Genomic DNA, 115343 nt, shown 5'->3' with positions numbered 1-115343 from the left:
CCGTCGATCCATGCTTTGATGGAAGCAGGCGCGCCAAGCCAAGGCGTCCCGAGCGTGACCCATTTTCCGACCTTACTCGTGTAATTCGGGTCCTGTACCGCCTCTTTGACAATAAGACCTCCGTTACTATGGGAGATCAGCATGACTTTGCTGGAGCCGCTCCGTTCGATTGCCAGGTCGATTCTTCTCTTGAGCGATTCGGAAGATTCCGTGTTGTCTCTGATAAAGTTGTAAGGAAGCCCGAAGAGCGTGCGGCCTGCAACATAACCCTCAGCCTTGAAATCGTTGATCATGTCCTGGAAGTAGATGTCCTGGCCGAACATCGTGGTATCGGGGGCAACATCGGAAATATCCCATAGTCCCGCCTCTCGATCTTTGAACCGAACGTTTATAATGTTCTCCGTTTCTTCGTTATAATAATTTTGAAGCAGATACGCAGCCCTTTTCGATACGTCAAAAGTCATCCACACGCTCAGTTCTCTTAGTTCACCATCCTCAGTCTTCGTGCCAAATAGAGCCGTTCCCCCGAAGCCAGGAACGATAATAATGGGAACTTCGCCGTTCTTTTTAAGCGTTAGCTTATAGGGCTGATCCTTATTAAACGCCTTATTGGGTGTGTAAACCCCAATATAATAAATCGTGTTTTTCGGAACGATGACCGAGAAGCTTTCGTTTTTGTTATCGCCGTTTTCGGAACTGGCAATAATGACGCCTGCCTGGTTAACGACCTTTACATCATAATTGGCTCCTGCCGGAATATTAGTTAGATCGACCTGCTGATCGTAAGGCAGGTTCGTGTTCACGACTTTGTAGTAATCCACATCCGTTCCGGCATGGATCGTACCGTTAAACTCTCTAGGAGTGCTTGTCGTTACGCTGGCCTCCGTCGCTTTGTCCGTCGTATCGTTATTCTCATTCGCATCCGCGGCTACTGCTTTATAGAAAGTTTTCAATCGATAGATAGCCTGAGTACCCGTCTGCGATCCGGAAGCAGGATACACGACGGCATAAAACTCGTTGCTGTTCACCGGCATATCCATGACGTAATCCGCTTGATTGCCCGGGACTCTCGACTCCTTGATCATGGCCTTGTTCGCGTCGTACACGACGAGGTTATAATCACGGTCAGCCGGCCCTTCCAGCGCGAAATGAACCGTTCCGGCACCGGAAGCCGCGTACTTGTAATAGTCCCGATCAGTAGACGCGGAGAGTGAACCGAGCTTGTCGATTCCATCCTTCAGCGTATTCGCCGTACCGAAGGTATCGTTGCTTTCCGCTTCATTCTCCGACAATCCCGAGCTGTCGATATTCATCGTGATCTCGTATGGACTGGTGCTGACGGAGCCGATGGCCGTCGAATAAATTTGAAGGAAGAAGGCCTGCCCTTTTTTACCGAACACGTCCGAAATCAAAGGCTTTCCGTTGACCAGTTTGGTCGTTCCTACTTCCTGCATAGACTCGTTGTAAAGCTTCATGGCATAACCGGCAAGCGGCATCTTGTTCATATCAATTGCAAAGTATCCTGTCGTGTAAGGGGATAGCGAATACCAATCGACGTCTTTCTGGTTATGCAGCGTGGCGGTTATATAGGCGCTATTTGTTTGGCCAAGCTTCGTTGCGGTGTACGTTTCTCTCGAATTGTTCGGTTCGTATACGTCGCCATCCAGCTGCGACACTTCGAATTCGTAGGAATCATAAGGTTCATAATCCCCCATGGCCGTAAACACTTTGACATAGAACACGTCGCCTTGGTTTCCGTAGTGCAGCGGAAGCTGCTTCGGCTCATGTTCTTCGTAGTATTCCGTCGAGTAAAGAGGGTCTCCGTCCGCTTCATATAAAGCGATATGATAGTTTTCCGACGGCCTGTATAGGAGCTGCGCTTGGAAATTTCCGCTTTGCGCCAATTGGACGGTGTACCAATCCTCGTCTTTCGAAGCATGGATGGTTCCTTCAGCAACATCCGATCGTGTCTGGCCGAGCATTGTCACAGATGCCGTCTCCGGGTTGTTGTTCCACTCGTGGAAGTCCCCCGACAAAGCGTCGTAGCTGGACGTAAACGTTCGCTCGAGCTGATAGGTATCATTCGGGTCGAAGCCCATGGAAGAATACACTTGCACGTAAAAGGTTTGGCCCGCGCTACCATGTACGTTGTGCATGATTTTCCCCGGACGGTTTTCCGTCGAAGCGATGAAAGTCCCGTCGGATGTGAACAATTTAAAGTCGTATTCGCGACCTTCGGGAATGCTGTGCAGGTGTAGATTGAAATAGCCGGTCTCGGCAGCTTCGAATCGGTACCAATCCTGGTCTTCAGCCGCTCCGATCAATCCCGCTACTTTGCCGGATGGCGATTGGCCAAGCGTGGTCGCGGACGCCGTTTCTTTCGTGTTGTTCGGTTCTAAAGCGTCTACAGGGGCCGCTAGCGTTTGAAACCCGGCCTGCAGACGGTAATGGAAGCCGCTGCCGACCATATCCTCGCGTACCGATACCCGAACGAAATATTGCCGTCCTTGCTCCAATCGGACATTATGGATCTCGTACAGGTGGTTAGGATTGTCGTCGTCGATTTCGTTGCCGTATTCATCGAAAATATCCATTTGAAGCAAATTCGCCGTGGCCGTTTCTTGAAGCACCACGCTCATATATCCCGTTTTCGTTACCTCGAACGAGTAGTAATCGACGGGATCTTCGAGATATCCGATCCCGCTCACATTGCCTGTAAAGACATAGCTTTCTCCACCTGCCAAGGGATAACGCTGATTATCGTCCGGCGTGTTGTTAGGCTCTTGCTCGGGGTAGGAGAGTGCGAGCGATTGCTGCTCGTATGGCGAGGCGAGTGCATCCGGAATTGCAGATTGAACTAACAGGGACGAACTTAAAAGCAATGCGAATAATACCATTGAAAATCTTTTTATAGAAATTCTTCTCATAATGTCCTCCTTGGTCTTTCTTTTTATCATTCGGCATGCCCTGGGCGCTAACGTACGCCGCCTGCTTGCCGTTCACAAATCAGAGTTTACGATGCCCTTCCGGTGTTGAGAAGGATGAACTTTCTTCACCCCGGGGTGAAAATCATTCACCCTCCCACACTTGTGTCCTAGGAAACGTTAGCGGAATGATGCGAATTGGAAGCTTGTTGCTCCCTCTCTGTCCGAGGCGTCATTCTGCCAGTCCAGATGCAGAAGCCCAGCCCAACATAAGCGAGTCCCCAGAAGAATGCGAAGTATACGTTGTCTTCCACCGGAAGGAATGCACTGAGCAGCATGAGCGCATATAGAACCGCTACCCATCGAGGAAATACCTTGGCGCGATACGTTAGAATGGCGAATAGCAGCGTGCCTCCGGTCAAGCCGATCATGCTGCCCATGCCTGTAATCGCCACTACCGGACTGTCCGGCTCCGGAGCGGATGGCCCCAGAATGAACACGGCAAACAACAATGCCGTTGTGAGAACGTTGCCGATTGTAATGCCGAGCACGCTAATAAAACCTAGCACCCCCGTCTCTTTCGATTGCGCGAGATAACCCGCGATCGAGCCGACCGCCATTAGAATGCACGCCACATACCCGAAGGAAAGCTCTGGCACGCTATCCGTACCCCAGACGATCGCCGTCGGCGTCATGCCAATTCTCGCGATTCCCGCCAGCAAGCAGATCATGCCCAGCCATCTCAATACTTTTAGATCTTTCATTTTCACTCTTCCTCTCTTCGAATGTATTCATTGATTTCATCCTACACGCACGGGAATCACGGACAACAGGGCAATGAATACCTCATTTTCCGGGAAACTACCGCTTCCCGAATCCGGGAAATCCGGGAATGCGGCCGGGAATTTGCAGCCGTCTCATATTCAAAACAACCTTCCGCCGCTATAATAAATGCATGAGAAAAATTAGAATCTTTCAAATGATTATCGGATTGTTTTTTGTCATGACGGCGACCCTCTATGCGAGCTGCATTCCCGTCTATTACGACATGCTGGTGACGCAGTGCATCCCGGACGGATGCGGCGTGTCGATTCCCGCTTTGACCTTCGAGCCCGACAGTCTCACGGTAACGGAGATCGCGATCCTGCAAGTAGCGATCGACTGCTCACTCACGCTTGTGTTCTATTCCGCTGCCCTGATTCTGCTGTGGAAAAGTGCCCGCGAGCCGATGGGGCTTCTCGCCGCACTGGCGATGATTGCCTTCGGCACCTCTTTCCCCTCGCTTGTCGTCGTTGGATCGGAGAACTGGCTATTCTCGCAATATTGGTTCTTCGCGGTGGCGGCTATCGGCTGGATTGCGATATCGCTCTTCTGTCTGCTTTTCCCAAACGGCCGATTCGTCCCTGCTTGGTCGAAGTACGTTATGGCGCTCATCGTTTTCGTGGATATTGCCAATATTTTTTTTGAAGGGAGCCTGTGGCAAAAGCTTCATTTCCCTCTATTCGTTCAGTTCATCTGGTATTTGTCGACTACGTTGCTGCTCATCTATGCCCAGGTGCATCGTTTCAGGCGTGTCTCTTCACCCGAGCAGCGCCAGCAGACCAAGTGGGTCGTCTACGGCGTGACGGTCTGCTTCTTTGGGTTTGCGGTGATCAGCATGCTGTTCAGTCCCGCCTTCTATAACGGCAATGCCGTCTACTTTCTCTATTTGAATGCGGCGCTTCACCTGAGTCTGTCGGCTCTGCCCGTTACGCTTACGCTCGCCATTCTTAGACGGAGGCTGTGGGACATCAATCCCCTCGTGAACCGGACAATCGTCTATGGTACCTTGACCGCATGTATCGTCCTTCTGTATACCGGCGTTGTACTCTACCTCGGCAATCTGTTCGTCACTTGGAGCAATTATGTGGTCTCTCTCATTGCGACGGCACTCGTTGCCGTCCTGTTCGCGCCGCTTAAGGAATGGCTTCAACGGATGGTGAATCGGCTGATGAAAGGACGCCATGATGATCCGTACGCCGTTCTTCTGGAGCTGGGCAGCCAAATGATGCAGCCGCTTGCGCCCGATGCGATGCTGACGGCGATTGCCCGCCAGGTGCAAGGCGCGCTACGGCTGCCTTACGCCAGCATTGCGATGGATATCGAAGGACAAGAGACGATGTTGGCTGAAGCTGGCGAACGTAAGGATGAGCTTGAACTGCATGCTTATCCGATTATTTATCGGGGCAAAACGATCGGCACGCTATATGCGGCCTGCCGATCGGCAGGTGAAACCTTTTCGTCGGAGGACCATATGTTTCTGGAGGTATTGCTTCAACAAGCGGCACCGATTGTCAACAATGCGGATATGCTGCAAGGGATGCGGCGTCTGGCCGAGGATCTTCAGGAATCCCGCGAGAAGCTTGTGCTCGCCCGGGAAGAAGAGCGTCGGCGAATCCGTAACAATCTGCATGACGATCTCGCACCTAGACTGGCCGCGCTGGCGCTTAACGTGGCGATAGCACGCAAATACGTCGACAAGGAGCCTGCCGCTGCTGTCGCGAAGATGGATGAACTCGGCCAAGTCATTCGGTCGACGATTCAAGATATTCGCTCACTAGTCAACGACTTGCGGCCGCCCGCGCTGGATGAACTCGGACTTGTCGGCGCGATTCGCACACGGATGGACGAGATGGTGAAGCCTTCTCAACTAAGCGCGGATGGTATAGGGGCAAAACGGCTGCATATGCAGATTAGTGCCCCGCCTGTACTGCCTGCTCTGCGAGCCGCGGTCGAGGTTGCCGTCTATCGGATCGTGACGGAATCGATGGTGAATGTAGTGAAGCATGCGGATGCGACGAGCTGTCGAGTCGTGCTAGCCGTGACGGAGGACAACCGACTGCGGGTGGAAGTAACCGACAACGGAGTAGGCGTCGGCTCGACGGGACGCCCTGCTTTGACAGGCACAACCGGCGGCATTGGGCTAATATCCATGCGCGAGCGGGCTGCGGAGATCGGCGGAGAATGCGTCATTGAACGACTCGACGCAGGAGGAACAAGGGTATGCGCGATGCTGCCTTTGCAATAGATAAGGAGGATTGGACAGATGAAAATCATTATAGCCGAGGATCATCCGATGTTTCGGGGCGGCGTTCGAAGCTTGCTCGCGACGACGGACGATTTAGAAGTTGTCGGGGAGGCGACTGATGGCCATGAAGCGGTGAAGCTGGCAGGAGAGCTGCAGCCTAACCTCATGCTGATGGATATTCGCATGCCAGGCATGAACGGCATCGAAGCGACCGAGCGAATTAGAGAACAATATCCGGCTATCGAAGTACTGATCCTCACGATGTATCAGGATGATCAGTCGGTCTTCACTGCTATGAGAGTTGGTGCCAAAGGTTACGTGCTGAAGGATGCAGACGAGGAAGAACTGTTGCAGGCGATTCGTATGGTTGGAAGCGGTCGCGCCGTATTCAGTACGGGTATCGCGGAGCGGATGATGTATTATTTCGCCTCGCAGCCCCCGCAGGTTGTCCCGGAATCCCATGGCGAAGAAGCGGAAGAACAAGCGATCGGAAGGCATGGCCTTCTGCGTGATCCGGCCTTCGCCGAATTGACCCGGCGCGAAGCTGAGATTTTGGCCCGAATCGCACTCGGCGACACCAACGCTCAGATTGCCAACCGCCTCCACATCAGCGCCAAGACCGTCGCAAACAACGTGTCCAACATTTTAACTAAACTCCAAGTCGTGACTCGGCACGAAGCAAGGAAGCTGGTCGAACAGTCGCGGCATATCTAGCTGTTGACTTGGCCTCGGATATCCTCCATTCATATACGATCATAAGGATTATTATCACGCCTGCTTGGAAAAGTAGAGCAGAAGCAGCCGTATGTACCTCCGTACATCGTGGGACTCAGTCTTAGACTAGTAATCGCCATTAATTAAGCCTTAAGCCTTAAGATAAGTTAGCAAAAAATTGCTCTCCTAAAAACTGAGTCAAAATTCCGTCATTCATACTACCTAGCGACATCAAAAATTATTCCGCAAACCAGCTCAACAGTTCGGCGTTTCAGGCTATTGTATCGGGAAATATGGGGGAAGCGAGACAAGTATTCATCGAGGCTTTTCAACAATTTCGCGGTCGGGTCATGCTAGAGTAGCTTTACTCTTTAGTTAATATTCAGCGTCCATATGCACAGCAAAAAAACTCAAGCCTAGTTATTGCTTGAGTTTTTTCATTTTAATTCAGGCAATGGTCCAAAAGCAACCCAATGCACGAATTGCATCACTTCAGAGATGATACTGGGATCGGGAAGCCTAGTGTCGGTACGCCAAGCCTGCGACTGGTCGACTAAGGAACGCCATCGTTCGGGCAATATTTCAAGCGCCCACTTAACCGAACGTTGTTTACTGCATACTTCACCAAACTTCAACGTGTATATAGCTCGACACATCGTCTCCACCACATATGCTTTATGGCTAAGAGGCAAGTACCAATTGGGGTCGTCCAGTTGATTTGCCCAGTCTGCCCAATCACGTAATCGATTGGATACAGCCGCACGGATTTCGTCCACTGAGATCGGTTCGATGAGATTTTTTGGGTCGGGACCGAATAATGTAATACCGTGCTCGCGCACAGTCCACCTTTCTAATATCCAGTTGGAATGGTGGACCCTCCACCGTAAAAAGTCTCCTCTCTCTATAGTGGGATACCGTTCCCCTGCTCGAAAACGTTTCAGGGCATTAAGATCGAAGTACGCCCCTTCCAGTTGATCCGCATATACGTTAGTGATATTAGCTAGTCGGCTATGTTGGTCGTTTAGGACAGTAAACATCACTTCTGAAACCGGAAGTTTGGTTACTGCCAAAAAGTCGATATCACTTGTCAAAGGGTCGAAATCACCTAAAGCGAGTGAGCCTCGCAGATAAAGGCCAATAAGTTCATCTCCGATTGCTTCTTGAATGCCAAGCTTTAAATTTCGCAGCATCTCAATCACAGAATTGGGTAGGCTGCTTGCCGATTCAGGGATATTCGATAAGGTCATTTAGTCCACTCCCCTAGTACACTATCGTTACCCGTTTAGCGTAATCGTCAGATGTCCAATGAAACAAATTCCTCCCCCATAATTTTTTACACGTAAGCGTCTATATATTTTTTTTCATAATGATAACGTCCCCTTCGTAGACGGAATAACATCGCCTGTTATCCTAATTGCTTTCTTCAACGCATCGCCGAATGCCACGAAAATTGCCTCATTTATATGGTGTGTATTTCTGCCGTATTCCAAATTGATGTGCATGGTTATCCCGCTATTATGCGCTACAGCGAGAAAAAACTCTTCGATTAATTCGGTTTCAAACTCGCCTGCTCGTGTTGACCGCATTTCCACGTTAAACACTAAAAAAGAGCGATTAGATATACTCAAATCCACTAATGCTAAGCTCTCATCCATAGGTATACGCGAACTACCATAACGGTTTATGCCTTTTTTATCCCCTATAGCCTTTTTGATTGCTTGCCCCAAGCATATTCCAATGTCCTCAACCGTGTGATGCCCATCTATCTCTAAATCACCTTTGCAATCCACATTTAGTTTTATTCCTGCCCTAAAAGCAAAAAGCGTGAGCATATGGTTAAAGAATCCAATTCCCGTGTTGATGTTGCCTTCACTGTATTCATCGAGATTAAGCTCCAGTTTAATTTCTGTTTCTTTTGTTTTTCTGTTAATTAATGCCTCTCGCACCATAACAAACTCCCTTCTTAACTGAGGTATTGCCTTTTGGTATTGCTAGCCGAATGAATTCGATTCAGACCACTTCCTTCATTGCTTTACTTCTCTAATATATTAACGTAATAAAGTGATAATGTAAAGTTATGTAAGTCGTCAGCCGCGCTAAACTGCCCGTTAGCGTAATGAAGCAGCCGATCATTGTGGTCGGCTGCTTCCGTGTTTTTATTGAACTATCGTTACTCGTTAGTTTAGGTTCATTTAGAATTTTCTTCAAAATGCTTAAAATGGCTTATTAGCATTCATTTTCAAATTATTTTATTCCTTCGACAGACTAAAATAATTTTTTGTTGACTTAAACCATGGTTTAAGTCGTATCATATTCCTGTCGACAATGAAAGATAAAATTTTGGAGGCCTCCAGATGAAGTATTGTTCAATTAGCGAAGCTTCAGCCAAATTCGATATTCCAGAATCAACGTTACGTTATTATGAAAAAAAAGGACTACTACCACTAATCGAGCGTGATGAAGCTGGGAGGCGGTTATTTTCAGAAGATCAAATTACGCTCCTTGAAATCGTTATTTATTTAAAAAACACGCACATGCCAATAAGTGGTATCAAGCAATATGTTGACTGGGTAGTAGAAGGAGATAACACCATTGAACTCCGACTTGGAATGATGAAGAATCACAAGCAAGCTGTGATAGCTGAAATTTCGTTGATGACCGAATCCTTAAAAGGAATTGACGTAAAAATTACACGTTATACAAAACGTACTCAGGAAAGAAAAGAAGAATGATAAGATGAAAAAGTATTAGTAACTGGCGCATATAAAGGAATTGGCTTTATTGCTTTGAAATTGATAAACAATTGAGTGAAGAAATGGAGCGGGGTTACATATCCAAGGAGAACCATTAGATGCCTTCGCAGATGGAATTTTCAAAGGATTAGAAGAGGGTAAGAAGGAAATTGGATATGGTACTTCTGTGAATCGCTTACGCATGTCACGAGATGAAGTCGACGAGTACGCTGAAAAGATGTATAAGGCCACGAAAAACACAATTGAATAACTACACTCACGAAAAAGGTGCTACCATTGTGTAGGTGCTTTTCCGAAATTATTAATCAAAATGACAGTTTGTTTTGACTTCGCATTGTCATATGAAAAAGCAAAACTCGCCGCAGTGTTGGCGAGTTTTCTTTATTGTAGTTATCTATTCCTTATTCAACTAACCTGCCCGTTACCTTAACGAAGAAAGGAACAGCCGCCGCAGCAAACTGCTCCATATTTGTTCAACTATCGTTACCCGTTTAGTTAAATGAATGTTTATCGATTTCAGGAATCTAAAGAACTCTGAACGCTCAATAGAATGAGCTGCTCTTTTAATGCAGCTCATTAATCAGTATCTCTTGGACATCTCTGACAATTATGATTTATTTGAAGATATGTTTCTCCGCGACTACCAGAAAATGGTCTATGCTGTTTCGAGAAATATCTTATATAAATTCGTTCAAATAATCAACGACAATCAAATGTTTTCTGAGCGATTTCTCGTGAATAAGATTCAATTTACCGTTGTCCATCCTTCCCAACTTCTCGGCAAGATGCTCATTGTTATGTGTCCAATCCACATGCTTCAGGATGTTCAAGCAGGAAACCCAGTCCCCTTTGTATGTGCCGTTATCTTGTACAAGATAGCCATGTGCGTACAAGGCTATCGCCTCCTGCATCACTCTGCTAGAAGAAATAAAGCTCGTGAGTCCTGGCTGCTCTGGCATCTGCGGAAGAATTGTGTTCATAAACTGATGAAGAAGCTCTATATGAACCGCCGGATCCTTGCGGATGCGACGGGCCAGTTCATATGAGGGCTGCATTTTGCCCGAATAAAGCATGGAGGCTGTCGCGTACAGCCAACTATAGCAAGTATAATTTTTGTTGAATGCCGTTAAATTGTTGCGGCTCTCAATGCCGGCCGCCTTTAGCAGCTCATTGTAATCGGCCACCTGCTGAATGACGGTGTTAAGTGGGTCACTCCCGTCGAAAGCATGCCCGAGCTCTTTGCTTACTAACTGTACCTTGGAGTTGATGTCACCGAACAGCTGTTTCTCTTCCTCCTCTCCAAGTCCGATATAGAGCTGGACGGACAGCTCACTCTCCAACAAGTCTAGTCGCCTAGATTCGAGTTGTGCTAGTAGCCCCTCTGTCTGCTCCAGTTCTTCACGAAGCTCATTATTCTCAGGTAATTTCCGGCACTTGACCTTGAGCTTCATTACTTCTCGCTCGTACTTTTTGCTTTCTTTCTGCATTTTCTCATTGCTATGCCCAAGCGCTTGTATCCGATGTTGTCCGTCAAGGATGCTGAGCTTGCTTCCATGAAGAAGGACGAGATGATCTTCCTCTTTCGCGAATGCGCTTACATCTCGTAGTGAGAGCGTGACCGGTCCAAAGAAGATATGATCCAATTCGCGTTCCTGCACGTAATGCACGATTTTTTTTCGCTGACTACTGCTTAATTTTCGTTGCACCATCGGATCGATTGCCGTGTAGTTAAGGAGATCATGAACCTTAAGCGACACCGTCGCCATTCCATAACGTTCGCAATAGGGGTGAATTGTCATCCGTAATCGTAATCCGTCCATTAGACTACATCCTCCTTATCTACCAGAAGCAAGATATGCTGATCATTATAGAAATCGCAAACAAATTGGTAAGCTTTCATAATACGGCTTCTGCGTGGCAGTCGGTCCTTCTCATCATCCTTGTAAATCGCTTTCCAGTCGATATGGCTAAATATCTTAGCGGCATAAGTAAGTGTATAAACGTTGAACTGTAATGTCTTGAACGCTTCCTGATGAAGAAAAAGCGCTAGAGCAATCTGAATATTTTCTGACCAGCATGATTCGCGACGGTCTGGTTCAGGCAATGAGTCAATCAGAATGCCGAAGTACTGCGACGCTTGCACCAGATGCCGCTCCAGCACTTCTTCTGAATAATGGTACCCGTTACTTTTCACATTAGCTTTCATACGGCCTTCGAAAAAGGCCACCAGTAATTCGATCAAGAACGAATATGAGAAAAGATGTTCTTCATCTTTGCCCCGTTCGGAATAGATATCAGTTGGGAGCCTTTTCATTACGTCATACTCTTGTACTAGTCTGGAGGCCATAATATGGTAGAACCGTCGTTGATCGCGTAAAACAGCAAGATTTCCACCGATTTTGCGCGGCAGCTTGTTAATATCGGAAAAGAGCTGGCGTTCCTGTTTGGCGTTGATATCGAGATAGATCATGACGGAGACCGGAAATTCATAGAGCTTGCGGAGTTTGTTCGTTATCTCTTCCACACGTTCGTATTCTCTACGATCCTTAGCCCTTGCAAGGTTACTTTGCAGGGTCTCCATTACTCGACGGAATGCTGCCAACCGGTGCTGCCCGTCTACGACATAACACTTCTCCATTGGCTGTAGACTATACATTCCGGTATCTGCAGCATAGTGACCTGTGCCGCGGGCTGACAGGATGATACCAGGAAAATAGATGTTTTGACCATGGTCCAAATATAAGAGAATATAATCGATTAAGCCGGACACATTCTTTGGTACAAGTTGCCTTTGAACCTCTAAGTCAATTTCATAAATGGAAAACAACTTGCTCATTGGTATTGTTGCAGACAAGGTGGATTGCCCGAAAGTTCTTGCCGCCTGACTCGGTATTTCCATGTACGAGCTGGTCAATCCGGATGGCAATAAATCAGATAACGAATTAATAGATTCCATTTGCTTCCTCCATTCATGATTAGTGATTACAGTGTAATCACAGACCTAATATTGTAGTTAAAAAGGTTCCACTATTACTATCCCATAATATTTCTAGATTAACATGAAATGTCCTTTGATTGAGGTCAAAATGATCGCTGATATCGCACTTTCCTCCTCCCGCCTATAAGGCAATCGCGCTACATTTGAATTCCTTTGACCAGGATGTTGAGCTATTCTGCCAGTTAGCTAAATGACGTATCGTCAGTCTAAGATTTTATGTTCTTTCCACACCCATAAGACATATTAAATAGCCCGACCTAGTTGGTCGAGCTTGGTATAGTTATTTCGATAGTTCTTCTTCGTTGAACCTAAATCCACTAAAGAATGCTGCCCAATAGCTTAATGAGACCGCCGTTTTTGCCGGCAGCCTCAACATGTTTGTTTGATGGAACTAACATTCTCGATTAGCTGAAAAGCATGCCGATAACACCCACAAGCCTTGAGATTTCTATCCCCTCATGAAAGTTTATAAACAGGAATAAATTATATTTCTCAAACGCGGGTGCACGATAGGCTCCTGACTGTTCAGCAACTGCTGCCCATACATGACAGTAAGTTGTGAGTTCGGATCGATGATGGCCAGACATCCTGCAGCACCGGACCAACCAAATTCTCCAATTGAGCTAAGTGATCCGCTTTTGGTAGCGGAAATATGGGTTCTGACACCCAATCCAAAGCCATAGCCAGCCATATGCTCCCAAGAGAAATCGCCACGCGTGCTCTCCGTCAGATGATCCGTGCGCATTAACTCCACAGAAGCCGGTGACAGAATACGAATGTTATTGGAACTTGTCCCCAGATTGGTTAGTGTATTTAGAAACATAGCATAATCGTTCACTGTTGAGAACAAGCCCGCCCCGCCGCTCTCGTATTCGGAACCGAACCGCGCAATATTCTCGTCCTTGCGAATGGGCTTACCCAATTCTTTGTCATATTCATACTGCGGCGCTAGGCGGCTTTGTTGTTCGATCGAGAGATCGAAACCCGTATCTTTCAACCCGAGCGGTCCAGTAATTTCATCTCTTATATAAGTGCTGAATTGTCTCCCATCCACAACCTCAACAAGAGCAGCAAGCACGTCATGACAGAAACTGTAATTCCACCGAGTCCCCGGTTCGAACAATAGCGGCTCCTTTGCGAGCGCCTTCACGAAAATACGAGTCGGAACTTTGCCGTTGGTGCGGTTTTTAACTTCCTGAATGAAAGGTGCTGCGAAATCGTGACAGAAGCCTGCTGTCATGGTAAACAGGTCGCGCACCATAATCGGTCTTTCTGCTTTATCCTGTACAACTTCTCCGTTATGGAGAGTTTTCTGTACACTCATCTCTAAAAATTCCGGCAGATAAAACGAAAGCGGGTCGTTTAAAAGGATTTCTCCCTTCTCAACAAGTTGTAACGCCGCTGTGCACGTGAGAATCTTCGTCATCGAATACATATTGATGATCTGTCCGTTGTTGATAGGAGTCATCTCTTCCAAGTTTACATAGCCGTTACGATACCGATAAACCGTTTCATTCCGATGTATCACGAGAACTTCCGCCCACGGGATACGCCAAGTGGTGATGCGGTCTATAAAGTGGGACAGCGGTTTGAAATCCATAAAAGTGCTCATCCTTTCTACAAATGATTTTGTGAGTGCTCCAACGAAATAAGTAGATCATTCAATTTTAAGCTTATGGAAATCAAGTTGCTATCTGATATCCCGACCACTCAGTTTAGATATTCCGACTAAAATCACCTACAATCGCCGTTATTCAACTTAAGCCTCCCGTTGAGTAGGCATTCGTTTAGGAAGCTAGAAGCCCCTTGTTATACGAATCTACGGATGCGACGGACATCGCCTCTCCCCCCCGAAGCATTCGATGATCTACGTGTGCTTCTCTCTAATCGTGACTTCGTCGTAAAGCGGCTTGTCAGTGCCAAAAACCAAATCCACCGCTGGGTTGACGTTGTTTTCCCTGAACTACGCCACGTTTTCAAGGACATCACCTGTATCGGTTCCATCGCTACGCTTCGCCTCTTCCCTACTCAGCGGAGCTCAGTAAGCTGCAGCCTCAGAACCTGATTCAGGGATGGAAAACCATCATGAAACGGCACTGCGGTGCTAGAAAAGCAAAAGCACTCATCGAGCTGGCCAACCATTCTGTAGGATCTTGCGAACAGCTAGAGGTTGTGGAGAAGGGAATTTCAACCGTATTAGAAGAACGCATTCCCTACGCTAAATCCAGTGTCATTTCATTAGCTGGTATTTTGGGTGAGGCTGGCGACTTAAGCGGATTTGCTCACGGAAATGCTTTGCTGCGCCATGCAGGACTTAACCTCGCAGAAGCGAGCTCAGGCAAATGGACGGGGCAAATGAAGATTAGCAAACGCGGACGATCCCGCCTTCGCCGCTTCCTCTTTATGGCTACTATGAGTTTGGTCATGAACAATTCGGAGTTTCAAGCGATGCACGCATACAATGTGCAATTCAAGAAGATGAAGAAAATGAGGTCCATTATGAAACTATGCGGTAAATTAGCTAGAATACTAGTCGGGATGGCGCGCAGCGGTAAAGCCTACATGCCACAAAAAACGTTACCGCTCTTGCAAGCAGTTTAACCAGGGCAACCCGTTTCGTTGTACGAGTTTTGGCTTATTCGCAGGATTTCAAAGAAAGCACGGAGTACCGGATTCATTAAATCAAGGGGCACTGACCCGTACCGTTAGCAAGACCGGCCTCCACCCCTTGGATAGGCGTAACGAAGGAATGAGAGGGCAATGACCCGTTAAGACATGGGAGTGAAAACCTCCAAGGGCGGCGTGGAGTATGCGCGCAGTAAATGGAAGTATAGAGGACGAAAATAATCCCCCTTTATTCCCGTGCGCCTTCATGTTGCCGAAGTCTAACACGGTGTTGTTGTCTGATCTTAAGGACATCTGAATATGATGAATGATTGGCTTCAACGTTCAAAAAATTCCGCATTACTTCAAATTATCGAATGTTTAGCAGAGAAGAATGAATATAAGATATTATGAACGCAATGTTATCCTCCAATCTTATTATTAAGCACATTGAAGAAATGTATGCAGACGAAATCCACTAGCCGCTATTCCTCAATTGTTTCTCCAGAACGATATGCTTTCTCCGATTCGCGCTTACTAGCTTAGTTCCGCTGAAAAAACAATCAGCATAAATGAATTCTTTATGTATGAGAAAATACAGGCAGAGAGTGTGGGCAGGAAGGTAATAAGGCTTAAGTATGAATACACACGATAGAAAAAGGACGCACAGAATGCGTCCCTTTTCTTATCTTACACGGCGTGCAGTAGTATAATGATCTTTCCAATATCCATAGGTCAGGTTACTGAATCCAACCTTATTTATCGGAGAACTATGAATGAAACGTCCATTCCCCATATAGATCCCTACGTGGTTGATTCTACCATCATTATTTGTGTCGAAAAATACAAGATCACCTTTTACTAGATTGCGCTTGGCTACGTAGTAGCCCCTTTTGGCCTGATCACGGCTTGTACGAGGCAAATATTCACCTTCACGCATAAATACCAGCTTGGTGAAAGAAGAGCAATCAGCGTACCTGTAACCGGTATTCCACGGCTCAGCACCAAAAACGTACTTGAAGTCTCCAAGATAATTATCGGCTCGGCTTGCGATCTCTTGACCGGTAGCTGCGAACGTCAATGTTCCGACCAGCAGCGATCCGACCAGCAGCGAAGTGGTTGTACTAACTAACTTCTTGAACATTCGTTTTCACTCCTTGTCTGTAATGTATTTGCATACTGCTTTGATACTGTGCGGAGAAATCCTAAGTATCTCAGCTGAAGGATAACTCCCCGTGGTGCCTAACCAATGGTAACATAGATGGAAAAGAGGCTGAACCCCATAGAATTTACCAAATCAATTTTAGTAAATGTAGCCTCAAACGACCGAACACCTTGAAAACACTGACTAAATTAAAGCTGAACACTACCGGAAGTTCATAGGAATATTCCAGAAATTACTTGCAATCCGTGTTACATTTCGCCTTCATTTCCAAACTTTAGTGCCAAAATATCCAAAAATATCATTGGTATCAGTTAAAATTAATTTTTGTTTCTGTGGAAGATCAATGAGTCAATCATCAATCTGAAGGAGGGTAGGATCTCATAATTGAACCATTTTGGTTCGTAAAGAAGTGAACCGTAAAGGATGCGCTTTTTTTGTTACTCATTTTTCAATATTAAGAAGTGGAAAAGAGGGTAAATGCGTTGGACAAACCAAGACCAATTGAATATGGAAACGCCGGTCACCTGCTAGAAATAACTTTAGATAGGTGAACCCATTGAGAAGAGTCGAGTTTGAAGCTCTATTATGGAACTGCTTGCTGGTGGTGGTTACATTTTGTCAGGGATGGGTTAGCTCAACTTTTCGGTATGATGTACTATGGAATCGGATTTATTGTAAATTGTTTTGTTAATACTGGTGTTTTATATAGGCATATGTAGTTGAGCCAATCATGAATGTGAAAGTGATTATAGCCAAACCAACTATCTTTATCATCGTATACCTCCATCTGATCTGTTTTCATTATGTAGCCTCCCCCAAAATCCCAATGTTTAACTATTCGTGCGTGGACTTCCTAGACGCTCTCATGAGCATAAGAAAAGCACCATCGAATGATGATGCTTTTTTTATGCTCATTTAACTATCGTCCCCGTTATCTCAACTTAATTATGTGTTGCCAGTTAGGTGGACGTAAAGATAGCCTACGGACACCTTGAAGTCCGCAGGCTTTCTCTTTAGGGCACACTAAGTGGACAATGACCGGTCCGCATAAACGACATTTACTAAGGAATGCGGCCTTCAAACCTTAAGATAAGAAAACATTTTTATTTCATCACTTAAATTTGAGCTTGCATCAAGAAAAAAAGACACCGCGAGGTGTCCATCCTTTTTACAGGAATCTAGGCGAGCCTGCCTTTATCAGAACGCATTGCTTTTAATGATAAACCTCCCATTTCTCTCCAAGCCATGCTCCTTGTTTGACCAGCATACGTTGAAGCGTTATCATAACCACTTCACGTGATGAACCGTTCGCGCTGCTGCTTAATGCAGCAGCTGTTCCGGCAGCCTGCCCCATTGCAAAACAATTTGGCATGACCCGCAGCGAGCCTTGTACGACACGGTCGGCAGATGCCGCCCTACCCGCTACCCATACATTTTCAAGTCCCTGCGGCAGCAGTGAACGATAGGGTACGCCATGTGATTTCCCTGGCGGCAAATGGTGAATTTGCATGTTGTCCTTGCTCGTGGCCATATGAATGTCGATAAAATACGCATTCCGCGCGATGTCGTCTTCGAAGCTCCTCATTTCCAGAAAATCCTCTTGAACCAGCATATAATCACCGACGATTCTCCGCGTTTCCCGAATTCCGATTTGTTCGCCTGTGCTGACCAAGTGGGCGTTCTCGAATCCCGGAGCATATTTGCGCAAAAAGTCTACCTGGACTTTTACAAGCCTGCGTCCTTCGATGGCTGCCCGCGTTAAATCCTCCGCATTCGTTCCGTCTACCCCAAATACATGGCCAAAATTGACCCCGACCAAGTAATCCGAGCTCCATGCAAACCCTGATACGTCTTTGCGTCCGGCAGGGAGATCCCCGTTCTGCTGGGCGAGTGCAACCGCTTTGGGGATTTGTCCCGTATCTCCGCTCTCATTTAAGTATTGTTGGAAGCGCCTTCGATCCACGTTGGTTAGAATATAGCACATGGTGCCCGGCTGTAGCTCTCCCGCGTCTCCGCCTTTTTGAAAAGGCGCTCCGGCCAACGCGGCTATATCGGCATCACCGGTGGCATCGATCACATAACGGGTCTTGACTATAGACCTGCCCGATTTATTTAATATTACCAATCCATCGATCCGGTCTCTATTTGCGTTCATGATCACTTGACCGGTAAAGGTATGGAATAAAACATCTGCGCCGCTCTCGAGCACCGCATCGTCGTATACGCGTTTTAATACTTCCGCATCGATGGGTACCCAATCCAATTGATGCTTATACTGATTTTGAAAGTCTGCGCTGCAATGCTGCTTCATACGCTCCAGCAGTTCCAGGCCAATTCCCCGGATTACCGGTTTTTCGTGATCTGTAAAAGGGCAAAATGCAGGAACCAACGAGACCGTAGCCATGCCGCCGAGAAATCCCCTTTGTTCGATCAGCAGCGTCCTGGCTCCGTTTCTTGCAGCGGCAATAGCCGCTGCAATGCCTGTAGGTCCCCCGCCAATAACCGTAACGTCAACCTCTTTACTAATTGGCAGTTCCTCAGACATCAATTTCATCGTACTTATCATTGTCATCGTTCTTCCTCCCGGCAATCTTCTCTAAATTCATTAGGCAAGAATCGTTTGAGCCCATCTGATCAGAACGTTCGCTTGTTCACTCTTTAACGAACGGCCAGTCTGATCCGTTACTTCCTTTACATAAGACGCCATTATATCCTCTGCAGCGGCCCGATCACCGCGGTCAACCGCGGATTTCGCTTGATCCAGCTTATAATTTAATGATTTGGAGATACCTTCCCAGCCCTTGGCACCTGTTGCTTGCAGCAAATCCATTGTCACTGCCTTTAAGCTCTCAAACGTTACCGAAACTTTAAACGTATGGGCAGTTGAAGCTTGATGACCCGCCATGTCCTCAGCGTTTACAGTAAGCGTATGCTCACCCGGCTCCAGGGTATACGCTTTAACCTGAAGCAGCGGTTTGCCGCACGGTGTACCGTTTACGCCCGAAAGAACATCGGTTGCGCTGCAGGTAATGCTGATCGTCTGGTTTACCATATACAACGCTTCACCCATTAATTCCACAACCGGTGCCGTCAAATCCGTTTTCACCTCGAGCAGCATCGCTTCTTCCACGTTGTCTTCGAGGTCCACGGAACGATAAAGCAAATGGTACTGCCCTTCTTTCGTCAACGCGACCGGACCCGAGTATACGGTCCAATGTACGCCACCGTCCAAGCTGTACTCGGTCTGTTTTACGCCGCTTGAACCCGTGTCTGTAGCCTTCAAGGTCAGCGTCGGTGCAGCTGCATACCATCCGTTCACTCTTTGTCCTTCCAGGTTCAGGGTTGTAACTGGAGGGATCTTATCCACATAGCTTGCCTCAAATTCCATTAATCGGGCAATTTTATCGCTCGGATTCGCCGGTACCCCTCCCCAAGTCGGTTTTGTTATATTCAACTGGATAGCGGTCGTTTGAATAGGGTCGATTAGAATATGATTAAACTTGCCGTAAAATCCGTCTTTATCGTTATCCGTTACAGATACGAGCGGCTTCCATTCGCCATTGTCCAAATACACGATATCGAAATCACGGATATGCCATTTTTCGCCGCTTGCCGCCCCGCTCCATATTTTTAATTGATTGATCGTCTGCGGCGACGTCCATTCGATTTTGAAAAAATGAACATCCTCATTGCCCTGAGACAACCACCTCGTGGCCAGGCTGCCGTCAACCGCGTTCTCCTTGACGTTCGTGCCGTTTATGGAATCTACGGTTAATTCGGCAAGCTGCGCTGCATTATGAACAATAACCGGACCGAACACCTCGGAAGGCTCAGATATTCCGCCCGAATTTTTAGCTTTAATCCGATAAAAATAAGTAATTCCGCTGCCTGCCAAAGCGTCCTTGAACGGTCTATCCGTTTCCGATAGATCAGAGCCTACCACTGTCCAAGGACCTTCCGGCGTATTCGCCCGCTCTACTTCATACGTATCCGCCCACTTGACTGTCTCCCAAGAAATGGACGATACCGATTGAAACGGAATGATCGACGGCGAGTCAGGCGCTGGGGGGACGGTTGATGCTGTTATTGGACCTACGATATTGGACGGATCCGATATTCCGGCGATATTTTTCGCTTTCACCCGGTAGTAATAGACACCGCCATCGACAGCCGTTGAATCTTTGAACGGTTTAAATGGCATATCGCTATCCAATACGTCCGTTCCCACTGCAATCCATGGCCCGTCAGGATCCTCCGCTCGTTCAATGACATACGTTTCGGCTCCCGCCGAACCCATCCAATAGATGCCAAGAACCGACTCAATCGGAAGCAGGCGGGGGGCATCGGGAATTTCTCTTGGCGGAACTGGCATACCGCGAATTTCAAATGCTTTATCCCGTATCATTTGCATAACGGACGTTTCGTCGTAAGAATCTCCCGAAGGAAAGCCCGGCCAACGGTAGTCGCCTGCTTTATAGTAAAAACCGCCCTCTTTATTATGAAACTTCAATGTCCACAGAAGTGCGCCGGTGGTTCCGTTCGAAATCACCTTATTCACCAGATTCGTGTAATTCGCTGTATTGGAATGACCGAATTCGCCGATGATTAGCGCTTTTTTGCCTAAGCTGGCATTTCTGTCGGAAACGCTGCGCAGGGCATAGTTAGAGCCGCCGCTCTCGTAATAATGGTTGGACACGATGTCCACATTCGGATCGTCCAAAGAAGCCGTGCGGATGCCGTAGCTCCCATCCATTACCAAGTGGTTGGAATCCAAGCTTTTGATATAGGCGCTCATTTCTTGCGTCCATTCATCGGTCGGATACAGTTCATTACCTGTTTCCCAAGCTAATACGGCCTTGTCGTCCTTGTACTTGACCCCTGTATGCGTATTGGTCCGGTTCAGGACATAATTAACCAGATGTTTATAATCTTCCTTAAGCTCGGTGTCCGTGTAAAATTGATTTTGGGTTTTACCGCGAAACGCAGCAAACTGTTTTATTCCTCCTACATGCTCCCAAGTGTCTATAAAAGGAATGATTACCCGGATTCCATACCGGTTGGCAAGCTCCAATACTTTATCCAAATCACGGAAGAAATCCTCGTCATAGTCCCTTAATCCGTTAATATGGCTTTTCCCATTACCGTTGGCCGTCCCGCCCTTAATGGTGAAGGTGTACAAGCGAACGACGGTTCCTCCCATTTGCTCCAAGGATTTAAACACATCCTCCTGTTCCCAAGCCTCAGCACGGTGCCAGTCCGGGCTCGGAATATAGGTCAGATTGGAGCCGTTTAAAGAGATAAAACGGAATTCCGACGCTCCATCCCATAATTGATCCCCGCTCCGAGTAATAAAACGTTCGAAGCCAGCGGAAGGCTCGGTACCTGCATCCGCACGGGGTGTCCCGGAAATAAGCATCCCGGCCGATACATTTCCCGACTCATCCACCGTTTGCAGTCTAAATACGTATTCCTCTTCGTTTGTAAGACCGGGCAGAACCCGTTTTTGCACTCCTTTGCTGATGTTAATCGCCTCTTCTTCGCTGCTTTCTCTCGTTATTTGGATATGACTCAAATCTTGATCAGCCGGGTCCGTCCACATGAGAGTCAATTGCCCGTCTCCAGTGACGATCTGGGGATTTCCAATTTCTCCAGGCAGTGTTTGGTCAACGGTAGGCAAGGAAACGGCATTCACTTCAATTTCGGCTAGTCTGGCAATTTTATCGTCAGAAGCATTGAAGCCGCCCCAGCTTGGTTTGGTAATATGCAGCCTAAGTCTTGAAACGGTAGTTGGATCAAATTGCAAATCATTATACTCGCCTGCATTATTGTCCTTATCGTTATCTACAATAGACGCCAAAGTCATCCAAGCACTGCCGTTCCAGTAATCCAGCGTAAAGTCGCGAATATGCCAATTGCTCGCGCCCGTCCCAAAATTGCCGCTCCATACCTTGACTTGATTAATCGTCTGCTCCTTCTCCCAAGTCATTTCAAAAACATGCTCATACGTACCGCTGCCCGAGACCCAGCGCGATGCTTTGTCACCGTCCACTGCCTTATCCGCCGTGTTGCTGCCGGTTACCGAATCGACGGTTAACAACGCTTCTCCGGCAATATTGCGGGCCTCTTCCGCACTTGCGGTCCAGCTCCCAAGGGGAATTACACCTAATACAAGCATGACGCAGAGCATAATAGCTATCGATGACCTCGAACGCATGTTATACTTCCTCCTCATTCCCTTTTTATTGTTATTATAGTAGAGAATCGGACCGTTTCTTAGAGCACGCCCATGACATGTATTGTTCGGATCATGACTAATTGAAACAAAAAAAGCGAGATGATTAGCTTGGCTTCATCTCGCTTGGCAATATACCCCAGTACTTATGAAATACTTTAGAGAAAAATCCGACATTCGTATATCCGACCTGCTGCGCCGTATTTTGCACCTGCTCCCCTTCCAGCAACAGTCGTTTTGCTCTGATCATCTTTTGTTTGAGGACGTACTGGGAGAATGATTCCCCCACTTCATGTTTAAATAGACGGCTCAAATAAGACTTATTAACAAAATACCGGTCTGCGATCCCGTAAAGATTGAGCTCTTGGCCAATTTCTTGCTCGATTAAATGCAAGATCTCCTGAATCATCTTATGGCCGCCGGACTGGCTCCGCTTTAGGGCATAGGACGTCATTCTGCGAACAATCCGATGCAGGCAAATACGGATTTGCTCCTTGCTCTGGAGACTAAGTGAATGCTGGAAATAATGAAAGTCTTCCCCGACTACTTCCCTAATGGACCAATTTTTATTTTGGATGATACGGAGCAGCGTATGAAACAAATAGAGTACATGGACCTGCACCTCGTCGACGGAGGTTGCCTTTCCGATTGAGTTTTCCAGCAGTTCATCGATTGCGGCCGCCGATTTAACCGGATCACCGATTTCAATGCCGATTTCAAGATCATTGCCCGTGATGGATGCCGCCGGGACCGTCTCACCGGGCTGCTGTTCCTCGTTGAATGGAATCGCAATATCGTGGCCATAAATGACCCTTTTTAAGAGTGCCGCCTTTGCCTGATGATAGATTTCCGGAACTTTTCTCTTCTCCGAAGTAACCATGCTAATTCCTGCGCTGGCCGTAACCTTTAAGCACTCTTTGAATGTGGATAAAACTTTTGTGGCCGAAAAATGCACCCGCAGCTGGAAATCCCCCTGAGATTCATTATCTGCGCTTTGAAACAATACCACGGTAGAACCGTTTAGATCTTGAAATAATCCCACATGGTTTTCGGCAATGGTTTCTCCCGCAATACTGCGAAGCGAAAATTGCAGCAAAGCCGAATCTAGTTCGCTGAATCGTTCCTCCCCTTCCATCAGTGGATCGGTTTCCATGATCACAAGGGAAAATAGCCGCTTTTCTTCCAATCGAATCATCAGTTCCTTGCTTCTGCGCTCTATTTCCCAATCCGAATAGGAGCCGGTTATCCAGTTGTTAAAAAACATATCCTGCAGCCGTGGGAGATGCTCCCGCCATTTCAGCTTCAACGCATCGTGACTATGCTGCTCCTCCATTTCCTTTCGACGTAGAGCTGCGCCTTCCATGACAGTAAACAGGATCTCATCATTGCTGGCGGGCTTAATTAAATATTTCAGCACTCCGGACTCCATGGCGTCCCGCGCATACTCGAAATCTTCATACCCGCTTAAAATAATCATTTTTATCCGCCTGTCCAATTGATAGATCGCCCGGGCGAGGGACAAGCCATCCATTTCAGGCATTCGGATATCTAAGATTACGATGTCCGGTTTGGTACGGTCTATCATTCGGAGTGATTCTATACCGTTGGCGCAAAGAGCGACAACATCGATCCCATGCTCCTCCCAAGGAATCATTGTTGCCAATCTATTGCGGATGCTGCTCTCATCTTCCACGATCATTAAATTCATGTCGCTTCACTCCCGTCTTCTCTTCCATTATCCGTTTCCGGCGATGAGTCCAGCGGAATGAGCAGCACAACGCTGGTGCCCTCGCCGGAACTGCTTTTTATAAACAACTCTGCGGAGTCGCCATAATGCAGTTTTAATCTCCCCTTCACATTGCGCAGCCCGAATAGCTCTGTCGGCGTTTGCCCTTCCGGTATCAGCAAATCGCTTCCGGTCGCGAATATTTTCTCCAGCTCCTGCCGGATATAGGCCAACCGTGTTTCTGGAATTCCGATGCCGTTGTCCTTTACTTCCACGAGCAGATAGGGATCGTCGAATTTGGCTGAAAGGGTTAACTCCTTGTGTCCCGAGTTTTTTTCCAGCCCGTGCAAAATGGCGTTTTCCACAACCGGCTGGAGCAGCAATTTGAGAAGCTTCACATGCTTGACGCGCTCGTCCAGATGGAAGGTTATACTGAAATCAAATCTGCGCTGTTGAACGTTTAAATAGTATCGAATATGCTCAAATGTCTCGGAAACCGTGTACGCTTCCTTGCCTTTCCCAAGGCTGAAACGGAAAAATTTAGATAAATTCATCACCATTTCTCCAATATCATCGGCCTGGTTCAATATCGCTTCGGAGTAGATGGAATCCAATGTGTTATACAAAAAATGGGGGTTGATCTGGGATTGCAGCAATTTCATTTCCGTTTTTATAAGCATGATTTGCTTCTCGTACACATCCTCGATTAGATGCCGCTGCTCCTTAGCCATATGGTTGAAGGAATCCATTACATACCCGAACTCATCCATCCGTTGATGAGAAATTTGCGTATCCATTTTTCCGAGTCTGATTTGTCTCATGGCTTGAACAACCTGATTGATCGGCTTCGTTATTCCGCTGTATACGAACCACGAGATCCAGATCGCGATAAACAAACTTACCGCAATAATCACATAAGTCCATAACTGCAGCTGCTTTGATTGCTGAAAAACATCCTTCTCCGGCTGGATCATCGTCAGCGTCCACCCGGATGTTTTGGACGTCGCTTTGACCATCAGCATCCGCTGCTCATAACCTGGAAGCTCCCGGATCACGATATCCCGGTCTTCGTCCTGCCAAACCGGCAGCTGCCCGCCTATGTTCCTGGTGCCGGCGACAACCTGACCGCTTTCGGTCGTTAGAAATACCTGTGCGCTGCTGCTCGGAAGCAAGCTTTCGATTAAGGAGGTGAAGTAATCCTTCCTTAGCGGGAGCAGCAGTATGTTTTTATTCCTCTGCGGATTCAGCAAATTGATTAACCGCATCACCACCATATTATTCGTGCTGTAAATAGGATCCACCATGCCATTGGCATCATATCGGTTTTCCTGCGGAAAATAAAACGTGACTCTTCCGTTCGCATGGATCGCCTGCTGAACCCATTCTAATTCGTCCTTCTTCGCTTCTTTTTGGTAGCCGGAGGTGGAGAGTAAGGTGCCGGAATCATAGTGAAACAGAGAGGCTTGAGAGATCACTTTATTGTTCGACGTAACGGAAATTAATTGCTTGGTTGCCTTCTGAAAATTTAAAATTGATTCCGGAGTCAGTTGTTCTCCCGCATGCTCGAAATTTCTTTGCAGATCAGGATCATTGGCCAGGACGGTTGACATTTCATAGACGCCCTCCATCGTCAAATCGATATAATTCATCACAGAAAACATCGCGTTACGGGTTCTATCGCCAATTTGATCCTGCAAAATCGCCCGGGACCGGAAATTAGAAAAGATAGAGACAGCAACCAAAGGCAAGAGGATCAATAAAAAGAAACAGGTAAGACGGAATTGAACCGATTGCCTGAAACGGCTTCTAAATAAGCTCCATGTCAACTCTATCAGCCCCAATGACGTTAATGAAAGAAAAGGCGCCCGCTCGGGGCACCTTCATCTCTTTCATTCTACTTTATTATTTGGTGCTCTTAAAGATTTCGTTCACTTCCTTCGTAATTTCTTCTCCGCCCATACTTTTCCATTGAGTCACGTAGTTGTCGAATTCATCGATCGGAGTATTGCCCATAATCATTTTTGTGAAGGTTTCCTGCATCAGCTTGGTCAGCTGTACGCCATTTTTGCCCATTGATTGCGTTGTCGGGCCCGCGTAACCATTCTTGATCAGCGCATTGCTGATTGCGGTTACGTTATCCCGCAGTTTGTACTCTAGACCGAGCGCGTCCAAACGTTCTAAGTCGATTTCTTTATCCCATGGAGCCGAATAATCCAAAATATTGTTTCGGTAAACATGCTTATTGTGCTCCTCGAAATTCATGGCTAGCTTCCCGCTCTCCCTCGTCGAAATCTGGTGCTCCGGCAAACCGAATTTAATCGGTTCATGCCCTTCGCCGTTTGTGAAATTGAACATTTTGACAACCTCGTTCACATGTTTGCTTTTAGCTGGAACAATACTATATCCGGTCACCATGCTCGAAGATGCGATACCGGATTGGCCATCTTTGCCAACAGGATATGCAAGTGCAGCCCACTTCGCATTCTTGTCATTCGTCTGGTTGGTCAGGATCGGTCCTCGTGTATCAAACCATGTTGCGGAGAACAATCCTGCTTTTCCGCTCGCAATCTTTTCCTCTATGTTTTTGTTTTTGTTAAGCGCCCACTCGGGATCGATAAGCTTGTTTTTGTATAATTCGGCCAAAAAGACAAGAGCTTCTTTCGTTTCCGGCAGGATCGATGCATTTACCAGCTCTCCGTCTCTCTCAACCCACTGGCTAACAGCGGAATTTCCGGATAACGGTACTCCAAAAGCGCCAAAGAAAGGTGCCGTGCGCGCCAAATTTTCGCCTATTAATAGACCAATCGTGTCATTCTGACCGTTACCATCCGGATCGCGCTCCACGAACGCACGTATAACATTCACATATTCATCCAGCGTCTTAGGCGGTTGAAGTCCTAATTTCGTCAACCAGTCCTGACGGACATACATAATATCGTTCCCGTTGATATGCGTAACAGAGGGAATGGCATAAATTTCACCATTGACGGTTACGGCATCCCAAGCTTCTTGCGGAAGAGATTTCTTTAAATCGGGACCAAATTGCTCAATCGCCTTATCGAGCGGCTGCAGCGCATTTTGATTGACCATATTTATAAACCACGAAGCATCCTGCGTGTAGATCATATCGTTGTCCTCGCCGGAGGACAGAATGACATTTAACTTGTCTTGATACCCGTCGGTCGGGGGATAAACGACGTGGACATTCAAATTGGTGTTGTCATTAATGTACTTTTGGTATGAATTATTGTTCTCGTCCATTCCGTCCAAAAATTTGCGTCCCACATTAGGCTGCACAATGTTAATCGTTACAGGCTTTCCGTTGTCTTTTTCGTCCGTACTGCCTGTTTCATTTTCGCTTTTGCCGCAAGCGGCAAACAAGGCTGCAGCCATTGCAGATACAACCAACACGGCTAAAAATTTCTTCGTCTTCATCTTTTTTCAACCCCTTTAATTGATAGTAAAATGTATGGAAACCGTAAGCAAGGCTATTTACCCCTTCACGGATCCAATCATGATTCCTTTTACAAAGTATTTCTGCAAAAACGGATACACAAGCAAAATAGGTAGAGTGCTGGCTATCAATGCGGACGCTTTAAGAGATTCGACTGCAAGCAGCTGTCTTTCAAAGGCATCCGTCGTGTTAATATTCGTAGAATTGGACATAACCATTTCTCTTAAATAGATTTGCAGCGGTTTTAATTTGGAGTCCGTTACGTACATCACCGCATCAAAGAACGAATTCCAATGGCCGACCGCATTGAATAGCGCGATTGTTGCGATAGCCGGCATAGACAACGGAATGACGATACGAAATAAGATTCCTAAATTGGAAGAACCGTCGATTCTTGCAGATTCCTCTAACTCATTCGGGATCGATTGAAAGAAGCTCTTCATAATGACCACATGAAAGGCGTTAACCGCTCCGGGGATGATATACACCCAAAATGTATTTAGAAGATTCAAGTTTTTGATGAGGATATACGACGGTATCATTCCCCCGCTGAAGAGCATCGTGAATACGATCAGGAACATCACCGGGCGCCTGCCCCGGATATAGGTTTTGGAAAGAGGATAAGCAAGCAAGGATACAAGGATCACATTCAGAAAGGTTCCTATAATGGTGCGCTCAACACTGATCAGAAACGCCCCGGTAAACGATGGATCCTGAAATACTTTGACATACGCTTCCGTCGTCCATTCGACCGGCCAGAACGAAACCTTTCCGGACATAATTGCACGGTAGCTGCTGAACGATTGAGCTAATATGTGAATAAAAGGCGCTAGCGTCAATAATCCGAAGCAGGCAAGAGCGACGTAGTTAAAGACCGAAAACCATTGTTCTCCCCTTGTCATTCTCATCTTAGTAAATCCCTTCTTGGCCCATTTTCTTTACAGCCTTGTTAACAACGATAACTAGAATCAGGCTAATTACCGATTTGACCAGGCCGACAGCCGTAGAGTAACTAAACTGGGATTGCCCCAATCCGATCCGGTATACATAGGTTTCGATCACATCGGACACCTCATATACCAAGGAATTGTAGAGCACGAATATCTGTTCAAACCCAACATCCAACACATGTCCCAGCCGCAATAAAAACAAGACAACAATCGTTCCCATGATCGATGGAATTGTAATGTGCAATAATTGCTTCCATTTACTGGCCCCATCCATCACAGCCGCTTCATACAGCTGCGAATCGATTCCGGCAAGTGCAGCCAGGTAAATGATCGCCCCCCACCCTACTTCTTTCCAAATATCGCTTATCACAAGAACAGCCCGAAACCACTGCGGATCCGCTAAGAAAAAGATAGGCTCCAATCCGAACCAACCCAATACTTCGTTAACCGCACCGCTGGTTGGCGATAATAGATTGGTCAAGATCCCACCTATAATGACCCAAGAAAGAAAGTGGGGCAGGTAAGCAAGAGTTTGGATGCTTCGTTTATAAAACATGCTGCGAATTTCATTCAATAGAAGCGCTAGAATGATCGGCCCGGGGAATCCCCACACAAGCTTATATAAACTGATGATAACCGTATTACGAAACACCTGATAAAATTGAGGGTCTTCAAGCATGCTCTTAAAATGCTGTAAACCAACCCACGTGCTTTCTCCAAAGCCCGCAAAAATACTGTAATCTTTAAACGCAATGAGAACTCCCCACATCGGGAAATATTTAAAAACAATAAAATATAACACGCCTGGAATCATGATCAGATACAGATCCCAATATTGCTTTAAATGGCTCCATCGTCGCTTATTTCTAAGCAAGGCCATCATTATTCCAGATGAATGCGGCCTGGTAACCGTTTTCTGCTGCGCCACTATAATCACCTCTTTTCTTTTATACTGCTATTGTAAATGCCCTTCAGCATCCTTCATATGTAACTCCGGTGACTTGAAATGTTCCTCTGATGACATTCGGGAAGGCCGGCGTTCGTATAATTCATCAAACCTTATCATATGGAAACATTTGTATATGTTAGAATGATCCTGTGTACAGAGATACAAAAAATACTTGATAGGATATGAGTTTAATGAAAGCTAGTCATCGCATGCTTCGTTTGTTCCTAGCTTCAACTTTAAGCTTCAGCGTTTTATCCTCCAGTATCAGTTATGTACCGCAGGCTCATGCAGAAGGCCCGACCGATCCGGCACCCGAAATCCTGCATGTCGGCATAGCTAACGAAAAAACCAGCCCCATCTAAGGACTGGTTCGCCAAGCGTTTAATGAGCTAACGTACCCGTTAGCTTAACGGCAAATTTAATGTTGTTGACTTCAATTTCAATGTTCTTTCAGGTAGCCAAGTAAGCATTTCATCAATTGAGTTTACTGATGTTAATGAATTATCCCATTGGTCTCTTTCTTGCCCATTCCTTCTCAATATGTAAGGAGTATATACTTTCTGCCTTCTCCAATTTGTTATGTACTTCGATTCCATTATAAAACAAATAAATTTGTTGTTATCACATGCTCTACCTATGACTCTAATTCTTTCATATCCGTCGCCCCAAATAAAAGGTGAACAATACACTTTTGTTCCAGGGTTAAATTGTTTGGTGCCCCTAAATTCAATTTCATTGTTATCATCAAGATATATGCCCTGACTAATAATATTTCCTATTAAACACCAGATGAAGCCTTTTTTAGTATTTGAGCTGCCCTCCACTTTTTCCTCGCTCGTCATTGCTTTCCCCTCAAACCGACATGATAATTAGAAACCGCCTCTGGAATGAATGATTTGCCCGGTAATCCATTGGGAATCGTCGCTTGCCAGAAAAGCGATCAGACGGGACACATCTTCAGGAAGACCGATCCGGCCCATCGGGAATCGCGGCAGCAGGGCACTTTTCACCTCTTCTGACATCCAACCCGAATCGGTAGGACCGGGATCAACTGCGTTCACCGTAATGTGAAATGGCGCCAGCTCTACAGCCAGCGATTCGGTGAAGACGGAGATGGCACCTTTCGTCGCGGCATAGGTGAGATTGCCGGGCATGGGCCCTTTACCCTGGCCGGAAGTGAGGTTAATGATTCGTCCACTGAGCATGTTATGAGAGGGATGAGCGCTTTGCTCGGCCTCAAGCATACGTGCAAATTCAGCAGATAACATGAAGGTCCCCCTAACGTTGACAGCGCAGTGCGCATCGATGAGAGCTTCATTTAATTGACGGAAATCAGCATCTACGCTATACGTAGCGTTATTGACGAGGATAGTTGGAAGCCCGACGGTTTTTCGGGCTTCCTCCAGCAACCTGACTGCCGATCCAGAGGCGGCGAGGTCCAACTTCATATGTGCGACTTGAACGTTGAATTGACGTAGTTCCCCGGCAAAAAGATCGGGCCAACTCTCGTCTGCGTCACTCGGATTAATGGTTTTATCGTAGTCGTAAAGATGTGTAAAAAACAGGCTGGCTCCTTCGCGAGCCAATGCCCGACAAATCGCTGCCCCGATTCCGCCCGGACGGCTTGCACCCGTCACGATGGCAGTTTTTCCTTGCAGTCTGGTCATTAGATATACCTCCTATTAAGAGGAGACGAGAGAGCCGTTCATCGTATGGATGGATTGATCCCGCACATAAATGAAAAAAGCGGATACATCAAAGTATCCGCGCAACGGGTTCATCAAATGGTTGCTCGCGTCCCTTGAAATGGTTGAGGATCGGCAGGACAAACTGGACGAATGGTGAAAAACATTCACCGGGTCACGCGATCAGATTCAATCAAACCATTACAAGGAAGTCCACATTGGATTTCGAGTCACCTTTCCTTCGTCTCCAAAGCATAGATTAGTGGACTATCCAATATTTGTCAAGACACAAGCGCAGCAAGTAAGAACTATCGCAATCCTTATTTAACTTATCTGCCCGTTAGCGTAATGAAGCAGCCGAAAATTGTGGCCGGCTGCTTCCGTGTTTTTATTGAACTATCGTACCCGTTAGTTCAACAAAATACCTGCTTCCTTGAAAGCATTTTTATACACTTCATTACTTTTCGCACCTGATTTCTGAAATAGCTTTTTCCTCATAGAGTGAAACAAAATCGCAGAAATATTAGGAAAAACAGTTTCAAATCCATTGTGGCAGCCATTCAGAATTAAGCTATCGTTTCCCGTTAGTTTAATGATTAATTGAAATAAATTTGGAAATCGCTTGTTTTTCAAGCTCGTCCCAATTGGGAGTCGCAATGTTTAATTGTTGTTTCAACTTATTGAACGAATCAAACAAAGCTGCAATTTCGCCGAAAGATCCATCAATCAATTTCATAAATGGTAAATTATGAATTATTTTCAGACCATAGTATACACCCTGTCTGTGTTTTCGAATATAGTTAACTTGATTTGCAGGAGTGATAGTGTAACCTAATTTTTCTAATATTTGAAACCCCTCGTCCATTACTGATATAGCTTGTTTTAATAGCTTCTTGTCCTTAGATGCTTTTTTCAAATCACCATCGTAAAGAAAACTAACAGAGTTCAAAGCTACTATAGGGACGATATGACTTTTGAGCCAAGCATCCATATCATCATGATAGGCTATTTATACTTAACCTGTTTAAACGCATTTTCTAGTAAAGGCTTTATTAGAATCTCGCCGTCTAGACCGCCAAGCAGCAGTTGTCCGCCTCCGCGTATGCAGATAATTCGACCGCTCTCTTCTCGGAGTCCTCCACTAAGCTGAAATCCGAAAATCACATTTTTTTTCACTATGCTCTTTTCATGAAGAAAATTTTGCATCCCATGGGCATCGGCATTATTACCGACAAGAATAATATTCTGACTCTGATTCTCAGCTAGAATAGGCAGTACGGAGGGGAAATCATTGTATTTCATCACAACAAAAACGAGATCATAGAGATCATCAGGTTGAAGCCCATGGATGACTTTCACTTCATCGATAGTGTTTTTAAGTTGAAAATAATGGCGAATGACAATTCCGTCTTTCTTCAATTGTTCAGCTCGTTTCCCTCTGGCAAGTACTGTGACATCATTCCCCCCGCGCACTAGGGCATGAGCAAGATAACTGCCTAAAACTTCCGCGCCGTAAACTAATATTTTCATAGTCATATCCCCTCCGGCTTTTTCGAACGATTGTTGCATTTTGATCATTCGTTCAATAAAATTAGACTATCAGCATCTATAACAAGTATCAATCGCTAGATTTATGGGTTTTGTTGGTTTTTCAACAGAATACAATGTATTGTTTAAAAAAAGGGGAATCTCAATGGATAGAAGAACAAAAAAAAACCAAGCAGCCATTATGAATGCATTAATCCATTTGATCGGAGAAAAAGATTTCGAAAAAATAACGATTAATGAAATCGCAGAGCGAGCTGATGTAAATCGAGGCACCATTTATTCGCATTACTCGGACAAATACGATCTATTGGATAAGTGCCTAGAGGCTCAACTGTACCATTTGATCGAAATCTGCTCCTTAGTGGATGAAACAGAACCTTATCCGTCTAAGTCTTCATTGCTCCGTACGCTTGTACAAATGGAAAAGAATGCTCTCTTTTATAGAAATTTATTAAGCAACAAAGGCGTCCCTTCCTTCAGAAACCACTTACAAGAAATAATGAATAAGCAAATAATGGAACAAATCATTGCAAACAATTTAAGCCTAGATGAGTTGAGTAAAGATATCTCAGTGCAATTTTTGAGTTCGGCGATTGTCGGAGTGATTGAATGGTGGTTTACTACAATGCCCTGTTCTGTAGAAGAGATTACTGAAAGGTTATGGTCACTGCTAGAGCTTAATCAGATGATACTCCGTACTCAATCTTGATTACACTAAACTGCCCGGTAGCGTAATGCATCCTTTATGCACAGAACTCTGCCTATATACGGAACAAAAGGCTGCCACGCGGCAGCCCTTTCGTTATTGATTCTTCCCTTCCTGGACTACTACCCGCGGGCCGATTGTTAAAAAATTTTACGGCTTCTTTAGAATGGCTTAAGGACCATAAGCACGGTAATGGCAATCATCAGCAGCTGTGACACCGTCTCGATCGGTATGATCTTTTTCATCAATCGACCGAGCTCGGCGGGTAATTCATCCCCTTTGCTTTGACTTATAGATACAATCTCCATGATCTTTTTCATGCGCGGCCCGATCAATCCTTCGATTGTGGCGACCATGAGCAGCGATAAAAGGATCGATATATTTAGCCACATTTGGGACAACCCCATCTTGGTTATGATCATAAGCCAAACCCCGGTAATAATAAGTACGGCTCCTCCAATTTTAGGCATGATGGCAATCTTGTTCGTTACATCAAAAGCAAAGCGCAACTGGCCGGCGGTTCTAGCGGACCTTCGAATGAAGGGTACCACGAAAGCGGGACCGATTACCGCGATAGAAGCCAATATATGAAAAACGAGGAGCCATCCAAACAAATTGATCATCTCCCTTCTTGCTTCTCAGCTCACCGGAATATCGCTTTGATAGGCGAGACCGACCCTTTTTCTCTTAAAAGGCCCTCCGAGCTCGATATGGTCCAGCATGCATTTCACGACATCATTATAAGCAACATCCAGCTCTTGAAGCCGGCTGAACAAGTAACCGGCTATATCGGCCTCGGAAAATTCCTTGATCGTCTTCGGAATTGATATGGGCAAGGTTTCCGTTGTCACATGCAGATGAACCGACGCCGGAGGCTCTATCGAATCAATCATAGTTCCCGGACACATAATTGACCAATCGAGCTCAGACTGTAGGAGACGTTCAAAATTCCGGTTGTGATTTTTATACGCGGGCGGGAAGCCGGGCAGATTGTTGCCAATGAGGTCAGTATATGGAATATCCAGAAGGCCGGCACCTCCCATTACCCATACCCTCCCGGAAAAACTAGGGTGGATTTCACATTGGCTTATAATGTTATCAACGAGACGAACGAACTCATCTCCTTGACCTGCATGGCCGGCAGCAATAATAGCGGCGTCTTGATGCGAGAGCGCCTCGCCGACGCTTACTGGGTTTATGATATCGTCCACGATCACCTTCACATGTTTGGCGGAACGCTCTCCTTGCTGTTCGTAAAACTTCTCGGAGTTTCGCACGAATGCTGTCATTTCATGTCCCATTTTACCCCCTTGTTCCAGCGCTCTTCTCCCCGTATTTCCCGTTGCTCCGAAAACAATAATTCTCATCGTTTTTTCCTCCTTTTATCATTGACTCCCGATAGTTCATCTCTGGATTGACTCAAGCTTAGCATCGTTTAAAAATCTTGATAAGAACCCACTTTAATGTAGGGTCCTTACTTAAAAGTAAGCATTAAGCAGAAAGAGTTATCCATGTTGGTCCACGGCGAAAATCTTAAAGGAAGATTGACTGTAAATAGCAAAAGCTGCCAGGGAAAATCCCGTGGCAGCTTTTGTTATGAGTCCTTGAATTAGTGTGCAAATGAATTGAAGCAGCTTTAAGAAGCAGATTCTTCATATTTCCGCTTGTTATGGTTTTCTCCCCAAGCACACATGACTTCTGCTACAGGAATCAATGTTTTACCATATTCACTTAGGGAATATTCTACTTTTGGAGGGACGGTGGGGTAGACCGTTCTATCGATTATGCCCTCTCGTTCCAAGTCCCGTAGATGTTGTGAAAGCATTTTTTGAGAAACATCAGGTATAAGCTTTTCCAGATCGTTGAATCGCTTAGTGGATTGTATCAAATGCCATAAGATCATTGGTTTCCATTTGCCGCCTAGAACATGTATGATTGTCTCCACTGGACATTCAAGCTGATGAATCATTGATAAATCATCCCCTTACCTTTAAGTAAGTTCATTACCTTAAAGTTTACACTTAACAAAATTTTACAGGTTATTTGCAATCCGGTCAACAAAAGAAACTAATTTCTTTTCGGATACCAGACGTTCCAGAGGAACACCGCGGCGCAATCGACTTTCGGAAAATGCAGCAGATGGTGCCGGGGATTGAGGGAGCTCGGGCGATTTACACCATTCTCAAGGAGCTAGGTGAATCCGCAACGAACGCTTATCGGTTGCGAAGATTGAACGAGGCTATGAGACTGGGGGTTAATAAAAGAGAATTTCCATCCTCCATCATCAGAATTCAAAACAGCCCGAATATGAGGTATCAAATGATCTTCAAAATCTACAAGCACATCCCCTATATCTTGGGCAATCGGCCAGTTAATATCTTGAAGCCATTCAAGTAATTGAGGCAGCACCAGTAATATATTTTCCTTTTTCGCATTTTCCAGTTGGTTTGCTCGCTCGTTGTCAAACTTGGTTCTTGGTATTATTTCAGTGTGATCCATCCCTTCCAACTCCTTAGGTTTACGGCACTCTTACACCTGCTATTCACCAGTTAAAATAGATATCCTTTAAGCAGGAAGCTACCTCACATTATCTATTACTCTTTTTCTATCATTTTTTGAAGAGAAATATGTATCGCTCGAAGATAACTTATTACGCAGATGAAACCTACAACTAAAATTATTATGATAAATTCCATTAAGCTCTCCTCCTTACTTTGTGTGAGGATTTTACCTCATTTTCATATATATGTTATTATGCATCACTGCCCGTTAGCTTAATAAAATGAGCAGGCCACCGCATTGCCTACTCATCCATATGTAAATTCAACTATTGTCTTCCGTTAGGGAATCACGTTCGGCACTCCGCTTCACTTCTCCAATAACGATGCCGGCTTTAGCCAACTGCTGCAGTGGATGAAAGATATGCAGGAAACGCACCAACTAAACGAAACCATCATCGGTATGGAACCAACCGGCCGCTACTGGCTCAGCCTCGCTGCCTGGCTCAAAGACCGGAGCCTCGAGGTCGTGTTGGTAAACCCTCATCTCGTAAAAAAAACAAGGAAAACCGCGATAATACTCCCTCCAAAAGCGACATCAAAGATACGTTAGGAATACCGGCCTTAACCCTCTGGATAGGCGTAACGAAGGAATGAAAGGGCATCGGCCCGTCGAGAAATGGGAGTGAAAGCCTCCGGAGGTACGTGGAGTAGCGTGCAGCAGATCAACAAAAAAGGAGCGAAAACTCGCCCATTCTGTTCCCGCATGCGCGTCGGTTGCCCATTTTGGCGGCTCTCGTCCCATTCAATCCGAGTTGCGATTCATCCTCTGGTGAAATCCTGCGAATAAGCGAGCATTCGTGAGAAAACTGCATCGTACCGAGGGAGCTTAATGACCTAATTTATTTTATGGTACGGCTTCTCCGCGCTGTCTGTAACGGCAAGTTTAGAGTCACCCTCTTACTAGATCACGTATGCGTAAAAGAATCGATTCATAGTCCAACAGAATTAGTTGTCACAATAACAGTATCCTAGAAATGACACAAATCTATTTAAGCTGTACTAAAGATAAAAAAGACGAACAACCATAAATCCATGATTGAAATATCAGTTGTTATGCGTTATGCCAATAGAACGTATAATGTGAATGCTGTTGAAAGCCTAATGACTTGTAAAAAGAACTATCAGAAATAACATATGCTTTTTCAGCACCTAAGGAGCAGCCTCTTTTCAAGGCTTCTAAAACCACTGCTTTTCCAAGTCCCTTCTGCCGATACTCCGGAATTGTACATACAGGTTCAACATAAACATAATCAGTTTTCTGACTATACCATATGCCGCAGTATGCAACATATTCCCCATTTTCATTTTCCGCAACAATGTGTATCCATGAATTCAAATGAGGTGCTGACAACATTACTCTTTGCTTACTCATAGTAGCTTCATCAACAGGTACAGGTCCTTCGTTGTCAAATGCCTTCCATAGCAAATGATGAAGCTTATATAAGTCATTATTTATATCAATATTCTTTATTATTATGCCTTCAGGAGTTATATAATCAAGGCTAACATTCTTTAGTGTAAGTTCAAGTATGTTTTCAGTTAGGTCATTCTCCAGAAATTTCTTACTGCTCAATAAATCTAGAGTGTGAGTATCCTTGTCATTCACCGCAATCCCAAGGCCATTTTCATTACTGAAAGTATCAGTGGCATAATTTAATATATCTTTTTCTAATTCTCTAAACCCTTGTTTAGTTGCAAAAAATGCTTCCCCGAAATAGTGGTCATAGGTTGTCATACCTACTAACTCGTCATTACAATACCATAAGCCAATCTTATCCATTAAGTCTCTATTAAATTCAGGATGAAAAAACATCCACTCCCACCTTGCCCAATTCCAATTTATATGATTACGGTCATACTTTGATAGTTCAATCAAGAAATCGCAAACTTTATCATAACAAGAATCATCGAACCTTCTAAAAACAATCTTCATTTCAATCCCCCAGAAAATACAACTAATAATAGCATGATATAGCGCCTCTGCGCGTAGCCCGTCAATCTCCTCGTAATGATGGTTCCCAATATAGCGAAAGCCAACACATAAGGAAGTAGGAACGGTATCGCCTGTAAAGCCATCAGGAATATCTGTCAGATTCTTTACACGCATAGAGGGTAAAGAATTCGTCCAACTAAGCGATGGATCAAGTGTCCTAGTTAGACCGGATATTGGGATGGAACCATGATCATATCTGGCCCATACACGGTTTGTTTGTGGCGGATAACAGTATGGTTCCTACAATGTCTGCGGCAAATCCGACGTTAACTACGGTTCCCCTCGCGATCCGCACGGCCGATCATATTTTGCAACAACGACAAGATTAAGTTAAATTAATCGATAAACCGTCAGGTTGAAATTCCCTGACGGTTTTTTTTATTTATTTTTGCGGTAGAAAGATGGTTTGACACCGTCTACTTTCTTAAAAGCTTTGCTGAATGACTGAATATCGGAGTATCCAAATTTTTCGGCAATTACAGTCAAAGATTCCGTAGTGAACTGAATTATCTCTTTCGCTTTTTCAATTCGTAACATTTGATGATATTGTATCGGACTCATACCGAATGTTTTTTTAAACAAATGAATTAAATAAAACTTGCTTATTCCTGAGATGTGAACGAGCTCGTCCACTGTCACCTTTTGATCGATATGATGTTTCAAGTAGTTGCGAATTTTAACCAATTCATCCATGTTGGTAACCAGATGAGGATTCTGGTTCCAATAATTCTCGCGAAGGAGATGGATAAACAGTTGAATGAACATACCCTTCACATTGGTCTCGTAATAAGGCAGCTTCATTTGGAATTCATTAATAATTTCAAATAGCATATTCTCGATAATAATAGGATTTCGAAGCCTCAGGTGGCTCGCAATCTTAAGCGAATTACTATCCAAGACGTCTTCGCGGAACCACATCATTTCCTCCTCAGAAATCTCCTCCAACGGTTTAAAAGAAATTTTCACATCAGGACTGTCTTCCTTAAATATCAAATCAAAATGCAAATGTGGTTGCCGACACCTTCCAGTACCTATTTTCATAATGGAATGCGGTTGTTTCGGTCGAAATAGAAATAAATCCCCAGGTTCTCCTTCATAAGTTTGATTTTCGATGGTTACTTTTACCCTTCCTTCTTTTACATAAAGAAGCTCGTAATCAAATAGAACTCGTTCTCGCAAGTGCCATTGTGACGGAACTGTACTGTCCATTGCCACACGAATATATGGAGAAAGCTTTTGAAGCAACATTCGGGTCACCTCCGAGAGAAAAATAAATAAAAAGCAATATATGATAAGTATTGAAAAATTATAGCCAAGGACTTTTAACTTATATTAATATACAATGAACTCGTGGAAAGCGCTACCATTAAGCGCTTCCAACATCATCAATACTTTAACAATACAGAACAACTTATTTGTATTGTATAAGCAAATGATGGAAAGCAATGAATATTATAGGAGGTAAAAACAATGAATGTATCCGCTGGGTGGATTGCCAATGATCGGGTTGTGTGCTGAATATCGACAACTGTTGTGGGATCGATAATACAAAATATAAAGGGGATGTTAGGTATGGCTTATCAGAAAAAAATGGGTTTGGTTGCTTTAGTTATCATGATGCTGATAATAGCAGTATTGTCGGGATGTACTGGCGGAAATGAAAAAGTAAGCAATACGGCAGGAAACAAAGAAGGCTCTGCGGATAAGCAAAAGGACAAGTCCCTTACTGTGCTCGTGGAAGGTGGAAGCCCCGCTTTTAAAGTGGCCACAGCTACAGCAGAAGAATTCAAGACTGAAACGGGGTACGAAGTAAAAATAGAGGCTGTTCCTTATATCGGCGTTTTTGATAAGCTCAACGCGGAATTGAAAGCCAAAACGGGTTCTTACGATGCCGCGATAATCGACATTCTGTGGTTTCCTGCATTAGCGAGTGGCTTAGAGCCAATGGACGACCTGTTTACAGATGAAGTGAAGAACGATTTGTATCCTAACTTGATCGATGGCGGAAAAGTAGACGACAAAATTCTCGGCATGCCGGTGTGGACTAACTCCAAAACCATGTTATACCGCAAAGACCTTTTTGAAGATGCGAAAGAAAAAGAAGCTTTCCAAAAGGAATACGGTTATGAACTGAAGGTGCCTACCAACTGGCAGGAGTATCGTGACACAGCTAAATTCTTCACACGAGATACGGACAACAATGGCGAGATGGATATGTATGGTACAGGTGTGTTAGGTAAAAATAACGGTGATTCCGTTGCGAGCTGGCTGGATCATGCTTTGCAAGCCGGAGCAGACCAACTCGTAGTCGGTGAAGACGGTAAATCAAATGTAAACACAAAACCGTACGTAGATGCTTTGGATTTCATCACTAAGGTTTTGAGAGAAGATAAATCGGCACCAGAAGGCGCTTTGAATATGGCTTCTGACGAAATTGCCGAGTTGTTCTGGAATGGCAAGATGGCAATGATGCTGGAATGGGGACACTTCTTCGTCCCGTCTAACGATCCTGCCAAATCGAAAGTAGCAGGAAAAGTAGCGACTGCGCCGATGATCGGCGGAGATGCCGGAGTTGGTGTTGTACCTGGTCCATGGTATCAAGTTATCCCAGCCTCCTCCAAGCAAAAAGACATCGCTAAAGAATACATTAAATTCCTTTACGATCGCAATGACCAATACTTGGCTGCAATTGGTGTAGCCGCTCGTAAGTCTATCCTCGAAACTAGCGGACAGAAACCTGAGTACGCTCATCTGATTTCGCTTGGCGAGACTTTGGCAGCGAAGCAAACTAAGAACCGCCCTGTACTTGAGCACTGGAACGAGATTGAAAGTGAAGCGCTGATTCCTGCTGTGCAAGCAGCTTTGTCGGGCAAGAAGACACCTCAAGAAGCACTGGATGAAGCAGCTGAGATCATTAACGAAATTCAAGGACAATAAAATTTATGTTTTGAGCGGAGGATAGGCGCGCCTATCCTTCGTTTCATCTATCGAAATGAAAAGGATGTGACTCTATGACCAAGAGTGATCGGAGAACAGCTCTATTGTTCTTTTCACCGGCTGCCGTTTTCATGGTTCTATTTTTCGTTTATCCCATGTTTCTTCTGGCAAGAGACAGTCTGTTCGATTCCAAAACCGGTACACAATTTGTCGGCGCAGAAAATTACGTCACTGCTTTAACTTCGGCCCGTTTCTATCACTCCCTTTACAATACTATCGTTTTTGTAATTGGAGCGGTGTCGATTGAGCTCGTGCTCGGATTAATTCTGGCGCTGCTGTTAAGCACGGGTTTCAAAGGCAGTCATTTTGCGCGTACGTTATTTTTAAGTCCGCTTATGATCGCACCGCTTGTCTGCGGTTTAATTTGGAAGTTCATGCTCAACGATCAATTCGGAATTCTTAATTCCTTTCTTTTCAAGATGGGTATCATTGACAGCCCGCAGAGCATCTTGTGGTTATCAGACGAAAGATTTGCACTTCTGTCCTGCATGATAGCAGATATCTGGCTGACTACGCCGTTTATGATGCTGATCCTGCTGGCAGGCATACAAGGCATACCCGAAAGTCTGTACGAAGCAGCGCACATTGACGGAGCGAATAAGAGCCAATGTTTCTGGCGTATTACACTGCCTTGTCTTCGTCCGGTCATCGTCGTCGCCGTCCTGATAAGAATGATTGATGCGGCACGCTCGTTTGATATCATTTGGGTGTTGACCCAAGGCGGCCCTAACTTCTCCTCTTCCCTTCTGAGCACGATGATCTATAACACGATGGCTCGTTATAATCAGGTTGGATATTCCAGTGCGCTTGCCATATTATTTATGGTCGCGTTAATGTCAATTTGCGGGTTTTTCATGATGCGGTTGTGGAATCCGAACAAGAAAGCAGTATGACACAGGGGGTTATCAAATGACTACGTTCACCAAACAAAGATTAACGGTAAGCTCCATGGTAATTCTGCTTTTAACGGGATTGTTTGTGCTTGCCTTCTTATTTCCTTACGTTTATTTAATCATGACTTCCCTGAAAGAATCAGCTGAAGTTATTTCATCTACCCCGACCTTAATTCCTACCGTATTCACTTTGGAAAATTACCGTACGATGTTTGATTTACTTCCGATTGCAAAATATTTTGGCAACAGCTTTTTTACCGCAATTTCCAGTACCGTTATAAGTGTATTTCTCGGATCGCTCGCCGCATACGGCCTGTCCCGGTTTTCCTCCCGTTTGGGTAATATGTTTTTATTGCTGACCCTCGGCGTGCGGATGGTGCCTTTAATCAGCGTGGCGGTTCCGATGTACGGAATTATAAACCAGTTGGGCCTATACGATACGAAATTCGCGTTGATCCTTGTGTATACAAGCATAAATATTCCATTCGTGATTTGGATGATGATCGGATTTTTTGATGGATTGCCAAAAGAGCTGGATGAATCTGCACGTGTGGATGGCTGCAGCAGGCTAGGTGCGTTTATAAAGATCATTCTTCCCATTTCCCTGCCGGGCTTGGCAACAACCTCCATCTTTTGTTATATGCTTTCGTGGAACGATTTTTTGATGGCATTGATGATGACCAGTACATCTGCTAAAACGATGCCTGTCGGTCTTTCCGAATTTTTGGGCGCGTATAATCTTGATTTAGGGCCTATGACGGCCGCGGCTGTCTGTTTCAGTTTACCGGTTATTATTTTCTCCATAATGATTCAAAAGTATATTGTAAGTGGCATGACGATGGGAGCAGTAAAGGAATGAGTGAAATGCCGGGGCTTCCTATCTCTTCCGTTAATGAAGCCGTCTGGAAACGTTATGCCGCATGGAAATAAGGAGGCGAACTCTATGTATGATGTTGTGGCACTAGGTGAATTATTAATTGACTTTACCCCTGACGGTTTGTCCGAGAAGGGCAATATTTTGTTCGAAAGGAATCCGGGCGGCGCACCTGCTAATGTTTTAGCCGTTTTATCTAAGTTTGGTAAAAAGACGGCGTTTATAGGCAAAGTGGGGCATGACCAATTCGGGTACTTCTTGGAGGAAACACTCCGGAATAATCGGATAGAATCGAGTGGTCTGGTGTTTGCTGAAAACGTAAATACGACACTGGCATTTGTTCATTTAAAAGAAGATGGAGACCGTTCGTTCAGCTTTTACGGAAAACCTGGGGCAGATCTTATGCTAGAGGAGAATGAAGTGAATTATGATCTAATCAGAAAAGGTCGGGTGTTTCATTTCGGTTCGGTTTCGTTGACGGGCGAACCTTTTAGGACGGCGACAATGAAAGCAGTTAAATTTGCAAAACAACAAGGGTTGTTAATATCTTACGATCCGAATTTAAGAGAACCGTTATGGGATTCACTGGACGAAGCCAAAGTCATCATTTCAGAGGGCTTGCATTACGCTGATGTGCTAAAAGTATCGGAAGAAGAGCTTCATTTTTTGACAGACAGTATGGATTTGGATGAAGGAACGAAATGGATATCGGATAAATACGGCATTTCTGTCATTTTTGTCACCCTTGGTAACAAAGGCTGTTTTTACAGATTGCGCGGGGATGTGGGCAGTATCCCTGCCTATCGAGTTAAAGCGATTGATGCAACGGGGGCAGGCGACGCTTTTTTCGGATCAATTTTATTTCACTTATTGGAAAATTATATGAAATTAGAGCAACTTACTATTTTAGATATTGAAAAATTCGTACAGTTTGCAAACGCTGCAGGAGCTTTAACTACGATGAGAAAAGGAGCGATCCCGGCGATACCGAATCTGGAGCAGGTTAAATTGTTTATGATGACAGGCTATTTAGAGACGAGTAATCAATAGAAATGCTTTAGCTGCCAAAGGCATGGATAGCTGCGTCTACTATACGATCGGTACAGGAATCGGTGTAGGCGTTTATACGGAAGGAAAGCTGGTTCACGGCTTGTGCATCCGGAGGACTATGCAACAGAAGTAACTGCTTCTCGCTTGGTTTGAAGGCGTTGAAAACATCTAACGAATAAACCGAAGGGCCTATTGTTTCTGTGAAAGTAAGAAAATCGCCTCATCCTGCCTTTTCTTGGCAAGGATATTAGCGATCTTTTTGACCATATAAGAATTTATAACTTTCCGAGTCTACGGAATCGACCAATAAAAACACACTAAATTGATAGGAGAACTTATTTATGGCTAGTAAAAATTATTACGACGTAACAGAGTGGCCTGTCGGTAATCCGTATGAAGATATTGGTGAGGTAATCAATAGCATTATAGCAGATATTAAAAGTAGGCAAACGGACACTGATGTGAATAAAGGCGGAAAGCCGGGTGCGGTTATCTATATTCCACCGGGAGATTATCATCTTGGCAGTCAAGTAGTTATTGACATCAGTTATCTTAAAATTATGGGTTCTGGACACGGGTTTACATCATCGAGTATTCGTTTTAATACTTCTGAGAATGAATGGGCGGATTTGCATGAATTGTGGCCGGGAGGAAGTCGCATACTCGTAGATATTCCCCTAGAAGTAAATGATGAGGAATATAAAGGAGCTGCATTTTATGTTGAACGAAGTGGAAATCCCCGAATAAGTTCGGTAGAGTTTTCTGACTTTTGTATTGATGGTTTGCATTTTGTTGAAGATGGTTCAGGAGAAACAAATCCGGAAAACACATACACTAACGGGAAAACGGGGATTTATGTTGCAAGTGCTTGTGACTCATTTCGGATTACAGGCATGGGGTTTGTGTATTTAGAGCATGGAATTACTATTTATCATGCAGATGCACTGACTATACATGATAATTTCATAGCTGAATGTGGTAACTGTATAGAACTACGAGGTTGGGGACAGGCTTCAAAAATAACCGATAACTTGATAGGAGCCGGTTTTAAAGGATATTCAATTTACGCTCAAAATTTTGGTGGACTTTTGATTACGGCAAATAATGTTTTTCCACGAGGTGCGAGCAGTATCTATTTTGATGGTGTGACACGTTCCAGTATCACAAATAATAGACTTCATTCATTTTATCCAGGAATGGTGGTATTCAGGGAAAATTGTTCGGAAAACTTGGTTTCTTCAAATCACTTTTTACGTGACCATGAACCTTGGACTCCTTTTCTGGGAATAGACAATGGTTTAGATGATTTGTATGGTCTCCTCTATATCAGTGGCAATAATAATTCTGTAATTGCTAATCACTTTTCTGAAGGAATTAATACTCAGAACATCAAGCCGGTAGGTGCAACACCTGTAATCATGCGTATTGTTTCGGGTAATGGAAATTATATTTCTAATAATCATGTTGTTGCCACGGAGGTTCATGCCAAGATAAGTGATTCTTGTTTCTCTGCGCAAGTAGACGCTTTGTTGACTACCGAAGCATCAGAGCCGCTTACCGTAACAACAGTATTGGTAGAAAAAGAATCGCTTCAAAATACGATTCTTGATTCGGGAAGTGATGCACAGGTTGTTATGGACAAGACTGTAAATGCATTCAGAGCCACTCCAACGCCAGGAGCATAAATAATATATTCAACTATGTTTTTGTGGTAGTTTTTGTTCCAAAGTTTCAATTGCAAGTCGGACACTTGAATTATTTCGTTTATCATTTAATTTTTGGGGTGCTTCCTAGCGATGGAAGTGCCTCTTTTTATAGTGTTCCCCATATTTGGATAAATGCCAATAAAGTAGACAGAAAAAAGGAATGTTTCTTTAGGAAGACTGCCAGAAAATGTATTATTTTAAGTTTGGAGAAAGCATTTTTCTCCCATATTAAGACGCAATCGAATAAAATTCGTTGCACTTTCATGCCCGTTACTTCAACGAAAAGCAACCGATCGTTAAGATCGGCTGCTTTCGTGTCTCCTCGAGCTAATTTTATTTGTTGGTTTTGTTCTTTTTTTCATTTACAAGTGGTTTTGTAATGGACACGAATACAAGTCCGATCGCCAATATTACTACCCACGCAGAAAAGGATGGCCATCCTTCTGTAAGCAATCCAAGGAACTTATACTCAAGCGGTTTGCCAAAAAGTACCCTTAAAAGTGGCTGTATGATTGTAGCAAGACCGAGAAGACTCAAATGATTCCCAAAACCTGAAACCCATCACTTTGTACTTTTTTCATTTTCATCACTCTCCGTATTTTACAAAAAGTGAGGGCTCTTCACTATGCAGCGAAATCGCGGCCCCCCTCTCGTCAGTATTTCAACTATCTTTCTCATTGAACAAATAATTGAGTATATAATCTTATTAAATCAGCAAAGATCGAGATTCAAAGATCCACTTTATTAGTTCTCATCCAATTCCGTCGTCTTGATGGTTGTTCCGAGTGAGGTTAATCGATATAGACCGAAAACAACTGGATTAGCTTGTATTAACCCTTCACGCATAAGGTCCTTTAGTAACTGATTTACGTCGGATGGATTCTCCGCTGCTTTTGGAAGCTGACCTGCAATCTGCTCCGGTGTCTGCCATTCTGTGGTTAATGTCAATAATACCGATTGTTGAAGTAGAGTCAAGTTCATGCTTTTATCCTCATTTTTATTGCTTACAATACGCGAATCTTTTAATGATAATACGATACAAATCTTTAAAGTTCCAATTAATAATTGCATTAAACTACCCGTTAGCTCAACATGTCTGCCCTTTTGCCGGCAACCTCGTCCTATTATTAAGTTATAGTGTCCCGATAGCGCAATAAATTTTTAACCTTCTTGAAATTATCTAATTTAACACCTACCTATGTGACATATTGAAGTATAAAAAAATAGGCAACCGCTCCCTTTTAATCCGGAAGACGATCGCCTATTAATCTGGAAATATGCAACTGTTTAGTTAATGCAATGTAATTATTTTGTTCCTGGTATTTGTGGACTTGTAGACCATGGTGATCTTTTAGCGTTAGTATCTGACGCCGGATCAGGCTGTGGCGTTGGTGCAGGATGTGCCTTAATGTATTCTAGTGCATTGTAGATTTGTACCGCCGCTTCTGCACGAGAGATTTCGGCCTTCGGATGGAAGTTCCCTTGTTCATCTAGTTGCACAACATGATAAGCAAGTGCTCGTTGGATGGATCCTTCATAATCAATGGTTAGATCCGTGTTATCGTTGATCTGGGCGGGAACAAGTTTGATCTGCGGAAGATTGCTGTGCGCTTCAATCGTGCTAATAAGCTGGTGAGTGAACTCTTCACGCGTCCATTTCTTGTTTGGATCTAAATCTGTCGGCAGTACGACTCCATTAACACTTGCTGTAATCAAGGCATTCGCATACCACGCATCGTTGTCTGCGTTTTTGAAATAATCCGTCGCTTTAGGTTCTACAAGGAATCTTACTAGATCTAGATTCAGATTCACGGCCTTAACAATAAGTTGAATGCCTTGTGCCGCTGTGATGGTATCATTAGGGGCAAATAAGTTGGCCGAAATACCATGGACTAAGCCTTGTTCTTGTAAAGCAATAATTTTATCCTTTGCCACGATATTAGTTAAATCCGAAAAAGGGGTGATAGCTGCATAGCTTTGTCCTGCAAAGGATAACGTTAATGCGGTTACCGTGGAAAGAGTAATCATTTTGAATTTTGTTTTCATTTCTTTCACCTCGTAGAGTTATTGGTTTGTGCTTTTGGGTTTTGACTTTTAATTCAGCCTGTCTTGAGTAGACTCTTGCATTTTTTGATCGTTGTTCGGATTAACCGGGCTTTCTCATGATTCACCTGATGCTACCCTTTCACTAGTAATACAATTGAGGAACCCATTATTTTTCACATTGCAAAAAAAAGCTTTGGACAATAGCTTATAAAAGGAACACTACACTTCTATCCGTATATGTTCGTCTACCAAAACGGCAATTGTCCACGCCCTGAAGCAAACAACAAGCCCCTTGGAGGCCAAGGGGCTTGTTAGCAAGCTTCACTTCACTATAAACAAAGAACGAAATAAAGCCCGCGGTTTCCGCGGACTTCATTCGGACAATGATGTCCTTCTTCACACTCTCTTTTTATATACCCTCATTGCAAAGAAATAAGCTACGAACAAAATCCCGACGCACCACGCAAGAGCGACCCATATATCATTGCCCACCGGCTGACCTGACAGCAGCGCACGTATAGCCTCTACGATCGAGGTCACCGGTTGATTTTCAGCGAAGGCACGAACGACCGAGGGCATCGACTCGGTCGGAACAAATGCCGAGCTGATAAATGGCAGGAAGATAAGCGGGTAGGAAAAGGCACTTGCGCCATCGACCGTTTTTGCAGACAGACCTGCTATGGCCGCTAACCAAGTTAATGCCAGCGTAAACAGCGCGAGTATGCCGACAACCGCAAGCCACGACAGTATCCCCGCAGACGAATGAAAGCCCATAATCAAAGCGATGAGAATGATTATGATAAGGGATATAGCGTTGGATACTAGTGAGGTGAGTACATGTCCCCAAAGAAATGCGGAACGTGAAATGGGCATGGTTTGAAACCGCTCGAATATGCCCTTCTGCACATCGTTAAACAGTCGAAAAGCCGTGTAGGATATTCCGCTAGCAATGGCAATTAGAAGTATACCTGGCAGCAGGTAATTCACATAGTTATCCGTTCCGGTTTGAATGGCACCGCCGAACACATAGACGAACAGCAGCATCAACGCAATCGGCGTGATGGTGACCGTAATGATGGTATCCATGCTGCGAGAAATATGACGCATAGAACGTCCTAGCAGAATGCTCATATCGCTGAAAAAGTGTTTCTTTACTCCCTCCATTTACTTTCCCTCCCTTTTGCCGACGATTGCAAGGAAAATATCCTCTAATGTCGGCTGTTTTTCAATATACTCCACCTTTGCGAGCGGGAACAGCTTTTTCAGCTCCGAAAGCGTGCCGCTGGCAATAATCTTACCCTCATGCAGAATGGCAATTTTGTCGGCAAGCTGCTCTGCTTCTTCCAGATACTGCGTGGTTAAAAGAACCGTCGTACCGCCATTCGCAAGCTCTTTGACAATGTTCCATACCTCGATACGTGCCTCAGGGTCGAGTCCTGTGGTCGGCTCGTCGAGGAATATGATCTTTGGTTTGCCCACAAGGCTCAAGGCGATGTCGAGCCTGCGGCGCATACCACCCGAATAAGTGGATACTCTGCAGTCAGCGGCTTCTGTCAGGCCGAAGCTTTTAAGCAAGTCGTCTGCAACCTGCCGTGGGTTTTTAAGGTATCGCAGCTTGGCAATCAAGATAAGATTTTCCCGTCCGGTCAATAATTCGTCAACGGCGGCAAATTGACCGGTCAGACTGATCGCTTGCCGCACATCCTCGGGTTTTGAAGCAACATCGAATCCGTTTACGGTAACGGATCCGCCATCTTGTTTGAGCAGCGTGGTGAGAATTTTGACAACCGTAGTCTTGCCTGCCCCGTTGGACCCGAGCAACGCGAAAATACTGCCCTCTTCCACCTCAAAATCTACACCCTTTAGGACCTGAAGATCCTTATAGGACTTTTTGAGCCCAGTTACTTTAATTGATTTGTTTGGCATATTATTATCCCCCCTTAAATTACGGTAACCTTAGACAGATCGGCCTCCATGCCCTTAAGGGAGGCATAAGTCAACTTATCCATCATTGCTCCGTCAAAGCAGATCGTTTTAATGACGCGATAATATTTCTTCGTTAACGTAAAACCTGAATTAAAAGACACATTTTTAAGCGTTGCTCCCCTAAACGAAACTTCGTTTAATGCCGCCTTGTCAAACTTAACGCCGATAAAGGATTGCCCGTCAAAACGCTGCCCGCCCAAGGCGGAGTACTTGAAGTCAACCCCATCAAATAAACAACCTTCAAAAATCGTTTTGCTAAGATCGGTCAGCGTTAACGTCACGTCGGTCAGTCTTACTCCTGTGAATTTGGCTCCGACAAGCCCCGACTTGCTGAAATTGGTTCGTACAAGGATCGTCTTATTGAAGCTTGCATTTGTCAGGTCAAGTGCGGATAGGCTGCAGTCCGTCAGATTCGCGCCGTCAAAATTGGCTTCGCGTACGTCGCTGCTCTTAAACGAACTGCCGGTCAAATCTGCGCCCGAAAAGTCGGAACCGTGCAACGCGCTACCTTTAAACTGTCCCTTATGGGCCGTAACGCCTGCAAAGTCGCTTTTCGCCAGGTTGCTTGCGCTAAAGTTTGTCACCACCTGACGTTCCAGCGAGCGGGAGAGGTTGGAGACCTCCAGGATCGTTTGCTCGATGTCGCCGATACTCTCAATAGTCATCTTAAACGCTGTTTCATCGTCCTTGCCCTCAGCTTTGAGTTCACGGAACCGCTCCTGTAAATCGGTGTGCAGGTCGGCCTTTAATTCGGTGACGCTTTTTACTCCATCGTATGGCGTAAATACGCCGTTCAAATAATTCGTCAATTTCTGATTCATCATTCATCTCTCCTTATAATAAGTTTTCAAGAACGCGCTTCGCGTACTCCCAGTTGCTTATATTGCGGGCGTAAGCAGTCTTACCCTTTTCGGTAATTCTAAAATATTTACGGCGCCCACCCTGAGATTCATCGCCCCAAAACCACTCTATATCGCCATCCGCCTCAAGCCGTCGGACGCTGGAGTACATCGTGGCTTCCTTTAATTCATACTCGCCGCCCGAGCGTTCGGCAATCAGTTTGACGATCTCGTAACCGTACCGGTCAGCTTCGGATAAAAGCCGTAAGATCATCGTATCGGTATGTCCGCGCAGCAGGTCGGATGTAATTTTGTTCTCGCTCATGTAATCAACCTCCATGTTTGTATAATACGCCACATTACTATGACTGTCAATGTAGTATTTCCAATTGATTACTTTGCCTATAAGTGAAAGCTCTTTGGCCATCCACAATGAGGCATCACAAAAATAAAAAAAGCCGCGCTATGCGCGGAGCTTCATGTTAATTTGTTTCGTCATACGTTGAGCTATCCTGCCCATAGTGTGGAAAAGACAGCCGATCATTGTGATCGGCTGTCTAGGTGACTTCCATTGGGAGCATCTGCTGACTCAATAATGTTAAAAATTTCGTCATATCCAAGACTTTGAGTTCCACCACACTGGCAAGATATTATCCGATATTGCATGTCTTGGCGAATAGATTGCGTATATACGCATCCTACCCGCTAACAATTTACTGCTTTCGGTTTTTAGTATGATTATCTTTATAGTTCTTTCTTACATTTTACAATTAGAAAATTTATTGGAGGTTTATTTCCCATGTTCTTACTCGGCTCATCAATTTCTGAAATCTCTACCAGTCCATATTTTTCAAATTCTTGTTTTATGGAGTCAGAATCATAAAAAAACATTTTCACGCCTTCCATTATCTCGAAATAGTCTTTATCCAATTGTTTTCCCTTTCCAAACATTGGAGCTTGTTTTGAAACAGTTGTAAAAATCATATATCCATTTGGTTTTAACTGATTATAGCAATCTTTAATAAACTTATCTCTCTCACGATTATTCAATAAGTGGATAAGTGCATAGCAAAATATGCCGTCATAGAGTTTGTTATCAAAAGGCATGTCAGTTACGGAACCATGAAAAATACTAATATCAAGCCCGTTTTGCCTCGCTAAATCAATCGCTGTTTTTGAAATCTCAATACCTGTTACTTTTATTCCATTGTCAATAAAAACCTTTGCATTTCTTCCATATCCAATACCTGGTATCAGTATGTCCTTAACATTCCTTTCAAGGAAAAAGTCCTTTGACACGATTGCGGAGTCTGTAGGTTCAAATCCCCACATCGTTTGCTTTTCTATAAAACTTGATTCCCAGAATTCCTTCATATCTTATCTCCTTTATGTTTTAATCAATACATTTCTAATTTCACTAGGACAGATGAACAAGCCATGATCTTATATAATGCATATATATAAGTTAGAGTAAAACTTTCAATATAGGGATGTGTCTAACTATGGCTACAAGAATGACAAGAAATTATACTGTCCATGATATGAGAGATGAAGTACTCTATTTTAACAGCCTTTGGAAACGATCATTTGCTAACGGAAGAGCAATCTATACCGCTCTTTCAAATCATTCAACCATTAGACTGACAAACACTACTCCAAGTGGTAGGCTAATTCCTGTAGTTATTCAAAGATACAAAAAAGGAAGTGTTGTTGTAGTTATTGATACAGCAGTACATTTACCGCCACATTCAACCAAAAGACTTTAATAATTAAAAAGAATATACTTAAATGAGAGCTGCTTTATGAGCTTTCTTTTTTTTCTTATAAATAAAAGTCCATTATTTATCTAAAGTTATTTTTCAGGTTTGCTCTCATAAGAGAGGCAATCTTTTGTTCGTCTCCATTCTGTATCCGTTCCAGTTGATTAATGACAAGTTCTTGCCTTTGTACTGAATGGTTTTGACTTAACTTTGCTTTACCCTCTATCTTGTTGATTTTTATTTTGAATCCTTGAATCCCTTTATTCAGTCCAGCGATATAGTCTGCGTCTACCTCTTGTATTTTATATGAACTATCAGGGGCTTCATACTTCAATACCATTTCATGCAAGGAATCCATTAACTCTTTTTCATCATCAATAAGTGTGACTTCACCGTATACATGAACAGTTACATAATTCCATGTTGGAACTGCTTTGTTTGTTTCATACCATGAAGGAGAGATATAGCAATGCGGACCATGAAAAATGGCTAATACATTTTGATTGCTAATATCCTTCCACTGAGGATTCGGACGTGCAAAATGACCATATAAGTATTTGTTCTCCTTATCCAAAATCAATGGTAAATGAGTAGCAAAGGGTACTCCATCTTGTTGTGAAAACAGTGTTGCAAAGCTATGTTCTTTGATAATGTCGTAAGCGACTTTTATTTCATCAATGTGAAAGTGTGAAGGGATATACATGGTTTTCTCCTCCTCATTTGCTCTTATAACAAAACTGACCTTAGCTTAATGACAGAAGGAACAACTGCCACGGCAGCAAACTGCTTCCTGGATGGCTGATCTAACGTTCGCTGTTAACTGAATATCATTTTAGAGAAATTGTTATATGAGTTTTTTGGTCATTATAAAATCTATTTGTTCTTCATCACCCATATAGAAAGAGTGGGCTCCTGTTTGAACAAAGCCCATTTTTTTATAAAAGGTAATTGCGCTCTCATTTTTTTCCCAAACCCCTAACCAGATCTTCTCTTTATTCCTTTCTATAGCTATTTCTATAGCTTTATTTATTAGATATTTACCAAGCCCCCGTTTATGAAGTTTTTTTCTTATATATATCCTCTCGATTTCAAGCGAATCATTGCCCATTATTTCAGTTTGAACTTCATTGGTGTTTAGCTTTAAATACCCGGCAATTTCCTCATTGGAATAAATAAAATAGAATTCCGAAGAAATATTTGATAATTCTTTTTCTAATTGTTTTAAGTTAAATGCTTTTTGCAAGTAGGCTTTCATATTTTCAGGTGAATTTTGATTCTTAAATGTCTCATTAAATGTTTCAACACTAATTTCTTGAAGCAATCCTAGATCTTCAAAATTGCACTTTTTTATATTTATAGTCATTTTATTTGTCATCCTTTTACTAAATCAATAATTTCTCTTGTTTCCCTTCTTCACAAACTCCCAGTCTTTTTCTACATTTTTTCTGACTCTTTGCAGCAGGTTTAAAATCGTTGCTACTTCACTTTCGGAGAATCCAGATAGTGCGACCATATTGGAATAATCGTTTTCCCTTTTTATAAAAGGGTAAACAGCCTTCCCTTTCTCTGTAGGAAATAGTTTTTTAATTTTCTGGTTATAGTGATCATCGTTCTTTTCAATAAAGTCATTAATTTCCAGTTTCTTTATAGCACGAGCAGCTGTTGTTCGGTCTACCTTTATCATTTCAGCTAACTTTTCTTGAATAATTCCTGGATTTTCACATATTCGCACGAGGTACAAGTACTGTCCTTTTGTAAGGTCATACTTTTTAAATTCTATATTACTTATAGAATCCAATGCCCTAGCAATCATTCCAACCTCACGTAGAATTTCCATCATAATTGCAACTCCACTAATATTGTTTTTTTCAAACGCCGTAAAAAAATAGTACATTATTTTTGTTGCATTTACAACAAAAAAACCTATTTCCTTTTACTTACTAATCTGCCCGTTAGCTTAACGAAGAAAGGAGCAGCTGCCGCAGCAATCTGCTCCATGATTGTTAACTATCGTGTCCCGTTTAACATAACGATGCGTCGTTGAATTAAAAACTTTATTGATTAAAACTATTTTCATAAATATCAAGGAACTTAGATACCATTACACCTTGTTGTTTAACCATTTCATCTTTAGTCTCAAGTTGCCTAGCAAATTTCTTATAGTCTCTATAATTCTCATTACCAATAGGCATTAAATCATACTCGACCGCAGTTGCATCAAAACCTTGTTTATAATCGATTTGAGCTTGTTGCAATGCCTTCTTATGATCTTTAAAAATAGGCATTCCTTTGGCATTAGCTCCTATTTCATACGCATCGTTACCACCGAAATCGGCACTTAACTGGCTTGTATCATAGTCATCAACAACTTTTGAAGGTGAATTGCAGGCAGTAAGAAATGTCAGTAAAACAATACTAATCACCATCATTATATATTTCATTTTTTTCCTCCGAATTAGAGAGTTATTACTTCTTCAAAAAGAAGATGTTTGCTGGTACGTGACGGCTGAACCCGCAGCAACTTCGCGATGTTCGTTTATTCTGCTATTGTTGCCCGTTAACGGAACAACTAACTATTGGATTATTAATTAGTCATTTCTTTTAAAAATGGAATAAGAAAAATAAATCACTCCACCAACTCCTAAAATCATTGATATACCAAACAATATCCATACTATTTGCACAATAGTATCACTAAGGCCGTTACCTACTGGACCAACTTTTGGTTCGAAAAATTTATTTAGTTTCCATATACCATAGAAATTGAGAAATATTGACGCGAACAATCCAACAAAATTTTTCTGTTTAATATTACTCACGCCCTCCATCCGTACTGTATTGAAGTAACTCGGTCTTTAACTTATTAAACAGATAATACTATATATTATGGAACTATCCTGCCCGCTGCTTAACATTTAGTCCCCCAGAACGGTCTGCTCTCTCCAATGGTTCTCAGAAGTTATTATTCAAAATGCAAAGTAAAGATGAGTGCCCATTCGAGTTTGCTTAACGATTCCAGCGAGAGATCCGCTGTATTCATTACGTTTGTGCTAGTTGCTTGCATTCCCCATACATAAACAGAATCATCGGCAATAAATGTGTGCGGTTCATTATTATAGATTAATCCTCGTGTGGTCAACTGTTTATCCCAAGGCATAGTAAAGGTTGCGGTGCTTGATCCGGAGTCATGTATTGTACTGACTTTAACTGTGTTAAATTCTTCTTGTCCCTGAACAGCAAATACATCCATTGATATAATGACTTCGACTTCGTGATTTTCCCGAACGTCCGAACCTAAGAACAAATCGCCAATTGAGCCAGATGAAGCAAACCCGTTAGTTCAACGAGGCTGCCGTTCTCGTAATTGTTAAGCTATATTTCCCGTTAACACTATGATTTGATCGATCTAAAGCCTTCTATTTCTCTTCTCATCTAAATATATATCAAGTGCTGCTATCGCTCTAATCAATAGCTTTATAATTAAATAAAGTGTCTATAATCCAAGCAAAATGAAAAGTCCGTAAACAATTAAAAGAATTATGGGCCAAAACATCGGTAACATTGTAGAAGAACTAGACATATTCCACCACCTTTATAATGAAAATTATGTATGACTTTACTAATAATGAGGATCAGTTACCTCTTTCTAGATAATACCTAATTTTACCATAATTGGAATTTAACTGCCCGTTAATTAAATAAAATGAGCAGGCAACCGCAGCGCCTGCTCATCCATTTGATTTATTGAATTCTCTTTACCTGTTAGCTTAATAAAGAAAAAAAGACATATGCCTTAGCAAAATGTCCCTTGGTTATTCAACTATATTTATCCCATTGTTGAATCATTTCAATGCATCATAAAGAATCTGTACGAACTCCTAAATTCTCTATAGAATGCTTGAATTTGATCATTTTTATTGAATATTAGCGGTATCCTTGAGCATCTGCTGGTTTGCCTGCATCTTGCACTTCTACGAGATACCGCCAGCAGTCTGGCTGTGAGCCGTCAAGATCATAAAAACCATACACTTGTGCGAGTTTGCCACTTGAAACCGAGTGACCGTTCCAGCGGGCAACATCCGAATCTCCAGACAACGCGGCAACGGCACGCCCAACAAATCGGGGCGATTCTGAGATGGCGAAATGAGGTTCCCTTACAATGGCGTCTCGCCAGTTTCCTTCCTTAACACCATAGTGATCAAGCATGATTTCAGAACGCATCCAACCCGGAGTCACTGCTACTGCTGTGCATTTATATGGTGAAAGTTCTTGGGCTAAAGACTGAGCTATACGAATGACAGAAGTCTTGGCAAGATCGTAGAACAGTGACAAACGGTAGTTTTTATCGTTGTATTCTGCCGTGCCATCCGTAATCTCAATGACCAGGCCATTCTTGTTTCGGATTAACAGGGGAAGTGCAAAGTGGCTTGTAATAATATGCGTGTCAATAGCAAGCCGAAGCATGCGAAACCCCCGTTCAAGGGAGTGCTCCCACACGGGCACGTTCCACTGTGCCAAATATTCAGCCCCCCATACATCGTTGACCAGAATGTCCAGTCTCCCCTGTTCATTCTCAATACGGGAAATTAGAGCCTGAACCTGATCCGGATCCAGATGATCCACTTGAACCGCTATTCCCAGGCCACCCGCATCACTTACAAGTTCGGCGGTTTCTTCTATTGTTTCAGGACGTTTGTACTCCGATTGTTGTGTTCGTGTCGTACGTCCTGTCACATAAACAGTAGCGCCGGCAGCTCCTAATTCTATAGCAATTCCTCTACCAGCCCCGCGTGTTGCACCTGCCACCAAAGCTACTTTTCCATTCAGGGGTTTCATGATCTTCAGCTCCTTTCTTTGATCTATCACCATTATAGACCTTAAATATGTCACCTTGTGTCATGTTAATAATTACGAAGGTAGCGTTACCCGTTAGTGCAATGAATGTTTTAACTCGTCAAATGTTATCGCGATAAATCATTCCGCATAGCAAACACGCCGCGTTACTCAACTGTAATCTTCGATCAACGCTATTTTCCCTTCTTCAATCCTAAATACTGACTTCCCTTTTAATTGCATGCTATCTCCTTTCTTTAATCCGTTTGGCAAATCAACAGCCACTATTCCCTCATAGTCAATTTGCGCTTCTACTTTATCATCCTCAGCACTATAGTCGATAATTTCCAGACGACGACTAGAGAAAATCTTTGATGACTTTTCTGCAAGTTCTCTAAAATCTTTTACTCCTCTGGTTTCCATGTTATATTCACCGTTGGAAAAATTCCTGAACAGAATATCCTTATGCAAGAGTTTAACAATCCCCTCGACATCAAACGAATTGTAAGCCTCAACATAGTTATCAATGATTTCTTTGGTCTCTTTACTAATCATAGTCATACTCCCCTCAAGAAAGATGCTTAATACTTATATTCTTTAGAACTCATTTTTTTCCTTTATTTAGAAGTAATTCACCAAATGCTATATTCAACTAAACAGCCCGTTAGCTTAATCAAGCATCGTAAAACTTTATTTTCAGAGATTCCTATTACTTTATTGTTTCAAAACATGAGGAAGAGGGTAAACATACCTTAAGTGGGAAGTGGTATTGAAACACAGCGAAAACGGAATTTAAGTCATTTTAGTTTCCGAAAGGTTGTTGATTCACCATGAAAACACGAAGAAGGATAAAAAGTTCGAGATTTCTGCTTCGATACTTTTTAAGTAAGACGTAGCTGCTCTTTTGAAATAAACCGCTTCCCACTTTAAGAGGATTCTGCGATATCATTCGCAGGGTCCTCTTTTTTATGATGCTAAGCATTCCCGGCAGGGACTCGGCTTGTCGATCATTAAAGAAATTGCCGACATCCACGGCGGCTAGCTATCCGCCATGACGAACCGCGAGCACGGCAAAGGCTTTATATTTTCTCCTTGACGCTTCCGCAAAACAAATAAGCGGCTTCTCCCCGTGCAAGTCCGGGAAGAAGCCGCTGCTTCATGCTAGATTGAGCTCATACCGTTACTATCCTTTCACTTGCTCCCAAGCCTGTTCGATATCCGCAACGAGCTCCCGCGGATCTTCTATGCCGACATACAATCTAACGATCGCGACCGGCTCATTTCCGGCTTTCACTTCGCTCATATGGCGATTAACCGTTACCAGGCTTTCGAATCCGCCCCAGCTTACACCGATTTTGAAATACTTCAGCCGGTTTGCCCATTTCTTCATTCGTTCCGCTGGTTCATTCGACAGAAAGGAGAACAAGCTGCCGGTCCCCGACATCTGGCGCTGCCCCAGCTCATGCTGCGGATGGGAGGCCAAGCCCGGATGGTTGACGCGGGTGACAAAGCTCAGCTTTGCGATATGCTCAGCCACATAAAGTCCGCTCTCTTCATGCCGCTGCATGCGCAGCGGCAGCGTCCGAAGGCCCTTCGCTACTAGCGCGGCCGATTGCGGAGTCATAATGCCGCCAAGCAGCATATACTCATTATTCGCAATCCGATCTACAAGCTCCCTCGAGCCCAGCACGACGCCGCCGATACAATCGCTGTGCCCGCCGATATATTTAGTGATGGAATGCACCACCAGATCAATTCCCATCGTTGTCGGGTTTTGAAAGCATGGTGTCGCCCAAGTATTGTCGATGATTGTAACGGCGCCTATGCTATGGGCCAGCTCCGCGCATTGCTTTAGGTCCTGCAGCTCAAAATACATCGTCGTAGGACTCTCCAAATAGAACAGCTTCGTGTTTGGACGCACGGCACTGCGCCACTCTTCATTCGAGCTGCCGTCGATAAACGTGGTTTCCACGCCGAATCGGCTCATATAAGAGCCGAGAAACTCCTTAGTCGGGCCGTATGCCTGATTAACGCAGACGACATGGTCGCCTTGCGAGACGACTGACATAATTGCCGAGGAAATGGCAGCCATTCCCGAAGCAAAACATTTGGCGGACTCGGCTTCTTCCAAATCCGCCAGCTTCATCTCCAAATATTGAACCGTCGGGTTGTTCCCGCGCGAGTAGATGTGATGGTTTAGCTGCGCTTTCATCGCTTCATCGAATTGTTCGTAGCTCGGAAAGGCAAACAGGCTGTTCTGATAAATCGGCACATGTATAGCGCCATGATGTCTGGCATCCAGCGGATCGTATGCTGCTTTGGTGAACTTCTTCTCTAGTTTGCTCATCCTTTTTCCGCTCCTTGCGTCAAACCTTCCACAATGAATCGTTGTGCGAAAGCAAATAATAAAATGGTCGGAATGATCGATAATACCGCTCCAGCCGACATTGCGCCCCAATCCACGTCAAACTTCAGGATAAATGAGTTCATCGCGACCGGCAGTGTCTTCAGCGCGTCGTTATCGATGAACATGACCGCCAAAAACAGCTCATTCCAGTTTTGAACGAAAGCGAATATAAATGTCGAAGCGATCCCCGGCAGCATGACCGGAATAATGATTCTCACCAATGCCGTCCACCTCGAGCATCCGTCGATCATCGCTGCTTCTTCCAGACTCGACGGTATCCGCTCGAAGAATCCTCGCAGCATGATGGTCGAGAAAGGGATGAGGCCAACGGTGTACATAAGAACGAGCGAAATCCGGTTATTGATTAAACCCATATTGCTCATCATCAAATACAGCGGAGCAAGGGCAACAAAGCCGGGCAGCATTTGCGTTGCAAAGAATGCGAGCATGATTTGCCGATGTCCCTGAAACTTAAAGCGGGCAAGAACATAGGCGCTTAATATAGCGATAACGAGCACGATTATCGCCGAAGTAATGGCTACCAGCAAGCTGTTGCCGATGTAAATGTGGAACTTTGATATTTTGAAAATATGAATGTAATTGTCCAGCGTAAATCGTTCAGGCCAATATTTCAGCGGAAATGAGAAAATATCCTTCTGCGGCTTGAGCGATGTGATGACGATCCAATACAGCGGGAAAACCATGACCAGCAAATAGATGGCCAGATAAATGACTTTGGACATGCCCAATATTCGCAGCTTCATTAGAAATCCCCCGCTTTCTCCGCCTTGGTGACTGATAGGAAGAAGATCGTGTAAAGCAGCAAAATAACGATCATAATGATGCCGATGGCAGAGGCCGCTCCGTAATCTCCTGCGTAAATAATCTTATCCAGCATCAGAGAAGAGAGAGTATGCGTACTGCCTGCAGGTCCCCCGTTCGTCAATCCGTAAATAATCGTCGGATCGTTGAAAATCCAAATCGCCCTCAGCAGCGTGGTCGCGATGATCGTCGGCATAATATAAGGCAGCGTGACATTCCACAGCTTGCGGAAGCTGCTTGCGCCATCCATAACCGCCGCTTCATAAAGCTCGGAAGGCACGGATTGCAAAGCCGCCAAAAGCATGATGGCAAAGAACGCTACGCCATACCATACGTTCGCGATAATGACGGATGTCATCGCCCAGTTCGGGTCCGACAGAAAGCCGATTCGCTCATGGATGATGCCTAGTTGGAGCAAAATATCGTTAATAACACCGATCTGAGAGTTGAACATCCACTTCCATATCATCCCGATCAGGAAGCCGGATAACGCCCAAGAATAAAACACGAAGCCTTGGTAAATTCCCCGCCCCTTGAACGGCTTTTTGAGCAGAAGCGCAAGCGTAAACCCGAATAAAAATTGAAAAATGAGCGAGAAGAACACCCAGTAGGCGCTATTCTGCATAGCCATTAAAAATTTAGGGTCGTTAAAAGCATTTTTAAAGTTGTCCAGCCCGATGAAGCGGACATTTCTCAAATCGAACAGTTTATAATCCTGGAAAGCCATAACGATCCCTTTGAGGAAAGGGTAATAGGTGAACGCCAGTACGAGCAGTAAGGCGGGAATTAACCCCGATAGAATAAACGCCCTTTGTTTTTTCATTTCCGCACCGCCTTTCGTGGGTAAAGGATGATGGGCGGCAACGATTTCGCCGCCCATCATAACTACACGCCCTTATTATTTTAATTTCGCTTTCTGATCAACCCAGTATTCGTCCCACTTCTTAAGCGTATCGTCAAGGCTTGAACTGCCGAGCAGCAGCGATTGTCCAGACTCCATCGCGACTTGGCCCCATTGTGCGTTGCCCGGATATTGGAATGCCGGCTTAAAGTTCACGAACACGTCCGGATTGTTGGACATATCAATAAGCGTTTTGTACGGGCCGGTTTTGAAAAACTCGTCTTCCGTAGCATTGGTATGGATCGGAATCAATCCGTAATCCTTCGAGAATGCCGTGTTTGCGTCAGGGCTTGAGAGGAATTCAATCAGCTTCCAAGCCTCTTCCTTATGCTTGGATTGGGATGCGATTCCCCAACCGGCTCCGCCAGCCGCGAACAGCGCTTTGCCAGTCGGGCCGGTTACGAGTGGAGCCGTTGCCCAAGTGCCTTCGGTCATCTTCTCCTGCAAGGATTGGATAACGTCCGGATCCTGAAGCAGAATGCCGGTTACGCCTGACGTAAAAGCCTGTACTTGCTCTTGGAAGCCCCAGTTGATCGAATCCGGAGGCGAAGCGTCCTTGTAGAGCTTCAGGTAAAGCTCCATGCCTGCTTTCGCTTCAGGCGTGGAATAGACCGTTGCGCCGTCTTTCGTAAACATGGAATCGTCCAGGTTCACTTTGTCTCCGTTGTATGCGAGAATGATTGCGTCCGTAGTACCCGTGGAGCCTGCGCCGCCGCGGAACGAGAAACCGAAACGGTTTTTGGCCGGATCCGTTAATTTCTTCGAAACCTCATACAGCTCCTCCCAGGTTGTCGGAGGATTTAAACCCGCTTCTTTCAGCCAGTCCGTACGGTAGAACATTTGTCTTTCATAGAGGCCGTTAGGCACAAAATACAATTTGTCGCCTATCGAGCCGACCGACTTGGATACGGCGCTCACCGTAGCGAAACCGCTCCATTTGTCTGTGTACGCGTTAAGCGGCTCGAGATACTCGTTGTTCACGTACTCCGCAACGTTCAAATCCCGTGCCTCCAGAACGTCAATCTGTTCGTTGGATGCGAGCATCGTCCTGATTTTGTTGTCCGCCTGATCAAATGGCGGCGAGATAAATTCTACTTTAATGTTCGGATTGGCCTCCTCGAACTTGGTGACCATTGCTTGAATCAATTCGGTTCTCTTGGGACTTGTTAAACTTTCAATCATGCGAAGCGTGATCTTCTCGCCGCCAGCGTTGCCGCCTGCATCTTCGTTCTTACTGCTGCATCCCGCCAACAGACCGATCGTCAATACGGCACATAACAGCGAAGCCAACACTTTTTTTCGCGTTCTCATCGATTAAAATCCCCCTTTAAATCACATGTATCATACAGTCTCCCTGTCTGATAGGTTGATTATATTGAAAGCGCTTTACCTTGTCAACACATAATAAAGCGCTCCTCTTTAAAAGCTTTTGATCTTTTCCTCGATGCAGTCCATCATTTTGTTAAACTCCTCAAGCGCCCTTTCCGTATCATGGGCGGCAACCGCATCGAACATCGTGCGATGATAAGGGTACGTCTCGTCGAAAAGCTGTTTTTCGCCTAGCGGTTCATTGAAAAACTTCTCGTATAATCCGGAGATGGAATCCATCACGGTCTCGAGAATCGGGTTGTGGGCAGCTTTGATAATGTAACGGTGGAAAGCAAGATCAATCTGGGACGTATCCTTATTGCTCTCCTTCAACGCCTGGTACCGCTCAAGGCACAGCTCCAATTCCTTGACCTGGGCCAACGTAATATTCTTAGATGCGAGCTCCACCGCCTTGCCTTCCAGCGCTCTGCGGATATCAAGCGTGTTCAGCAAGTAATGGCGCTCCCGCTCGATTTTAACTTTCCCCGTAAAGCGGAACGTGTCGACATCCCGGACAAAAATGCCTTTGCCGTTTTCCACGCGAACGATATCAAGTGCCTCCAAGTATCGCAAAGCTTCCCGCAGCGAGGAACGGCCGACGCCGAACATTTGCGTCATTTCCTCAACGGACGGAAGCTTGTCTCCTTCTTGTAGATCCTTCTCTTGAATATAATTTTGAATTTCCTGGGATACCAATTCATGCACCAGTATTTTTTGAATTTTCGCCATAGCCTGCTTCTCTCTCCTCACCTTACTACCTATCCGATAGGTTAACCTTAAAGTAAATCTTATGTTAACGCTCTAGGAATGTCAATTGAGGACCGCACGGAAGCGGCTAGGATAAGCGTTAGCACCGGTTACCAAACGCAGCACTGTTTCGTCTTGCTCCCGAATGGGTAATCACTACTATCATGTAAAAAGGAGATGTTGAGCATGAACGACCACAACGGACTTAGCGACAAAATCAAAAGCGGCGTATCCAAGGCCAAGGGTGAAGTCAAAGACCAGATCGGGAACGCTACAGGCAACTCCCGTCTACAAGCAGAAGGAAAAAAGGATAAATTAAAAGGCGAGATCCAAGAAAAGATCGGCGAACTGAAAAGCCGGTAACGGAAAAGAGCAGCACCCGCAAGGCATTACGCCTTGCGGGTGTTTGGTTGTTTAAATGCTCGGAGGCATTAATAAACAGACAATGATCGAATTCTAATCTGTCCATCGCTAACAAAAAACCGCATCCCTATGAGAATGCGGTTAGTCTATTTGCAGCTTTCTTAAAAATTGTTGTAAATAACGTCGGCCGTGACCTTCCCGCTCGTGACGTCTCCCGAGGTGAAGCCGGATACCGTGTTGCCGACTTTGAATTCCTTGCTTACCAGCTGCTCGGAAGGATCAGGAGCCGTCGGGCCCGTTATGCCGTATGTCGTTTCTCCCGTTACCGTGACCCATAACTCGCCGATCCGAAAACTTTGGCCGTCGGCGCTTACCTCATCGATGACACCGTCAATATTGACCCGGTGCTTTGCCGATGTGGCCGGTCCCGGACCGTTATTTTCAACGACGCCGCCGCTTGGGTTTTTCGTGACCGGATCAGGAGCAGTAACGCTTCCGTTCTGATTAACCGCATAGATACTCAAAGTCAACACCGCGCAAGCCGCAATGCTCGCTGCCCAGATGACCACCTTGTTTTTCTTTACTGCCGGATTAGCTGTTCTCATAGGAATCTCTCCATTTCGTTTATCGTTATCGATTTGTTTGTGCATTTCCCGGTTTAAGCGTTCAAGCGCACGTTCTTGAAAATCTTCGCTCGTTTTCAATTTGGACATGGCCGATTTATAACTCGATTTCTTCATCTTCACAAATCACCACCTATAACTTCTTTAAGCTGATTGCGCCCGCGAGCAAGCCAAGTCCCTACCGTCGCAGGTTTGGCATGAAGAATTTCCGCTATTTCTTCCAATGAGTAACCCTCGTAATAATGAAGATGGATCGGAACCCGATATTTTTTATTCAATGATAAAACAGCCTGCATAACCATGTATTCATTCTTAGGAAGGTAAGACAGGTTCTCCGGTATGGGGTTACGACTTTTAAACCAGCCCGTCTTGAGCAGGTTCTTGCATTTATTAATCGTTGTTCGGATTAACCAGGCTTTCTCATGATCAACACTGTCGAAGACGGGGGATTTCTGGAGATAGGCCAGGAAAACTTCCTGCGCGACTTCCTCCGCATCGGCAACGTTTTTGAGATAGGCGAACGCTATCTTGACCAGGCTGTCGGAATAATTGACCACGGCTTTGCGGACGGATTCATTGAGCTCATATGAATCGTTCACCTGATGTCCCCCTTTCACTAGTAATACAATCGAGGAGCCCGTTATTTTTCACGCTGTAAAAATAAGTTTGATTCCATTGCTTTTAAAAAGAAGCACTGCGCTACCTTTCAGTATGTCCGTATGCCAAAAAAGGCAACAGCACGTGAGCCAGAAGCAAACACTAAGCCCCTTGGGCGAATGGGGCCAAGGGGCTTGTTCCTTACAGCTTTATTCGTGATAAACCAACAGGTCAGCTAATGGCTTTACGAATGTCATAATCGGTTAGATCGATATTCAATTCCATTCCTAATGCTAACTTAGCCAACTGGACTCCGATATAAGGGCCCATCGTCAATCCGGAGGCCCCAAGACCGTTTACCGCAAGAATTCCTTCCCACTCTGGGATGGCGCCTATGACTGGAAGAAAATCGGCTGTAAAAGGGCGAAAGCCCACCCTTACTTCCTGGAACGTGCTATCTGCGAGATCAGGTGCGAATGTAAGGCATTTGCTTAAAATTTCGTGCATTCCTCCGGGCGTGATCCTTGTATCGTAGCCTTCAATATTATTTTCATGGGTCGCCCCTATCACGATTTTCTGCTGTTCAAAGGCGAGCAGATATTGATCGGAAGGCGGCATCACGACCGGCCAAGCGCCAGTATTTTGTTTGCTGCCAGGAACCTGCAAGTGCATGATTTGCGCTTTTTGATAACTTACCAGAAAATCAATGCCTAAAGGTTGCAGAAGCGGTCGTGCCCATGCTCCTGCACAAACGATAACGATGTCAGCGGGGTAACGGTTTGTCCCAACCTTTACGCCCGTTACACGGTTAGATTGATATTCAAGACTAGCATCCCCATATATAAGCTCAGCCCCGTTCCTTTGCGCAGATCGAAGCAAAGCGTCACGCAGCGCCCGGCCATCGACACGGGCGGCCCCGCTAATGTGAATGGAAGAATATCCTTCCATGAGCAGCGGGAAGAGCTCACGGGTACTATGTTCATCAAACCGGGTAATCTCACCCATTTCTGTCGCGTCTTCTATACGCTTGTAAGCTCGCTCTTCCATTTTGTCGATTTTCTCCGGATCTATATGAATGCTGAGGGCCCCGACCCTGGCATAGCCGGTTTCGGTTTCCCCTTCGCTTTCAAGCTCTTCAATTAGCGTAGGGTAATAACCCGCCCCCGCTTTCGCAAGCCGATACCAAGCCTTATTGCGCCGCTGTGACAGCCAGGGACAAATAATGCCGGCAGCCGCATCTGTAGCCTGTCCCTCATCTTTCCGATCGATGATGAGGACATCGGCTCCCAGCTTAGCCAATTGGTATGCGGTTGATGCTCCAGCAATTCCCGCTCCAATGACAATTACCTTCATGATGATTTCACTCCTTTCTGTCTTCGCTCTTCTTATTATAACGAGATCCCTACCAAATAGAAAAAGCCGCGTATGACGCGGCTTTTGAAGTATCTTTTGAAGTGCAAAAGTAAATGGGAAATCAAACCCACATAGCAATAGTGTTTTTCTACTATTACGCCAGTGGCTTAGTAAGAAGGATTTCCAATGGCTCGTCTTCAAGTATTAAACACCCTGAATCGCGATAACCTAATTTTCTATAAAAGTGCTGAGCCCCTTCATTGGCCAAGGTGGATGTCATAACCATTTTAAATCCCTGCTGCTTCATTTTACCCTCCCAGAAAAGAACTGCTTTCTTGCCTAATCCTTTACTTCGATAAGGTTCGTCTATCCAAATCATATTCATAAAAGGCGTGTTGTCCCAAAAATAACCGTAGCGCATCCACCCCACAATACTTTCGCCTTCATTTTGCAGAATGTATATCTCATTCCCCTTAATTTTAGGCAAGATTAAGCTTTCTAAGAGATGATGGTCATGCGTTCTAATATATTCAAAGTCCGAATCCGTTGCGGCAATAACTCTCATTTTATCACTCCTTTACAATGCTCCATTACACTTATGATAAACGGTTTGCTTTCCCTAGAGAAGGTTGAGATTCCTATTCGTTTTCCGGTTAGCCTTAACATGTTTAAGCTGAGCAACAATAATGACGCTGATGATTACCAGAAGGAACCACGAACTGATCTTACTGAAACCAACCAGCTGCCAGGCTTGGTATTGGTCAGGATATTTCCAAGCATTAAAAAATGTAGCTATATTTTCGGCTAACCAGATGAAAAAACCTACTATGAAAAAAGCCAGTGTCAAGGGCATTCGATAAGTAATGGTCCGTACCCGATATATGATCCATGTTCTCCAAAAGACAATGAGCACAAGCGCCGTCAGCCACCAACGAAAATCAGGAATGAAATGATGTGTGAAAAAGTTTAAATAGATGGCTCCTCCCAGCAATCCCGCAGAAGCAAGCCCCGGCCAGCCGGTTATGTCCATCTTCAGCCTGCGCCATACCTGACACATAAAGCTTGCGACACTTGCATACATAAATCCGCTATAGAGCGGTACACCGAGTACCTTCGTAAGCCCGGGCTCAGGGTATGCCCATGATCCCATCCTTACCTTATATATTTCCAGCAACAACCCAATACAGTGAAAAACACAGATAACTTTAATTTCATCACGTGTCTCTAATCCACTGCGGTACATGAGGTACTGCACTGTAAGCAGAATAAAAAGAATGGCATCATAACGGTAAATGAAAGGCACCTCTATTACGCTAGAAAGAGCTAAAGTCCCAAAGATCGCAATAGGAAATATGCAGCTCATCGCCTGATGATAGCCAAAATGCAGCAGTTGTATGATTGGTTTCAATGATGTCATCTCCTCGCCGGGCAGCAGATAGGGGATTCGAAGCCAAAGTCAACCTTTGGGACCTCATTTTCCTCGATACTTAAAACTGCCGTTAGCTTAATAAAGAAAGGGAGCGGCCGCCGTAGCGAACTGCTCCTTGAGTGTTCAAATATAACAGTGCGTTAACTTTATTATCCTGGAGTGTTCTCTTCACTTTTGTATTCTAAAATATCACCAGGTTGGCATTCTAATGCTTTGCAAATGGCTTCTAAAGTTGAAAGCCTAATTGCTTTTGCCTTTCCATTTTTCAATATAGAAAGGTTAGCCATTGTTATTCCAACCCTCTCCGAAAGCTCTGTTACGCTCATTTTCCTTTTAGCCAACATCACATCAATATTGATTATTATCGCCATGTTATTCACCTCAGACTATTAAGTCATTTTCTGATTTTATATCAATAGCCTCTTTTAAAAGCCTTTGGAGAACGGCAGCAAAAACGGCAATCACCATGGAGGCAAAAATCAAGACCAATCCGATTACTATGATACCCGGGGCATCGTCTCTCTCCGCTATGAGATAGAAGAGCGGCAGGCCTAACACAAACAAGCTGCTGATTATGATTGCACAGAATTTTATATTTTTTAAAGCCCGTACTGATAATTCCGAGAAAGCTTCGTTCTTGTCAATATAGCTCAAAAGTTTAAAAGCTTGATACAGAGCAACGTAAAAAGGGATCGCCGCCGCATAGAAATCAATGAAGACGAGATATTTCAAATAAGCGCTATCTGGATACAACTCAACTGCAAAATTCCCGATCTCAGGCACCAAAAAAATGCACAAAGCAAGAACTGGGATTCCAATAAGAATAACAGCTATCTTTAAAAATAGTGTCGTTCCACGTTTCATAAAAAGCACCTCACTTGTTATTGTTAAATCGACTTTAACACAAAATTTATCGTTTCACAATATATAATTACTGATTATAGCTATATTATTGTTGTTACATACTTATTCCGCTATCCTGTCCTTCGTGTAATAAAAAAAGGGAGCAGCAGCTCCCCCTTGTCACCTACGACAATCAGACCGTAATTGTCATCCCTTACCGGCAATTCGATACGCGATCGGTCATCCATATTATTAGAGCATAGGTTTTCTATGTATCCTGAATCTAAAATACGCTGCGCGTATCACCAAAAACCTAATAGAAAAATAAAAAGGATGCCGAAGCACCCGTTTATCCAATAATGCTATCAAAGCTTCAAGTCGCAGTTAAACGGAGGCTGAGGCTATAGCGTTGTAGCATTCAGGGCAGTCTGGATATTTTGCAGGTCCAGCTGGATCTGCTCATTCATATGCCAAGGATGATACCAGCCGCGGTCAATCATGTACGACATAATTTGCTCGTGCATGTTGATCATTTCGTCCAATTGTACGGTAAGCACAGCTTTAATCTCCGGCGTCCCAGCTTCCGTTACTGCCATTGCATAGTTCCTAACGCCGCTCTTTATGGATATCAAATAGTCCGACGCGATGATCTGGTCGCTCATCGTGTTCATACCAGTCAAATGCTCAAGAATAGTGTTCATGCTTTCATCTCCTGGTTCGCTGCAGCCGATAGAATCGTACCAAGCTCCTGCAGCTGGCGGGTCGAAATATCAACGTCCTGCTGCAAAATCGCTTTTAAAGCCGGGTCAGAGACTAACACCTTCATCGTTTTTGCTTTGGTTAAACTTACGGTTTTAAAAGAAGCCAATTCGTGAACCTCGAGCGTTTCATGCAGGGCATAAACCATGGATCGTATCCCTCCGATTATTCCGTATTTAAGTTACGGCTTGAGCAGTACTTTTATGCAATTATCTTGCCTCGTGTCGAAAATCTCATATCCGCGCTTCGCTTCGCTGAGCGGTATAACATGCGTAACAACGTCTCCCGGATCGACCTTGCCCGAATCGATCAACTCATACATATACGGCATGTAATGAATGACCGGCGCTTGGCCTGTCCGGATATTGACGTTCCGCTGAAAGATGTCGCCGAGCGGGAATCCATTGTACCGGCCACCGTATACTCCCGTAATCTGTATTGTACCGCCCTTGCGCACGGCCTGCGAGGCGATGACTAAACCGCCCATGGCGCCGCCATGCAGCTTGAGCCCTGATGCCAATGATTCCAAAGGCGACATTTTGCCGCTCATACCCGAGCAGTCGATGACGACATCTGCTCCTCCTTTGGTTATTTCCTTCAAGTGATTCCCGATGTTCTCCATAGACTCCACGTTGACGATCTCTACATGATTTGTCTTTTTCGCATGCTGCAGACGGTAATCCAGATAGTCGGCCGCGATGACACGCTTTGCCCCTTTTAACCAGGCGAATTTTTGCGCCAGCAGGCCTACCGGTCCGCAGCCGATAATGATGACCGTATCCCCTGCCTTAACGCCGGCATTATCGACGCTCCAGTATGCAGTCGTCATCGCATCGGCAATCAGGCATAGCTTCTCATCCGGATGCTCGCAGCTTTCCGGAATTTTAAAATGGGTGAAGTTCGCGAATGGCACCCGCAAATACTCGGCTTGTCCTCCCGGATGTCCGCCTGTCGTTCCGGAATAGCCGAAAAAGCCCCCCATATCACCGTGCTCATTCGAATTATCACATTGGCTTTCCAATTGATTTTTACAATAAAAACATTCGCCGCAGGCGATATTGAAGGGGATGATTACGCGATCACCCTTTTTCAGATTCGTTACGCCGGGACCGACCTCTTCGACGACACCCATCGGTTCATGCCCAATGACATAATCCTCTTGCAAATTTGGAATCATGCCGTGAATAAGATGAAGGTCCGATCCGCAAATCGCAGTGGTCGTCAAACGGATGATCGCGTCGTCGGCTTTTAGGATTTTCGGGTCCGGAACATCCTTTACGACGACGTTCTTGAGGCCTTGGTACGTAACTGCCTTCATGCCATGCTTCCTCCCCTATGTTCATCAGGTGATCGGTCGAACATGCCTTTGCGGCTGGTATCGCCCGGGAATAGATTTAACTTACCGATTTCCACTGTCTGTCCGGCAGAGAGAATATCCAATTGATATTGTTCTTGCAAATCATAGGGATGGAACCATTTTTTGCGGATCATGAGATCTGTAACTTCCTGATGCATCGCTATGCCTTTATGAAGCTGGTCGCGCAGCAGAGCCCTGACTTCGGGGGTAACGGTTTCCGTCAAAGCGACGGCCATATTCCTAACCCCCTCCTTGGCTCGGATCAAGAAATCCATCGCAAATGTCATATCCGCCATCTCCGGCATATTTAGCGAATTAGCGGGATCGACGTAATCCATTTTCACGGGATTAACTTGGTTCAATGTCATAATTTTCACCTCAATTCAAAATCGGCGTCGGCCGGTATTCGCGGATAGGCATTTGAAAAGGAGCTTTGGCATATACAGCTTGCAGTTCTGTAATAGCTTGTATGGATTGCACCACGTCTTTTTCCATCAAAGCTTTCAGTTCTTGATCGAATACTAAGCCCTGCATGAGCTTGGACTTAGCCACGCATAGCGTTTTGAAGTTAATGGCTTCGTGGAGCTCTATGGCTTCATGCGCTGCAAGTGATTGCTGCTCGTTCAACATGACGTTACCACCTCCTATATCTTTTAACAGAAATATGTTGTCCATGTAGGAAGTGATTATTCAATAAGATGGAAGCCTATCTTTGCTCTTAATACGTTTATGCTAAACTTATCGGAAAACCCCCAAGCTTCGAAAGGCAAGCGAATGCAGGATGAGTGAAAGCTATACGTTGAATGAAATACTGGAACAATGCCAGATTAGTGAAGATGCCGTTCGTTATTACGAGAAATCGGGCTTTTGCCTCCTGTTAAAGGCAAACCAAATGGACACCTTGTCTACAGTCAGTCAAGGTGACAAAGAAATATTGCTCAGCATTAAATGCTTTTTAAAAAACCGGGATGTTTAAAATTGGACTGGGCGCTGGGGTCGTCGGGAACACCATGATGTATCCCAAGGTTACACATGGGAAAAGACCTCATTCATGCTGCACTGGACCGCGGCATCGACTTTTTTGATACCGCCTATTTATATGGATTGGGCAGATCCGAAGAATTGATCGGAGAAGTGCCTCAACTCAAAGGAAACCGTAACCGGGTGTCGGTCTTATTATCCCGGGCGCGACGCGCCCGGAGCAAATCGAAGACAACCTGCGTACGCTGGATGTTCAACTGTCGGAAGCGGATCTCCGAACGATTGACGCTATCTTTAGATAAGCAAGCCGTAAACACGATTGAAAACATTGAATTGGATCCTATTAATTAAGTCAGCTAATGCAAAAGGGCGACCAGTGGAATCACCGGTCACCCTTTTGCTTTTTTAGCTTCACTTCAGGCTGTCCTTCCGCCATATCGTGACGAGAAGAGCAGCCTCAGGTTACTTAAGATTGATTTTTGGGGATACCATTCAAACTTGGGACGTAATCAGCGGCCTTGTTGCTCTCTAGCGTTATCGCCTCTTCCGTGAAACTAGCGTGATTCTGTTGATTGTCTTTTTTATCCGCGCGGTTATCTTCACGGTCATACTTAGGATCGGCGTCATTTTTAGGCATAGCGTTCACCTCCACTCTCCTCGTTAGTATGAGAAGGTGGCTTGCATTTTATCCCAGAGAGTATCGGATCTTCTATCGTCCGCCTGCACAAGCATAACGGAATCATAAATAGGGAAAAACATCCAAAGGGAGTTTAATCTGTACGAAAGTTGTGTGAATGCTTTGGAAATGAAATATGTAAAAGAAACGCGATGTTTTAAAATCTCAAGGGTTTTCCCAACGGATGTAAATAACCATGAGACATTGTTTGGCGGCAAGCTAATGTCTTATATCGACGATATCGCTTCGATATCCGCTTCCAAATTATGTCGTGTGACAGCAGTAACAGCCTCTACTGATTCCGTTGACTTTTTACAGCCTATCAGGCCAACAGATTCCGTTTCGCTAGAATCCTTCGTGACTTGGTCGGGTAAAAGCTCGATGGAGGTTTTTGTAAAAGTAATCAGAGAGGATTTAAGAAGCGGTGAGAGGAAAATCGCAGCGACCTCTTTTCTCACCTTTGTAGCCTTGGATGAGCAGAATAAAACCATACTCGTGCCTCGTATAGTGCCGGAGACGGAAGAAGAAAAAAAATTGCATGAAACGGCCGAACATCGAACTGAAATGAGGAAACACCGCAGAGAGGAAAGCAAAAAGTTCGCTGATTATTTGCTAACGACGTATCCTTGGGAGTAACTTTGTCGGTTTGAGCGCATTAGAGGGCAAGAACCGCCTACCGTACAGGTAAAGCTTGAGAAGACTGCCTATGCCATGCGGGTGGCAGCCTTCTTTTACTATTTGATACCAACGTTCCTATCTTCTCTATTTATTAAATGAGCGTACGACCAGCACATCTGATAGTTTCGCTACATACCCTATATAGATTTTAAAGAAGGAGTTGATTTTATGCCAGCACCAGAATCAAAAGGCGATCAATCAGGAAACCGAAGCAATGGTTCGCGCGGTAACCAAAGCAATGGTTCACCTGGAAACCGCAGTAACGGTTCACGCGGAAACCGAAGCAACGGTTCGCGCGGAAACCAAAGTAACGGTTCACCCGGAAACCGAAGCAACGGTTCGCGCGGTAACCAAAGCAATGGTTCACCTGGAAACCGCAGCAACGGTTCACGCGGAAACCAAAGTAACGGTTCACCCGGAAACCGAAGCAACGGTTCGCGCGGAAACCAAAGTAACGGTTCACATGGAAACCGAAGCAACGGTTCGCACGGAAACCAAAGTAACGGTTCACATGGAATCGTTAGTTAAATAAAGCAGCAGGTTGTCGATTTTTTTCGGCAGCCCCTACATATACCATCCGCGATACTCATGCAAAGGTCATGATTCTTCGACTTCTCCGCTTTATTAGACTAGTGCACTGGCGAATCACATTTCACAGACATACAATCTAATATCTTATTTTCAGGAGGCCTTATTGATTCGCATGAAAAAAAAAGCAAAAAAAAGAAAACCATACGCTCGCTTACACGGTGAACTCATGAATAGTTCTTTTAATGAGCTCGAGCTTATGGAATCACACCCAAGAACGAAAACGAACACTCGACCACAACACATGCTTAATTCCATAACATTGGAGTCCTCGAAAATAAAATGACGGTTCCCACCCGCAAGCGAAGCAGGCTGCCAACTCGGCAGCCTGTTATCTCTGGCGTATTCCCTCTTTGTTTTCGGCCATAACCTTTCCCGTAGTATTATCAGTTGCAATCATGTTAAGTTCTTAGTCCACTTGTTCCAATATGTGCTTGGGTGAAGCGCAGGATGCTTGAAGAACTCGCCGGCATCGGTAATCTTCTTCGACACGCTCAGGTCATACTCGATCATAGCTTTGACCTTTTCAGCGAACGCAGGGCTCTTCACCAGAAGTCCGAGTTCATAATCATGGCAGGAGCTTCTCTCGTTCAAATTGTAGGAGCCGTGGAACACGGCGTCTCCACGGCGGTCATAGGTGATTTTCCAATGGGAAAACCGTTCCGTCGCGCTATAGTCATAGAAAGAAACTCCTTTTTCGAACGGTCCATACATATGGCTGCGCACCGCCGCAAGATTCGTTGGATGGTCATTATGCTTTAGGCAATTACATATAACAATATGTCCTGACCGCTCTTCGTCCAGGCTCTGGAGCATTTCCCAAAAGGACTCATCGATCAAATAAGGATTCACAATGAACACCTCGTCCCCAGCATGTTCTAGAAGAGCGAGATGATATTTCTGGTTCAGATTAATGGGATTGCCAGGGAAACTGGCGAACAATGTACAATCTTCCTCGCCAAATGGTTCCATAGAAGACGGTTTATAAAATTCATTCTCCGGGTCGAACAAGTCGTCGCCAAGCACGCTCCACTGGGCGGCAAAAATCCGATTTACCGAAAATGCCGCAGATCCGCGGATCCGAAAACATCCGTCATGCCACTCTTTTGACTTACCGGGAATCCCTAGAGCTCGTCCCTCTGACTCTACATTACCCGGCGTCAAAATTGGCGTACTTGCTAAATACTGATCCCCTACGTTGATGCTTCCGAGTATAAGCGTGTGTCCGTCTGCGACCAGGAACTTCCGATGGTTGATCATATTCAGTCCGGTCACCATCTGTTTTTGCGCTAAATCCTGCAAGTATAAATAGCTTTCCGGAACGCCGCTCTTTTTCAGTTCCGCGCGTTTGTCCGGCCATTCCTCCGCCGGATAGCTGCTGTCAAACGTATTTCGAATCCGGGCTCCGGCTGCTTCCAGCTTGTCTCCCAGCAATTTGAATTTCCCGAATTCCAAGTTTAACTCGTACCCTAGCGACGTCACCGTATAATCAACCATTAAGCGGACGACGACGCCTCTAGACAGCGCTTTCAGCAACGCTTGCGTAACGAGCTCCCCTGACTTGTCATTGAAAAACAACATGAACGAGCAGTGAATATAGCGTTCGGCACGGGAAATCTCCTCAAGCAAAACGTTCAGGTTGTCCGGCCCGTTTACGAAAGCCTCTACGCGGTTGTTTCTAGTCGTATGAGGGGCAAGCAGGCTGAGATTATCCAGATTCATTTGGCCCAAAAGAGACTCCAGCCTCCCCAGAATCTCATCCGTTACCCCAGGAAGACTTTCCAGCTCGCTGTAATCTCTAATTACGCCGCCAAGCTTCTCGTGCATGAACCGTGCGGCCGAAGCCAAATCAATATATCTTTCTGCAAAAAGAGCAGCTATCTTCCCATCCTCCACTGCCGAGCTCACGAACCCATCGTAAAGCAGGTAATTGAAGAAATTGACCATTCCTTGGCGAAGCTTATCTTTTTTTTCTTCATTCGCTATGATATATTGTGTCATCGGCCACACCCCTCCGTCTAAAGAAACGAACTACACTAATGTTATTAAACACCATTAGAAGTTCTGACACAGAGGCAGCACTGGCATATCCGCTAATCCCATACTTTCGGCCGCTCGATTCCGGCTGTTCTCATATAATCCAACAATTGACCGGCGTGAACAGATTCGTGATAAGCGATCCTCATTAACATATCCCCTAAAGTACGAACGTAACCCACATCGCTTCGGTCAATCTCTACCTTTGATAAATCCTCTTCCGAAAACGACATCACTGTCTGTAAAAATTGTTTTCTATAGGATTGGGCAAAAGCCAGCTCATCTGCAACGGTTGTAAATGCACGTTTCTCGTATGGTGATTCATATGCGGCCAAGCTTCCTTTATTCAGCAGCGCTAGGTGGTAATAATGTTCGCTCTCCAAAACATGGCGGACCATTTCTTTTATACTTAATGCATTTTGGTCCGGCTTCCAATCTAGGCTTGCCTCCGGGATACTTTCCCATACCTTCACGCTTCTGCGTCGGACTTCCTCAAAATTCAATATAATAACTTCGATTGCGTTCACGGGCATCCATCCCTCCAATTTCCATTAACGCATTTATTATATCAGAACATACGTTCCAAAAACAAAAATAAGCTCTCTACCGAAAACCGGCAGACCCGCGCAGCAGGTCTGCCGGTTCGGAGAAAGCCCCAGCGGCATCAAAGAATGGAATGAGCAGTTTCGACGATCAAGCTTCGCTTACTGATTAACCGGCATCAATAGCGGCTGCTCCACATAACCGGCTTGTATGCCGAATTGCGGCTTTGGCCGTTCAATGGCTTTGCCTTGCAGCGCTTGAACCGCCAAATAAGGCATGTTTACCCCTGACAAGCATGTGATGTAGAGTCCGCCCGACATACGCGGATTGATCTCAAGCAGCTTGGGAACGCCATTGTTGTAGCGTACTTGAATATTAAAGGCATACGGTATGCGCAGGCTGCCCGCAATGCGTTCCGCAATATCCAGCAGCTCAGCCGATTCCTCAAGCAAATACGTTCTGCCCGTGGATTTGCGGCGCGGAATTGCGGTCAGGAGCTCTCCATCTTCGGTCGATACGCAATCAATGCTGTATTCTGTTCCATCCAGCAGCTCCATCACCATCAACGTGTCGAAACGATCCGTTAACGACAACGTCTCATACGCCTGCTCGAAAGTCGTCGACAGTGTGACATAGCCGTAAAGATCTTGAAGCGGATCACGCTCGTTATCGATGATTCGGAAGCCCATGCCGCCTTCGGACTTCGTTGGCTTGAAGCACACCTTGTGGCCGGCCGCCGTAAGCTCTTCATAAGCTTGCTTAAACTCCTCTGCCGTGTTTGCCACGCGGTAGTCGGGAATGGTCACGAGATCTTTCCCTCTCAGCGCTTCGTAAAATTTATCCTTCTCGATCATCGCGTCCAGCAGCTCAATATCGCGGCACACCATTACCTTCGTGCCAATCTCGTCAAACAGCTGCGCATATCGCGATATTTCTTCCATATGGAGACGCGGAATAAAAATATCGATTTTATTTTTTTTGCAAAAATCCACGCAAAAATCCACATACTCCCGGCCAAACACAGCCGGCTCCGTTCCAATATGGTCCGATGCCAGCAGGGACATATGGTTAATATCGGGATGCGTGCCAAAAAACTCAAAGGACTCCCCGTCCGGATTGTTCCGAATCATATTAATATAGTGGTACGCTACCGAAAACCAACGATTCATATACACGCGTGTCATTTCGAAATACCTTCTTCCCTGTCATTAAGAATCAAATAGCTGATGCGTTTATGATCTGCGTGCGTGCTCTAGGATGGAATCAAGCAGCTCTTCCGAGGCCAGCGCCCCCTTGGCTTTCGTGAACTGAATGTGTGGATGCTCCGAATAAAAACGGCCTAATTCGCCGTGAACGGGCGAGATCGCGTAATCTGCCGCAAGCAGCAGACTCTCATCAAGCAGGCTGTCTCCTGCCGCATAAACAAAGGTTGACTCCAGCTTCTCCTTCACATATTGAATGGCTGCGCCCTTGCTTACCTTCTCCGGAACCAAATAGATTTTGCGGCCCTGAAGCGAGTAGCTCCAGCCATGCGAGGCCAGCTGCAGCTTCAGCTCCTCCAATGATTCATGCGGCAGATTCTCTCTATCCACGACGATGGAATAAAACAGCTCATCGCAAAGATCATTTGATTTCACCCAATGCGATGAAGAGATTTTGGCAAAAAGGTCCGCAATCGCTGAGCTTTCCGCACAATGCCGCTTGACTGCTTCGCGCACGAGGCTATGCCATTCCTTGTCGATTTGCCCGTTGACAAGCACGGTACCGCCGTTGCTCACAATAACATATTCAGGACGAAACTGCTCTTTAATGCCGAATATTCGATTGAACTGCTCGGGTATACGCGTCGTTACCGGAACAAAGCGCGCAAGGCCCGTGAGCTCCTGCAGCTTCTGAATGGCCGGCTTAGTCATATACGAAATATGCCTGCCCTCATACAGCTCAACCGGGACCATGTCTTCAATCGCTGTCTCGCCCTTCGATCTCACGGAATAGATTAACGTTTGATCCAGATCGCTCGCAAAAATCATTCCGAATCCCCCTTCAAAGCTTTGATAATGCCGCAGCAGGAATAGGACATATTCGGATACTCCTCCACGGGTACGCCGCGATCCTTTGCAAGCAGCAAAATATGTTTGAGATTCGGGTTATCCAATCGGTCGACAAGGATTTTCCAAGGCACCCTCCGCAAGAGAACGCGGGTCGTCTCGCCTACGCCGGGCTTAATGAAATTGATATCGCTTACCCCGAAATCACTCTGGATACGGGTAATATCCTGCATGCCCCGCCAAGTGATTTCATTTTGCTCAGGACTCGCCTCCATTTGCAGGGCCTCTGCCTTGGAGACGGATGCCGTCTGCTCGAACAAAGCGGAAACCGTATCTACGAATACGCGTGATTGGTCTGCTTTTTCCCATTCCTTATAGTACTTCACGCCGTGAAAATCATCTGCCCCGATCAAATCGCCGCGCAGCACGGTCCGGCTGATCAAGCCTGATACGGTTGCGTTCAGGCATGCGCTCGGAATAAGGAAGTCCTCCCTTGTCCCAAACGAGCCCGCGCAATAGCCAGGATCAGCAAGCACGGCAAGCTCGTCGCTGAGCTCGATGCCATGCTTGTGTTTCATTCGGCTGCAAGCTTCGACAAGCACCTTCGTAATTGCGCCCTTGCCGGTCCAGCCGTCCACGAATTGCACATGCCGATCCGGGTGGTTCTGGTTGATATAAAGCAAGGCATTCTCGTCAATGCCTTTGCCTCTAATGATCGAAAGGCTGTAATGCGGAATCTCTTTGCCGTATACCTGCTTGATATACCGTTTGATAAGCACGCCAATCGGAGTTCCGCCTCTTGCCAAGGATGCAAGCACGATATCCAAGCCGTGCTTCTGAATGATTCTCTCCGAGACGGTTCCCACCGCCTTGGCGAGCCGCTGCGCAGAGTCGCTGAGCGTATTTTGGAACAATTGAATATATTCGTCGGTAGGCTGATATTCAATTGGGAGGCTCTCCGAGTAATGACCCCCAGTCTGCATGGCTGCTTCCCGCTCCTCTGTACGCCGCTCTAACGAAACGCCGCTTAGATCCTTCAAGAGAAAGGTAACATCCCCTTGCTCATAGCTGCCCATCGGCGCAGGATCGGCAAGCTTTTTCCGGCTAAAATAGACGACATGCACCTGCAGGATTCCCAGAGACAGCAGAACCTGCTTCAGCTCTGCCAATTGCTCAGCCGCTACCTCCCGCTCCATGAATAGAAACATTTCATCATAAGCTCCGCGCGGAATATTATACATAAAGTTCATGACGCCAGCATGCTCGGGGGAAGCGAAGCGGTAAGCAGATCGAACCGCATAATGCGGATTGGAATCCGGATGGATTGGACTGCGCGTACTCGATTGGTACCAAGCGTCCTCGCCAAGCTCAGCGGCCACGCGCATGGGTATGTACATAAACTCACCTGTTCCCATGCAAAGCGCCTTGCCGCCCGCTCTATGCTCCCGCAGAAACGCAGCCGCCTGTTCCACTTCCTTGTCCAGCAGTCCGCTCTCCGCCGTCGTTAAGCCGAAACGCCCCGTATGCTTCAAATAAGAAGCTTCACCCTGCAAGGAAGATAGTGCTGCAAACCGATTATTCATATATACGGAATGGATAACAGGCTCCAGCCCTCGATCCCGCTTCTCTTCCGATTGATCCGTGCTTTCAACAGGCGTACCCGAGACGGCAATCTGCCCAGCTACCAGCGAAAGACAATCCACGTCAACGCCAAGCTCCCGCTCAAGCTCGCTGAAGCGCTGAATATCCTCATCGGAGCGCCAATCCAGCAGACTTGCTACGATATAATTTTTCTTCCCGTATCTGGCATGCAGATCGTGAATAATATTGATCGCCGTTTTACCCGTCGTCATCTCGTCATCGACTAATACGACCGTTTCGGCTTGCTGAAAAATAGCCGGATCTTCCGCATAACACCGATGCGTCGTCGCGTGGGAATGCTCTTCCTCGAAATCGATACAGGAGGTCCTATGCGCGACGCTCTCGCGGGTCGTATGCAAGAAGGCCGCATCGCCGTCGAACATATCGAACATGCTGTGTCCAAGCGCGGTTGCGGTTTCCGCAAAGCCAATGAACAGCGTCTTTTCCTTCACCTTCATCTTGTTTCGCTTCATCTGCTCATAGGTGCCGCGCGCTGATTCCGGCGACTCGAATGATTGCAGCAGCTTCTCGATTTGAATCGGCAGCGCTTCGCCTTTAAACTGCTGGTACAACAAGCCAAGTGCCGCTCCCGATAACAAGGAAACATGCGGATTTACCGGAATATGCTTGCCAAGCACCTTGCTTACGAACAAAAAGCTTCGTTTCTTGTTGATACGGGCTGCCATTTGGAACAACCGCTCCAGCGGAATATCGAAGACGTTGCTCGTCACTTTGATCGTAACCTCTAAATCTCCAATAATATTATACGATTGCAGGTTCCCGTTCTTCTGCGAGTAAGCAGGTGAAGTTTTGGTTTTCATTTAGCACCCCATATATGTTCGATCTGATCAATATTCGTTTGGCCCAAGTCATATGCGGCTTGAACTCATTCATTTTGTTCGAATAACGGCTTTTCATGACGCCTAAATCGCCTTGGTTATTTTCGATAATGTGCAGAGCGTCCATATACTCCTCATGCGTGACGACGAGCATGGCTTGTACCGGCTTAATATGAGTCGGATGAATGATCGTTTTACCTATAATGCCGTTTTCCTTGTCCATGGCAACCTCGCGAATAAGCCCGTCTACGTATTTATTAATATAATCCATGCGTAAAATACGGCCGTGCCTTCCCATGCTCTCCTCGAACGGCGTTTGCCGGAGCTGCGGCTTGAAGACGCGATCGCTCTTGAAATATTCCCATACCGGTCCCGAAATCACATAATGATTATCCATTCGGCCAAAGACATTTACGATATCCGCTATGCAATCTCGAATAACGCCAATATCATAGATTGTATGGTCCGGACTTCTCCGAAGCCCAAATAGACTGGAGAAATCAGTCGCGCCGATTCTTACATTCAGCACATATTCCTTATATTCATTCAGCAGCTCCGAAATGCCGAGCAGCGTTTCGATCCGTTTCTCCCGGTAAATCACGTCAGCGCTCTCCAAAATAGGCATCCCGTACAGCGTAGAGCCAGTTGTTACGTTGCGTTTGTTGAATTCCGCGAGCAATCTGAAATACTCCCCGCCGGTTTCCGCGTTGAATTTCGGGAATACGATGCCCGTCACATATTGAATTTCTTCTCCAAAATAGGACAACAGCCGTTTGAGCTGATCCACTGAGCGTATTCGGATGAAAATAAGAGGAATATCGTTCACGCGCAATAAACCAATCGAAAGATATCTTCCAATCTTCAGTAATGTGGCTTTCAGATTCTCTTCCGCATATTCTAGTTGATTGTCGCCTACTGCATCTTCAAGGTCTATCACCATAGACACGAGTCCCTCGTGCTTATCGGCTACCAAATCATCTGCTATGTTATCCTTGGTGGCAGGCATATAGAGCGCTGCACCAATCGCGTGAGCAAGAATTTCTTTGTCAGCATTATTATTGAACTGAGTCGGAAGGGAATAAAAGAAATGCTGCTCTTCTTCATTGGTAAGATAGTTGAAATACCTCAAAGTGATCCCTCCTAAAAGTTTGGTAAAAGAAGCCGAGAGTGAAAAAATATCCCTCGCGTTCCATTGAGGGATATTTCGATAATCCGATTATTTGCTTATTTAGACGGCTTTTGAGCCTTTTTTGTTTCGTACCGCGCTAAAGATGAGCGTACCGCCGAATACAGCTATGATTAAACCGAAGAAGAATGCATGAGGCACATGCAAGTCGTATGCTCCCCCGATCATTTTCGCTGCAATCAAGATAATGAGAATGAAGGCAGCCTTCTCGAGCTCAGGAAACTTATCGATAAGCTTGAGGAATACTTGGGCCACGCCGCGCATCATAAGCACGCCGAGAATACCGCCCAGGAACAGAACCCAAACCTCTTCGCTCACGCCAAACGCAGCTAGAACGCTGTCGATACTGAACGCAATGTCCATGATCTCAACGGCAAGCACCGTACGCCAGAAGCCATAGCCTTTGTTTTGAACCACTTCTTCTTCATCGCTGCTCTTCTTGCCGATGTATGGAATAAGCGGAATGCCGCCAACCCGGGCAAGCTTGAATTCGAGATGGAACAAATTGCTTAACGCAATCCATAATAAATATAATCCGCCCGCGACTTTAATCCACGTGATTTGAACGAGATAAACACCGACGCCAATCGCCACGAAACGGAAAATATAAGCACCGATAATCCCGTAGAACAAAGCCCTCTTCTGCTGCTCTTTCGGTAAATGCTTAACCATAACCGCCAATACCAGCGCATTATCTGCTGATAACAGCCCTTCCAAAAGGACCAAGGTTGCAATAATCCCCCAGTTCGTGGGATTCGTGAATACCGCCGTTAAATTGTCCCAATGAAAGAAGCTTCCAAAATTCGCTATTATGTTTTGAAAAAAATCAACCATTCTTTAAAACCTCCGAATTTAGCATTATTTGCTTCCTTGTACCCATCTAAGTCCCCAGCTGTAAGCCTCGTCGAGCTCTCGATGCCCTGAGAAATACTGTACGAGCCGTTGAATACTGAAGGTTTGATCGTTTACGTTCTCGATCATCGCGATCGCACACATGCCCTTGCGATTGTTATGCTCGTCCATCCGTACCTCTATATCCGGTCCGCCCGATTGGCTGATGGTAACTACACCCGCCGCCTCGGCCCAGTTGGTGGCTCCTTCATAGATATACGCATAGATGACGACTCTTTTAATTTCGGATACTTTATTTCCGTTTATTCTTAGGTTTTCTCCTGTCGTTATGGAGCCTGTCCGGTCGTCGCCGTCAAGCGACACATACGGCGGTCTCGAGAAGTCGCCGAAGCTGTTGCCCAGCGCCTGAACCGAGCCCTTCATGCCGTTCTTCAGCTCGTATAAGCAGCCTACATCCAAATCGACGCCACTAGACCGGCCAAAAAATCCCGTGGAAGCTTTCTTTTGATTCCAATTCAAGTTCACGACGATCTCGCCGAGCGCTCCGGCGCCTTTTTGCAAGTTGATCACATCGCCGCGTTTCTTTAATGAAATCTTGCTGAGGCTGATCGGTGCGTTGTTAGGCTCCGGAATGACGGGCTCCGGAGGTTTGGGCGGAATGATTGGGGCCTTCACTTCCGCCGGCGGATTAGGGGCCGGCGCATCCGGCTTCACCTCAATGCCGAAGCTCTTGCAAAGCGCAGCAAGACCGCCCGAGTATCCCGAGCCGATCGCATTGAATTTCCATTCGCCATTATATCTATATAAATCTCCTACGACAATCGCAGTTTCGATAGAGAAGTTTTTTCCGAGTTCATACCGCAAAATTTCGCGTCCTGTTCCTTCGTCAATGACACGGATATAAGCATCATTCACGCTAGAAAAACTTTGTCTCTTTGCTTCCCCATCATAAATGGTTAACGTAAAGGAAATACGTTCAATCGCTTGAGGCACATCGTTAATGCGTATCATAACTTGTTCCTGATCGGTTTTCCCGGCTAAGCTTCGTTTATTGTCACCCGCCAGCTCGATCGAACCGTTCGTATCCTTGGGGTTTCCGTAAAAAATCAAATCCTGATCCCCTGCCGCTTTTCCGCCTGTCCGCAATAAAAACGCCGAGAAGTCAACGTCTACCCCCGCCGCGCTGATCCATCCCATGCCAACAAGCAGGTTTTTAAAGGAAGGATTGTTTTTGGTTATATCGGCTTTCTGGCCTTTCGTTAGGGAGAGCTCCATGCGTTGACCGCCTTTCAGTAATTATAGAATAGGGTGACAAATCTGCACCCTGCCACCCTAAACTTCATATGGCTTACACGGATAGGCCATAATTGCGGCAAAGCGCCGCGAGTCCGCCTGAGAAGCCGGAACCGACCGCTTGGAACTTCCAATCCGCACCATGCCTGTACAGCTCGCAAAATACGATCGCGGTCTCAACGGAGAAGTCTTCTCCAAGATCGTAACGAAGCACTTCTCTTCCGTTAGTCTCGTCCACTAAGCGAACAAAAGCATTCGAAATCTGGCCGAAGTTTTGGTGCTTGGTCTCAGCATCATGAATAGTGACGCTAATTCCAATGCGCTCAATGTGAGCAGGAACCTTTGCAAAATCAATTTTGATTTTCTCGTCGTCCCCGTCGCCCTCGCCTGTACGGTTATCGCCTGTATGTTCGACTGCGCCGCCATAAGCAATCAATGCGTTATAAAATACAAAATCCTTCTCGTCCTTGGCCTTGCCATCCTGGTGCAGAAGAAATGCGCTCGCATCCAGATCAATTTCACCGCCGCCGGTATACTTGTTCGTATCCCAGCCGAGACCGAGAACAACCTTCGTAAGTCCTGGATTGGTTTTGGTAAGATCAATCCGTTGTCCCTTGGAAAGATTAATGGACATCGTTTATTCCTCCTTGAAATGAGCTAGGTTTGAACGCCAAAATCCTTACATAATCCTTCTAGGCCGTTTTGATAACCGCTGCCTACGGCGCTGAACTTCCAATCGTTATTATAACGATAAAGCTCGCCTACCACGACAGCTGTCTCAACAGAGAAATCCTCACCCAAATCGTAGCGGATTAATTCCTCGCCCGTTTCCTCATTTACGACACGAACATACGCGTTAGCGACCTGACCGAAGTTCTGGTTTCTTTGCGCGGCGTCGTGAATCGTAATGCAAAAGGCTACCTTCTGAGTATCAGCAGGCACGGCGGATAAATTAATTTTTATGTTTTCATCGTCGCCAGCGCCTTCTCCGCTTCGATTATCGCCGGAGGAGACGATGGAGCCGTTCGTGTTCGATTTATTATTGTAAAAAATAAAGCCGCTCTCGTTATTTACTTTACCGGATGCATTCAAACAAAAAGCTGTCGCATCCAAATCAAATGTATTGCCGCCGTCGTATTTATTCACGTCCCAGCCGAGGCCTACGGCAATTTTGGATAAACCGGGGTTTGATTTGGTCAGATCGACCTTCTGCCCTTTAGATAAATTTACTGGCATGAAAATGCCTCCTCGTGGACTATGGCTACTTTAAAAAAGGGCCGCCGCCGGCGACCCTTTACGGGTAGTGAAGTGCAATTAGTTAGCGGATAGACCGAAGTTGCGGGCAAGACCGCCTAGGCCGTCTTGGAAGCCGCTGCCGATCGCGCTGAATTTCCATTCGCCGGAATGGCGGTAAAGCTCGCCGACGATTACAGCTGTTTCTACGGAGAAATCTTCTCCAAGATCATAACGGATCAGTTCCGTTCCGCTTTGCTCATCTACGATACGAACGAAAGCGTTGGATACTTGTCCAAAGTTTTGGCTGCGCTCTGCTCCATCATAAATTGTGATGCAGAATGCGATTTTTTCTGTTTCAGCAGGTACGGCAGAAAGGTCAACGCTTACTTGCTCATCGTCGCCGTCGCCTGCGCCAGTACGGTTATCGCCTGTATGAACGACCGATCCGTTGCTGTTTTTAGGGTTATTATAGAAAATAAAATCAGACTCGGAGCCCGCTTTACCTTGGCCATTCAAGCAAAAGATAGAAGCGTCAAGGTCAAAGTCTTTCCCGCCGTCATATTTATTAGTATCCCAGCCTAGACCTACAGTGATTTTCGTAAGGCCTGGGTTTGTTTTCGTAAGATCGATTTTTTGACCTTTGGATAAGCTAATCGCCATTTGAAATGCCCTCTTTTCTCAATATAATTATTGGTATTGACGAGCAAGAATATCAACATGAGGAGCATGAGTGCCTTCCCCAATTGCACTAAACTTCCATTCACCGCTGTGTCTGTAAAGCTCACCTACGACCAAAGCCGTTTTACCCGAATAATTTTCCGTCAAGTTAAAGCGAATTAACTCTTGATTGTTAGCCGGATTAACGATTCGTATAAACGCTGATTTGATCATGCCAAAATCTTGGCGTCTGGATTCACATTCATAAATGTTAACCACGCAAAGGATTTTGTGAATATTAGCAGGTACTTGGTCTAGCTGTACGATGATTTGCTCATCGTCGCCGTCGCCGTCACCCGTAATGTTGTCGCCCGTGTGAACAACTGAACCGTTGCCGTTTTGCTTATTGTAGAAACAAACGAGATTTTTCTCGCCGCCAAGCTTGCCGTTTTCGTCGAGCAGCAGCGCTGAAGCATCGCAGTCCACGTTAGCCGCCTTCTTCATTCCGAAGAAACCGCCTTTAACCTCTGCAGGATCCCAGCCCAAGCCGACAATAACCTTGCTAAGACCAGCATTGCCCTTCGTTAAATCTATCTTTTGACCTTTTACGAGAGAGATAGCCATTGTATTTGCACCCCCTTAATATCGATTTGAAATACCCTACCCATCAATACGCCTATTCGACATGCAAGTTCCAAAAAAAAAAGCGAGGTCATTACATTATTCTACAAAAGCCGAATATTCCCTCTTATTCGTAGAGGCTTGTCATGAAATAAACGGCATGGCTATGAACGCGCCGAAGCGGAGCAGCCTGCATCAATTTTATAACAATCGCCACACCAATTACAAATTCCTACAAATAAAGAAACAATAAGTTGGAGGTTGGACAAGGTTTGTGCCGGATGCCAGGGAGACTTTCTAAAAAAAGCGTTTAACCTGCTTCTTTTCCGCAAAAAAAGCTGGAAAAATCAGAGCATTCACGAGATAATTATAGGTGTAAATAAAATGATGCGAGGTGTTCGAATGGAATTTATAAAAAAGAATAAAACCAGCCTCATTTTTGGTGCCTTGCTCCTCATTAACGGCTTATTTTTATTGTCCCTCATCCTCCAGAAACGCTAAAAAAAAACAAACCGCCTCCATCCGTTGACGATTACGTTCTCTTATACACTCTCTCCGGCCTTCCGACTGTACCGTAGGAAATGTCAGCTACCAATTCACCTTTGGCCACAAAATACTCCAAGTACCGCCGAGCGGTCGTACGGCTGAATCCGGCCTTCTTCCCAAGCTCTTCCGCGGTCAGCACCTCAGGACCGCCGTGAATGAAGGTGAAAATCTTCTCGCTCGTTATCTTATCGATCCCTTTTGGGAGGTAGTTATCCTTGTCCGCTCTATCGCTCGCTCCCCACAGCAGCTGATCGATTCCCTCCTGATCTACTTGCTTATTCGCTCCGCCGAGCAGTTTCATTTGGTTATGATACTTGTGATAAGACTTCAGCTTCTCTTGAAAACGTTCAAACACAACCGGTTTGATCATAAAGTCATACACGCCGCCGCGGATGGCCTCCCGTACCGTGTCAAATTCCTTTGCAGCCGTAATAATGATCACATCCGTTAACGGGTTGTTTTTCTGAATATATTGGAGAAGGTCAAGTCCGTTCATATCGGGAAAATATAAATCGAGCAGAACGAGATCCGGGGCCAAAATGTCCAAATGCTCATGTGCCAGCTGCTCATCCGTCGCAATTCCGACCACTTCGAATCCCGCTATCTTTTCCACAAAACGGCGATTAATCTGCGCTATCCGAAGATCGTCCTCAATAATAACCACGCGTATCATAGCCCACTCTCCTTTTCTTTTGGAATGACTACTGTAAATATAGTGCCTCCCTGCAAACGGGAATGGAAGCTGATATGTCCCCGCAACTGCTGTACCGCTTGTTTGACAATGGCAAGACCATAACCCCGATTAGCCTCGTGCTTCGTGGAAAAACCAACCTCGAACAGCTGGTTTGCGGCGTCCTCCGCTATGCCGACCCCATTATCTTCGATAGCGATCATTAAAGCCTTGCCTTCATCAGTCAGAAAGACCCTTACCGACTTATCGTCCCGGCTTGCGGCTAACACGGCCTCTAAGGCATTATCAATCAAATTGCCGATGATCGTTACGAGATGATTACGGCTTATGCCGCTTGGGATATCTTTAAAGGTGCTCTTCGTATCAATTTCCAAACTCACCCTTAGTTCGTTGGAGCGGTTAAACTTTCCGATTAGGATTCCGCCAATAATAGGGTCCGGTATCTCTTGCAATAGGAAATGAATAAGATTTTGATGGACATCCGTTTCATGCGTAATAATATCCATCGCTTCCTGATACGATTCCAGCTGGATAAGCCCATATATCGTATACAGCTTATTGGAATACTCATGCGTCTGCGAACGCAGCGCTTCGGTATATCGTTTTACTTGCGTAAGCTCCTCCGTTAAACGAAGCAGCTCGGATTTGTTGCGAAAGCTGGAGACGGCCCCCACCACTTGGTGGTAATGATCGAAAATCGGCAGACGATTGACCACAACCATACTGCCGTTTATAACCATTTCCTGATCAATTTCAGCATGGCCGGATTTGATAACCTCGAGTAATCGAGACTCTGGTATGACGTCCCATACATGCTTTCCGGCAATCTCCGTCTTCTCAAGCGGGTCGATTAGCTTTAAAGCCGTTTGATTGGCGAGCGTAATCATTCCCTCTTTATTAATCGCAATGATCCCTTCATGTATGGTTTCCAAAATAGCTCTCTTCTCCTGGTATAGCAAGCCGATTTCCTTAGGCTCGAGTCCATGAATGGACCGTTTTACGCCGTTTGCAATCGCAATCGCCCCTCCGCATCCGACCATAAGCGCAATTGCCGCAAAAATGATCATCGCATTTCGATAAGTCGCGGCCGATTCATGAATGTCTTTGACTAAGATGCCCACCGATACAATGCCAATGATTTGATTATGGTCATCATAGATCGGTGTTTTCCCCCGCAGCGACGGCCCCATCGTGCCCACTGCCTCCGAAATAATCGATTCGCCTCTTAAAACAGGCCCGTTGTCTCCGCCGACCATTGCTTTCCCGATTCGGTCCGGCAGGGGATGCGCATAACGAATGCCTTCCCGGTTTCCGATGACAATGTATTCGGCATCTGTCTCCAATCGAATCTTTTCCACGATGGGTTGAATGACCGCCGACGGATTTTCCTCGTCAAAAGCTTCCTTAATTACATCCATTAATGCCACTGTCTTTGCAATTTTAAGTGCAGAGGAGCCCACATTCTTTTGCAATGTCATAACCAACATCCGTTCAAAACTAAAGGTTAGCGCGATAATAATGATGAATAAGAGCGTCCCGATTAATAAAATAAGTCTTGTTTGTAATCGCATACAATTATCTCCTTGCCTATGAACATATGACCCAAGTGCTGGCGGCATTGCCTATATTGTATTCTACATATTTCCCGGAACATAGCCCCCTGAATCGATTTTGGCCGTAATTTTTATGAACAAAATTAACGTTATGAATTCTTTTCAACTTATTTCGTTATTCTGTTCATCCCAAATAAGCGATGCTAGTATGAAGCGTATAAGTCAAGTAAGCGCTTTCAATTCTTTGCATGCTTTTACTTGATAGACGCTAAAGGGGGAATTTTCGCATGGTGTTCAAATCTAATCATTGGAAAACGATAATAGCCGCGGCTTTTGTTGCCGTCAGTCTTACAGCTTGCAGCGGAACCGCATCGAACGGTGGGGGCTCGGATGCTGCCAACTATCCGGAGAAGCCTTTCGTGGTCACGGCGCCTTCAGGGGCAGGCGGCGGTTGGGACAAGACGGCAAGATCTCTCACCAAGGTACTTGGCGAAACGAAGCTGGTCGATCAGACGATGACCGTGGAGAACAAACCCGGCGGCGGCGGTACCGTATTTTTGGCTGAATACGTGGCAAAAGACAATGATGACCCTTACAAGCTGTTTGTTAGCTCCCCGCCAATTCTAATTAATAATCTCAAAAAAGAAGGGAACAGCCCGTATGGGTACAAGGATATCACCCCCCTCGCGCAAATAACGAAGGACTTCGGCGCAATCGCTGTTGCTGCCGATTCCAAATACGATAATCTTCAAGCTCTAATTGACAGCATTAAGGCAGATCCTTCGAAGGTTACGCTTGCGGGCGGTTCGGCCCCCGGATCGATGGATCATTTAATTAGCGTTTTACCGGCATTTAAATCAGGGGTCGACCCAAAAACGATCAAATACTTGTCCTATGACGGCGGGGGCGAAGCCATTACCGCTTTACTGGGCAATAATGCGGATGCTATCGGAACCGATATCTCTTCACTCGGCAGTTATTTGAAATCAGGCAAAATCAAAATTCTTACAGTGACTTCAAATGAACGGCTTGGCGGCGACTTTAAGGATGTCCCTACTTTAAAAGAGCTTGGCATCGATGCGGAATTCACGATCTGGCGCGGCGTGTTGGGCCCGAAAGGCATGACGGAAGAACAAATCGCGTATTGGGACAAAACATTGAAAACGCTTTCCGAAGATGAAACCTGGAAAAAAGAGCTGACAGCGAATGATTGGGTGAGCGAATACAAAAACTCAACCGATTTCGCAGCCTTCCTGGCCGACCAAGAGGTAGTTGTTCAAGAGCTGTTAACGGCGCTCGGCATGCAAAAGTAATCGAATGTTCAAGCGCAAGGGAGGGAGCATGTGTCTCTCCCTCTCTTTATTTATTCCTTGGAGGTGCATCACATTGAACAAAACATTCGATCGATATGCCAGTATTATATTTTTCCTTCTAGGAATCGGTTTTATGTGGCAGAGCACGACCATTAGCTCTTCCGCATATGGCAGCACGGTAGGTCCAAATATTGCCCCTTTCGGCCTTGGAGCCTTTCTAGTTCTTTTAAGCCTGCGTTTATTCTACGAAGTATTGAAGACAAAGAATCATAGCAGTAAGGAACAAAAGCTCGATTACAAACGGTTTCTAATCATCTTCGCTGCAGCTTTTTTATATGCGTTCTTCTTGGAAACGATCGGTTATATCATCGGAACCTTCCTCTTCCTCCTCATCAGCTTTCAAGTATTGGAAAGAGGAAAATGGCTGAAGTCGGTCGTGATCTCCGGATTGTTTGCAGTAGGCGTTTACGTCATCTTTGTCGTCATTCTGGAAGGTTCAATGCCGGGCTTTCCTTCCTGGCTATCGTAACGAGGAGGTACATGAATGGACACATTACAGTTTCTTGCAGATGGTCTTGCCACCGCCTTTCAATGGCATAATCTGATGTTCGCTTTCATAGGCGTGTTAATTGGTACAGCCGTAGGGGTACTTCCTGGTATAGGCCCCATGAGCGGTGTCGCGTTGCTTATCCCGGTAACGGCATCGATAACAGGTGGATTAGCGCCGGAAGCGGCAGCAACAAGCTCCATCATTCTTCTGGCTGGGGTCTATTATGGAGCGATGTACGGTGGATCGACCACCTCCATCTTACTCAATACGCCGGGAGAGTCCTCTTCCGTCGTCACAACCTTAGACGGCTATCAAATGGCCAAGCAGGGCAGGGCCGGGGCTGCCTTGTCGATATCTGCGATCGGTTCTTTTGCTGCAGGACTATTCTCCGTCATTATGCTTATTGTATTAGCTGAACCGTTATCGAACGTTGCCATTAAGTTCGGACCCGCGGATTACTTTTCCTTAATGCTTTTTGGATTATGCGCTGTCAGCGGTTTGGCCGGAAAATCGATTACGAAAGCATTAATTATGACGGTACTTGGATTACTTTTGTCTACCATTGGCATGGATACGGTATCGGGTGTCGCAAGGTTTACTTTTGGCATTCCGCTGCTCTATTCCGGCCTCGAGTTTTTGACCGTTGCGGTCGGCCTTTTCGCTTTGGGTGAAGTATTCAAGACCATATTGGAGAATGAATACTCATCCGGTAAAATTGCGAAGATCGGACGTGTTACTCCGACAAAGCAGGATTTAAAGGATAGCGCAGGACCGATTGCCCGCGGGTCAGTATTAGGCTTTTTTGTCGGTATTCTGCCTGGTGGCGGTGCCACATTGGCTTCTTTCTTCAGCTATATTTTGGAGAAAAAAATCAGTAAGAATCCTGAATCATTTGGCAAAGGAAATATCGCCGGCGTAGCTGCCCCTGAATCCGCCAATAATGGAGCATCCGGCGGAGCTATGATCCCTTTGCTTGCTTTAGGCATTCCGGGATCGGGTACAACAGCTATATTGATGGGCGCTTTTATCATGTATAACATCCAGCCAGGCCCTTTGTTATTCGAGGAGCATCCTCAAGTGGCCTGGGGGTTAATTGCCAGCATGCTCATCGGAAATCTCATTTTGCTTATTCTCAATATGCCGCTTGTGAAAGTTTTTGCCAAAATCATTCAAACGCCGCCAAAATATTTGATTCCGATCATTATCGCTATTTCTATTTTTGGCGTTTATGCCGTTCAAGCGCAGATCTTCGATCTCATGCTGCTTCTTGGCTGCGGAGTTGCCGGGTTCCTTCTCGTCCGGAACGATTACCCTTTAGCCCCCATAGTGCTCGGTTTAGTTCTAGGGCCGATGATTGAAAACAATATGCGCAGAGCGTTAACGACTTCCAACGGCGATTTTATGATTTTCCTGCAAAAGCCGCTGTCTCTCGTTTTCTTGATTATCGCGGCACTTTGGATCATTGTTCCCATCTTGTTGAAAAAGAGAGGGAAAGAGGTTGTAGTTAACGAGGAAGGTTAGCAAATGGGTCATGATTAAACTATCAGATGGAGGCAGCCATGGATAACAATAGACTTGGTGGAAAAAGCGTGATTCTTAGGCTCGAAATGAATACGAATGAAGTTCATTTTGGACAGGTTGCATCCTCCATATTCGAAGCAGGTGGAGATATTGTAGCCATCGACGTCATTCAGACCAGCCAAAATGTGACGGTCCGGGACATTACGATCACCGTAACCGATACGGTCGATATCAGCATTATTACAGAAACGATAAAGAGCTTGCACGGTGTCCGGCTGGTGAATATTTCAGATCGAACGTTTCTGCTGCATCTTGGCGGGAAAATCGAAACGAAGCTTAAAGCGCCGATTCAGAACCGCGATGATCTCTCACGCGTTTATACGCCCGATGTAGCACGCGTATGCATGGCCATTCACGAAGAGCCGAGAAAAGCTTTTACATTAACGATCAAGAGAAACACCGTTGCCGTCATTTCGGACGGAAGCGCCGTCTTAGGGCTTGGCAATATTGGCCCTTATGCGGCTATGCCGGTTATGGAAGGCAAATCGATGCTTTTCAAGCAGCTGGCAGACGTCGACTCCTTCCCTATCTGCTTGAACACGCAGGATACCGAGCAAATCATTGCGACGATCAAAGCGATCGCCCCCGGATTCGGCGGGATCAATCTTGAGGATATTTCTTCTCCCCGATGCTTTGAAATCGAACAAAGGCTGCGCGAGGAATTAGATATTCCCGTATTCCATGATGACCAGCATGGCACGGCAGTCGTATTGTATGCGGCTTTAATCAATGCCTTGAAAATCGTAAACAAATCTATTCGTGAGATCAAGGTGGTCGTTTGCGGAATCGGAGCGGCAGGCGTCGCCTGCAGTAAAATTCTTTTGTCCGCAGGGGTTAAAGACATCCTTGGCGTGGACCGTCAAGGCGCCATAGCGGCTGGAAATGCATATGACAACGGCATGTGGCAGTGGTACGCGGAGCATACCAATCCTAATCGCGTTCAAGGCAGCTTGCAAGAAGTCATCCGGGGAGCAGATGTATTCATCGGTCTCTCTGCCGGAGGGCTGCTTCGCCGGGAAGACGTTATGATGATGGCAGACAACCCGATCGTTTTTGCCATGGCCAATCCGACGCCGGAGATTAAGCCCGAGGAAGTCGAGGATATTGTCGGCGTCATCGCCACTGGCCGATCGGACTATCCTAATCAAATTAATAATGTATTATGTTTCCCGGGTATTTTCCGCGGAGCTTTGGATTGCAGGGCGACAACCATTAATGAGGAAATGAAGCTTGCGGCTGCCGAGGCCATTGCTTCGGCCATCTCCGATGAAGAAAGAAGCCGGCATTATATTATTCCGAGCGTCTTCAATCAAGCAGTCGTGAAAGCCATCCGCGATCTCGTAATCAAAGCCGCTATAAAGACGGGCGTCGCCCGAAGAATACCCCGGGAGTATAGATGATATGAATTGATGAACAAGCAATGAACGGAGGTTGCCCTATGAAAGCTGAAATTCGAGGCATTGTTGACATTAACCAAACCGCAGCCGAATTTAAATCAAGCATCGTCCTTCGCATCAGCGATAAGAAATTCGTCGACGTCAAAAGTATCCTTGGCCTAAGTATTTCACTTTACAAAAACCTTGCGTACACTCTTGAAATTCATGGTCCCGACGAGGAAGAAGCCAAATCCGCCATGATCGATGTTTTCAACAAATATCATCTTCACGTAGAGGTAAACCGTTAAACGCCTGTCACTGATTGACGGAACAAAGGAGCTATCCATGAGATAGCTCCTTTGTTCGTTCATAGTCCGGGAACCATGATAGAGATGATATTGTATATCGCGTGCGAATCGAGTACATTACAACTATCAACGTTAAGGAGCACAACGATGGCTATCCGTGAAATAGATGAAGCTTCATTACAGAAACTCATGCACGCCGAGAGCGGCAAAGCTGCAGTATATTTCTTTACCCCTTTGTGCGGCACATGCAAAATCGGTGAACGGATGCTTGAAATTGCCGAAATGACCGGCATATCCGTTCCTCTTCATAAACTGAACATCAACTACGCCCCGCAACTGCGTGATCTTTGGAAAATCGCGAGCGTGCCTTGCTTGGTGCTGCTTGAGAACGGGATACCGGTCCAGAAGGAATACGCGATGAAATCGGTCGATCATGTCTACTTGATGCTGAAGTGAGTGGCCTTCGGCTATCGCTTCAGCCCCAAGAGCACGCGATCCCCGAGCCTTAAAGGAACATTCTAAATGCTGCTTATGAGCTCGCGCAGCCTGCGGATTTCCTGCATAAGCAGCTGCTGCTCCGCTGGATCCTCCGGCTGCGCGCTGCTCATGAGATGCGCCAAACGAAGCTGTATCCGTTCCTTTTCATTCTGGCCCAGCTGCTCCTCGGGAGAAAGCAGGCGGCTTCGATCCTTAGCGATATACTCCTCATAGGTGCCAGGGAATAAACTTGGATCATTGGCACCGTCCATTACGAGCAGGCGATTGGCCGCTTGCCGGATCAAATAACGGTCATGGGTCACAAGCAGAACAGCGCCCGGGTAATGCTGCAGCGCCTGTTCGACCTGCTCTCTCGTGCTAATATCCAAGTAGTTCGTCGGCTCATCGAGCACGAGCAGGTTGGCCTTGCCGAAATACAGCGTCAAAAACGCTACCCGGCATTTCTCGCCCATGCTTAAATCGCCAATGCGTTTAAACACATCCTCCTTGGAAAACAAGAAGCAGCCCAGTATCGTCCGCGCATGCGACTGCGTCATTCCCTTTAGCATCAGCAGGCTGTCTAGAATTGTCGTCTTGCTATCGAGCTGATTCAGCTCCTGCTCAAAATATCCGATCCTTACCTGCGGATGAATAGCTACGCTGCCTGCGCTTGGGGTCAGCCTTCCGGTGGCAAGCTTCAGCAGCGTTGACTTGCCCGCTCCGTTCGGGCCGAGAACGGCAAGGCGGTCTCCACGTCCAACGGTAAGGTTAAGGTGGTTAAAAATCGGCTTTCGTCCGTCATATCCAAAGCTGACGCCGTCCATGCGCAGCAGCGTTGCAGCCGCGAATTCATCCGTCTCCAATTGCATGCGCAGCTTCTGCTCCTCGCGCGGCTTCTGCGCCTTTTCTTGGTCTAACCGCTCCAACGCGGATTCCTTCGCGTGCAAGCGCGATACGTTTTTTTTCGACTTTGACCGAAGAAAATCATTTTGGCCCGCAGCCTTATGCGCTTGCTGGAACCATTCCGCATACATTCTTATGCTCTCCAGCAGCTTCTCACGCTCCAGCTCCTGCTTCTTATACAGCGCCTCCTGCGTCCTCAGCTCCAGCTCCTTCTGCGTTTTGTAGTCGGTATAACCTCCGGGATAGCGCCTGCAGCCGTGTTTCTCCAGCTCAAGCACCGCCGTTGCCGTTCGGTCGATAAACGTCCGGTCATGCGAGACATACACGATCGTGCCGGGATAAGCCTGCACCCATTGCTCCAGCCAATCCAGCGCATCCGAATCCAAATGATTTGTCGGCTCATCCAGCAGCACGAGCTTCGGCTCCCTCACCATTAGCGCCGCAAGCTGGGCTTTCGTTTTCTGGCCGCCGCTTAATTGCGCGAAGGCAACGCCCCATAAAGAGCTGTCGAAGCTTAACCGGGTTAAGCTTCTCTCCACCTTGGTTTCCCAGCCGTACCCGTCCAGCTGCGCATACCTTTCGTACAGCTCGCTGTACCGGTTTAGCTGCTCTTCGCCGGTCTCTGCGCCCTGCATTTGTTCCGTAAGCTTTGCCATGGCCTGCTTCAAGCGGAACAACTCCTCCGAGCCCGCCTGTACGAACTCCAGCAAGGTAAGCGAGGAATCAAGCTGCGCCTGCTGGTCCAGCCAGCCCCACTCCTCAAGCGGCAAGAGACGCTGCACTTCGCCGCCATCCAGCGGCAGCCTGCCGGTCAAACCCATCAGCAGCGTCGTTTTGCCAGCGCCGTTGCGTCCGAAGAGGGCGAGCCGCTCGCCTTCCTTAACCTCGAAGCTTATATTTTCGAACAGTAAATTGCCGTCCCATTCTTTATTCACCTGTTTAACCTTTACTAGCATCAAAGAACATTCCCCATTTCTGAAAACAAAATAAAAAACCGTGGCCAGCGGCACACGGTCGAATACGCAGGGGAATATCAGGTAAACGAAAATAACGATAAGTCTCCCTAATGCTGACGCACTAAGGGCAAACCACTCGTATCTATCGCTGCTGATTGACCTATCCTAAGTCCCCAAATCGACGCACGTATCCCTGACCGGTTCTCGCTGTTCGAGAACGCCGCTTGTACTTAAACAAGTTGTTTACAGGAATCGTGTACTTACTTCATCGGCTGGGTTACCTCCGTCAGTCATCAGTTTTGATATGCGTCTATTATAGCGAACTGCCGAATACATATTCAAGCCTAACTTTTCATGCGGTACCAAATAAAGTTAGTACTAGGCTTAAAGCGCTGCATCAACGATCATTAGAACTATAATCATTCCTATTTGGAGGTGCTTCATGAACCCGGTTTATATTACGAGCATCGGTAAGTTTCTGCCCGGCTCGCCTGTCGGCAATGATGAGATTGAGGATTACCTCGGCAAAATAAACGGCAAGAGCTCCAAGTCGATGCGCCGCATTCTCGAGCAAAATAAAATACGTTTTCGGCATTATGCGATGGATAAAGAGCAAAAGACCCTTTACTCTAACGCGGAAATGGCGGCGCTTGCCATACGCGATGCGCTGAATCGCAATAAAGAAGCTTTAGATCATAAAATTGATTTTCTCGCAGTCGGCACGACCCAAGGCGATTTGTTGGTTCCCGGCTTTGCCAGTATGGTTCATGCCGAAACGAATCTTCCTGTCATGGAGGTGGCCACCCATCACGGCGTATGCGCCAGCGGCATGCAGGCGATGAAGAACGCGTACCTGCATGTGCGGTCAGGCGAGCAGCATACCGCAGTGTCCTGTGCGAGCGAATTGCCAAGCCGCGTTTTCAAGCATACGAGATTCGAAGCGCAAAAGGGTCTAGCTGATCGCCCGGTGCCGTTCGATACCGACTTTCTGCGCTTCATGCTGTCCGACGGCGCAGGCGCAGCCGTGCTTCAGCATCAGCCTGCGGCAAGCGGCTTGTCGCTGCGCATCGAATGGATCGACAACCAATCGTATGCCAACCTATATGACGTCTGCATGTATGCCGGGACCAATAAGGAGAATGGGGAACACACGAGCTGGCATGACTATTCTTCCATACAGGAGGCCGCAAGCGACGGTGCGATTAATTTAAAACAGGATATCCGGCTCGTTAATGAAATGCCCAAGGTAGGCGTCAACCGCTTCTTCGAGCTGGCGGATGAGGGCAAGATTGATCCAGCCGCCATCGATTGGATGGTCTGCCATTATTCCTCGCATTTTTTCCGTGATGAGATCTTCAGGCTGCTGCAGCTTGGCGGGCTTACCATCCCCGAGGAAAAGTGGTTCACGAATTTATACACGAAAGGCAATACCGGCGCTGCGTCGATCTATATCATGCTTGAGGAGCTGCTGAACGAAGGGCATTTGAAGCCCGGCGAGCAGGTGCTCTGCATGGTGCCGGAGAGCGGCAGGTTCCAGACCTCGTATATGCTGCTTACTGTTGTAGGGTCCTCCAATGAAGACCGTGCCGTGATCGAGGAACGCCAGCCCGAGGCTCCGCATCTGGAATACAACGAAACCGATGACGTTCAAGCTTATCTGGTGAGGCAGCTCGTGCAGGTATGGATTGATTTTGAGCAAAAGCTTGCGCATGTTCCGGTCATCCATAAATTGTACAGCCATAAATTCACGCTGGATGATTATAAGGCGCTAATGGAAAACATCCGCCAGCAGGTCATTGACGGCTCGCAGTGGATCGCCCGCGCCGCCTCTTATATCGCCATCGAGCACATTGATCTTCGCTCGACGTTTATTGCGCATGCACGCGACGAGCACCGCGACTTTCAAATATTGGAGCGCAATTATGTTGCCGTCGGCGGTAATTTAAGCACGATTCAGTCCGGTGAGAAAAATATCGGCAGCGAGGCGTTATCCGCTTATTTATTCCAGCGGGCCAGCCGGGAAAATCCCGTGGACCTCATCGGCGCGATGTGGATCATTGAAGGACTCGGCTGCCGGATGGCGCGCTACTGGGGCGAAATGATCCGCGACCAGCTTGGGCTCGGCGATGAGGAGGTTTCCTTCCTGCTTTACCACAGCGACTCCGACGAGAAGCATTTCGAGCGGCTGGAGGCGGTCGTTCAGCATCCCATGCTGACGGCGGATATCGCCGCGCGTATCGTGAAAACGGCGAAAACGACGGCTCGGCTGTACCTGCTGCAATTAGAGGAGCTGGGAAATGTATGAGTGACGCGGATTACTTCAAAAATATGCCGCATGACAAAAACGATCCGAATCCGTTCCTCGCGATCTACATGGATCAGAGCATCCCCTTCAATGAGGAAGCAAAGGCCGCTTACCTCAAGGACTGCTCAAGCAGGTCACGGCAATTTCTATTGCCCGTGCTGCGGCCTTTCGCAAGGCTGATGATTATCTTGCTGCAAATCTATAAAATCATCGTGCCGAAGGCGCTTACGTCTTCCCGGCTCCTGCACCGCGTCCTGCATTTCGGGATGAAAACGTTCGTGAGCCCCAGCGCCAACTTTATGATATTGCGGCATTTCTATCTCGGCTCGGAGGTGCTAGGTTTTATTCGCGACAATGTCCCAGGCGTCCAAATCGAGATGAACCCGCTAAAGCCCACGCATCTCGGGCCGGTTAAGGATGATCTATTTTTGATCCATGACCTGAACCTGTATAACTTTGTCATCAACCTGAGCAGAGAGCTGCGCGAGAAAGGAATCGAGGTAACGAAGCAGGCACCTCTTAATTTCAATGCGATTACCTCATCCCGCGTGCCCATTGAACCAATGCCAAGACGTTGGACCAATTTTATGGATTTAACGACTGCCATCGAATGCTTTACGCCCGTTTACCAGATGTTCCTGACAGACAATGATTTCTGGCGGGCAACCAATTCGCTCCAGCTCGATGAAACCATCGGCATTCTCGCCTCCAAAATTATCGGCAGCAACGACAGGCTTGCGCTTATCAACAACAAGCATCCGATGGTGCCGCTTACGACGCTGAAGGCAGGCTTTCGGCTTGTACTTCACGGTCTGGCGACGGAGCAGCTTCATGCGCTACTCGTCGAGCTCAAGCTGAAGCAGCAGGCCTTGGCAGCAGCAAACGTCAGCCATTAGCCCGATAAGCCATAGCGTACGCAAAAACAAGGCAACCTCGTGTCCTGCGGGGCTGCCTTGTTTTCGATTATTACTACAATGCTATTGCTATTGGCGCGTAACCGTAAAGCCCTTTTCCTCCAGCAGCGGAACGATGCCGTTCTCGCCCAGCATGTGGGCAGCACCCACGACCACAAAATAAGTTTTATTCGCGGCGTCGTTCAAATAACCCGTAATTTTCTCGACCATTGGAGCGTTCCGGTCAGTCAGCAGCGCTTGATTAAACTCTTCGTTCGCCGATGTAGCTTCGGTCAGCTCGAGCAGCTGCTTCTCGTCGCCGGTCACCCACATATCCGTAAGCGCATCGATACCGGAATCTTCCGCATAATAGTTTTCGATCGAAGCATTCACCATTTCCTCCTGCAGCTTGTCCGAGAAACCATCGAACAATCGAAGCTGGTATTCGATGGACTCCAATTCGAGTATCGGCTTTTTGTATGCATTGGACTGCTCCAGGAAATGCGCGTCGATCCCGATTCCCGCATCATAGCCTGCTTGCGATGTCGCAAGAAAATCGATGGTAGAAGAAACGCTCCATGCCTTATAGGTATCGAGAGCATTCTCTGCCGCACCGTTTTCTTTCAAAATTTCGCCCAGCTTCTTGTAGGCTTCGTCCGAAATATGGTCTTTAAGCGTGGTGTTATCCTTGTAGACGCTTAAATCCATAACCAGCTTTTGGACGTCCTCGTTATTCATTTTTGAAATATCAGCCTCTACTACGAGATAGTCTGACGCTTCATAAGCATCCTGAATTTCTGGACGCAGCGGATACATCGCTTCATTCGCAATATGTATCGAGCCTAGCAAATATACGGTGCTTCCCGCCTTTTCAACCTTCCATAGGAAGCCGCGGCTCGGTTCTTTCGCCTGCAGGGAAATCGACCGCTGCTCCTTATTCCAGGTAACCTCATAGCCGGCTGCCTCGCTTACCGAACGCAAAGGAATATAGGCGGTCCCTTTCACGAGCTTAGGAGCAGCGAGCAAGCCTTGCTCCGTCTCGTTAACCATGGCTCCCAGATTATCGATTTGTAATAAAAGAACGAGTCCTTCCTTCTTGCCGGTAATGACCTTGTTCTTCTGATCCCATGTGACTTGGAAATCAAGCTTTTGCAGCAGCAGCTTTGCGGGGACCAGGGTTGTCCCCTTTTCCATGATAGGCTGGAGGGCGCCCAGTTGGACCTGCTCGTCCTCTACCCATACGGTAATAGGCTTAGCTTCTGCTTGAACGGCTGAAACGAATGAAAATAATAGTGCTAATGTTAGAAATAATGATGATAGCTTTTTCATGAACGGATTCTCTCCCCTTCTTCAACCGATGTTATGCACCACTCTCTCATTCCATATTTTACATACCATTGCCGCGCAAATGCCAGTTCGGAAAATACGAAACTAGTTTTCGTTGCGGCTTTTCCAATTTATCGCCTATAATGCGGTTCTTTTTAACAGACGCCAGCGTTATAAAAAACGATAACCCAAAAACCGGTCCGCGTTTCTCATGCTTACCCATATATCCGGACTTTCCACGCCAATATACCAGTAGGCTAAGCCTGCTAGCTTAGCTTCTGCAGCCAGCTTGTATTTCGCTGTTAAGGAGCGTCCGTCCTCTACCCAAATTTGATGTTTCACGCCATTTTTCATATAAGCAGCCGTATACTGACCTAATTTCGCATCCCATTTAGGCTTAATCGCATACTTGCCCATGATTGTATTTTGCTGACCCAGCGTAATGAATTCAGAGGCTTCTACGCTTCCGTCCTTCTTCAAATCCCAATCGCGATTATAAAAAGGCAGCGCCAAAATCACCTTTTCGCGAGGAACTGCTTTGACCAGCTTGTTGACTGCCGCTTCATCAAAGCCCAAGGAAGCATTTGGACCCGCTTCCGGGCTTCCGCCCCAATGCTCGTCATAGCCCATCAATACGATATAGTCCGCCTGCGCGCCAAGCGCTGCATAATCGAACGCATCCGTCCAATCCGTCCCGCGGTCAGGCGAAACGTCTATCGAAAGCGTGACGTTCATGGCCTTCAGCTTCTTCGCTAATTCCGTTGCAAATGCGGTTAGCGCCGCGCGGTCCTGCGGGGCAACATTTTCAAAGTCAATGTTAAGCCCGTCAATGCCGTATTTTTTGGCATAGGCCGCCAGCTTTGAAACCAAGGTGGTTCGTGAAGCGGATTTGGACAACAGCTGATGGGTCATATCTCGGTTGGACCGGTTGCCGACAAGCGCCCAAACCTTTTTATTGTGCTTCTTGGCCCATGCCGTCAAAGAAGGATCCGCGTGATCGGACAGCTCACCTGAAGCTTCGATAAAGAACCAACGAGGAGACAAGGTATTCACGTTGGATTGCAAAATATTGTTTTCGTATTGCTGCGTCGTCTGGGCATATTGCCAGCCGAGTTTTATGGATTCCTTCGGCTTGGATGCAAGCTCTGCTGCCCACTTTACGTTTTGCAGCACCCGATGAATCATGACAGCCGTTTCCTGCCTCGTTATCGGATCTTCCGGTCGGAAAAATCCATTGCTGTCACCCTGCATAAGTCCAAGGCTGCGCACGGCTGCCGCGGATGGTCGAGCCCAAGCCGCAATACGGGCATCATCGGCAAAACTCGTTGTTACATCGGTATCTTTATTCTGTTTTTTCAATATCCGGGACAATAAGACGGCAGCCTCCTGCCTTGAAACAGGCTTAGCCGGCGCAAAGAGGCTAGCGCTTACGCCATCCGCTATGCCCAGCTGCACGGCGGCTTGGATCCAGCCGTAATACCAAGCCTTCTTCGCTACATCGGTGAACGGAGTGATCGGGCTCACGACCTGCTCGAGTCCAAGCAGCCGGTCCAGCACCGTAACAAACTCGGCTCTCGTCATTGACGCGGCTGGAGAGAAGCTGCGCCCTGACGTTCCCGTTAATATTTTTTTATCGTATAAATCTATGATTTCCTGCTTTGCATAGCTGCTTGCTATATCATCGAAAGGCAGCTGGCTTTGCGCGGCAACCGTATGCACCGAAGCTGAGAACATGCTTAACAGTACAAATGCCGCAACTACGAATCTATTAAAAATATGCTTCACGAGTACCCTCCTAAAGAGATCAATCCTCGAAGCATATCAAACTTTCTACTATTCCTCACTGCTAAATTATTGGCAGGTCAAGCGTAAACGGCTGCCACCGTCCTTTGGCGTTTGGCGGCAAAACCTGTTACTATCCTATTAAAAACGACCGCTCCCCTTTGCCAAGCGGGGACGGTCGTCTTTTTTTTGGGCGTTATCGCTTATTCGTTCGATTTGGTTTGAAGCGGTTTTAACCTCGACTCGATTTGCGCACGCTGCGGTTCGAGGAATGGAGGCAGCGCAAGCGACTCTCCCAAGTGGTTAATGTCCTCGTCCGTATCGAATCCGGGACCGTCAGTGGCAAGCTCGAACAAAATGCCGTTCGGCTCGCGGAAGTACAGCGACCGGAAATAATAGCGGTCTACGAAACCGGAATTCGGAATGCGGACTCCGCGTATATGCTCGATCCACTCGCGCAGCTCCTCATCGTTATCAACCCGGAACGCTACGTGATGCACACCGCCGTGGCCTTGCTGTTCACGCGGCAGATCATGCCGTTCCTCGATATGAACTTCTGCGCCGCTGCCGCCTTCGCCGGTCTCGAACACGACGATATCCGGTTGCCCGGCAATCGTAGACGGGTATTTGCCTTTTTCACGGAAGCCCATAAGCTGAGTCAGAACGAGCACGGTAGGCTCTGGGTTTTGGACTGTCAGCTGTACCGGGCCAAGTCCGAGAATGCCGTATTCAGCCGGTACCGCGCTTTTTTCCCAAGGAATACCGCCCTTAACGCCTTCGTTATGCTCATCGGATACAAGGACAAGCCGCTGTCCTTCAAAATCCCGGAAAGCAAGCGTATTACGTCCGGCACGTTCAACGATATCGTCATGATCGACGCTGAACTGCACAAAGCGCTCCTTCCAATACCGAAGCGCGGCATCGTTTGACACCCGGAGCGACAGTGAAGAAATGCTGCTTGTTCCGGCGCGGTTTCTGCCGGTCATAGGAAATTCGAAGAACGTCAGCTCTGTCCCCGGATTTCCCTTCTCATCCCCGTAAAATAAATGATAAACCGAAGTCTCGTCCTGGTTAACGGTTTTTTTGACCAAACGAAGGCCCAGCAGCTGCGTATAAAAATCAAAATTTCCTGCAGCTGTGCCCGTAATAGCGGATACGTGGTGAATTCCTTTGAGTTGCATAAGAACAACCTCCCTCAATATTTAGTAAAGCTTATACGCTTTTTTTATGACGTTTACCATTAACCCTGTATTTTCTTTAATAATTCGAGCAGCTGCCTCTTCTCTTCGCGATTAAGCGCATGGTATTGCGAGGCCTGAAACTGCTCTTGAACGGGAACGGCTTCATCGAACAGCGCTTTGCCCTTTCCCGTTAACGAAACGTATTTGGTTTTCCAAGCTTGCTCGCGCTCGATATATCCCAGCTCTTCAAGCTTGCCAAGCAGCTGCGTAATATTTCCTTTGGTGACAAATAGCTTATCCGCCAGCTGCTGCTGTGTGAGCCGGCCATGCGCCCCTACCTGCGCTAGGATATCAAACTGCGCAGCGGACAATCCCCACTTTTTCAAATGCTGATGCGTTTCTCGCAGGCTGTGATTATAAACCCGCGATAAGCGAAACCATATCATTAAGCCTAATCGTTCATCGCGTTTCGATAAGAAGGTTTCCGAATCTTGTTGATCCATATAACCACCTCTTGCTTTCGTTCTTGTTATCAGTTTAGACCTAAACTGATAAAATGTCAACGATTGTGACTAATCCCCTACCCTGGACTAGGGTAACGCGTTTAACAATATGATAAGATAAGCGGATACAAACGGTAAGGAGATTTTACATGCTGGAACGAAATCATTTCACTGATCAGCCGCTTCCGATTGGGCGGACACAGCTGGACCTCGCGGCAAAAAATAAACGTAAACGAAACCGGCTGCTGCTATTCATTATTTTAGCGCTCTCCGCTGTTCTGATATGGAAAGCCATTTTAACCTTCGAGCCGTATGTGCCAGAGATCGATATTACGCCCGCTCCTCCTGTAACGGAGCTTCATCCGGTCGTGTTTGCCAAGCAAACCGAACTGATTGCCGAAGCTGGCAAAGCCGGAATTACCATCCTCATAACGGACGGCTTCCGCTCCATTGACGAGCAAAACGCGATATATGCCAAAGGGCGAACGACGGAAGGCAAGGTCGTTACGCAGGTACAAGGCGGTCATTCGTATCATAACTATGGCCTCGCCATAGATTTCGCGCTTCGCACCAAGAAGGGCGAGGTCGTATGGGATATGGAATATGACGGCAACAAAAACGGGCAAGCCGATTGGATGGAGGTCGTCGAGATCGCCAAAGGGCTGGGCTTCTCCTGGGGCGGGGATTGGGAGAACTTTCCCGATTATCCTCATCTCCAAATGGATTTTGGCTTCTCCATACGCCAGCTTCGCAATGGGCATCGTCCGGCTTCAGAATAGGCTTTCAATTAAAAAGAGTGCGGACCGGTGTGGTCCGCACTCTTTTTTTCAGTTCCTCCGCCTTACCGCTGCGCATAAGTACTCGCACGGAGGGCGATAGTAAATAAACCAGTACCTATTTTCAAAGATCCGCTATGATTTCATAAGAACGCAAACGCGCTTTATGATCAAAGATATGGGCAGCAATCATAATCTCATCGGACTTCGTCGCTTCGATATACTGCTTCAGCTTGCTGCGGACGGTATCCGGTCCCCCAACGATGGAAGAACCCAGCTGCTGCTGCAGGGCAATTTTCTCCTGCGGCGTCCACACGGTATCCATATCATGAACCGGTGCCGGCAGGGGTCCGCGCGTGTTTCGAATAAAAGATAAGAACAGCTGCTGCATGGAAGTCGCCAAATAAGCCGCCTCTTCATCGGTGTCTGCTGCTACTATATTAACCGCAACCATGCCTTTCGGTTTATCAAGCACAGCTGACGGCTTGAAGCTGCTTCGATATAAATTCATGGCTGGAACCGTAAAGGTCGGCGAGAAATGGCCTGCGAAAGCGAATGGCAGGCCGAGCTGAGCTGCCAGCAGCGCACTGAAATCACTCGAGCCGAGCAGCCAAATCGGAATATCCAATCCTTCGCCGGGAATAGCCCGGACGGGCATGCCTACTTCCGCGCTGGATGGATCAAGAAAAGCACGCAGCTCCGCCAATTTCTCAGGGAAGTCATGGCCGTTGCCGCCTCTGTTCCCTCGAAGAGCAACTGCGGTAAGCCCATCCGTGCCCGGCGCGCGGCCAAGGCCTAAATCAATCCGGCCAGGGAATAAGGATTCAAGCGTACCGAACTGTTCCGCGATAACGAGCGGCGCATGATTCGGCAGCATGATGCCGCCTGACCCTACGCGGATCGTTGACGTTCCTGCCGCTACATGGCCGATCACGATGGATGTAGCTGAACTAGCAATGCTTGGCGCGTTATGGTGCTCCGCAAGCCAATAACGGTTATAGCCCCATCTTTCCGCATGCTGGGCGAGATCTAAAGTATGGCTTAGGGATTCGGCCACAGAGCCGCCTGCAACGATCGGAGAGACATCCAGAACCGATAACGGGATTTGAAATGAAGAATTGGTACGGGTATACTCTGACATGGCACTCATCCTTTTCGTTATAACGTAATAATCGGAGCTGCTTCAATCCAAAAAACGCTCCGTCAACTGTATGAATATTAGATACATATTGCATAGAAAAATTCAAATCACTCGTTTTGAATATCGCGTTCAATAAGCGGTAAGGTGCGGCCAGCCAGCATGATTACCGCCGTTGCTTGGGATTGTTCGTGGTGTCACTAGGTGTTACGGCTGCTGAGCCTTTTGCTGCTGCTGGCATTTCCGGATTTTATCCAAAGCGGTTTGAAGCGTATTTCTCTCAAGGTAGGCCACATAATGCTGCTCTGCCTCATAGAAGAAATGATCCATGACGCCTTGAATATTCGCGGATACCAGGCAATCCTCGTCCGGATTCCCCGAACACCAATGCGGCTTCAATGTGCCGCCGGATAGCGCTTGATAGATTTGAGCAAGCGTTACCTCATCCGGCTCGCAGTCCAAAATATAGCCGCCGCCGATGCCTTCCTTTGTCTTCACAAACCCGTGCTTCCGCAGCGTGCTCATAATTTTGCGAATCCGCGTTGGATTCGTGGATACGTTGCGAGCAATCGTCTCGCTGCTGGCCATATGATCAGGCAAATAGGCTAACAGCACTAAGCTGTGAACCGCTACCGTAAATTCACTATTCATCGCTGCATCTCCCTCTCAAGAAGGATACTGTAATTTTATTGCATACAGTTGATAAAGTCAAACCTTCCTCTCTTAGCATAGCACAGAGAGAAGGCCCTGGTACAGACCTTCTCTCTGTCTTATGCCAATCACGGCCTATTCCGCTGGATTCGCCGGCTGCTGCCACGCTTGATATTTGTTGCCGTCCGGATCCTTGAAGTTAAGCTGCAGCCCGCAGCTGCCTTCATTCCGTAATTCCTGTTCCACCCATGCTCCAGCTTCCTTCAGTGAGGCATGCAGATTATGTATCTTATCCGTTTCAAAGCATAGCGGGAACATCTCAAAGTCTTGCCCGTCTTCCGCCCAGGCGGTCGTCGAGAAAGTAAGCGGCGTCATATCGGGACTCGGCAGAAGGAACAGCCAGCCGCCCTCCTCCATCTCCATAATAGCCCCGCGTCCCGGTTCCAGCGGAGAACGCAAGCGCATGCCGAGCACCTGCTCATACCAAGCTGCCGACTTCTCCACATTGGATACGGGCACATACGCACATTCGATTCGTTTTATCATGGTTTAGCATCTCCCTTTTATTTTGGGTTCAACGCTTATTTATTCTATTTATGATGCCCGATTCGTCGGCTATTTTTTTTCATGAACGGGATTTATCTAACAGCTAACGGTTCTAGCAGTGCTAACGGTGCTGCTCATAGCGATTGCTTTTGCTCAACCTGCGAATGGCCTCTAATTCGGCTGCCGTCAGCTCCTCCGCATCGCCTGCCGCAATATTGTGCAGCAGCTGTTCCAATGAGCTTGCTCCCGGAATAACAGTCGCTACCGCGGGATTTGCTAACGCGTATCGAATGGCCCTATGCGCGAGGCCACGCGAGTTTCCCCCAGCTTCGCTTAATGCGGCCCGCAAAGCCGCCAGCTCTTTCTTGTCATAATCCAAATAACCCTTCGCTTCCTTCGCTGCGCCGGCTTCGGTTAAAATCCCTTTCGCGACCGGTCCGCGGGCGATAAGGCTGATACCCTTCTCCGCGAGCAGCGGCAGCACCTGCTCCTCGGGCCTTCTGTCCAAAATGCTGTATTGGCTCATTACGCTGACGATATTCGACCGCTCCGCATATTCCCTAATCACGTTCGGGCGGATGGAAGAAATGCCGTAATAGCGAATGAGTCCTTCTTGCTTCAGCTCCTCGAATGCCTCAATCGTTTCCGGGATCGGATCCTCAAGCGTACCGCCATGCAGCTGGTATAAATCGATATAGTCCGTTTGCAGCCTTCTCAAGCTGTCTTTGACAGCCGACTTGATGTACGCCTTTGACGGGTCCCAGGACCAGCCCTCCTTGCCTGGCTCCCACCGATTGCCGACCTTCGTTGCGATGACTACATCCGAACGCCTGCCGCGAACAGCCTCGCCTACGATTTCCTCATTCAAGCCTTCGTCATAGAGATCCGCCGTATCCAAAAAATTAATCCCTTTATCCATCGCTTCATGGATGAGGGCAGCCGCTTTTCCCTTGTCTTTGCCGAGCGACATACAGCCAAGGCCGATTTCACTAACGTAGAGCTCCGACTTTCCCAAACGATTGCGTTTCATGCCTCAGCGGCTCCCTTCGTTTCCCTACATTTATTTCCATTATATTCGCGTAAGCTCCAATTTTCAAAATAAATATGATGTCCAAGCCTTCATTACCGGCTCAAGCTGATCTGATCCAAAATGAGGTGAAGCGCCTTATGAGATTGCCCGCTTAATTCAAACCTTCCGCGAATTTGCTCCGCCGTCTGAATATACGGCGCCTCGATCAGCTCCGAGGACCAATGCTCAAACATCGTTTCCATGCAAGCCGGCGTCGTCTCCAAATGGAATTGCAGACCCAGCACATGTTCGCCATAGGCAAAAGCCTGCACCTTGCACGCCTCCGAATAAGCGAGAAGCCGCGCATCCTCTGGCAGCGCGAACGTATCGCCATGCCACTGAAACGACGTAAACTCCTCAGGCAAACCGGCAAGCCAGGAATGCCGCTCCTCCGTGCGATGGATCACATGCCAGCCAATTTCCTTATATTCGTTTCGGTGTACGGGACTGCCTAACAATTCGGCGATCATTTGAGCGCCAAAGCAGATGCCCAGCACTTTCTTTCCTAGCTGCATGGCCTGCTGCACAAATTGCTTCTCGCGAATAAGCCACGGATAACGATCCTCTTCATACACGCTCATCGGCCCGCCGCAAATAATGAGCAAATCCAAATCATGCATCCATTCCTCATTGATTCCCGCTGAGGGATCTCGCAATTCCAGTCGATGTCCCCTCAAGCCCGCCCAGGAACGAAACGCATATTCATCATCGAAATCAAAATGTTTAAAAGCAACAATATTCATCGTTTCCTACTCCTCCAATATACGCCGGCAGCGCTTATTGAGGATTATTATAATCTCGATATTCGATAGACGTAATAACTCTTTCCCGAATAGTGGGATAGTGATCAAAAAAAATTACCTATTAAGCTTATGGCGGTAACCAAGCTCATCTGAAATCAAGTCCGCGTATTTTTTGACGAGCATACTATTTTTCTCTGTCGTATCCGCAGTAAAACGCAGAGTAGGACCTGCCACGTTCAAGGAACCGATTACCCTGTTCTCATACGAAAAAATCGGGGCGGCTATACCAGTCGTCCCCTCCGTCGCCTCACCTTCCGTAACGGCATAGCCTTGTTTATAAATCGTTAAAATCTCTTCTTCTATGTACTCCCTCGACAACGGCTTTAATGAAGGAACTGTTTCCCATTCGATCTCAGCCAGGATGGCTTCTTGTGTTTTTCTTGGCAGATACGCAAGGATTACCCGATTGGATGCGCCGATAAATAAGGGAAGCTTAAGCCCGATTGGCTCCGATATTTTCAAAATTTGCGGGGAGTCGACCGAATCGATATAAACGCCCTCCGCATTTTCACGGGTTGCCAAATAGACCGTTTCTTTCGTTTTCTGGGAAAGCTCCTCCATAAAGGGCCTCGCTACCGTTCGCAGCATCAGGCTATCCCACATGAGGAAGCCATATTTCATAATGGACAAGCCCAGCTTGTACTTCTTCGTCTTTGCGTTCTGAGCGACAAAGCCATGCTCCATTAAGGAGCCTAATATGCGGTGTACGCTTTGCACGGGCATGTCCAGCTCCCTGCTCATTTCCGTGACGCTTAATTCTTTCTCCTTCCCTTGGGGAAGCAGAAGATCAAGCAGCTGTATCGCTTTCGAAATGACGCCTGACATCGCGGCTCTCCTCTCTTATCCTATAAAAATTAACTAGTGCCCCATGCCGTAACATGATTTCCAGTAGAAAAACCGCTGCCCTCGGCATCGGAGGATTTTTACTGTATATTACTTTATTCGATTATAAACCGGAAGAAATAATCCAGCTAAAAACAATGATGGCTTTCTCGTTTCTTCGAACGTAGAAATGACCCAGAAGCAGGCCGCGGATTTGAGCTTTGATTACAATGACCATAATTTAAACCAAAGAGTCCCGCTGCTTCATCTGCGGGACTCGCTTATCTTTTTTTATTCATGAGGAAACGGTTTTCTGCCGACAAACCCGTCATGCAAGCCATGATAATGGCTGATTTGCTCTTCTCCTTCTTTCCAGCAAATCAGAATTTCCTCTCCATTCAGTACCGCCGGGAAATCAATCAGCCCGGGGTTGATCATTTTCAAGAGCACGCCTTTTCGCGAGAAATTATCAATTAACAGGTCCGCCTCCATCTTCATGAATTCCAGCTGGCTCTCCTGTTCAAAAAAAGGATCCTTCCCGCCTTGGGCAGAAGCCGAAGCTTGCTCAAAAGCCGCTTTCTCCTTCTGGTATTCCACGTATTTATCCTCAAACGTTGCCGTTAATTGCTGCAGCTGTCGCAAATCCTCTTGCAGCTCCGGAAGCAGTTCGTTGGCTTCGCTTAGTGTAAAGGTTCGGTTTCCCATCCTGTTTTCACTCCTTCTCCGATTGCGCTTTTTTATATCCTACCCTATTGGCAAAAGCCTGTCTAATCCAATGGCGCTGATCAGCATCCGTTCTTTCTTGTTGCCTAAGAGCTGAGCCGGCCAATCTACAAAGCCACCGTCTCCAATGTTCATAATCATGCCGTTTATGACCGTTCTAATCGTAAATTGAAGTCCTTTATAATATTGATTCTCTTCGCTAACCTCGACAACGGAAAGCTTAGTCTCTATCGATTGGTCATGTCCGTACTGAATGATCTGTTCAAGGAGACCATCCGTATCTTTATATCCGCTGCGAGTGCTGAGTATTATCTCCAGGTCAGCCTGAAACAAGACTTGAAAGAGTGATTTATATACATAAACATGCTCCCAGAAGGCTTGCTTTTCAAACGAATAAGAGCCTTGGTCCTTCCCTGACGTAACCAAACAAAACACATGAAAATGAGGCAGCATACCTGGGGCGTTTCCCATGCTTTGCGCTCTCACATGCCTGTGGGTCGTACTGAAACGAATGAATTCGTTCCGATTATCTTCTTTCCCTGTTTTGATCAAATGGGCAATATGCAGGGCCAACAAATTCGTTGCATCGGCAACGACCTCCGTTCCTCTTAAGGCAGAAATAATTTTATTCTGATCAACCGCGGCCACAACGGAGCAGGATCCTAGCGGTGCCGTAGGCGATAGCTGAATTGGAGCAAACGACTGGCTCTGCGCAATGTTCAACATATCGATTTCCAGCTGCTTGAGCGCCAAGGGATGAACGGCAGCCGGCTGTACAAATCGATTGGCTTCATATTTTTTAAGCAGCTCTTTAGGGCTTGCTTGCATTGTTTTTTCTCTGAACACTTCAAGCAGCAGACTGTTTAAATCCGATGCCGGGATTTGATCCGTCAATAACTCTATCATCTTCTCTTGACCCAATTCCCGAATAATTCTTTGAAGGTTATGCGGCTTTTCTTTATGCACATCACTCGCTCCTTTATAAAGTTTTACGCATTAAAAAGGACTACCCTATTTGATAACGAATTACACACTATTGCTGTTTTGGGAGATGAAGCGCGTGGATCTTAAAAAAATAAACTCTTTAACCAAATACCCGAGTATCCTTACTTATCATAAATTAGGCGAGAAAGGCCGATTAACGGAGTCGCTGTCCGAGGAAAAAGGCTTTCTCCATGAATCGGACCGCATATACGTTTATGAAAAAGTTGACGGTGAAAATGCGAGAGTGATATTTTTCAAAAATGATATTAATGAAATCGATTATTTGATTGGCTCCAGGGAAGAGCTCTTATACGCAAAAGGAGACCGGATCGGTAATCCATACGGCGGCATAGCGGAGTTTTTGAAGCCTATCGCCGATAAGCTGCTACCTGCTGTATTTTCAGAAAATGATTGGGCGCTTACCGTCATTTATCAGGAATCCTACGGCGGCAAGACGAAGGCCGCTAAACAGTATACGGACAACAAAACACAGGACTATCGATTTTTCGATGTATTTTCACTATCGCAAAACGAGCTTAACCATTTGTTGTCTTTGCCCCAGGAGAAAATAGCGGAATGGCGTGATCACGGGAATCAGCCTTTTTATAACGAGGACGAGAAGCTGCGGTTTATTCAAGCTTTCGGCTTGGCCTATGCCCCGCTATTAGCAACAGAACAAGGCTCCAACTTCCCTAAGACACTCGAGGATACCTACGCCTTCTTACAAAGTTTCGAGCAAACAAAGGTAGGCATTGATGCATCAGGGAAGTCGGAAGGAATCATTGCCCGCTCATCAGATCGGAAGCACATTCGAAAAATTCGTTTTGAGGACTACGAGCGGACATTTAGGAAATAAGATATTAATGCTTGCGGTGCCCTCGCTTTATTTCCGATATATTAATACTCGATCGATTTTACTATCGAAAATATCATGGTATCCCGGAGCGAGCCCGCGGCATCACATTTTTCCTTGCGAAGGATTCCTTCTAAGGTGAAGCCGCTTCGCTCCGCAATTCTCGCGCTTCGAACATTTCGAGAGTCACAGCGTATTTCAACACGGTTAGCGTCTAACTCATGTACCGCAAATTGAGTGATCGCTTCAACCGCCTCCGAGATGTAGCCATTTCCGCCAAATGCGGTTCGTACCCAATAGCCGATTTCAAATTTCCGTGCCTGCCAATCGATCCGATGAAGGCCGCTGCTCCCGATTAATTGCCCCGTTTCTTTTAGAAAAAGCAGCAGCATCAGATCCGAACGCTCCAGATACCTGATTCTAGATCTCCTAATCACCATTTCGGATTCGTCGAGGGTCGGGCTATGCTCTGCCCATGGCATCCAGGGCAATAGTTCCGCTCTGCTTTCCTTAACCGCCTCATTTAGCTTAGCACCATCTCCCCATAACGGCGCTCGGATAAGGAGACGGCTGCTTTCAAAGCTTTCAGGCACAGATAAAAGCAAGGGGTTGGCATGCGAATCACTCATCTCGGGTAAGCCTCCTATTACAGCTGATGTTGCTTCGTTGCTATCCTGTTACAGCGTCAGTTTTTTGTAGTAATAGACGGTATCATGGAGCTCTCCGTCTGCGGATTTGGCATATTGAGGGATCCGTCCTGCTTCAATGTAATCCATTGTACGATATAGCAGATTAGAGGGATCATCAGCCCGTGTATCTAGCACAAGCAGGCTGCGGTTTTCCAATTTCGCCCTCTCTTCGGCAGCCGTCATCAGCATACGTCCTATTCCTTTTCGGCGAGCTTTGGGATGGACCATGAGCTTTGCAATTTCGGCGCGGTGCATTCCATTTGGCCGCGAGCACAAATGCAATTGTACGGAGCCAACCGTCTCCCCATTCCGCTGCACGATCCACAAAATAACATCGTCATTCATTGCTCCTGTCCAATAAGCAAACGCTTCTGCTTGACTTAACGGAGGCAAAAAACCGATCGATGCCCCCTCATCGACAACCTCGACCAATAGACCTGCCAAACTCTGGAGTCCGCTTTCCGATATTTCGGATAGTTCACTTACGATATGTTCAGAAGACAATCTTTTCCCCTCCTAGCTGCTTAATCATAGGCTCATTTATAATCGTTTATTTCTATTGTTATTCATTCTGCGTTTTAAGATCAACCCATCTTACATAAAATCCCTTTAAAAAGCAACTATTATCCTCTCCTTTTAAGCTCCACCTATCGGTTCGATAAAAATATAAAAAGCCCTTAAGATCCATTGGATCCTAAGAGCTTGGGATTTTCATTATGGTGCCGATGAGAGGACTCGAACCTCCACGGTTTCCCTCACGATTTTGAGTCGCGCGCGTCTGCCATTCCGCCACATCGGCATTTGAGTAAAAATGGCGTGCCCTAAGAGATTCGAACTCCTGGCCTTTTGATTCGTAGTCAAACGCTCTATCCAGCTGAGCTAAGGGCACGTATAATGTTGCTTCTAAAAATTGTGGAGGCGCCACCTAGACTCGAACTAGGGGTAGAGCTTTTGCAGAGCTCTGCCTTACCACTTGGCTATGGCGCCATGTTTATGGAGCGGAAGACGGGAATCGAACCCGCGACCCTCGCCTTGGCAAGGCGATGCTCTACCGCTGAGCCACTTCCGCATATAAATGGCTGGGGATTCAGGGATCGAACCTGAGAATGACGGAGTCAAAGTCCGTTGCCTTACCGCTTGGCTAATCCCCAACAAAATAACTTCATTGTTTTGGTAAAAATGGGGCGATCGAGGGGAATTGAACCCCCGAATGTCGGATCCACAAACCGATGCGTTAACCACTTCGCCACGACCGCCATGATGTTATTCAGGTGCTGGACAAAAAATAAAACCCACAAAAGTGGGTCGACTGCTAATGCTATCATTAGCAAGTTGCGCCCTGAAAACTGGATACGAAAGGTAGGTTTGCTGAAACCTTTTTAGCTGCTGTCTGCCGGATGTATGGGTCCGGGGCAAACTTAAGCGTATGCTTACGATGTAAGTTTGCTTCTCAAACTTTGTAGGATAAGCCCTCGACCGATTAGTATTCGTCAGCTGCACACATTGCTGTGCTTCCACCCCGAACCTATCAACCTCGTCGTCTTCAAGGGGTCTTACATACTGGGAAATCTCATCTTGAGGGGGGCT

At 46.1% G+C, this 115343-nt stretch carries 113 protein-coding genes, 6 tRNA genes, 1 rRNA gene and 5 pseudogenes (1 of these 125 running past the window's edge); 30 read left to right on the top strand and 95 right to left on the bottom strand.

Annotated elements, in window-relative coordinates:
- Together MRBLPE1_RS11210 and MRBLPE1_RS11205 are read right to left on the bottom strand one after the other, a co-directional pair.
- Positions 1-2927: the 5' portion of a lipase/acyltransferase domain-containing protein gene (locus MRBLPE1_RS11210; protein ID WP_364145293.1), read on the bottom strand. Its footprint begins 1204 nt before the window's first position; the window shows 2927 of its 4131 coding nt (coding positions 1-2927); its start codon is at positions 2925-2927; its stop codon lies off the left edge, out of view.
- Positions 2928-3094: 167 nt separating this feature from the next.
- Entirely contained in the window at positions 3095-3688 is a 594-nt protein-coding gene (locus MRBLPE1_RS11205) for a hypothetical protein (RefSeq protein ID WP_364145291.1), read from the bottom strand.
- 215 nt (positions 3689-3903) lie between these two features.
- On the opposite strand from MRBLPE1_RS11205, the gene MRBLPE1_RS11200 reads away from it, so the two are divergent.
- Positions 3904-5991, top strand: a complete 2088-nt coding sequence (locus tag MRBLPE1_RS11200; protein ID WP_364145289.1) for a histidine kinase — start codon at positions 3904-3906, stop codon at positions 5989-5991.
- Between the two features lie 18 nt (positions 5992-6009).
- A complete protein-coding gene (locus MRBLPE1_RS11195; RefSeq protein ID WP_364145287.1) occupies positions 6010-6705 on the top strand; it encodes a response regulator transcription factor in 696 nt (231 codons plus the stop codon).
- Positions 6706-7142: 437 nt separating this feature from the next.
- Here MRBLPE1_RS11195 and MRBLPE1_RS11190 read toward each other — a convergent pair whose 3' ends face one another.
- Together MRBLPE1_RS11190 and hisB are read right to left on the bottom strand one after the other, a co-directional pair.
- On the bottom strand, positions 7143-7952 hold the full coding sequence (locus MRBLPE1_RS11190) for an aminoglycoside adenylyltransferase domain-containing protein (protein WP_364145285.1): 810 nt from the start codon (positions 7950-7952) through the stop codon (positions 7143-7145).
- Positions 7953-8066: 114 nt separating this feature from the next.
- Complete coding sequence (gene hisB / locus MRBLPE1_RS11185) at positions 8067-8651, bottom strand: imidazoleglycerol-phosphate dehydratase HisB (protein WP_364147221.1); 585 nt, start codon at positions 8649-8651, stop codon at positions 8067-8069.
- A gap of 408 nt (positions 8652-9059) precedes the next feature.
- On the opposite strand from hisB, the gene MRBLPE1_RS11180 reads away from it, so the two are divergent.
- On the top strand, positions 9060-9437 hold the full coding sequence (locus MRBLPE1_RS11180) for a MerR family transcriptional regulator (protein ID WP_169082276.1): 378 nt from the start codon (positions 9060-9062) through the stop codon (positions 9435-9437).
- Positions 9438-9522: 85 nt separating this feature from the next.
- Positions 9523-9708 (top strand): annotated as a pseudogene (locus MRBLPE1_RS11175) (short-chain dehydrogenase); the annotation flags it as partial.
- Positions 9709-10135: 427 nt separating this feature from the next.
- Here the strand turns inward: MRBLPE1_RS11175 and MRBLPE1_RS11170 are convergent.
- From MRBLPE1_RS11170 to MRBLPE1_RS11160, 3 genes are all read right to left on the bottom strand, one after another.
- A complete protein-coding gene (locus MRBLPE1_RS11170; RefSeq protein ID WP_364145283.1) occupies positions 10136-11278 on the bottom strand; it encodes a DNA sulfur modification protein DndB in 1143 nt (380 codons plus the stop codon).
- On the bottom strand, positions 11278-12414 hold the full coding sequence (locus MRBLPE1_RS11165; protein ID WP_364145281.1) for a DNA sulfur modification protein DndB: 1137 nt from the start codon (positions 12412-12414) through the stop codon (positions 11278-11280). The genes MRBLPE1_RS11170 and MRBLPE1_RS11165 overlap by 1 nt, the downstream gene beginning before the upstream one ends.
- 508 nt (positions 12415-12922) lie before the next feature.
- Positions 12923-14056, bottom strand: a complete 1134-nt coding sequence (locus MRBLPE1_RS11160) for a serine hydrolase domain-containing protein (protein WP_364145279.1) — start codon at positions 14054-14056, stop codon at positions 12923-12925.
- Between the two features lie 252 nt (positions 14057-14308).
- Here MRBLPE1_RS11160 and MRBLPE1_RS11155 point away from each other — a divergent pair.
- Positions 14309-15057: pseudogene (locus MRBLPE1_RS11155) on the top strand (transposase); the annotation flags it as partial.
- 688 nt (positions 15058-15745) lie between these two features.
- On the opposite strand, the gene MRBLPE1_RS11150 reads toward MRBLPE1_RS11155, so the two are convergent.
- The 9 genes from MRBLPE1_RS11150 to MRBLPE1_RS11110 form a co-directional block, all read right to left on the bottom strand.
- Positions 15746-16204, bottom strand: a complete 459-nt coding sequence (locus MRBLPE1_RS11150) for a C40 family peptidase (RefSeq protein WP_364145277.1) — start codon at positions 16202-16204, stop codon at positions 15746-15748.
- A gap of 676 nt (positions 16205-16880) precedes the next feature.
- Positions 16881-17027, bottom strand: coding sequence for a hypothetical protein (locus MRBLPE1_RS11145; RefSeq protein WP_364145275.1), 147 nt, complete (start codon positions 17025-17027; stop codon positions 16881-16883).
- A 411-nt stretch (positions 17028-17438) separates the two neighbouring features.
- The gene (locus tag MRBLPE1_RS11140; RefSeq protein WP_364145273.1) at positions 17439-18797 is read right to left on the bottom strand and encodes an FAD-dependent oxidoreductase; all 1359 of its coding nucleotides are present in this window, start codon (positions 18795-18797) and stop codon (positions 17439-17441) included.
- A 33-nt stretch (positions 18798-18830) separates the two neighbouring features.
- The gene (locus MRBLPE1_RS11135) at positions 18831-22439 is read right to left on the bottom strand and encodes an OmpL47-type beta-barrel domain-containing protein (protein ID WP_364145271.1); all 3609 of its coding nucleotides are present in this window, start codon (positions 22437-22439) and stop codon (positions 18831-18833) included.
- Between the two features lie 124 nt (positions 22440-22563).
- Positions 22564-24165: a response regulator transcription factor gene (locus tag MRBLPE1_RS11130; RefSeq protein ID WP_364145269.1), complete on the bottom strand. Its 1602-nt coding sequence runs from the start codon at positions 24163-24165 to the stop codon at positions 22564-22566.
- Positions 24162-25832, bottom strand: coding sequence for a sensor histidine kinase (locus MRBLPE1_RS11125; RefSeq protein WP_364145267.1), 1671 nt, complete (start codon positions 25830-25832; stop codon positions 24162-24164). The genes MRBLPE1_RS11130 and MRBLPE1_RS11125 overlap by 4 nt, the downstream gene beginning before the upstream one ends.
- 253 nt (positions 25833-26085) lie before the next feature.
- A complete protein-coding gene (locus MRBLPE1_RS11120; protein WP_364145265.1) occupies positions 26086-27618 on the bottom strand; it encodes an extracellular solute-binding protein in 1533 nt (510 codons plus the stop codon).
- A 57-nt stretch (positions 27619-27675) separates the two neighbouring features.
- A complete protein-coding gene (locus MRBLPE1_RS11115) occupies positions 27676-28545 on the bottom strand; it encodes a carbohydrate ABC transporter permease (RefSeq protein ID WP_364145263.1) in 870 nt (289 codons plus the stop codon).
- Between the two features lies 1 nt (position 28546).
- Positions 28547-29470 (bottom strand): ABC transporter permease, encoded by a 924-nt coding sequence (locus MRBLPE1_RS11110; protein WP_364147219.1) that lies wholly within the window; start codon positions 29468-29470, stop codon positions 28547-28549.
- A 257-nt stretch (positions 29471-29727) separates the two neighbouring features.
- Here MRBLPE1_RS11110 and MRBLPE1_RS11105 point away from each other — a divergent pair, with 257 nt between their 5' ends.
- On the top strand, positions 29728-29898 hold the full coding sequence (locus MRBLPE1_RS11105) for a hypothetical protein (RefSeq protein WP_364145261.1): 171 nt from the start codon (positions 29728-29730) through the stop codon (positions 29896-29898).
- Positions 29899-29937: 39 nt separating this feature from the next.
- Here the strand turns inward: MRBLPE1_RS11105 and MRBLPE1_RS11100 are convergent, their stop codons facing one another.
- The 4 genes from MRBLPE1_RS11100 to MRBLPE1_RS11085 form a co-directional block, all read right to left on the bottom strand.
- A complete protein-coding gene (locus tag MRBLPE1_RS11100) occupies positions 29938-30378 on the bottom strand; it encodes a hypothetical protein (RefSeq protein WP_364145259.1) in 441 nt (146 codons plus the stop codon).
- 27 nt (positions 30379-30405) lie between these two features.
- Complete coding sequence (locus tag MRBLPE1_RS11095; RefSeq protein ID WP_364145257.1) at positions 30406-31203, bottom strand: SDR family oxidoreductase; 798 nt, start codon at positions 31201-31203, stop codon at positions 30406-30408.
- A gap of 607 nt (positions 31204-31810) precedes the next feature.
- Complete coding sequence (locus MRBLPE1_RS11090) at positions 31811-32212, bottom strand: hypothetical protein (RefSeq protein ID WP_364145255.1); 402 nt, start codon at positions 32210-32212, stop codon at positions 31811-31813.
- A gap of 14 nt (positions 32213-32226) precedes the next feature.
- The gene (locus tag MRBLPE1_RS11085) at positions 32227-32751 is read right to left on the bottom strand and encodes a ketopantoate reductase family protein (RefSeq protein WP_364145253.1); all 525 of its coding nucleotides are present in this window, start codon (positions 32749-32751) and stop codon (positions 32227-32229) included.
- 163 nt (positions 32752-32914) lie between these two features.
- Between MRBLPE1_RS11085 and MRBLPE1_RS11080 the strand changes: the two genes are divergently transcribed.
- Positions 32915-33478: a TetR/AcrR family transcriptional regulator gene (locus MRBLPE1_RS11080; protein ID WP_364145251.1), complete on the top strand. Its 564-nt coding sequence runs from the start codon at positions 32915-32917 to the stop codon at positions 33476-33478.
- 158 nt (positions 33479-33636) lie between these two features.
- On the opposite strand, the gene MRBLPE1_RS11075 is transcribed toward MRBLPE1_RS11080, so the two are convergent.
- The 4 genes from MRBLPE1_RS11075 to MRBLPE1_RS11060 all read right to left on the bottom strand — a co-directional run bounded on the left by MRBLPE1_RS11075 (position 33637) and on the right by MRBLPE1_RS11060 (position 35974).
- A complete protein-coding gene (locus MRBLPE1_RS11075) occupies positions 33637-34098 on the bottom strand; it encodes a DUF2269 family protein (RefSeq protein WP_364145249.1) in 462 nt (153 codons plus the stop codon).
- 15 nt (positions 34099-34113) lie between these two features.
- The gene (locus tag MRBLPE1_RS11070) at positions 34114-34842 is read right to left on the bottom strand and encodes an NAD(P)-dependent oxidoreductase (RefSeq protein ID WP_364145247.1); all 729 of its coding nucleotides are present in this window, start codon (positions 34840-34842) and stop codon (positions 34114-34116) included.
- Between the two features lie 269 nt (positions 34843-35111).
- The gene (locus MRBLPE1_RS11065; RefSeq protein ID WP_364145245.1) at positions 35112-35444 is read right to left on the bottom strand and encodes a winged helix-turn-helix transcriptional regulator; all 333 of its coding nucleotides are present in this window, start codon (positions 35442-35444) and stop codon (positions 35112-35114) included.
- Between the two features lie 221 nt (positions 35445-35665).
- Positions 35666-35974, bottom strand: a complete 309-nt coding sequence (locus tag MRBLPE1_RS11060) for a DUF5071 domain-containing protein (RefSeq protein ID WP_364145243.1) — start codon at positions 35972-35974, stop codon at positions 35666-35668.
- 345 nt (positions 35975-36319) lie between these two features.
- On the opposite strand from MRBLPE1_RS11060, the pseudogene MRBLPE1_RS11055 reads away from it, so the two are divergent.
- Positions 36320-36591, top strand: a pseudogene (locus tag MRBLPE1_RS11055) (IS110 family transposase); the annotation flags it as partial.
- A gap of 496 nt (positions 36592-37087) precedes the next feature.
- On the opposite strand, the gene MRBLPE1_RS11050 reads toward MRBLPE1_RS11055, so the two are convergent.
- Entirely contained in the window at positions 37088-38143 is a 1056-nt protein-coding gene (locus MRBLPE1_RS11050) for a GNAT family N-acetyltransferase (protein WP_364145239.1), read from the bottom strand.
- Between the two features lie 59 nt (positions 38144-38202).
- Here MRBLPE1_RS11050 and MRBLPE1_RS11045 point away from each other — a divergent pair, with 59 nt between their 5' ends.
- Positions 38203-38358, top strand: coding sequence for a GMC oxidoreductase (locus tag MRBLPE1_RS11045; RefSeq protein WP_414698868.1), 156 nt, complete (start codon positions 38203-38205; stop codon positions 38356-38358).
- A 49-nt stretch (positions 38359-38407) separates the two neighbouring features.
- Here the strand turns inward: MRBLPE1_RS11045 and MRBLPE1_RS11040 are convergent, their stop codons facing one another.
- Positions 38408-39277, bottom strand: a complete 870-nt coding sequence (locus MRBLPE1_RS11040; RefSeq protein ID WP_364145237.1) for an AraC family transcriptional regulator — start codon at positions 39275-39277, stop codon at positions 38408-38410.
- A gap of 324 nt (positions 39278-39601) precedes the next feature.
- Here MRBLPE1_RS11040 and MRBLPE1_RS11035 point away from each other — a divergent pair, with 324 nt between their 5' ends.
- The 6 genes and pseudogenes from MRBLPE1_RS11035 (at position 39602) to MRBLPE1_RS11010 (ending at position 45528) form a co-directional block, all read left to right on the top strand.
- Positions 39602-40966: an ABC transporter substrate-binding protein gene (locus tag MRBLPE1_RS11035; RefSeq protein ID WP_364145235.1), complete on the top strand. Its 1365-nt coding sequence runs from the start codon at positions 39602-39604 to the stop codon at positions 40964-40966.
- 74 nt (positions 40967-41040) lie between these two features.
- Positions 41041-41919 (top strand): carbohydrate ABC transporter permease, encoded by an 879-nt coding sequence (locus tag MRBLPE1_RS11030; protein WP_028610086.1) that lies wholly within the window; start codon positions 41041-41043, stop codon positions 41917-41919.
- A gap of 16 nt (positions 41920-41935) precedes the next feature.
- Entirely contained in the window at positions 41936-42778 is an 843-nt protein-coding gene (locus MRBLPE1_RS11025; RefSeq protein ID WP_364145233.1) for a carbohydrate ABC transporter permease, read from the top strand.
- An 84-nt stretch (positions 42779-42862) separates the two neighbouring features.
- Complete coding sequence (locus MRBLPE1_RS11020) at positions 42863-43843, top strand: PfkB family carbohydrate kinase (RefSeq protein WP_364145232.1); 981 nt, start codon at positions 42863-42865, stop codon at positions 43841-43843.
- 10 nt (positions 43844-43853) lie between these two features.
- Positions 43854-43946 (top strand): annotated as a pseudogene (locus MRBLPE1_RS11015) (ROK family protein); the annotation flags it as partial.
- Positions 43947-44184: 238 nt separating this feature from the next.
- Positions 44185-45528: a NosD domain-containing protein gene (locus MRBLPE1_RS11010; RefSeq protein WP_364145230.1), complete on the top strand. Its 1344-nt coding sequence runs from the start codon at positions 44185-44187 to the stop codon at positions 45526-45528.
- Positions 45529-46293: 765 nt separating this feature from the next.
- Here the strand turns inward: MRBLPE1_RS11010 and MRBLPE1_RS11005 are convergent.
- The 7 genes from MRBLPE1_RS11005 to MRBLPE1_RS10975 all read right to left on the bottom strand — a co-directional run bounded on the left by MRBLPE1_RS11005 (position 46294) and on the right by MRBLPE1_RS10975 (position 51794).
- Positions 46294-46530, bottom strand: a complete 237-nt coding sequence (locus MRBLPE1_RS11005; RefSeq protein WP_364145228.1) for a hypothetical protein — start codon at positions 46528-46530, stop codon at positions 46294-46296.
- A 324-nt stretch (positions 46531-46854) separates the two neighbouring features.
- Positions 46855-47595, bottom strand: coding sequence for an S-layer homology domain-containing protein (locus tag MRBLPE1_RS11000; RefSeq protein WP_364145226.1), 741 nt, complete (start codon positions 47593-47595; stop codon positions 46855-46857).
- Positions 47596-47991: 396 nt separating this feature from the next.
- Complete coding sequence (locus MRBLPE1_RS10995; protein WP_364145225.1) at positions 47992-48759, bottom strand: ABC transporter permease; 768 nt, start codon at positions 48757-48759, stop codon at positions 47992-47994.
- On the bottom strand, positions 48760-49521 hold the full coding sequence (locus MRBLPE1_RS10990; RefSeq protein WP_364145223.1) for an ABC transporter ATP-binding protein: 762 nt from the start codon (positions 49519-49521) through the stop codon (positions 48760-48762).
- A 14-nt stretch (positions 49522-49535) separates the two neighbouring features.
- The gene (locus MRBLPE1_RS10985) at positions 49536-50402 is read right to left on the bottom strand and encodes a pentapeptide repeat-containing protein (protein WP_364145221.1); all 867 of its coding nucleotides are present in this window, start codon (positions 50400-50402) and stop codon (positions 49536-49538) included.
- A gap of 13 nt (positions 50403-50415) precedes the next feature.
- Positions 50416-50745, bottom strand: a complete 330-nt coding sequence (locus tag MRBLPE1_RS10980; RefSeq protein ID WP_364145219.1) for a PadR family transcriptional regulator — start codon at positions 50743-50745, stop codon at positions 50416-50418.
- A gap of 419 nt (positions 50746-51164) precedes the next feature.
- On the bottom strand, positions 51165-51794 hold the full coding sequence (locus MRBLPE1_RS10975; RefSeq protein ID WP_364145217.1) for a class I SAM-dependent methyltransferase: 630 nt from the start codon (positions 51792-51794) through the stop codon (positions 51165-51167).
- A 128-nt stretch (positions 51795-51922) separates the two neighbouring features.
- Between MRBLPE1_RS10975 and MRBLPE1_RS10970 the strand changes: the two genes are divergently transcribed.
- Positions 51923-52186 carry a hypothetical protein gene (locus MRBLPE1_RS10970; RefSeq protein WP_364145215.1) on the top strand — a complete coding sequence of 88 codons (264 nt, stop codon included), beginning with the start codon at positions 51923-51925 and terminating at the stop codon, positions 52184-52186.
- A 76-nt stretch (positions 52187-52262) separates the two neighbouring features.
- Here the strand turns inward: MRBLPE1_RS10970 and MRBLPE1_RS10965 are convergent, their stop codons facing one another.
- The 12 genes from MRBLPE1_RS10965 to MRBLPE1_RS10910 form a co-directional block, all read right to left on the bottom strand.
- Complete coding sequence (locus MRBLPE1_RS10965; protein ID WP_364145213.1) at positions 52263-52883, bottom strand: FMN-binding negative transcriptional regulator; 621 nt, start codon at positions 52881-52883, stop codon at positions 52263-52265.
- 141 nt (positions 52884-53024) lie between these two features.
- Entirely contained in the window at positions 53025-53543 is a 519-nt protein-coding gene (locus MRBLPE1_RS10960) for a GNAT family N-acetyltransferase (protein WP_364145211.1), read from the bottom strand.
- A 24-nt stretch (positions 53544-53567) separates the two neighbouring features.
- A complete protein-coding gene (locus MRBLPE1_RS10955; protein WP_364145209.1) occupies positions 53568-54020 on the bottom strand; it encodes a MarR family winged helix-turn-helix transcriptional regulator in 453 nt (150 codons plus the stop codon).
- A gap of 214 nt (positions 54021-54234) precedes the next feature.
- On the bottom strand, positions 54235-54621 hold the full coding sequence (locus MRBLPE1_RS10950; protein WP_364145207.1) for a hypothetical protein: 387 nt from the start codon (positions 54619-54621) through the stop codon (positions 54235-54237).
- Between the two features lie 521 nt (positions 54622-55142).
- Positions 55143-55430: a hypothetical protein gene (locus tag MRBLPE1_RS10945; protein WP_364145206.1), complete on the bottom strand. Its 288-nt coding sequence runs from the start codon at positions 55428-55430 to the stop codon at positions 55143-55145.
- A gap of 674 nt (positions 55431-56104) precedes the next feature.
- Positions 56105-57016, bottom strand: a complete 912-nt coding sequence (locus tag MRBLPE1_RS10940; RefSeq protein ID WP_364145204.1) for an SDR family oxidoreductase — start codon at positions 57014-57016, stop codon at positions 56105-56107.
- Positions 57017-57184: 168 nt separating this feature from the next.
- Positions 57185-57568 carry a nuclear transport factor 2 family protein gene (locus MRBLPE1_RS10935; RefSeq protein WP_364145203.1) on the bottom strand — a complete coding sequence of 128 codons (384 nt, stop codon included), beginning with the start codon at positions 57566-57568 and terminating at the stop codon, positions 57185-57187.
- Positions 57569-58196: 628 nt separating this feature from the next.
- Positions 58197-59360, bottom strand: a complete 1164-nt coding sequence (locus MRBLPE1_RS10930; RefSeq protein ID WP_364145201.1) for a trans-sulfuration enzyme family protein — start codon at positions 59358-59360, stop codon at positions 58197-58199.
- A complete protein-coding gene (locus MRBLPE1_RS10925; protein ID WP_364145199.1) occupies positions 59357-60184 on the bottom strand; it encodes a carbohydrate ABC transporter permease in 828 nt (275 codons plus the stop codon). Before MRBLPE1_RS10925 ends, MRBLPE1_RS10930 begins: the two co-directional genes overlap by 4 nt.
- Positions 60184-61065, bottom strand: a complete 882-nt coding sequence (locus MRBLPE1_RS10920; RefSeq protein WP_364145198.1) for a carbohydrate ABC transporter permease — start codon at positions 61063-61065, stop codon at positions 60184-60186. Before MRBLPE1_RS10920 ends, MRBLPE1_RS10925 begins: the two co-directional genes overlap by 1 nt.
- 75 nt (positions 61066-61140) lie before the next feature.
- On the bottom strand, positions 61141-62454 hold the full coding sequence (locus tag MRBLPE1_RS10915) for an ABC transporter substrate-binding protein (protein ID WP_364145197.1): 1314 nt from the start codon (positions 62452-62454) through the stop codon (positions 61141-61143).
- Between the two features lie 108 nt (positions 62455-62562).
- A complete protein-coding gene (locus MRBLPE1_RS10910) occupies positions 62563-63240 on the bottom strand; it encodes a FadR/GntR family transcriptional regulator (RefSeq protein ID WP_364145194.1) in 678 nt (225 codons plus the stop codon).
- 204 nt (positions 63241-63444) lie between these two features.
- Between MRBLPE1_RS10910 and MRBLPE1_RS10905 the strand changes: the two genes are divergently transcribed.
- A complete protein-coding gene (locus MRBLPE1_RS10905) occupies positions 63445-63621 on the top strand; it encodes a CsbD family protein (protein WP_364145192.1) in 177 nt (58 codons plus the stop codon).
- Between the two features lie 161 nt (positions 63622-63782).
- Here the strand turns inward: MRBLPE1_RS10905 and MRBLPE1_RS10900 are convergent, their stop codons facing one another.
- The 12 genes from MRBLPE1_RS10900 to MRBLPE1_RS10845 form a co-directional block, all read right to left on the bottom strand.
- Positions 63783-64361, bottom strand: coding sequence for a hypothetical protein (locus MRBLPE1_RS10900; RefSeq protein ID WP_364145189.1), 579 nt, complete (start codon positions 64359-64361; stop codon positions 63783-63785).
- A 2-nt stretch (positions 64362-64363) separates the two neighbouring features.
- Positions 64364-64843 carry an RNA polymerase sigma factor gene (locus tag MRBLPE1_RS10895; RefSeq protein ID WP_364145186.1) on the bottom strand — a complete coding sequence of 160 codons (480 nt, stop codon included), beginning with the start codon at positions 64841-64843 and terminating at the stop codon, positions 64364-64366.
- A 229-nt stretch (positions 64844-65072) separates the two neighbouring features.
- On the bottom strand, positions 65073-66197 hold the full coding sequence (locus MRBLPE1_RS10890; protein ID WP_364147216.1) for an NAD(P)/FAD-dependent oxidoreductase: 1125 nt from the start codon (positions 66195-66197) through the stop codon (positions 65073-65075).
- Between the two features lie 151 nt (positions 66198-66348).
- On the bottom strand, positions 66349-66759 hold the full coding sequence (locus MRBLPE1_RS10885; RefSeq protein ID WP_364145183.1) for a GNAT family N-acetyltransferase: 411 nt from the start codon (positions 66757-66759) through the stop codon (positions 66349-66351).
- A 54-nt stretch (positions 66760-66813) separates the two neighbouring features.
- Entirely contained in the window at positions 66814-67611 is a 798-nt protein-coding gene (locus MRBLPE1_RS10880; protein WP_414698867.1) for a DUF817 domain-containing protein, read from the bottom strand.
- A 161-nt stretch (positions 67612-67772) separates the two neighbouring features.
- Positions 67773-67994 carry a helix-turn-helix domain-containing protein gene (locus tag MRBLPE1_RS10875; protein ID WP_364145178.1) on the bottom strand — a complete coding sequence of 74 codons (222 nt, stop codon included), beginning with the start codon at positions 67992-67994 and terminating at the stop codon, positions 67773-67775.
- Positions 67995-68004: 10 nt separating this feature from the next.
- The gene (locus tag MRBLPE1_RS10870; RefSeq protein WP_364145176.1) at positions 68005-68487 is read right to left on the bottom strand and encodes a DUF2975 domain-containing protein; all 483 of its coding nucleotides are present in this window, start codon (positions 68485-68487) and stop codon (positions 68005-68007) included.
- A gap of 380 nt (positions 68488-68867) precedes the next feature.
- On the bottom strand, positions 68868-69167 hold the full coding sequence (locus MRBLPE1_RS10865; RefSeq protein WP_364145173.1) for a spore coat protein: 300 nt from the start codon (positions 69165-69167) through the stop codon (positions 68868-68870).
- Entirely contained in the window at positions 69164-69373 is a 210-nt protein-coding gene (locus MRBLPE1_RS10860; protein ID WP_364145171.1) for a hypothetical protein, read from the bottom strand. Before MRBLPE1_RS10860 ends, MRBLPE1_RS10865 begins: the two co-directional genes overlap by 4 nt.
- Positions 69374-69406: 33 nt before the next feature.
- Complete coding sequence (locus tag MRBLPE1_RS10855; protein ID WP_364145169.1) at positions 69407-70543, bottom strand: zinc-dependent alcohol dehydrogenase; 1137 nt, start codon at positions 70541-70543, stop codon at positions 69407-69409.
- Positions 70540-70950: a spore coat protein gene (locus MRBLPE1_RS10850; RefSeq protein WP_414698866.1), complete on the bottom strand. Its 411-nt coding sequence runs from the start codon at positions 70948-70950 to the stop codon at positions 70540-70542. The genes MRBLPE1_RS10855 and MRBLPE1_RS10850 overlap by 4 nt, the downstream gene beginning before the upstream one ends.
- A 10-nt stretch (positions 70951-70960) precedes the next feature.
- Positions 70961-71212: a spore gernimation protein GerQ gene (locus MRBLPE1_RS10845; RefSeq protein ID WP_364145167.1), complete on the bottom strand. Its 252-nt coding sequence runs from the start codon at positions 71210-71212 to the stop codon at positions 70961-70963.
- A 402-nt stretch (positions 71213-71614) separates the two neighbouring features.
- Here MRBLPE1_RS10845 and MRBLPE1_RS33230 point away from each other — a divergent pair, with 402 nt between their 5' ends.
- Positions 71615-71914 carry an aldo/keto reductase gene (locus MRBLPE1_RS33230; protein ID WP_422662089.1) on the top strand — a complete coding sequence of 100 codons (300 nt, stop codon included), beginning with the start codon at positions 71615-71617 and terminating at the stop codon, positions 71912-71914.
- Positions 71915-72029: 115 nt separating this feature from the next.
- Here the strand turns inward: MRBLPE1_RS33230 and MRBLPE1_RS10830 are convergent, their stop codons facing one another.
- Positions 72030-72200, bottom strand: a complete 171-nt coding sequence (locus MRBLPE1_RS10830; protein ID WP_364145164.1) for a hypothetical protein — start codon at positions 72198-72200, stop codon at positions 72030-72032.
- A 162-nt stretch (positions 72201-72362) separates the two neighbouring features.
- On the opposite strand from MRBLPE1_RS10830, the gene MRBLPE1_RS10825 reads away from it, so the two are divergent.
- Both MRBLPE1_RS10825 and MRBLPE1_RS10820 read left to right on the top strand, forming a co-directional pair.
- A complete protein-coding gene (locus MRBLPE1_RS10825) occupies positions 72363-72875 on the top strand; it encodes an acyl-CoA thioesterase (protein WP_364145161.1) in 513 nt (170 codons plus the stop codon).
- Positions 72876-73131: 256 nt separating this feature from the next.
- Positions 73132-73449, top strand: a complete 318-nt coding sequence (locus tag MRBLPE1_RS10820) for a hypothetical protein (RefSeq protein ID WP_364145158.1) — start codon at positions 73132-73134, stop codon at positions 73447-73449.
- Between the two features lie 452 nt (positions 73450-73901).
- Here the strand turns inward: MRBLPE1_RS10820 and MRBLPE1_RS10815 are convergent, their stop codons facing one another.
- The 15 genes and pseudogenes from MRBLPE1_RS10815 to MRBLPE1_RS10745 all read right to left on the bottom strand — a co-directional run bounded on the left by MRBLPE1_RS10815 (position 73902) and on the right by MRBLPE1_RS10745 (position 89266).
- The gene (locus MRBLPE1_RS10815; protein WP_364145156.1) at positions 73902-75506 is read right to left on the bottom strand and encodes a phospholipase D-like domain-containing protein; all 1605 of its coding nucleotides are present in this window, start codon (positions 75504-75506) and stop codon (positions 73902-73904) included.
- 92 nt (positions 75507-75598) lie between these two features.
- A complete protein-coding gene (locus MRBLPE1_RS10810) occupies positions 75599-76069 on the bottom strand; it encodes a DinB family protein (protein ID WP_364145153.1) in 471 nt (156 codons plus the stop codon).
- Between the two features lie 177 nt (positions 76070-76246).
- A complete protein-coding gene (locus tag MRBLPE1_RS10805) occupies positions 76247-77269 on the bottom strand; it encodes an ATP-grasp domain-containing protein (RefSeq protein WP_364145150.1) in 1023 nt (340 codons plus the stop codon).
- 48 nt (positions 77270-77317) lie between these two features.
- Positions 77318-78115: an HAD family hydrolase gene (locus tag MRBLPE1_RS10800; RefSeq protein ID WP_364145147.1), complete on the bottom strand. Its 798-nt coding sequence runs from the start codon at positions 78113-78115 to the stop codon at positions 77318-77320.
- Positions 78112-79266 (bottom strand): cysteine protease StiP family protein, encoded by a 1155-nt coding sequence (locus MRBLPE1_RS10795; RefSeq protein ID WP_414698879.1) that lies wholly within the window; start codon positions 79264-79266, stop codon positions 78112-78114. Before MRBLPE1_RS10795 ends, MRBLPE1_RS10800 begins: the two co-directional genes overlap by 4 nt.
- A gap of 72 nt (positions 79267-79338) precedes the next feature.
- Positions 79339-80460 (bottom strand): annotated as a pseudogene (locus tag MRBLPE1_RS10790) (phosphoribosyltransferase family protein); the annotation flags it as partial.
- A gap of 76 nt (positions 80461-80536) precedes the next feature.
- Complete coding sequence (locus tag MRBLPE1_RS10785; protein WP_364145144.1) at positions 80537-81742, bottom strand: HpcH/HpaI aldolase/citrate lyase family protein; 1206 nt, start codon at positions 81740-81742, stop codon at positions 80537-80539.
- A gap of 99 nt (positions 81743-81841) precedes the next feature.
- Entirely contained in the window at positions 81842-82633 is a 792-nt protein-coding gene (locus MRBLPE1_RS10780; RefSeq protein ID WP_364145140.1) for a TerC family protein, read from the bottom strand.
- A 24-nt stretch (positions 82634-82657) separates the two neighbouring features.
- A complete protein-coding gene (locus MRBLPE1_RS10775) occupies positions 82658-83926 on the bottom strand; it encodes a TerD family protein (RefSeq protein WP_364145137.1) in 1269 nt (422 codons plus the stop codon).
- 73 nt (positions 83927-83999) lie between these two features.
- On the bottom strand, positions 84000-84578 hold the full coding sequence (locus tag MRBLPE1_RS10770; RefSeq protein ID WP_308997769.1) for a TerD family protein: 579 nt from the start codon (positions 84576-84578) through the stop codon (positions 84000-84002).
- A gap of 23 nt (positions 84579-84601) precedes the next feature.
- Positions 84602-85180, bottom strand: a complete 579-nt coding sequence (locus tag MRBLPE1_RS10765; RefSeq protein WP_364145135.1) for a TerD family protein — start codon at positions 85178-85180, stop codon at positions 84602-84604.
- A 78-nt stretch (positions 85181-85258) separates the two neighbouring features.
- Positions 85259-85840 (bottom strand): TerD family protein, encoded by a 582-nt coding sequence (locus MRBLPE1_RS10760; protein ID WP_364145132.1) that lies wholly within the window; start codon positions 85838-85840, stop codon positions 85259-85261.
- Positions 85841-85867: 27 nt separating this feature from the next.
- On the bottom strand, positions 85868-86461 hold the full coding sequence (locus MRBLPE1_RS10755; RefSeq protein WP_308997772.1) for a TerD family protein: 594 nt from the start codon (positions 86459-86461) through the stop codon (positions 85868-85870).
- Between the two features lie 529 nt (positions 86462-86990).
- The gene (locus MRBLPE1_RS10750; RefSeq protein ID WP_364145129.1) at positions 86991-87677 is read right to left on the bottom strand and encodes a response regulator; all 687 of its coding nucleotides are present in this window, start codon (positions 87675-87677) and stop codon (positions 86991-86993) included.
- Positions 87674-89266, bottom strand: a complete 1593-nt coding sequence (locus tag MRBLPE1_RS10745) for a sensor histidine kinase (RefSeq protein ID WP_364145126.1) — start codon at positions 89264-89266, stop codon at positions 87674-87676. Before MRBLPE1_RS10745 ends, MRBLPE1_RS10750 begins: the two co-directional genes overlap by 4 nt.
- Positions 89267-89535: 269 nt before the next feature.
- On the opposite strand from MRBLPE1_RS10745, the gene MRBLPE1_RS10740 reads away from it, so the two are divergent.
- From MRBLPE1_RS10740 to MRBLPE1_RS10715, 6 genes are all read left to right on the top strand, one after another.
- Entirely contained in the window at positions 89536-90561 is a 1026-nt protein-coding gene (locus MRBLPE1_RS10740; protein ID WP_364145123.1) for a Bug family tripartite tricarboxylate transporter substrate binding protein, read from the top strand.
- Between the two features lie 73 nt (positions 90562-90634).
- Positions 90635-91090 (top strand): tripartite tricarboxylate transporter TctB family protein, encoded by a 456-nt coding sequence (locus MRBLPE1_RS10735; RefSeq protein WP_364145120.1) that lies wholly within the window; start codon positions 90635-90637, stop codon positions 91088-91090.
- A 15-nt stretch (positions 91091-91105) separates the two neighbouring features.
- Positions 91106-92632, top strand: coding sequence for a tripartite tricarboxylate transporter permease (locus MRBLPE1_RS10730; protein ID WP_364145117.1), 1527 nt, complete (start codon positions 91106-91108; stop codon positions 92630-92632).
- Positions 92633-92670: 38 nt separating this feature from the next.
- The gene (locus MRBLPE1_RS10725; RefSeq protein ID WP_364145114.1) at positions 92671-94092 is read left to right on the top strand and encodes an NAD-dependent malic enzyme; all 1422 of its coding nucleotides are present in this window, start codon (positions 92671-92673) and stop codon (positions 94090-94092) included.
- Positions 94093-94130: 38 nt separating this feature from the next.
- Positions 94131-94376, top strand: a complete 246-nt coding sequence (locus MRBLPE1_RS10720) for an HPr family phosphocarrier protein (RefSeq protein ID WP_364145112.1) — start codon at positions 94131-94133, stop codon at positions 94374-94376.
- Between the two features lie 147 nt (positions 94377-94523).
- A complete protein-coding gene (locus MRBLPE1_RS10715) occupies positions 94524-94832 on the top strand; it encodes a thioredoxin family protein (protein WP_364145109.1) in 309 nt (102 codons plus the stop codon).
- 62 nt (positions 94833-94894) lie between these two features.
- Here the strand turns inward: MRBLPE1_RS10715 and abc-f are convergent, their stop codons facing one another.
- Positions 94895-96712, bottom strand: a complete 1818-nt coding sequence (abc-f, locus tag MRBLPE1_RS10710) for a ribosomal protection-like ABC-F family protein (protein ID WP_364147207.1) — start codon at positions 96710-96712, stop codon at positions 94895-94897.
- Positions 96713-97154: 442 nt separating this feature from the next.
- On the opposite strand from abc-f, the gene MRBLPE1_RS10705 reads away from it, so the two are divergent.
- Positions 97155-99017, top strand: coding sequence for a 3-oxoacyl-[acyl-carrier-protein] synthase III C-terminal domain-containing protein (locus MRBLPE1_RS10705; protein WP_364145107.1), 1863 nt, complete (start codon positions 97155-97157; stop codon positions 99015-99017).
- The gene (locus MRBLPE1_RS10700) at positions 99014-99913 is read left to right on the top strand and encodes a DUF6999 family protein (protein ID WP_364145104.1); all 900 of its coding nucleotides are present in this window, start codon (positions 99014-99016) and stop codon (positions 99911-99913) included. Before MRBLPE1_RS10705 ends, MRBLPE1_RS10700 begins: the two co-directional genes overlap by 4 nt.
- An 87-nt stretch (positions 99914-100000) precedes the next feature.
- Here the strand turns inward: MRBLPE1_RS10700 and MRBLPE1_RS10695 are convergent, their stop codons facing one another.
- The 4 genes from MRBLPE1_RS10695 to MRBLPE1_RS10680 form a co-directional block, all read right to left on the bottom strand.
- Positions 100001-101239: a TraB/GumN family protein gene (locus MRBLPE1_RS10695; protein WP_364145102.1), complete on the bottom strand. Its 1239-nt coding sequence runs from the start codon at positions 101237-101239 to the stop codon at positions 100001-100003.
- Positions 101240-101407: 168 nt separating this feature from the next.
- The gene (locus tag MRBLPE1_RS10690) at positions 101408-103021 is read right to left on the bottom strand and encodes an S-layer homology domain-containing protein (RefSeq protein ID WP_364145099.1); all 1614 of its coding nucleotides are present in this window, start codon (positions 103019-103021) and stop codon (positions 101408-101410) included.
- 200 nt (positions 103022-103221) lie between these two features.
- On the bottom strand, positions 103222-104199 hold the full coding sequence (locus MRBLPE1_RS10685) for a ring-cleaving dioxygenase (protein ID WP_364145096.1): 978 nt from the start codon (positions 104197-104199) through the stop codon (positions 103222-103224).
- Between the two features lie 59 nt (positions 104200-104258).
- On the bottom strand, positions 104259-104702 hold the full coding sequence (locus tag MRBLPE1_RS10680) for a MarR family winged helix-turn-helix transcriptional regulator (RefSeq protein WP_364145093.1): 444 nt from the start codon (positions 104700-104702) through the stop codon (positions 104259-104261).
- Between the two features lie 149 nt (positions 104703-104851).
- On the opposite strand from MRBLPE1_RS10680, the gene MRBLPE1_RS10675 reads away from it, so the two are divergent.
- A complete protein-coding gene (locus tag MRBLPE1_RS10675; RefSeq protein WP_364145090.1) occupies positions 104852-105481 on the top strand; it encodes a M15 family metallopeptidase in 630 nt (209 codons plus the stop codon).
- A 121-nt stretch (positions 105482-105602) separates the two neighbouring features.
- Here MRBLPE1_RS10675 and MRBLPE1_RS10670 read toward each other — a convergent pair whose 3' ends face one another.
- The 8 genes from MRBLPE1_RS10670 to MRBLPE1_RS10635 form a co-directional block, all read right to left on the bottom strand.
- The gene (locus MRBLPE1_RS10670) at positions 105603-106619 is read right to left on the bottom strand and encodes an LLM class flavin-dependent oxidoreductase (RefSeq protein ID WP_364145088.1); all 1017 of its coding nucleotides are present in this window, start codon (positions 106617-106619) and stop codon (positions 105603-105605) included.
- Between the two features lie 204 nt (positions 106620-106823).
- Positions 106824-107267: an Rrf2 family transcriptional regulator gene (locus MRBLPE1_RS10665; protein WP_364145086.1), complete on the bottom strand. Its 444-nt coding sequence runs from the start codon at positions 107265-107267 to the stop codon at positions 106824-106826.
- Positions 107268-107402: 135 nt separating this feature from the next.
- Positions 107403-107813 (bottom strand): VOC family protein, encoded by a 411-nt coding sequence (locus MRBLPE1_RS10660; RefSeq protein WP_364145084.1) that lies wholly within the window; start codon positions 107811-107813, stop codon positions 107403-107405.
- 121 nt (positions 107814-107934) lie between these two features.
- On the bottom strand, positions 107935-108843 hold the full coding sequence (locus MRBLPE1_RS10655) for an aldo/keto reductase (RefSeq protein WP_364145081.1): 909 nt from the start codon (positions 108841-108843) through the stop codon (positions 107935-107937).
- A gap of 92 nt (positions 108844-108935) precedes the next feature.
- Entirely contained in the window at positions 108936-109625 is a 690-nt protein-coding gene (locus MRBLPE1_RS10650; protein ID WP_364145080.1) for a type 1 glutamine amidotransferase, read from the bottom strand.
- Positions 109626-109739: 114 nt separating this feature from the next.
- Entirely contained in the window at positions 109740-110510 is a 771-nt protein-coding gene (locus tag MRBLPE1_RS10645; RefSeq protein WP_364145078.1) for an IclR family transcriptional regulator, read from the bottom strand.
- Positions 110511-110798: 288 nt separating this feature from the next.
- Positions 110799-111212: a DUF2203 domain-containing protein gene (locus MRBLPE1_RS10640; protein WP_364145076.1), complete on the bottom strand. Its 414-nt coding sequence runs from the start codon at positions 111210-111212 to the stop codon at positions 110799-110801.
- Between the two features lie 39 nt (positions 111213-111251).
- Complete coding sequence (locus tag MRBLPE1_RS10635) at positions 111252-112196, bottom strand: hypothetical protein (protein ID WP_364145074.1); 945 nt, start codon at positions 112194-112196, stop codon at positions 111252-111254.
- A gap of 94 nt (positions 112197-112290) precedes the next feature.
- Here MRBLPE1_RS10635 and MRBLPE1_RS10630 point away from each other — a divergent pair, with 94 nt between their 5' ends.
- Complete coding sequence (locus MRBLPE1_RS10630) at positions 112291-113070, top strand: RNA ligase family protein (RefSeq protein ID WP_364145071.1); 780 nt, start codon at positions 112291-112293, stop codon at positions 113068-113070.
- Between the two features lie 41 nt (positions 113071-113111).
- Here MRBLPE1_RS10630 and MRBLPE1_RS10625 read toward each other — a convergent pair whose 3' ends face one another.
- The 9 genes from MRBLPE1_RS10625 to MRBLPE1_RS10585 form a co-directional block, all read right to left on the bottom strand.
- On the bottom strand, positions 113112-113696 hold the full coding sequence (locus tag MRBLPE1_RS10625; RefSeq protein WP_364145069.1) for a GNAT family N-acetyltransferase: 585 nt from the start codon (positions 113694-113696) through the stop codon (positions 113112-113114).
- A 48-nt stretch (positions 113697-113744) separates the two neighbouring features.
- Positions 113745-114260 carry a GNAT family N-acetyltransferase gene (locus MRBLPE1_RS10620; RefSeq protein WP_364145066.1) on the bottom strand — a complete coding sequence of 172 codons (516 nt, stop codon included), beginning with the start codon at positions 114258-114260 and terminating at the stop codon, positions 113745-113747.
- Between the two features lie 213 nt (positions 114261-114473).
- A tRNA-Leu gene (locus tag MRBLPE1_RS10615) sits at positions 114474-114555 on the bottom strand.
- 13 nt (positions 114556-114568) lie between these two features.
- Positions 114569-114645: transfer RNA gene (locus MRBLPE1_RS10610), tRNA-Arg, on the bottom strand.
- Between the two features lie 24 nt (positions 114646-114669).
- A tRNA-Cys gene (locus MRBLPE1_RS10605) sits at positions 114670-114743 on the bottom strand.
- A gap of 7 nt (positions 114744-114750) precedes the next feature.
- Positions 114751-114825: transfer RNA gene (locus MRBLPE1_RS10600), tRNA-Gly, on the bottom strand.
- 7 nt (positions 114826-114832) lie between these two features.
- Positions 114833-114907 (bottom strand) — tRNA-Gln (locus MRBLPE1_RS10595).
- 29 nt (positions 114908-114936) lie between these two features.
- A tRNA-His gene (locus MRBLPE1_RS10590) sits at positions 114937-115012 on the bottom strand.
- A gap of 204 nt (positions 115013-115216) precedes the next feature.
- A 23S ribosomal RNA gene (locus MRBLPE1_RS10585) occupies positions 115217-115343 on the bottom strand; the annotation flags it as partial.

It is taken from the genome of Paenibacillus sp. LPE1-1-1.1, assembly GCF_040676435.1.
Taxonomy (GTDB): Bacteria; Bacillota; Bacilli; order Paenibacillales; family Paenibacillaceae; genus Pristimantibacillus.
The sequence above is the reverse complement of the archived record's forward strand: the minus strand, read 5'-3'. Positions and strand labels throughout refer to the sequence as shown.

What these genes read in the sequence shown, in the direction of transcription:
- MRBLPE1_RS10960 (WP_364145211.1), bottom strand. Translation starts at nt 53,543, where the DNA reads ATGACTATAAATATAAAAAAGTGCAATTTTGAAGATCTAGGATTGCTT.
- MRBLPE1_RS10640 (WP_364145076.1), bottom strand. Translation starts at nt 111,212, where the DNA reads ATGGGAAACCGAACCTTTACACTAAGCGAAGCCAACGAACTGCTTCCG.
- MRBLPE1_RS10980 (WP_364145219.1), bottom strand. Translation starts at nt 50,745, where the DNA reads ATGAGCGAGAACAAAATTACATCCGACCTGCTGCGCGGACATACCGAT.
- MRBLPE1_RS11145 (WP_364145275.1), bottom strand. Translation starts at nt 17,027, where the DNA reads ATGAAAACAGATCAGATGGAGGTATACGATGATAAAGATAGTTGGTTT.
- MRBLPE1_RS10715 (WP_364145109.1), top strand. Translation starts at nt 94,524, where the DNA reads ATGGCTATCCGTGAAATAGATGAAGCTTCATTACAGAAACTCATGCAC.
- MRBLPE1_RS11125 (WP_364145267.1), bottom strand. Translation starts at nt 25,832, where the DNA reads ATGAATTATATCGATTTGACGATGGAGGGCGTCTATGAAATGTCAACC.
- MRBLPE1_RS10720 (WP_364145112.1), top strand. Translation starts at nt 94,131, where the DNA reads ATGAAAGCTGAAATTCGAGGCATTGTTGACATTAACCAAACCGCAGCC.
- MRBLPE1_RS10780 (WP_364145140.1), bottom strand. Translation starts at nt 82,633, where the DNA reads ATGGTTGATTTTTTTCAAAACATAATAGCGAATTTTGGAAGCTTCTTT.
- MRBLPE1_RS11110 (WP_364147219.1), bottom strand. Translation starts at nt 29,470, where the DNA reads ATGATGGCCTTGCTTAGAAATAAGCGACGATGGAGCCATTTAAAGCAA.
- MRBLPE1_RS10925 (WP_364145199.1), bottom strand. Translation starts at nt 60,184, where the DNA reads ATGAAGCTGCGAATATTGGGCATGTCCAAAGTCATTTATCTGGCCATC.
- MRBLPE1_RS11020 (WP_364145232.1), top strand. Translation starts at nt 42,863, where the DNA reads ATGTATGATGTTGTGGCACTAGGTGAATTATTAATTGACTTTACCCCT.
- MRBLPE1_RS11120 (WP_364145265.1), bottom strand. Translation starts at nt 27,618, where the DNA reads ATGAAGACGAAGAAATTTTTAGCCGTGTTGGTTGTATCTGCAATGGCT.
- MRBLPE1_RS11025 (WP_364145233.1), top strand. Translation starts at nt 41,936, where the DNA reads ATGACTACGTTCACCAAACAAAGATTAACGGTAAGCTCCATGGTAATT.
- MRBLPE1_RS10695 (WP_364145102.1), bottom strand. Translation starts at nt 101,239, where the DNA reads ATGAAAAAGCTATCATCATTATTTCTAACATTAGCACTATTATTTTCA.
- MRBLPE1_RS11150 (WP_364145277.1), bottom strand. Translation starts at nt 16,204, where the DNA reads ATGTTCAAGAAGTTAGTTAGTACAACCACTTCGCTGCTGGTCGGATCG.
- MRBLPE1_RS11165 (WP_364145281.1), bottom strand. Translation starts at nt 12,414, where the DNA reads ATGGAATCTATTAATTCGTTATCTGATTTATTGCCATCCGGATTGACC.
- MRBLPE1_RS10995 (WP_364145225.1), bottom strand. Translation starts at nt 48,759, where the DNA reads ATGGAGGGAGTAAAGAAACACTTTTTCAGCGATATGAGCATTCTGCTA.
- MRBLPE1_RS11135 (WP_364145271.1), bottom strand. Translation starts at nt 22,439, where the DNA reads ATGCGTTCGAGGTCATCGATAGCTATTATGCTCTGCGTCATGCTTGTA.
- MRBLPE1_RS10905 (WP_364145192.1), top strand. Translation starts at nt 63,445, where the DNA reads ATGAACGACCACAACGGACTTAGCGACAAAATCAAAAGCGGCGTATCC.
- MRBLPE1_RS11005 (WP_364145228.1), bottom strand. Translation starts at nt 46,530, where the DNA reads ATGAACTTGACTCTACTTCAACAATCGGTATTATTGACATTAACCACA.
- MRBLPE1_RS11050 (WP_364145239.1), bottom strand. Translation starts at nt 38,143, where the DNA reads ATGCGTGTAAAGAATCTGACAGATATTCCTGATGGCTTTACAGGCGAT.
- MRBLPE1_RS10650 (WP_364145080.1), bottom strand. Translation starts at nt 109,625, where the DNA reads ATGAATATTGTTGCTTTTAAACATTTTGATTTCGATGATGAATATGCG.
- MRBLPE1_RS11085 (WP_364145253.1), bottom strand. Translation starts at nt 32,751, where the DNA reads ATGAAAATATTAGTTTACGGCGCGGAAGTTTTAGGCAGTTATCTTGCT.
- MRBLPE1_RS10900 (WP_364145189.1), bottom strand. Translation starts at nt 64,361, where the DNA reads ATGAAGAAATCGAGTTATAAATCGGCCATGTCCAAATTGAAAACGAGC.
- MRBLPE1_RS10990 (WP_364145223.1), bottom strand. Translation starts at nt 49,521, where the DNA reads ATGCCAAACAAATCAATTAAAGTAACTGGGCTCAAAAAGTCCTATAAG.
- MRBLPE1_RS10725 (WP_364145114.1), top strand. Translation starts at nt 92,671, where the DNA reads ATGGATAACAATAGACTTGGTGGAAAAAGCGTGATTCTTAGGCTCGAA.
- MRBLPE1_RS11140 (WP_364145273.1), bottom strand. Translation starts at nt 18,797, where the DNA reads ATGACAATGATAAGTACGATGAAATTGATGTCTGAGGAACTGCCAATT.
- MRBLPE1_RS10915 (WP_364145197.1), bottom strand. Translation starts at nt 62,454, where the DNA reads ATGAGAACGCGAAAAAAAGTGTTGGCTTCGCTGTTATGTGCCGTATTG.
- MRBLPE1_RS10870 (WP_364145176.1), bottom strand. Translation starts at nt 68,487, where the DNA reads ATGAAACGTGGAACGACACTATTTTTAAAGATAGCTGTTATTCTTATT.
- MRBLPE1_RS10855 (WP_364145169.1), bottom strand. Translation starts at nt 70,543, where the DNA reads ATGAAGGCAGTTACGTACCAAGGCCTCAAGAACGTCGTCGTAAAGGAT.
- MRBLPE1_RS11190 (WP_364145285.1), bottom strand. Translation starts at nt 7,952, where the DNA reads ATGACCTTATCGAATATCCCTGAATCGGCAAGCAGCCTACCCAATTCT.
- MRBLPE1_RS10935 (WP_364145203.1), bottom strand. Translation starts at nt 57,568, where the DNA reads ATGATTAGTAAAGAGACCAAAGAAATCATTGATAACTATGTTGAGGCT.
- MRBLPE1_RS10950 (WP_364145207.1), bottom strand. Translation starts at nt 54,621, where the DNA reads ATGAAATATATAATGATGGTGATTAGTATTGTTTTACTGACATTTCTT.
- MRBLPE1_RS10680 (WP_364145093.1), bottom strand. Translation starts at nt 104,702, where the DNA reads ATGGATCAACAAGATTCGGAAACCTTCTTATCGAAACGCGATGAACGA.
- MRBLPE1_RS10865 (WP_364145173.1), bottom strand. Translation starts at nt 69,167, where the DNA reads ATGAACACTATTCTTGAGCATTTGACTGGTATGAACACGATGAGCGAC.
- MRBLPE1_RS10730 (WP_364145117.1), top strand. Translation starts at nt 91,106, where the DNA reads ATGGACACATTACAGTTTCTTGCAGATGGTCTTGCCACCGCCTTTCAA.
- MRBLPE1_RS11090 (WP_364145255.1), bottom strand. Translation starts at nt 32,212, where the DNA reads ATGGATGCTTGGCTCAAAAGTCATATCGTCCCTATAGTAGCTTTGAAC.
- MRBLPE1_RS10945 (WP_364145206.1), bottom strand. Translation starts at nt 55,430, where the DNA reads ATGGATGTATTTGCTGTTCAGGGACAAGAAGAATTTAACACAGTTAAA.
- MRBLPE1_RS10805 (WP_364145150.1), bottom strand. Translation starts at nt 77,269, where the DNA reads ATGACACGCGTGTATATGAATCGTTGGTTTTCGGTAGCGTACCACTAT.
- MRBLPE1_RS10705 (WP_364145107.1), top strand. Translation starts at nt 97,155, where the DNA reads ATGAACCCGGTTTATATTACGAGCATCGGTAAGTTTCTGCCCGGCTCG.
- MRBLPE1_RS10760 (WP_364145132.1), bottom strand. Translation starts at nt 85,840, where the DNA reads ATGGCGATTAGCTTATCCAAAGGTCAAAAAATCGATCTTACGAAAACA.
- MRBLPE1_RS10880 (WP_414698867.1), bottom strand. Translation starts at nt 67,611, where the DNA reads ATGACATCATTGAAACCAATCATACAACTGCTGCATTTTGGCTATCAT.
- MRBLPE1_RS10885 (WP_364145183.1), bottom strand. Translation starts at nt 66,759, where the DNA reads ATGAGAGTTATTGCCGCAACGGATTCGGACTTTGAATATATTAGAACG.
- MRBLPE1_RS10645 (WP_364145078.1), bottom strand. Translation starts at nt 110,510, where the DNA reads ATGTCAGGCGTCATTTCGAAAGCGATACAGCTGCTTGATCTTCTGCTT.
- MRBLPE1_RS10755 (WP_308997772.1), bottom strand. Translation starts at nt 86,461, where the DNA reads ATGGCTATCTCTCTCGTAAAAGGTCAAAAGATAGATTTAACGAAGGGC.
- MRBLPE1_RS10800 (WP_364145147.1), bottom strand. Translation starts at nt 78,115, where the DNA reads ATGATTTTTGCGAGCGATCTGGATCAAACGTTAATCTATTCCGTGAGA.
- MRBLPE1_RS10970 (WP_364145215.1), top strand. Translation starts at nt 51,923, where the DNA reads ATGGCTACAAGAATGACAAGAAATTATACTGTCCATGATATGAGAGAT.
- MRBLPE1_RS10740 (WP_364145123.1), top strand. Translation starts at nt 89,536, where the DNA reads ATGGTGTTCAAATCTAATCATTGGAAAACGATAATAGCCGCGGCTTTT.
- MRBLPE1_RS11160 (WP_364145279.1), bottom strand. Translation starts at nt 14,056, where the DNA reads ATGGATTTCAAACCGCTGTCCCACTTTATAGACCGCATCACCACTTGG.
- MRBLPE1_RS10700 (WP_364145104.1), top strand. Translation starts at nt 99,014, where the DNA reads ATGAGTGACGCGGATTACTTCAAAAATATGCCGCATGACAAAAACGAT.
- MRBLPE1_RS11010 (WP_364145230.1), top strand. Translation starts at nt 44,185, where the DNA reads ATGGCTAGTAAAAATTATTACGACGTAACAGAGTGGCCTGTCGGTAAT.
- MRBLPE1_RS10830 (WP_364145164.1), bottom strand. Translation starts at nt 72,200, where the DNA reads ATGCCTAAAAATGACGCCGATCCTAAGTATGACCGTGAAGATAACCGC.
- MRBLPE1_RS10860 (WP_364145171.1), bottom strand. Translation starts at nt 69,373, where the DNA reads ATGGTTTATGCCCTGCATGAAACGCTCGAGGTTCACGAATTGGCTTCT.
- MRBLPE1_RS10660 (WP_364145084.1), bottom strand. Translation starts at nt 107,813, where the DNA reads ATGATAAAACGAATCGAATGTGCGTATGTGCCCGTATCCAATGTGGAG.
- MRBLPE1_RS11060 (WP_364145243.1), bottom strand. Translation starts at nt 35,974, where the DNA reads ATGGATCACACTGAAATAATACCAAGAACCAAGTTTGACAACGAGCGA.
- MRBLPE1_RS11040 (WP_364145237.1), bottom strand. Translation starts at nt 39,277, where the DNA reads ATGTTGCTTCAAAAGCTTTCTCCATATATTCGTGTGGCAATGGACAGT.
- MRBLPE1_RS10965 (WP_364145213.1), bottom strand. Translation starts at nt 52,883, where the DNA reads ATGTATATCCCTTCACACTTTCACATTGATGAAATAAAAGTCGCTTAC.
- abc-f (WP_364147207.1), bottom strand. Translation starts at nt 96,712, where the DNA reads ATGCTAGTAAAGGTTAAACAGGTGAATAAAGAATGGGACGGCAATTTA.
- MRBLPE1_RS10675 (WP_364145090.1), top strand. Translation starts at nt 104,852, where the DNA reads ATGCTGGAACGAAATCATTTCACTGATCAGCCGCTTCCGATTGGGCGG.
- MRBLPE1_RS10875 (WP_364145178.1), bottom strand. Translation starts at nt 67,994, where the DNA reads ATGGCGATAATAATCAATATTGATGTGATGTTGGCTAAAAGGAAAATG.
- MRBLPE1_RS10975 (WP_364145217.1), bottom strand. Translation starts at nt 51,794, where the DNA reads ATGAAGGAATTCTGGGAATCAAGTTTTATAGAAAAGCAAACGATGTGG.
- MRBLPE1_RS11200 (WP_364145289.1), top strand. Translation starts at nt 3,904, where the DNA reads ATGATTATCGGATTGTTTTTTGTCATGACGGCGACCCTCTATGCGAGC.
- MRBLPE1_RS11180 (WP_169082276.1), top strand. Translation starts at nt 9,060, where the DNA reads ATGAAGTATTGTTCAATTAGCGAAGCTTCAGCCAAATTCGATATTCCA.
- MRBLPE1_RS10845 (WP_364145167.1), bottom strand. Translation starts at nt 71,212, where the DNA reads ATGTTGAACGAGCAGCAATCACTTGCAGCGCATGAAGCCATAGAGCTC.
- MRBLPE1_RS11080 (WP_364145251.1), top strand. Translation starts at nt 32,915, where the DNA reads ATGGATAGAAGAACAAAAAAAAACCAAGCAGCCATTATGAATGCATTA.
- MRBLPE1_RS10745 (WP_364145126.1), bottom strand. Translation starts at nt 89,266, where the DNA reads ATGCGATTACAAACAAGACTTATTTTATTAATCGGGACGCTCTTATTC.
- MRBLPE1_RS10985 (WP_364145221.1), bottom strand. Translation starts at nt 50,402, where the DNA reads ATGAATCAGAAATTGACGAATTATTTGAACGGCGTATTTACGCCATAC.
- MRBLPE1_RS11115 (WP_364145263.1), bottom strand. Translation starts at nt 28,545, where the DNA reads ATGAGAATGACAAGGGGAGAACAATGGTTTTCGGTCTTTAACTACGTC.
- MRBLPE1_RS10930 (WP_364145201.1), bottom strand. Translation starts at nt 59,360, where the DNA reads ATGAGCAAACTAGAGAAGAAGTTCACCAAAGCAGCATACGATCCGCTG.
- MRBLPE1_RS10910 (WP_364145194.1), bottom strand. Translation starts at nt 63,240, where the DNA reads ATGGCGAAAATTCAAAAAATACTGGTGCATGAATTGGTATCCCAGGAA.
- MRBLPE1_RS11130 (WP_364145269.1), bottom strand. Translation starts at nt 24,165, where the DNA reads ATGAATTTAATGATCGTGGAAGATGAGAGCAGCATCCGCAATAGATTG.
- MRBLPE1_RS11105 (WP_364145261.1), top strand. Translation starts at nt 29,728, where the DNA reads ATGAAAGCTAGTCATCGCATGCTTCGTTTGTTCCTAGCTTCAACTTTA.
- MRBLPE1_RS11100 (WP_364145259.1), bottom strand. Translation starts at nt 30,378, where the DNA reads ATGACGAGCGAGGAAAAAGTGGAGGGCAGCTCAAATACTAAAAAAGGC.
- MRBLPE1_RS11170 (WP_364145283.1), bottom strand. Translation starts at nt 11,278, where the DNA reads ATGGACGGATTACGATTACGGATGACAATTCACCCCTATTGCGAACGT.
- MRBLPE1_RS11095 (WP_364145257.1), bottom strand. Translation starts at nt 31,203, where the DNA reads ATGACCAGACTGCAAGGAAAAACTGCCATCGTGACGGGTGCAAGCCGT.
- MRBLPE1_RS10940 (WP_364145204.1), bottom strand. Translation starts at nt 57,016, where the DNA reads ATGAAACCCCTGAATGGAAAAGTAGCTTTGGTGGCAGGTGCAACACGC.
- MRBLPE1_RS11205 (WP_364145291.1), bottom strand. Translation starts at nt 3,688, where the DNA reads ATGAAAGATCTAAAAGTATTGAGATGGCTGGGCATGATCTGCTTGCTG.
- MRBLPE1_RS11065 (WP_364145245.1), bottom strand. Translation starts at nt 35,444, where the DNA reads ATGATTCATCAGCTTGAATGTCCAGTGGAGACAATCATACATGTTCTA.
- MRBLPE1_RS33230 (WP_422662089.1), top strand. Translation starts at nt 71,615, where the DNA reads ATGGGAAAAGACCTCATTCATGCTGCACTGGACCGCGGCATCGACTTT.
- MRBLPE1_RS10655 (WP_364145081.1), bottom strand. Translation starts at nt 108,843, where the DNA reads ATGAAACGCAATCGTTTGGGAAAGTCGGAGCTCTACGTTAGTGAAATC.
- MRBLPE1_RS10955 (WP_364145209.1), bottom strand. Translation starts at nt 54,020, where the DNA reads ATGATGGAAATTCTACGTGAGGTTGGAATGATTGCTAGGGCATTGGAT.
- MRBLPE1_RS10665 (WP_364145086.1), bottom strand. Translation starts at nt 107,267, where the DNA reads ATGAATAGTGAATTTACGGTAGCGGTTCACAGCTTAGTGCTGTTAGCC.
- MRBLPE1_RS10775 (WP_364145137.1), bottom strand. Translation starts at nt 83,926, where the DNA reads ATGGAGCTCTCCCTAACGAAAGGCCAGAAAGCCGATATAACCAAAAAC.
- MRBLPE1_RS11070 (WP_364145247.1), bottom strand. Translation starts at nt 34,842, where the DNA reads ATGAGAATTATTGTTTTCGGAGCAACGGGAAATACGGGGAGAAGAGCG.
- MRBLPE1_RS10670 (WP_364145088.1), bottom strand. Translation starts at nt 106,619, where the DNA reads ATGTCAGAGTATACCCGTACCAATTCTTCATTTCAAATCCCGTTATCG.
- MRBLPE1_RS10815 (WP_364145156.1), bottom strand. Translation starts at nt 75,506, where the DNA reads ATGACACAATATATCATAGCGAATGAAGAAAAAAAAGATAAGCTTCGC.
- MRBLPE1_RS10850 (WP_414698866.1), bottom strand. Translation starts at nt 70,950, where the DNA reads ATGACATTGAACCAAGTTAATCCCGTGAAAATGGATTACGTCGATCCC.
- MRBLPE1_RS10750 (WP_364145129.1), bottom strand. Translation starts at nt 87,677, where the DNA reads ATGATACGCGTGGTTATTATTGAGGACGATCTTCGGATAGCGCAGATT.
- MRBLPE1_RS10920 (WP_364145198.1), bottom strand. Translation starts at nt 61,065, where the DNA reads ATGAAAAAACAAAGGGCGTTTATTCTATCGGGGTTAATTCCCGCCTTA.
- MRBLPE1_RS10770 (WP_308997769.1), bottom strand. Translation starts at nt 84,578, where the DNA reads ATGTCCATTAATCTTTCCAAGGGACAACGGATTGATCTTACCAAAACC.
- MRBLPE1_RS11195 (WP_364145287.1), top strand. Translation starts at nt 6,010, where the DNA reads ATGAAAATCATTATAGCCGAGGATCATCCGATGTTTCGGGGCGGCGTT.
- MRBLPE1_RS11075 (WP_364145249.1), bottom strand. Translation starts at nt 34,098, where the DNA reads ATGATCAATTTGTTTGGATGGCTCCTCGTTTTTCATATATTGGCTTCT.
- MRBLPE1_RS11030 (WP_028610086.1), top strand. Translation starts at nt 41,041, where the DNA reads ATGACCAAGAGTGATCGGAGAACAGCTCTATTGTTCTTTTCACCGGCT.
- MRBLPE1_RS10685 (WP_364145096.1), bottom strand. Translation starts at nt 104,199, where the DNA reads ATGCAACTCAAAGGAATTCACCACGTATCCGCTATTACGGGCACAGCT.
- MRBLPE1_RS11035 (WP_364145235.1), top strand. Translation starts at nt 39,602, where the DNA reads ATGGCTTATCAGAAAAAAATGGGTTTGGTTGCTTTAGTTATCATGATG.
- MRBLPE1_RS10820 (WP_364145158.1), top strand. Translation starts at nt 73,132, where the DNA reads ATGGTTCGCGCGGTAACCAAAGCAATGGTTCACCTGGAAACCGCAGTA.
- MRBLPE1_RS10765 (WP_364145135.1), bottom strand. Translation starts at nt 85,180, where the DNA reads ATGCCAGTAAATTTATCTAAAGGGCAGAAGGTCGATCTGACCAAATCA.
- MRBLPE1_RS11000 (WP_364145226.1), bottom strand. Translation starts at nt 47,595, where the DNA reads ATGAAAACAAAATTCAAAATGATTACTCTTTCCACGGTAACCGCATTA.
- MRBLPE1_RS10625 (WP_364145069.1), bottom strand. Translation starts at nt 113,696, where the DNA reads ATGAGTGATTCGCATGCCAACCCCTTGCTTTTATCTGTGCCTGAAAGC.